The organism is Veillonella sp. 6_1_27 (genome assembly GCF_000163735.1).
GTDB lineage: Bacteria > Bacillota > Negativicutes > Veillonellales > Veillonellaceae > Veillonella > Veillonella parvula_A.
The window spans coordinates 389,387-504,729 of record NZ_GG770216.1 but is presented as its reverse complement, the minus strand read 5'-3'; the positions used below and the strand labels follow the sequence as shown (position 1 = coordinate 504,729).

Here is a 115,343-nt window from a genome sequence, read left to right as displayed (position 1 = left end):
CGCTAAGAATAGCCACGAATCATATACTACAACCTTTGAGTTACGAGTGATGCCATAAGACTCAAAGGTATGAGCTAACTGTTCCATATCTGGCAATGGATGACGACCACCATGCTCGCCTAAAGGACCAGTCAAATCCTTGTCTAAATCTACCGCATAAGCCCCCTTAATATGGCCTTTTTTATAATCTTGATACCCTCTAGCATCTAAAATGATGACCTCATCGAAACAAGCTAATAATTCTTTAGGAGTGATAAAATTTGACATGTTGTACTCCTTTCTTTGATTATATCGAAAAATACAAATCTTTTAATATTATTATATACGACTATAGCGGGATATACAATTGAAAGCTACTGATATTAAAAACTCATCACAATTGCGTAACCCATCTTCAATGGCAGATAATACATTACGCCCTTCCCCATTAGCAATAAGTTCCGAAGATGTAGCAAAATTGATTAATTGATTCGATTCTGACATAACGAACTCCCTATATAATGAATACTATACTTGCTATTATACCAGCCGCAGCTACAACGTCTAGAGAGTATATAGTTTTACTTTTAAAAGTATATTTTTATAACAGCTTACAGCCTCATTCATCGTTTAATCGCTAATTATAAATATAAATACATGTCCAAATCTAACATTTTCATCTATTCCTTATAATTATCGTATCTATACGTCTTTTTTGCCACGTAAAGTTGTGATATAATGTAAATAATTACTCTTAGGACATTAGTCTGTCCAAATGGATCCAAAAGAGTTAGTGTGTTTTCAAGGAGCGTGCGCAGTTGAAAAAGGGGTACATCAAGTTAATAGCAGCCATTGTGCTCGGTGCTGCTATTATCGGTGGTGGGATCTATGGGGTGTATACACTCTTATCATCCAATACAACAACAATTTTATATCGATCAACCGTTGACGATAAAATCAACGCCATACGACCTTATATTGTTGCATTAGATGCATATAACTCATACAGTGTAGCCTATGCTAACCAATTACAGCCAACTCTTGAAGAGTTGCGCAATGGGTCTCATAATACGACGATTACCTTACCTAAATATAAGGAACTTAAAGCTGCATTAGAGGTAGCAAAACAAGATAGTTCTACACCCTACGAAGACGTAAACCAAGCGACAAATGACGTCCTCGTAGTACTTGATCAAATTATTCCTATTGCTGATCAGTTGCAATCTTACTATGTGGAACGTCGTTATGAAAAGGATAATTATAAAGGTAGCGATGAGCTAGCAGCTCAATATGTACCTTTAGCAGAACAGTTCTACGCTACATATAATGCATTAGACTTAGCTTTAGATAATCGTAATAATGAGCTTTATAACGAACGCATGACTGAGTATCAGGGAGAAAAGCGGGAAAATGCGGTTAACTTTATAGAGATAAATCTCATAACAGCACAAACTATTGACCTTATTGATCCAGATGGGAATACAGACACCCAAAAGGTAGAATCAAACTTACAACAAATTACACAACGCCTCAATAAATTACAACCTGGTACTACACCAGAAGTACAAAATGCGGTAAGAGAGTATCAAGACTCAGTAAAAGAATTTGTTGCAGAGGCACGCAACTACATTATTATCAACTCATCTTATGGCGAAGCTTATACGCAATTATTTACCAAGTATAATAAAATGATTGGCAAGGCCAATGCAGTTAACATGGCAGACTTAGATGTAACAGAAAAAAAATAATATTTAGATAACACAAAGGACTAGCCCATGCGAGCTAGTCCTTTTATTTTTATGTAAGCAGCAAACTTTATTTCTTTTTCAAATCTTTTGTAATGATGTAATATTCAGACGGTGTTATCTTGATACCATCAATATGTTTATTACCTACAATATTAATTTTAGGATACCCAAGGAATAATGCTACAGCGTTATCTAACATCAGTTGTTGGGCATTGATAACCGCATTACGACGCACCACTGGATCGCTACTACTTTCACCAAGAGCCAACAATTCATCGAAACGAGGATTAGAGAAGCCAGACCCATTAGTTTCAACGCCTATACCCCAATATTGTTTCAAGAACCATACTGGTTGACCCGTATTAGCGGTTACAACACTGGAGATAATCATATCATAATCACCAGATTGAGATAATGTGTCGATAACCGCATAATCTACGATTTTAATTCGTAAATCTACACCGATTTTTTTGTAGTCCGCTTGCAATGCTTCCGCATATAATGGCAATTCAGGACGAGTTGTGTAGGCATAAAAATCAAGTACGAGGTTTTCACCGTCTTTATCTACAATACCGTCGCCATTTGTATCTTCATAACCTTCACGTTTCAGTAATTCTTTAGCACGTTCTACATTATATTTATTAGGATCACGCAATTGGTTAAAGCCATAGTCTATGGATGGTGGCAATGGAGCCTTACCGGCTACGAAGGTATCCTTCATGAGGTTCTTCGCATAAGACTCACGGTCTGCTGCTGCAATGAGGGCTGCACGAAGATTAGGATTCTGTAGTTTCCCTTTTTGCCCTATACGAACAAATACGTCACGCAAGGAAGCCACTTCATAGATAGTGAATTTCTTATCATTTTGGAAGATACTATATTCACCAGGTCCAATGTTAACGGCCATATCTACATCGCCCGCTTGTAACGCCATAGCACGAGTATTCGCATCATTAATAGATGGGATTTCAACCTTAGCAAAGCCTGCCTTGCCATCCCAGTAATTATCATTGCGCTTTAGTTCAGCACGCTCTTTTGTGAAAGAGGATACTACATATGGACCAGTACCAATAGGACCTTCCTTTGCAATATCACGACCATTCGCCTCTGCTGTCACATCCATAATCAAAAACAATGGATCTCCTAACAAGTTGGGCAAATTATAATATTCCTTGTCAGTCTTGATGGTCAACTCCTGACCGTTAGCAGTAATTTCTGTATAGTTAAAGAACGTTTTTGCTCGTTTACTTTTAGCAAAAGTTCGTTCTAAAGATGCTTTTACCGCCTCAGCTGTCAAACTATTACCATTTGAGAATTTAACTTTATCATTGATGGTGAAAGTCCATGTTAACTTGTCATCACCTTGCTTCCAAGAGGTGGCAAGCCAAGGCGTTGCTTTCATTTGATCATCAAACTTGATAAGCGTTTCACCTATACCAAATCGTACAACGGCCCAACTAAAATAATTTTCCGTTGGTTCTAATGTGCCAGCAAAACTAATAGCCCCTACCTTTAATACATCATTAGATGAAGCAGAATCTTGATTCATACAACCAATAGTCCCGAGCATAGTCACACCAAGGGTCATACCAATTAGTAAAGCCTTGCGTAATCCTTTCATTTATACACCTAACCTTTCTACACACATTAACTATCTATTTATACTCAGATACTCACTATTTTTTGCATTAACATAATCTAGTAAATATAACCTGCTTTTACAATAGTTAATATAAAGAGAATCTATGTACATCACTTCATATGAGCATATCTTATTATACCCATAGGGGTATATTTTATACAGTCAACTATACTATATATTAGGTGTTAACACAATGTATAATTTGAGAAACATTTCAATATATCTATTAAAAAATTTCATATCTTAACTATGCATAAAAATAGCAGTTAGTCTTGAAACTAACTGCTATTTTAAGTTTACCTATCCGATGTAACTCTCTACATTTCAAATTTATACTTTTGAAATTTTGAAAGTAAATTTTCCTATTAAGCTTCTAATGCAGCCTCATCCAAGGTAAGCGGCTTATGATCTTGACCAATTTCAAAGATAGAGCTCAATAAAACCTTTGTATATGGATGTTTTGCATCCGCCAAGTGGAAAGCATCTAGTTCTTCAACGATAGCACCTTTGTACATTACGACCACCTTGTGGCACATAGTACGAATAAAGGCAATATCATGAGCAATAAATAGGTATGTTAAATTTTTCTTTTTTTGTAAACGCGCCAAAAGGTACGCAATGGAGTCTTGTACAGATACATCTAGGGCACTAGTAGCCTCGTCTAACACGAGGATTTCGGGCTCTAAAACGATAGCACGAGCAATGGCAACACGTTGGCGTTGACCACCAGACATTTCATGAGGATAGCGATGCATAAACTCGCGAGGTAAATCTACCATTTCCAGGTAGTCACCTGCGATTTGCTCTTCTTTTCCCTTTTCAAGAAGACCAAAATTATAAAGTGGCTCAAGAATGATATCTTTAACCTTCATACGTGGGTTAAAAGCTGCAGATGGATCTTGGAATACCATTTGAATCTTTTTACGATATTCTTTCGTTTGTTCAGAATTCATATGTTGAATCTCTACACCCTCTACATAAATCTCGCCTTCCGTAATAGGAAGCATTTTCATGATCATACGAACCAATGTTGTTTTCCCAGAGCCAGATTCCCCTACAATCCCAAGGGACTGACCTTTTTCGAGAGTTATATTAATATCCTTACATGCTTCAAGCTCACCACCAGTAGGAAGTGGGAATCGTTTACATACATTCTTAATTTCTACTGCGTAATTAGTCAATGTAACGACCTCCTCCCAATGTTGGCACAGCGTCTTTTAGTTGTTTCGTATATTCATTAGATGGATTTTCCAAAATGTCTTGTGGGGTTCCAGCATCTACAACACGGCCCTTTTTCATAACAATAATATAGTCAGACATATACGCTGCTACACCAAGGTTATGAGTTACCATGACTATTGCAGAATTATGCTCTTTAGCTAGTTCAAGCATTTGCATAACCACTTGAGATTGTGTTGTTACATCCAGAGCAGATGTCGGTTCGTCACCGATGAGTAATGCTGGGTCCAATGCTAACGCCATAGCAATACCAACACGTTGACGTTGACCACCAGATAATTCGTGTGGATAACGGCGCAATATATCCGCTCCATTAGGAAGAGATACAGATTCTAATAACTCAATTGCTCGTCGATCACATTCATCATTAGTGATTTCAATATGAGATGTAAACAATTCTCTAAATTGTTTACCAATGCGAACAATTGGATCTAATGCACTACCACTATCTTGGAAAATCATAGCCATATCTTTACCACGTATGGCTCTCCATTCTGACTTAGATAGGGTACGAAGGTTGTGACCGTTAAAGATCATTGTACCGTCTGTAACCTCACCACCTACAGGTAATAAACCCATGAGGGCCCGGATTACAGTAGTTTTACCGGATCCGGACTCACCTACAATGGTTAATACCTTACCGCGTTCCAAGGTAAAGTTCACATCCATAACAGCAGGCACACCTTGGTACGCAATGTTAAGGTTTTCTACAGTTAGTATGTTTTCTGCCATTATAGCTCCTCACTATTTTGTAATTTTGTTAGTAATCCAGTAGTAATCACTTGGGTACATTACAGCACCTTTCAAGTAAGAACCTGTAACGATATTAGTTTTAGGATAGCCTAAGAATAATGCAGCACCATCATTCATCAACAATTGTTGAATTTGCATTGCGTAATCACGACGTTTTGCTGGGTCGAATTCAGTTTCAGCTGCATCTAACAATTGGTCAACTTGTGGATTGGAGTAACCAGAACCATTTTGAGGGTTGGAGCCATTGTTGTTAGTGTGCCAATAGTTAGCCAAGAACCAGATTGGATCACCTGTATTAGCTGTTACAATGTTGGAGATAAGCATATCATAGTCGCCGTCTTGACCCATTTTATCGATCAAGTTATAGTCAACTGTTTTGATTTTCATATCGATGCCAACCTTTTTAAGGTCTGCTTGAACAGCTTCTGCATAAAGTGGTAATTCTGCACGAGAGTTATATACTATGAAGTTGAATGTTAATGGTTTGCCATCTTTATCAAGGATCCCATCGCCATCAGTATCTTTCCAACCATCTTCAGCCAACAATTGTTTAGAACGTTCAGGATTATACGCATTAGGATCTTTCAAATCGTTGAAGCCATAGTCCATGGATGGTGGAATTGGAGCAGAACCAGGAATAAATGTACCTTTTAACAATACATCAGCATAGTTTTTACGGTCTGTTGCAGAGATAACTGCAGCACGAACTTTGTCATCCCCAAGAATACCTTTTTGATTAATACGGGCCAATACGACACGAAGAGATGCGATTTCATCTACTTTGAATTTATCATTGCCTTGGAATAAACCAATTTCACCAGGACCGATGTTAACAGCCATATCTACGTCGCCAGATTGTAAGCTCAAAGCACGCGTATTAGGATCATCGATGGAAGGAATTTCTACAGTTTTAAATGGTACTGTACCATCCCAGTAGTTTTCGTTCGCAGCCATTTCAGCACGTTCTTTAGTGAAGGATTTAACTACATATGGGCCTGTACCGATAGGACCTTCCTTCGCAAAGTTACGGCCATCTTTTTCAGCTTGAACGTCAACGATTAGGAACAACGGATCCGCTAAAAGGCCAGGCATATTAGGATATTCTTTTGTTGTATGAATAACTAATTGTTGACCATTAGCTTCCATAGAGTCATATTCAAAGAATGTTTTCGCACGATTAGACTTTGCAAAAGCACGTTCAATAGACGCCTTTACAGCTGCTGCATCAACTTTTTTACCATTGGAGAATTTCACCTTATCATTGATTGTGAAAGTCCACGTTTTATGGTCTGGGGATACTTCCCATTTAGATGCAATCCATGGTTGAGGTTTCATTTGTTCGTCAAACTTAGCCAATGTTTCACCTACACCATAGCGCATTACAACCCATGCGAAGAAGTTTTCTGTAGGTTCTAATGTGGATGCGAAGTTAGTAACGCCTACTTTTAATACATCTTTGTTAGCAGCACCATTATTATCAGACCCACAACCAGCTATGAAGGAACCCATCATTACAATACTAAGACCTGCTAATAGGGCCTTTTTCCAAGATTTTTTCATTTAAAATCTCCTTTTACAACTACATGTAAAACATAAAAACATTTAACATCATCACTATCTAAAATAGTTGTGATGGAAAAACCATAATTTCTTACCAATCATAATGAAACTTTCACTAGATAAAGATTCAAATTTATGAAGGTAAAAACAATTTTATCCTTGATTTTTTGGATCCACTACATCTCGTAAGGAGTCAGACCAAAGATTAAAAATAGCAACCACGATAAGGATGGACATACCAGGGAATGCCATGAGCCATGGACTCGTTTGCAAGTACTGGCGACCCTCGTTAAGCATAAGACCCCATTCTGGAGTCGGTGGCTGAGCACCAAAGCCAAGGAAGGATAAACCTGCTACCTCAATCATGATAGCCCCGATATCTAATGCACCTGTTGTAATAACGAGAGGCATAATATTAGGAATGATATGACGTCTGATGATGGCCGTCGTAGATGCGCCCATCATAACAGCAGCCGTTACATATTCCTCACCGCGCACCTTGAGCGTCATAGAACGTACAATACGAGCATATTTTGCCCAACCTACAACAGATAAGGCTAAAATCGTATTTACAATGCTACCACCTAGAATACCAGCAATAGCAATAGCCAATACGATACCAGGGAATGATAACATGATGTCTGCTAAACGCATAAGAACCATTTCAACTTTACCGCCAAAATAGCCTGCTATAGCACCGATGATAGTACCAATGCTCACCATGATAACGACGATGGATACGCCCATGAACAAGGATAATTGAGTACCATAAATGATACGAGATAATACATCACGTCCTAATTTATCTGTACCAAACCAATGTTGGCTGCTTGGTGCTTGCAATGCCTGACTTATATTTGAGGTGAAAGCATCGCCCGGTGCAAGCCAGGGTGCAAAGATAGCGATGAGAACAATGATAATCATCAACCCACTATAGAAAGAGAACAATTTATGTTTTTGAATAAATTCTGCCATTATGCTCTCTCCCTTTTCAATCTAGGGTCTAATAAGATATATGATGCATCAACCAATGCGTTAATACACATATATGCTAAAGCAACCCACAACACAAAACCTTCAATCAATGGATAATCGCGCATAGTAATAGCATAAATTGCCATATTCCCAAGTCCCGGCCAAGAGAATACCATTTCTACGACTGCCACACCACCTAGTAACCAACCAATAACAACACCAAGAATAGTGATGAGTGGTAACACCGCATTAGGTAAAATATGACCGAATAAAATTTTTATCTCACTAACACCGCGAGCACGAGCGCCAATAACATAATCCTTTTGCATTTCCTCAAGGATAACGAGCCGCACTTGACGCATGTATTTAGACCCAACAACAACTGCCAAAGTAATAGCGGGCAAAATAACACCAGACGCAGTCACTCGAGAGGATGCAATCGGTACAAGGCCCAATTTAAGACCGAAGATGTAAATCAGTACAAGACCTAACCAGAACGTAGGCATAGATACGCCTACGAAGGATAGAAATCTCAACACATAATCAACCCATTTGTTACGATTTAAGGCGCTTATAATACCTGCAGGCAATGCATAGAGCAGCGTAAATACTAAAGCCGTACCCGCTAACATTAATGTACCTGGTAAAGCCTCCAACATACGATCTACTACTGGTTTTTTAGCAGAATAACTCATCCCTAAATCACCTTGTGCGGCATTGACGACCCAGTTTGCATACTGTACTACAAATGGTTTATCTAACCCAAGCTGAGCCCGAGTTTCATCGATAAGCTCCTGAGATACGATAGTATCTGCCGTTTCAAGTAACATCGTTACTGGGTCACCTGGTGCTAAATAGGTGAGACAAAATGTCAAAAATGTGATGCCAAACAAGGTAACAATAAATTGCCCCAATTGTTTGACAAAGCGTTTGCCCATAGGCGCCTCCTAAACTCTCTAAACACTAACAACAATTCAAATGACAAACTAATGGTACTAGCTTTTTTATATAGCGATGAAGCTTAAAGGCTAGGGAACGAAAAAAGGTTAGTCGCCCGACTAACCCAAATTAAGCACAGCATATGCATACCATGCCTTTAGAGCAGGCTTTCTGACTCTGATTCATCGCAATATTTCGGCCTTCCCAGTTTCCCAGTGACCCTATAATGAAACCTTGCTCCTCATTACAGCTATTTACATAGTATGGGTTTTTCACCCATTTTCCTCTTTTACGCTCGGTAAATACCGACACTCACTAGTTCATTCATTTTTATCGATTATAAATATACTATATTAACACTCTATTTACAATACATATACCCCTTATGGGTATATGTATTTCGCATATTTTCAATATAATTTTTATACTGATAAAAAATATTGATTAATGATTAAATTCACAATCCTGCATAAAATTATATAAATTAACTTATATAAATAATTTTTTATTATATTTACTGTATATGACAGTATATATATTAATTTTATTAATAATAAAGCAATGTAAAAACTTTATTATAAAATCTTTTTATACACAGCAAAAATTTGATTAATAATTATACTCTTCATGTTTTTTCATATCTAGCTCGCATTAATTATGAGTCTAATGCATGATTATGATAAAAAAGAGGCTATTACCAAGTAATAGCCTCTAATAAGACGAGATGTATTCAGTTAATCAATACTTTGTTGTAAGCGGTGTGCTCTGCGTGTATCCCACGCTTTACGCAAAACATAAATCACCAAACCTATGCTTACTGCCACTGCGCTACCTACCATAGCATCAAAACCACATGCGTAGATTGCATATAGACAATAAAGAACGCCTATACCGAACAAGTAATTAGAGCGTTTAATACGACTTTCAGCTACGCCAGCCATACGCATCATTGTAGGTACTGCCAAAATGCACAATACATACGGTACTACGTTAGTTACAACCGCTAAGTTTACTAAGATTTCAAATTGCTCACGCAAGGATTCGCTTGCAGTGAATAAAGTAAGTAATGTTTCAACAGCGAGTAAAATCAATACACCACGAACAGGAGCATCTTTGCTATTTACACGAGCGAATATTTTAGGGAAGTAACCATGTTCTGCTGCACTTTTGAAGACGCGAGACAATGTGAATTGCCAGCAAAGCAAAGCGCCAAAGCAAGAAATAACCATAGCAGCCATAACGATGTTTGCAATTGTATCATTGAACATGTATACGAATGTCAAACCGAATGGTGCATTAGAATTTAATAAATCAACGTTAGGCACAATACCTGCCATAACGTTTGTGGACAAGATATAAACCACTGCCACTGCTAATGTACCCGCCACAGTTGCGATAGGTACGTTTTTCTTTGGATTCTCAACAGCATCAGCATTAGCCGCTGCGGACTCAAATCCTAGGAAGCCCCATAAAGTTAGGGAAATAGATTGCTTTACCGCATCATAAAGCGGAAGATCATTTGGGTTCCATGCCGCCCAATAAATAGATGGATCAAACCAATACCAGCCGATTGTACCGATTAATAAAACCGGAACAATAGAGCCCCAAATAGTCATATTGCTGAGTCGACCTGTGAAACGATTCCCTCTGAAGTTTAGAATCGCTGCAAACCACAAGAGCACAATTGTTACCTGACTTGTTTGTGTCGCATTGAGGTCAACACCAAAGAAAGCTGCGCCATAACCTACGGCAGATACCGCGATGGCGATATTAGCAATGATGAGAGATATGCTGTAAGCATAGCTCGCCATAAAATGTCCAGTTTTACCGAAGCGATGTTCTGCATAACCGCCCATGCCCCCTTGTTTTTGGGAGAACATACCCGCTTGAGCAAAAATATACGCTAGTAAAAGCGCACCCACAGCTGTCACGAGCCAAGATAAAACTGAAATAGTACCAACTTGAGCCAAATTAGTTGGTAACATAATGATCCCAGCTCCTAGCATATTGGCTGCTACCATTGTGGTTAGCTGGAATACAGACATTTTTTTAGCGGTGGTTTTCATGTATCAATCCCCTTTCACTAAGGTGAATTTTTTCTCGTCCATAATTCACTTAAAATATATATACCGCTAAGTAAATTCAGTTCGTGCTGTGATGGGCTTGAATGTGAATTTACCGTTTTTATTCTTATTACGAGTTAAATAATAACACCTATGAAACCAAAATAAAAGTACTTTATTGGCGGACAAGGCATATTACACGAATTGAATAAATCATAGGTAATTTATCATCAAAATCGAACAGAACTCATTTTAATCGTGGCAAAGTATATTTTTACCCCATTTTATTCTGTGTATAGATGTAATTTTTCCTATCTATCACGGTTATAGTGTCCTAGTACAAGACTATTATTCTCTCACAGTCCACTATACATGTACATGTAAATACATCATTTTAATAGTGGATTATCAATTAGAATTTTGGGCTTTATAGGTATCGTCTAGCTTTTAAATAAAAAATCGATATACATATAAGTATAATGGGCAATATTAGACCCTTAATGAAATCCTTATATGTATATCAATCTTATTTTTCCAGATTTTATTGATAACTATTCTTTATTTTTATCTACTGCTTATTCCGCACTAAGCTCTACTCTTCTACAGATTCAACGATTTCTTTCCATTCAGCAATTTGCTTTTCCTCAGCAGCGATAATAATTTTACCATTATTACGTTGTCGTTCCACACATTCTGGAGCCGTACCAGAATAGTTATTACGACCTGCAACGCAAGCTTCGATGGAGATAGCGTCAAGAATATCTGCATCAAAATGGTTGGAAATAGCTTTGAAGTCCTCTACGGATAGATCAAGGAGTACACAGCCTTTTTCGATGCAATGATGCACTGCATTACCTACAATTTCATGGGCTTCACGGAATGGGACACCTTTCTTCGCAAGATAATCTGCCATATCCGTAGCATTAGAGAAGTCGTCATCAAGGACTGCTTTCATATGAGCCCCATTGACCTTCATACCACGAATCATAGCCGCATTAATGGACAATGCGAAGTGTACTGTATCAATAGCATCGAAGATACCTTCTTTATCCTCTTGCATATCCTTGTTGTATGTAAGAGGCAGGCCTTTCAAAGTTGTTAAAAGGCCTAACAAATGACCATAGGTACGGCCTGTTTTACCACGAACCAGCTCGCAAACGTCAGGATTTTTCTTTTGCGGCATAATACTAGAGCCCGTGCAGTGAGCATCATCAAGTTCAATAAAATTAAACTCGTTGGTAGACCATAAGATCAATTCTTCACTAAGACGACTCAAGTGCATCATCACTAGAGATGCAAAGGACAAGAATTCAACTACGTAGTCACGGTCAGATACGGCGTCCATACTATTTTCGTAAATACGAGAAAAGCCCAAAAGCTTTTGCGTATATGTTTGATCAATGCCGTATGTAGAACCAGCTAATGCGCCGGCCCCAAGTGGCATGATGTCAGCATGTTTGAATACCATCAACAAACGATCAAAATCGCGTTCCAACATAGAGAAATAGGCCATCATATGATGCCCAAACAATACAGGTTGAGCCCGTTGTAAATGCGTATAGCCAGGCATGATAACATCACTATACTTTTCAGCTGTTTCGATGAGAGCCTTCTGCATATCTACGATGAGTTCACCCATTTCCACAACAGCTTTACGCACGTACATGTGCAAGTCTACTGCGCATTGGTCATTACGGCTACGACCTGTATGCAAACGACCACCTGCTTCACCGATGTCATCAGTTAAACGCTTTTCAATATTCATATGAATATCTTCAAGAGCTATAGAAAATGGGAATTCCCCTTTATCGATTTGCCCTTTAATTTTTGTTAAACCTGCTAAAATAGCATCTCGATCTGCGTCGGAGATAATATTTTGTTTTGCCAGCATTGTCGCATGTGCCTTGCTACCTGCAATATCTTCGGCGTACATCCGCGCATCAAAAGCGATAGAGGATGTAAAATCCTCTACCGCTTTATCAGTGCCTTTTATGAAACGCCCGCCCCACAATTTAGCCATTATTTACCTGCTTTCTCTTTCATCAATGCATTAATTTTGAGAGGTAAACCAAACAAGTTGATGAAACCTTCTGCATCAGATTGATCGTATACATCATCTTCTTCAAATGTTACGAAATCTTCGCTGTACAAGGAATATGGGGAAGTGCTGCCCGCAGAAATGATATTGCCTTTGTACAATTTAAGTTTTACTTCACCGGTTACAGTTTTTTGAGTTTCATCAACAAACGCTTGTAATGCGTTCATCAATGGCGCAAACCACATGCCATCATATACGAGTTCAGCGTATTTGTTAGCAATGAGTTCTTTGTAGTGGTATGTAGCTCTATCTAAGCAAAGGTATTCAAGTTCTCTGTGAGCATACATGATGATGGAGCCACCCGGGTTTTCATAAACACCACGGGATTTCATACCTACCAATCTATTTTCAACGATATCTACAACGCCCACACCATAATGTGCGCCGATTTCATTGAGTTTTTCTAATATTTGTAATGGGGTGCCTTCTTGACCATCTACGGCTACAGGTACACCTTCTTTAAAGGATACAGTTACATAACCAGCTTCATCTGGAGCTTGTTCTGGTGTATGTGTTACCAAGTACACATCATCTTTAGGAGCATTTGCTGGATTTTCAAGTTCGCCGCCTTCATGGGACAAATGCCATACGTTTTGGTCCATAGAATATGGATGAGATTTTGTAGCTACAACTGGAATATCGTGTTTAGCAGCATATTCCATGCAATCTGTTCTAGATTTCAAATCCCATTCTCTCCAAGGAGCAATGATTTTCATGTTAGGAGCTAATGCTTTGATAGTCAACTCAAAACGAACTTGGTCATTACCTTTACCAGTCGCACCATGAGCGATTGCATCAGCGCCTTCTTTTTTTGCAATATCTACAAGGATTTTACCGATTAAAGGTCTAGCAAAGGATGTACCTAATAAATATTTACCTTCGTAGATCGCACCAGCTTTTACTGTAGGCCATACATAATCTTTTACAAACTCTTCCTTAGCGTCAACGATGTACGCTTTAGATGCGCCAGATTTGATTGCTTTTTTCTCAACTGCATCATAATCCTCAGGTTGGCCCAAGTCTACACACACAGCAATAACTTCAGCGCCATAATTTTCTTTTAACCAAGGAATGATAACAGAAGTATCTAAGCCACCAGAATATGCGAGTACTACTTTATTTGCTTTACCCATGATAACACCTCATAAACCACTATCTATTTAGACTCATATAATCAATACAATATCAGATAATTGTGAAAGCACCGTGGTATCTTCTATTACCAACAAGCATTTTCTCCTTCTGACAAAAAATAGTATACACCTGTATAATTATAAATGCAAGCATTATTTTTATTCACTTTAATAATATATTTCGTTTCCGAACTAACAAAAAAGCTATATCTAGCAATCAAACACCAGATATAGCTTATTAAATATATTAACTTATTCTTCCACAAGCTCCAAGTCTTGTTCGTACGCATAGTCTGCTTCGGCTTGTGTAATCATGCCTTGGTCTACCATTTGTTCGAGCACCAGCTTTTGTCGAGCCTTTGCACCTTCATAGTTCGTATAAGGATCTAAATAGGACGGTGCATTGGGTAATGCTGCTAGCAAAGCACTTTGCCCCAATGTTAATCGGCTTGGGCTTGTTCCAAAGTAGCCGTGAGCAGCTTCGTAGATACCGTAATAGTTATGACCATAATATACGGTATTCAAATACATAGTGAGAATTTCTTCCTTAGAGTAGTAATGTTCCATTTCACTAGCAAGAATCGCCTCTTCCACCTTACGACTCATGATACGCTTCGAGGAAAGGAACAGATTTTTTACAAGTTGTTGTGTAATAGTACTACCGCCTTCTAGCGTTTCACCTGCTATAGTGTTTGTGTACAAGGCGCGAATAATACCGAGTACATCAATAGCTCCATGTTTATAATACCGCTTATCTTCAATAGCGATTAGTGCATTTTTTGTGTACTCAGGAATAACATCCCCTTTCACCCAATGCTCTTTTGAAACACGTTGATTAAGAGCTATCTGTACTTTATCTCTAAATGTAAACAGTCGTATAATTCGATCCGTACGACTGAGCGTGTCTTCACTTTGTTCTATTTGTTTTTCAACAATTGTATGAGCTTTACTCTCACGATTTGTCCCTTGAAAGCTATGGTATCCGTCATATATAAACATAGCCAAAATCATGACCACTACGAACACGACTAGATTTCGAAGGTAGCGAAATACTTTCATTTCTTTCACCTATTTCTTAAAGGTCTGTAATATAAACACATGTAACTATAGGTTTATAATCTAGCTATCTATACAATACCTTATATACATATACAAATATAAAGTATATTAAATGTATTGTATCACATCAATCAATAAGAAGATATGTAAAACACTAGTTTTTACGTCCACTCATACTACAAATATATTTAATATATCTTAATAATGGCATGATACCCTATATCTATATATACCGATTAATGCATATTAGTTATACTTATTAAGTTGTATTAAAAACTTTAAATAGAGTATAATGTATGAGATGATAAAAACATGCCTATGGAGGAGTAAAATGAAACAGTGTATGGATTCAGAAAATCTGCATCGTCGATTGCGTAAAATCTTAGGTCAAGTGCAAGCTATTGATCGAATGATTGAAGAAGACATTCCCTGCGAAGATGTGTTGAGCCAAATTAATGCAGCTAAATCTGCACTACATAAAGTAGGACAAGTAATTCTTGAAGGACATATCAACCACTGCGTACGAGATGGTATCGAACATGGTGACGTGGAAAAAACCATTAGCGACTTTACAAAAGCTGTAGAGCGCTTTGCAAATATGGGTAAATAAAAAAGGACTCTACAAATGAATTGCACCCAAAAAATTGGACATAATTTTTGGAGGTGCAGTTCAAAATGTAGGGTCCTTTTTATTACCCTCATATTAATCGTGGTTAGTTGTTAAGAATTCGCTCAATGCAGCGAGTGCCTCGTCTTCGTCAGCACCGTCAGCCGTCAAGGTAACGGATGTGCCTTTTGTAGCACCCAAGGTCAATACAGTTAAAATGGATTTAGCATCTGCTGTTTTGCCATTAGCAGCGATAGTCACTTTGGAAGCGAACTTAGCAGCCAATTGTGTGAAAGCTGTAGCAGGACGAGCATGTAAACCGGATTCGTTAGTAATTTCTACTGTTAATTCTTTCATGATAACCTCTTTCTATCTCGATAGGCGGTGCCTATCCATACGTTCTAATAGATATATTGTATCAATATCAAGCATTTCAATTCAAGTATATTACATCCTATTTACTATGTAATAATCCTATTTAACAAAAGTAAAATTATAATAAACCTTTTTCAGCTAATACAGATTTAGCGTATTCTGTAATTTCTTCTGCTGTGTCCATAGTAAGTGCTTTATTTGCTACCTCTTCACATTCTGTTTTGGAAACAGAACGCAAAATATTTTTAATAAGAGGAATCGAAGAAGCCGTCATGGAGAATTCGTCGAGGCCAAGGCCCAACAGAATCATGGTCGCCACAGGGTCGCTAGCAAGCTCACCACACATGCCTGTAAATTTACCTTGTTCATGACTAGCATCAATGACGTGCTTAATAAGACGTAACACACCTGGATGCAATGGTTGATACAAGCTACCAATTGCTTCGTTCATACGGTCTACTGCCAATGTGTATTGGCAAAGATCATTCGTACCGATACTAAAGAAGTCTACATATTTAGCAAGAATTGGAGATATAACAGCTGCCGCTGGTACTTCGATCATGATGCCAACCTTGATATCCTTGTTGAAATCCTTACCCTCAGCCTCCAGTTCCTCCTTACATTCACTAAGCATAGCATTCGCTTGCTTCACTTCCTCAACGGAAGCAATCATAGGATACATGATGTGAATATCACCAAACGCACTAGCTCGTAATAAGGCACGCAATTGTACCTTAAAGATGTCTGGACGATTTAAGGATATACGAATAGCGCGATATCCTAGGAATGGATTCATTTCACTTGGTAAATCAAGGCATTTCAATTCCTTGTCTCCACCGATGTCCATGGTACGGATAATAACAGGCTGCCCCTTCATATCTTGGGCTACCTTTTTATACTCTTCGAATTGTATTTCTTCTGCAGGCAATTCGTCATTTTCCATGTAAAGGAATTCTGTACGATACAAACCAATACCTTGTGCGCCCATAGTGAGCGCATGTTTAGCATCCTTCGCCTTACCAATGTTGCCGAATAGTTCTACATGATGACCATCAATGGTAGTAGCTTCAAGATTAGCGGATTCGCGCAACCGTTTTAATTCCTCTTGGAACGCCAACGCTTGATTTGTATACTCCGTCCAATCCGCATCAGATGGATTGATTTCCACGATACCATCCGTACCAAGAACGACTGCCTTATCGCCATCTGCAAAGCTTTCAATATCACCAACGCCCATAACTGCAGGAATCTCTAAGGTGCGAGCCATAATAGCCGCATGAGATGTAGGGCCACCTGCTGCCGTAACGATACCTTTTACTACCGCTTTATCAAGGGATGCCGTATCAGATGGTGCCAAATCATGAGCCACCAAGATAACCTCGCCAGAAATATGTGATAAACCGCGAGGGTTCATGCCTAACATATTACGCATCAAACGATCACCGATATCCTTAATATCTGCGCCTCGTTCACGCATATAGGCGTCTTCCATGCCGAGAAAGATATTTGCAAAGGTTTCAATTGTTTGAGCCGTAGCCGCTACCACATTCATATGGCTAGACTCAACAAGGGATTTAATTCCGTCAGATAAGGATGGGTCTTGAGCAATTTGCATATGCGCTTCAAAAATAGCCGCCTCTTCTGGCCCCATTTCATCCAACGCTTTTTTACGAATAGTATCCAATTGTTTTAAGGTAGATGCCATAGCAGTTGCAAACTTGCCAATTTCTTCTTCTACCTTGTCTTCCGTTACATTGTAATCAGGAATGACAATTTCCTCTTGAATATATCTATATACATTGCCTACTGCAACGCCACGAGATCCAGAAATCCCTTGAATTCGCATATGTGTTCCTCTTTCTATTACGATTAACTACATTACTCTTTATTTTATCATTTCTCTGTTAAACAATAAAGTAATCCAAATACCTATACTCCCTTAAATAACCGTCCCATATGGGGCATTTTTTGTTTTACTATAACTCTCAATAAACGTTGTAAGCTTTCCTTATTTTCCCTTTATTTTGCTATAAATTTATACGATTCCATGCCATGCTTAGGACCTATTTATGATATAATATTATAATATAGAATATATAATAATAAACATATGAGACTTTCACGGGCTTCATGGTGAAAGTCTTACTTATTGATAGGAGACTTTATGAAATTAACGAAAATGCATGGTCTCGGCAATGACTTCATCCTCTTTGCCGACCCACAAGGGACGTCTAAAGACTACACAGACCTCGCCATCCGCCTTTGCGATCGTCGCACGGGTATTGGTGCTGATGGTCTTGCTATCCTAGTTCCTTCCGAAACCTGTGATGTGCGCATGCGCATCATCAACTCCGATGGTAGTGAAGCAGAAATGTGCGGTAATGCCATCCGTTGCTTTGCCAAATACGCTTATGAACACGGTGAAACAACGAAGGAGACTTTCACCATTGAAACCTTAGCTGGCGTAATGAAGCCTACATTGACTATCGAAAACGGTATAGTCACACAAGTTACTGTAGACATGGGCAAACCATTTTTTAAGGCCCAAGACATTCCTATGAATGTAAACATGGATAAGGTTATCGACGTAGACCTCAATGTAAACGGTGAAACCGTAACAGTGAGTTCTGTATTGCTCGGTGTGCCTCATACGGAGGTATTCATCGACGACATTACAAAAGCCCCTGTTACAACACAAGGCCCTATCCTTGAAAAGCACGATGCCTTCCCTGCCAACACCAATGTAAACTACATTGAAGTGGTAAACGACAAACACATCAAGGTGCGCACATGGGAACGCGGCGCTGGCGCTACTTTAGCTTGTGGAACAGGATCTTGTGCCTCTGCCGCTATGTCCTTTGAAAAGGGCTTAACAGGCCGCGAAGTAGATGTGGAACTCTATTTAGGAACATTGCATATTTCATACTTGGAGGATGGCACGGTGCTCATGACAGGCCCGGCTGAGGAAGTCTTCGAAACAGAACTTCCTATCGATTAAAATGAAGTGGTTACAACTTATATTAAATGCGTTCCTAAGGTACCAACAGGGTCGCACACTCATACCACGGAATATAGAGCCCCTTTTGGGACTACTTGCATCCATTCTCGTCATCCTCATAGCCGTAGCCAATAGCATCGCTATTGGTTATGCCTTGATTGTCGTATGGTGCATCATGGCCTTTGTATTTTATCGCAAAGGATATCAACCAAAGGAACTATTAAACCTATCCTGGACAGGTGCTAAAACGTCCATCGTGGTGATGCAAATCTTTCTTCTCATCGGTTGGCTCATCGCCATGTGGCAAGCAGCGGGCATTATCCCTATGATCATTGCCACAGGCATCGACTTGATTGATCCGTCTATCTTTATCGTCTGTGCCTTTTTAATAACAGCTGCCGTGAGCATGCTGTTGGGCACCGCACTAGGAACTGTAGGCACGATAGGCATCGTACTCATCACGATGGCAAGAGCTGGGAGTATTCCAGAAAATATCGTAGCCGGTGCCATTATTGCAGGTGCTTACTTTGGTGATCGAAACGGGCCACTATCCTCTAGTGCGTCTCTCGTAGCAGCCTTAACCCATACAAAGGTATCGACGAATATTCCCATCATGTTTAAAGATGGTATTCCAGCACTCATCATCTCTACAGTGCTGTATCTATTACTATCTCAGTGGTACCCACTCAATTACGAAAATAGTTTACTATCCGATACAATTCACTTTATTTTCAACATCGATTGGACATTATGGATTCCAGTCATCATCGTCATTGGTCTATTGCCTTTGAAAGTATCTATCCGTTGGCCTATCGGACTCAGTGCATTAGCAGCGGCCATTCTAGCTTATACAAATCAAGGAGCCACCATTTCTGAGTTGGGATGGTATACCTTAACGGGCTTTGAACTACCGCACTACAATCCACTAGCTAATATCATTCATGGCGGCGGTCTACAAACGATGTTTATCCCTACCCTTTCGATCTTCATGGCTACTGCCATTTCAGGCATGCTTGAAGGGGTTGGCTTCTGGAACGACATACGACAACTGTTAGAACGAGCTAAAACACGGAGCGATATATTTGCTGCCAATGTAGGTCTTGCCTTTTTAACAGGTGCTATTGGATGCAGCCAAGCTATTGCGGTAGTTATGACGCACTCTATTATGCGTATTACCTACGCGCAGCGAGGCATTCAAGACGAAGATGTAATGCTAGACTTTGAAAATAGCGGCATCCTCATCGCTCCATTGCAACCGTGGAATATCGCTGCCTACGTGCCCGTTGTCATGATGGGTACAAGTTCAGCAGGTTACGTACCATTTGCCTTCTTCCTATATCTAGTACCACTCATCTATTGGTTACGACTACGGAAGCAAGATCAATCAATCATACGCTAATTAGTATTATCTCAAAAGGGGAAATTGTATGATTTACACTATTACCTTTAATCCAGCTCTCGATTATATCGTGCGCCTTGATCACCTCAAGACGGGCACTATTAATCGCACCATCCAAGAATACGTTCTCGGTGGCGGCAAAGGTATCAACGTATCTATCGTGCTCAATAATCTTGGCATGGATACGACAGCACTCGGCTTCATCGCAGGGTTTACAGGCGAAGAAATCGTAACACAACTCAAGAACTTCGGCGTAAAAGAAGATTTCATCCGACTTCGCGAAGGATTAACCCGCATCAATGTTAAGGTAAAGGCCTCTGATGAGGAAACAGAGATTAACGGCCGCGGCCCAATCATCGGTGCCGACGAATTAGAGGCCCTATACAAACAGCTTGATGCATTGACCGAAAAGGATACCTTAATCCTTGCTGGCAGCATTCCTTCTAGTCTATCAAGCGATATGTACGAACTCATTATGGATCGCTTACAACATAAAAATATTCGCATCGTAGTCGATGCTACAAAAGATCTACTCACAAAAGTCTTGCCTTATAAACCATTCTTAATTAAGCCAAATAATCACGAGCTTAGCGAAATCTTTGGTCGCACTCTCGCTACAAAGGATGACCTTGTAGAAGCTGCTAAAGCATTACAAGAGAAAGGTGCACAACACGTGCTCATCTCCATGGCTGGTGATGGAGCTATCTTGGTCGCTGCTGACGGCACTGTATACACGAGTCCTGCCCCTAAAGGAACACTCGTAAATTCCGTAGGCGCTGGCGATTCCATGGTCGCTGGCTTTATTACGGGCTATGAAAAGACAGGTAAATTACAAGAGGCGCTCTACTGGGGCATCTCCAGTGGATCTGCCTCTGCCTACTCTGAAAACCTCGCAACCCTTGAAGAAGTAGAAACACTACTTTCACAAGTACGAGTTAAATAATTTTATGTTTTATTTGCATCAAGGAGTACACATATGCAAATCACTGATTTATTAAAACCGCAATCTATCCTGTTGAACGCAGATCCTGTCACAAAGGCTGACGCCATTTACACCTTAGGTGAATTGATGGACAAAGGCGGCCACTTGACAGACAAGGCAGAATATTTAAAAGCAGTGTTCGCTCGTGAAGAGTCTGGTTCTACAGGCCTTGGCGACGGTATTGCCACACCACATGCTAAATCTGCAGGCGTAAAAGAAGCAGGCCTAGCCGCTATGGTCGTGCCTAACGGTGTGGATTTTGAAGCACTTGATGGTCAACCATCTCGCCTATTCTTTATGATTGCTGCTCCAGAAGGCGCGGCTGACACTCATGTAGAGGTATTGAGCAAACTAGCAACTATGGTGATTGACCCAGACTTCAAAGAAGCCCTAATTCAAGCGGCTACTGTTGATCGATTCTTAGATCTCATTACAGCTAAAGAAGAAGGAAACTTTGACCCATCTGTAGAAGGATATATCAAACCAACAGAGGATCAAAAAGCAACCAGCATTACCGATGCTATCGAAGCAAAGGCTACGGAAGCAATTGAAAAGGTAGCACCTAAGATTTCTGTAGATAACCCGCATTATGATGTACTAGCTGTTACAGGCTGTCCTACTGGCATCGCACATACCTACATGGCTGCTGAATCTTTAGAACGCAAGGCTAAAGAAATGGGTATTTCCTTAAAAGTAGAAAAGAACGGTGCCTCTGGCGTTAAAGATGCTCTTACAGCAGAAGAAATTGCACATGCTAAATGTATTATCGTAGCTTCCGATCGCCAAGTAGAAATGGCACGCTTTGACGGTAAACCTATGATTCAAACTAAGGTAGCGAATGGCATCAATAAAGCGGAAGAGCTACTAACAGAAGCTATGGCTGGCACAGCTGCCGTATATCAAGCATCTGCGGCTGACCGCGAAGCTGCTGAGATTGCAGCTAGCGCATCTGATAGCGTAGGTCGTCAAATCTACAAACATTTGATGAACGGTGTATCTCACATGTTGCCATTTGTTATCGGTGGCGGTATCTTGATTGCCCTCGCCTTCTTATTCGACGTATTCGATCCAGCGAATCCTAAAAACTTTGGTTCCGGTACACCTCTTGCGGCTTTCTTAATGCAAATCGGTGGAGCTTCCTTTGGCTTCATGTTACCAGTATTAGCGGGTTACATCGCTATGAGTATTGCGGACCGTCCAGGTCTTGTAGCTGGTTTCGTTGGTGGCTTATTAGCTAACCAAGGTGGCTCTGGTTTCCTAGGCGCATTGATTGCCGGTTTCGCAGCAGGTTATTTGGTATTATTAGTTAAGAAATTAGTATCTGGTTTGCCTCAAGCATTAGAAGGTACAAAACCGGTTCTATTCTACCCTGTACTTGGCGTATTGTTCATCGGTATCGCTATTACCTTTATCATCAATCCTCCTGTATCTGCACTTAATCACTGGTTAATGGACTCCTTACAATCCATGGGCACTACTAGCCGCGTATTATTAGGTCTAATCTTTGGTGCTATGATGTCCGTTGATATGGGCGGCCCTGTAAACAAGGCGGCTTATGTTATCGGTACTGGTGCTCTTGCAACTGGAGAATACGGTATCATGGCTGCTGTAATGGCAGGCGGTATGGTTCCTCCATTGGCAATTGCTCTTTGTACTACATTCTTCCCTAGTCGCTTCACAGAGGCTGAACGCAAATCTGGTATCACAAACTACATCATGGGCCTTTCCTTCATCACAGAAGGTGCCATCCCATTTGCAGCAGCCGATCCAGTTCGCGTATTACCAGCTTGCATCATCGGTGCTGGTACAGCTGGTGCATTATCCATGTTCTTCGAATGCACACTACGCGCTCCACATGGCGGTATCTTCGTAGTACCAACAATTGGTAATCCACTTCTTTACCTTGCATCCATCGCAATCGGTTCCATTGTGGCTTGCTTCATCTTAGCACTTGTAAAGCCAAGTTTAAAAAATAGTATCGCTAAATAGATCATAAAATTAACTATCAATTATAACTTATATATGATTGATGGCTGATGATTGTTGATTGTTTATGATGAGTTTCGACGATTAGCGGTTAGTAACTAATAGTTAACATTTAGCGACTAATTGATTAATGACTCTTATCGATGGTGAAAGCTGGTGTCACACCAGTAGATATAGTAAAAGGACTAGAATATACGTATTCTGAACTGCCCTAAAATTGGACACAGTTTTGGAACAACAGTTCAGAAGTATACGTGATCTAGTCCTTTTCTTATATTCAAAAATAATTAATATTATTTTATAATTCATGATCAAAACTACTTTCAAAAGTGGAAGCAAATCCTCAAAATTGTACAATTACATTGATTTATGTTAAACTATATAAATATTAATTAACTTTAAAATTATAAATTATTATTAGAAATCTAGTTCGGAGAACTAATTCATGAAGTCATCCAAAAATTGTAAGGTTACTGCTGCATTTCTTGCCGCAGCTGCGTTGGGTGGTGTTACCCATGCAGAGCCTACACTTAACATGAATGATTTAGTAGGTACGAGTACCAGTGCTGAATCAACGACACAGAGTCCTACAAGTGTAGCAACTCCAGTCGTGAAACCAATGGCAACTCAGCCAGTCTTACCAGCTACACCACAACCGGCCACCGTTGTACAACAACAAACACCACCGATGGCACAACCTCAACCATCCTACGTGATGCAACCAGCAACGGTTAGCCCTGTACAAACTCAACAAGTTACACCATTGCAAGCAGTACCGCAACAAGTAGTACCAATGCAATCTCAACAACAGGTTCAAACTCAACCGCAGTATGTTGTCAATAAAGATACAAAGGCTGTCATGGAACCTACATTAGCAATGCACAGTTTGATAAATGTACAACGAAAAACTGAACCTGTTACTATAGAGAAACCAGTGGATGGTAAGCAACAAGTACAAACTACACAAGTACAGCGTACACCTGTTGTTATTCAACAAGAATCCATAGCTCCATTAACTGTATCAAATACTACAGTAACAAAAGCCGTGGTAGCAAAACAGAGGCTTACAATTCGAGATATCCAACGAGCTGAGCGTGAGCGTTTAGCTCAACTAGCCGCTGAAGAAGCCTCCCAACAAGAAAATTTATCACAAGCTGATCAACAACAACTTGCTCAAAAACAAGCTGAAGCTCAACGTCAAGCAGCACTACAAGCACAACAACAAACAGAAGCCCAACGGCAAGCAGCTTTGCAGGCGGAACAAGAGCGTATCGCCGCGCAACAAGCTGAAGCTCAACGCCAAGCGGCTATTAGAGCAGAGCAAGAACGTATCGCTGCTCAACAAGCCGAGGCTCAACGCCAAGCGGCTATTAAAGCTGAGCAAGAACGTATCGCGGCTCAGCAAGCTGAAGCTCAACGCCAAGCAGCTATTAAAGCTGAGCAAGAACGTTTAGCCGCTCAACAAGCGGAAGCTCAACGCCAAGCGGCTATTAAAGCAGAGCAAGAACGTATCGCGGCTCAGCAAGCTGAAGCTCAACGCCAAGCAGCTATTAAAGCTGAGCAAGAACGTTTAGCCGCTCAACAAGCCGAAGCTCAACGTCAAGCGGCTATTAAAGCTGAGCAAGAACGTTTAGCCGCTCAACAAGCAGAAGCTCAACGTCAAGCAGCTATTAAAGCAGAACAAGAACGTATCATCGCTCAACAAGCGGAAGCTCAACGCCAAGCGGCTTTAAAAGCTGAACGTGAGCGTATCCTCGCTCAACAAGCTGAAGAAGAACGCTTAGCTGCTGAAGAAGCAGCTCGCCAACGTGCCGAAGCTGCCACTAAAGCCGAAGCCGAACGACAAGCAGCTATTAGAGCAGAACAAGAACGTATGGCAGCTCAACAGGCTGAAGCTCAACGTCAAGCGGCTATTAAAGCAGAACAAGAACGTATTGCGGCTCAACAAGCTGAGGCTCAACGGCAAGCCGCTTTAAAAGCTGAACAAGAGCGTATTGCGGCCGAGAAAGCTAAAGCAGAACGCGAAACTGCTATTAAGGCAGAGCAAGAACGTATTGCTGCTAAACAAGCGGAACTTGCAAGACAAGCTGCGATCCAAGAAGAACAAGAACGTTTAGCTGCTGAACAACTAGCAAAAGAAGAAGCGGCAGCTGCAGCTAAAGCTCGGGCTGAAGCAGAGGCAAAAGCTTTAGCAGAAGCGGACGCTGCTGCTAAAGCTCAGGCTGAAGCTGAAGCAAAAGCTAAATCTGAGGCAGAGACTAAACAGGTTCAAGAAAGTAAATTACCGCAATCTTATGTAAATGCTCGTAATGAAGCTTCCACAAAAGGCTCTCCTGTAACAGAAGAGAAAAATGTTCTCTCCCAACCAATTGAACCCCCATTGCAAGCTGATGCATCTGCAAAGATTAGTCTTGCTTTCGACGCAAAGAATTATGAATCCATGTCTACCACAGTAGATAATAAGGAAATCAAATATCGCGCCTTCGAATATATCCCTTACGTGGCTAATCCAATCGACATAGATCAGCAATACATGAACATTTATGTACCAGAGGAATATTTCAACAACGGCACAATCAACGGTTACAATACCCAAACAGCCCCTATCTTCATGCCAAATGCAGTAGGTGGTTACATGCCGAGCCAGGCTATGACGCCTAAGATGGAAAATGGAAAACCTAACAGTGTTCTTTATGCATTATCCCGTGGTTATGTAGTAGCTTCCCCATCTACTCGTGGTCGTACCAATAAAGCTTCCGATGGCAACTTTATAGGTAAGGCCCCTGCAGTAATCGTTGACTTACAAGCGGCTACAGCTTACTTACACGCTAACGATTCCGCTATGCCAGGTAATGCAAACCGCATTATCACAAATGGTACAAGTGCAGGCGGTGGTGTATCCTTATTACAAGGTGCAACTGGTAACAGCTCCGACTTCCAACCATATTTACAAGCATTAGGTGCAGCTACAGCGGCAACTAATGTATACGCAGCATCCGCATATGCCCCTATCACTAACCTTGATGCGGCAGATATGGCTTACGAATGGAGCTATAACGGTATCACATCTTTTAACAAAGTAACTATGGGCCAAGGCGAATTACCACAAGCTAATGTAGGTGGTAACTCTGCTCCACCACAACGTACGATGCAACGTGTAAACTTGAATACAGACGATTTATCATACTCTAAAATGCTCAGCGAACACTTCCCTGATTACGTAAATAACTTACAATTACGTGACTCTCTAGGTCGTATACTAAAACTCGACAAGAATGGTAACGGGACTTTCAAAAACTATGTAAAAGAGTTTATCGTTGCTGCCGCTAATAAAGCAGCAGCTCAAGGTACTGATTTATCCAAGCATACATACCTTGTACGAGATAATAAAACAGGGGCCATCAAAGACATTAACTGGGAAGCATATAACCACTTTGTAAGTCGCTCAAAAGCGCCTGGTGCCTTTGACTCTCGTGCTAATGATACAGGTGAAAACAATCTATTTGGTACAAGTACTACAGATAATAATCACTTTACCATTACTGCTGCATTACACGATTCAACAGCTAACCAAGATGTATACGTAGAAAATGCTAAGATCGTTACTATGATGAACCCAATGAACTATCTTGGTTCTCCTGCTGCGACAAATGCACGATTCTATCGTATTCGTTATGGCACAGCCGACAGTAATACATCTGTTGCAATTCCTTTAATCGTAGGTACACGTGCTCAAAACCTTGGGTACAGAGTAGATATGGCAACACCATTTAATGTAGATCACTCTGGTGACTACGATTTAGAAGAATTATTCAACTGGATGGATAATATCGTTAAAAACGGTAGATAATCACAATTAAATACATACCAAAATACTAAAGGAGCTACCTAGTAGTTCCTTTTTCATATACAATTATAAATTTTCTTGTGTATTCAATTATAAATGTTATTGTGAAAGTCCCTCTCCGACTATGAATAATCTGCACCATTATTTAATCAGTACATCACCCTATTATAATAATAAAAGAATTCAATCAAAAAAGGATGCCCCCTGTAAAATACAGGGGGCATCTATGTGTTTGAGCCAGGTAAAAGCAATTATTATGCTTTCACCATGATAGGCGATTAAACTTCAGGGAACAATGCTGTAGATAAGTAGCGTTCGCCTGTATCAGGGAGAATTACTACAATATTTTTGCCTTTATTTTCAGGGCGTTTTGCCAATTCTTGAGCCGCCCAAAGCGCAGCACCAGAGGAAATACCTACCAATACGCCTTCTGTGTGACCAAAAGCTTGAGATGTAGCAAAAGCATCCTCGTTAGAAACTTGGATTACTTCATCGTAAATGTTAGTATCCAATGTATCTGGAATGAAGCCAGCACCTAAACCTTGGATTTTATGAGGGCCTGGTTTACCATTAGACAATACAGGAGAATCTGCTGGTTCTACGGCAACCACATGTACATCAGGGTTTTGTTCTTTCAAGTAGCGACCTGCACCTGTCAACGTACCGCCTGTACCAACACCAGATACGTAGATATCTACGGTACCATCAGTATCTTGCCAGATTTCAGGACCAGTTGTTCTGTAGTGAATTGCAGGATTAGCTTGATTTACGAACTGACCTGCTTCAATAGCACCGGATGTAGCCGTTACGATTTCCTTAGCTTTAGCAATAGCGCCTTTCATACCAAGAGAACCGTCAGTCAATACGAGCTGAGCACCATAACCAAGCATTAATTTACGGCGTTCAATGGACATTGTTTCAGGCATTACGATTACAACTTTATAGCCAAGCGCAGCACCTACAGCAGACAAGCCAATACCAGTATTACCAGATGTAGCTTCTACGATTGTGCCGCCTGGTTGTAATTCACCAGATTCAACTGCAGCTTGAATGATTGCTGCTGCGATACGGTCTTTTACGGAACCGCCTGGGTTGAAGTATTCCAATTTTGCGAAAATATTAGCGTTTGCACCATATTTTTTACCAAAACGTGTAGTAGCTAATAATGGTGTTTTACCGATTAATTCAACAAAAGATTTTGCAATTTTAGACATAGTGGTCACTCCTTATTAAATAGAACCATCCCAATTATCATATTTTGTATCAAGTTTTGCGTAAGTCCCATCAATTACATCTTGTAGGGTTACGTTTTCTAAATAATCATGAATATAGTTTTGTAAGCCTGCCCAGAAACCAACGGTGCGTTCGTTGATTACTGTATCAGTACTCACCCCTTCATCAAGGGTAGATATGATAGCCATCGATTCCTCAGTAGCAAGCAATATTTCAATAATTGTGTACTCCTTAGGGCTTTTAGACAATCGATATCCGCCGTATTTACCGCGGATACTATCCACTAGGTTAGCAGCGCCTAAACGAGCTACGATACCTTCTAGGTATTTTTCAGATATGCCTTGTCGTTCTGCCACAGATCGCAAGGAAACTGGTTTATCTTGCCCTTGCTCTACCAAATCGATGAGAACCATCAATGCATAACGACCTTTTGTGGAAATCCTCATATATCTTGCCTTTCTTTGTAAACGTTAGTGTTAAACACACCCATATTAAAAAGTGCCTATATTATATTTATAAAGCTATTTATAAAACCTTTCACATTAATAGGAATTAATTTCATTATAGACCACTCACTATAAAAATGCAAGAACTTATTTCCTACTTTTATAAAGGGATATTAACAACACAAAAGGACCAGCCCGAAGGCCAGTCCTTTTGCGTATAGTTTGTAGTTTGTTATATGAGGTTTACCATGATGAATTGGAGAGGGTTCATCTGGTATTGGGACTTACCGTATCGTCAGGAAAACGATGCGCGCCCGTGTTTATGTCATTTGAGGAGTTGTCTAGATTACTCTAGCATTTAAGTATAAGTTTCTTAATTAGATTTTACCTACAAGATCAAGACCTGGTTTCAAAGTATCTTTACCTGGTTTCCAACGTGCAGGGCACACTTGATCGCCATGTTTAGCTACAAATTGAGCAGCTTGTACTTTGCGAACTAATTCTTCAGCGGAACGGCCGATACCCATATCATGAATTTCTGCTGTACGCACGAAGCCTTCTGGATCTACTACGAATGTACCACGGTAAGCCATAGCAGATTCTTCTTGGAATACATCGAAGAAATCAGCTAATTCATGTTTTTTGTCAGCCAACATGTAGTACTCGATTTTATTAATGCTTGGAGAAGCATCAGACCATGCTTTGTGAACGAATTCGGAGTCACAAGATACGGAGTAAACTTCGCAACCCAATTCTTTCAACTCTGCATAAGAGTTTTGTACGTCTTCCAACTCAGTAGGGCATACGAATGTGAAGTCTGCTGGATAGAATACGAATACAGACCATTTACCCAACACGTCTGCAGTGCTAACTTTTACCAATTCAGGTTTTTTGAAAGCATCAAGTGTAAATTCAGGAAGTTGTTTACCAATAATAGACATGTTATGTCCTCCTTATTTGAGTTCCATATGTAACGAATATATTTATATTGGTGTACTTAACACCGCATCTATATCTATCTTTGTCTATATAATAACAAATATCATTCAATATTGCAAGCATTATTTTTAAATTTATCGATATATTTTTCCAACTTTTTTCGATGTAAGCAAAAAAAAGAAGAAAGATGCTCATTTCTGAGCATCTTTCTTCTTTTTACATACTACAACAGACTTACTGTTCACAGTAGCGTGATCAAAAGCTATTAAACCCGCTATATTAGCAAGCCCTCTCCGTGCTATGTGACCAGTTATAGATTGTTCTTTTCCCGATTTACCATATACAAACTGCTCTAGTTTGAGTGCAGCTAATATAAATAAACCTATAATAGATAAAATAGATTCCATCGCTTTAATCTATTTTTTTAGTTCTAAGATTGCATCTACGAAACCACGGAATAATGGATGTGCATTATTTGGGCGAGATTTAAGTTCTGGATGTGCTTGTGTGCCAATGAAGAATGGATGATTTTTCACTTCAATACTTTCAACGAGACGGCCATCTGGAGATGTACCAGAAATTACGAGGCCTGCATCAGTCAATTGTTGACGATATTCATTGTTGAACTCATAGCGATGGCGATGACGTTCATAAATCAAATCTTCTCCATAAGCCTCGTGAGTTTTCGTACCGGCTTCCACTTTGCATGGATAGATACCTAAACGCATCGTACCGCCTTTTTTATCTACATCAACTTGATCACTCATCAAGTCAATTACTTTGTACTTAGCATTTTCGTCGAATTCGCTAGAGGTTGCTCCTTCCATGCCACATACGTTACGAGCAAATTCCATGACTGCAGACTGCATGCCAAGGCATAGGCCGAGATATGGAATATTGTTTTCACGAGCATATTGGATTGTACGAATTTTACCTTCTACACCACGGGAACCAAATCCACCAGGTACGATGATGCCTTCAACACCTTCAAATACCTCTTTAGGATCTACAGATGTATCATCAAGTTCTTCGGAGTCAATCCAACGAATATTCACTTTAGTACCCGTAGCAATACCAGCATGATCTAGAGCTTCAACTACGGACAAATACGCATCATGCAACGCTACATACTTACCAACGATAGCAACTGTAATATCTTTATTAGGATTCAAAATCTTATGAACCATTTCTTTCCATGCAGTCATATCGCAAGGACGATCTTCAAGGCCTAATTTTTTAATAACAATATCATCAAGACCTTGATCTTGCATCATCAATGGCACTTCATAGATGGAGCTACAAGTTTGGTTTTCAATAACGGCTTCTGGTTCTACGTCGCAGAACAACGCAAGTTTTTCTTTCATTTCATCAGAAATGTGTTTTTCGCTACGGCATACCAAAATATCTGGTTGAATACCAATGCTACGCAATTCTTTTACACTATGTTGTGTAGGTTTTGTTTTCAACTCGCCTGCGGCATTGATGTAAGGCACTAATGTAACGTGAATGTAAAGTACGTCGTTACGACCTACTTCTTTTTTCACTTGACGAATGGCTTCCATAAATGGCAAGCTTTCAATATCACCTACGGTACCACCAATTTCTGTAATAACTACATCAGCATTATCCTCTTTACCTACACGGTAAACATTTTGTTTAATTTCATTTGTAATATGTGGAATTACTTGTACAGTGCTACCTAGATAATCACCTTTGCGCTCTTTATTGATTACAGACCAATATACTTTACCAGCTGTAATATTGGAACGTTTACTAAGGTTAATATCGATAAAGCGTTCATAATGACCCAAATCAAGGTCAGTTTCAGCGCCATCATCTGTTACAAATACTTCACCATGTTGGTAAGGGCTCATCGTACCCGGATCGATATTAATGTATGGGTCAAATTTTTGAATCGTTACATTGAAACCACGGTTTTTTAGTAAACGACCCAAAGATGCTGCTGTAATTCCCTTCCCAAGAGAAGAAACAACGCCGCCAGTTACGAAAATATACTTAGTTGCCATGATGCCTCCCACCTATTACATTTTTTCCGGAGCGGAAATACCTAAAATACCCAAGCCTTGACGAAGAACGAGGGCAATCGCTGTAATTAATCCAAGACGAGCTTGTTGTAATGCTGGATCTACGCCAATGATACGACCTTGACGGTAGAATGAATGGAACATGCTTGCCAAATCATATAGATAACGAGCAATACGATGAGGGGCACGATGTTCGGCAGCTTGAACGACCTCTTCCGGATATTCAGCTAATTTCTTAATTAATTCTAATTCCATTTCACTTGTAAGCGTTGTGAAATCAGTTTCACTATAATTGCCAAATGCAATGCCAGCTTCACGCACTTGGTTATAAATGCTGTGAATACGAGCATGAGCATATTGGATATAATACACTGGGTTGTCATTACTGCGAGATTTTGCCAAGTTAATATCAAAATCAAGTTGGCTATCCAAAGAACGCATCAAGAAGAAATAGCGAGACGCATCTACGCCAACCTCTTCGATCAATTCATCTAATGTAACACTATCGCCACTACGTTTAGACAATTTAACAAGTTGTCCGTCACGGAACAATGCTACCATTTGTAATAACAATACGGTTAATTTATCAGGGTCATAACCAAACGCCGCCATAGCCGCTTTTACACGACATACATAGCCATGATGGTCAGCGCCCCAGATATCAATCATTTCCTTGAAACCACGATCATATTTATTGCGATGATATGCAATATCTGCCGCTAAATACGTAGGAACCCCATTATCACGAATAACTACACGGTCTTTATCATCACCGTAGTCAGTGGATTTTAACCACAATGCACCATCTTTTTCATAGACTTTACCAAGGGCCTTCAGAGCCTCTACAGAATGATGAATTTCATCCGATTCATGAACTGTACGTTCAGAGAACCAATTATCAAAAGTAACGCGGAAGTTTCTTAATGTTTCCTCTAAGCGAGCTAATTTTTCTTTTAAGCCCTCTTCCTTAAACAAGGCTACACGATCTGCTTCGTTCATAGCATTTAATTTATCAAAGCCTTCGCGTTCTGCAATCGCTTTCGCTGTTTCAATAATATCTGGGCCACGATAGCCATTTTCAGGGAACACTAAAGCCCCTTCTGGAATATCGAACTCAGGCATAGAACCGTCTTCATTGCGTTTAGGTGGGAATACTAATGTAGCACCTTGTAACTCTTGGAAACGGTACTCAATGGAAATAGCCATGTTGTCGATTTGATTACCTGCATCATTGATATAGTACTCGGATTGTACATTATAACCCGCTGCACGTAACAAGTTTACAAGAGCACTACCGTACGCAGCACCGCGACCATGACCAACATGCAATGGACCTGTTGGGTTTGCACTTACGTACTCTACTTGAATTGTATCGCGCGCACGCAATGGTTGAACACCATACTCAGTACCAGCATTCAAAATGGCTTTTAACGTATCGTACACCATATCAGATTTCAAAAAGAAATTAATAAAACCTGCGCCGGCAACCTCAGCACGTTCAAGCCAATCAAAATTCATATGACTAATCAAAGCTTCAGCAATGGCTCGAGGATTTTGACGAGCTACACGAGCGGATTGCATAGCGATGTTTGTAGAAAAATCACCGAATTCCTTTTGAGGTGGCACTTCGAGAACGATTTCTGGATATTCCCCAGCCGGCAAATCACCGCTGTTAATCGTATCTTGTAATGCCTGTTCAATCCCCGATTTCAGGATTTCCTTCATGTCCATGCTCTATATCCTCCCGCACGTCTATATCTAACTGATTATAAAATTGCCATTCACCTTCAACGGAAATATCATATCCTAAATGAACATGACCTACGCCATCATGAAAGTCTACTGTTAATTCATGAGTATTTACAGCCATATGTAAATCACCATATGGTGTTTCATATACGGCTTCACGTTCTTCACCACGGACGTATTGATGACGCATATTGACAGCCCCTGTTCGGAGCAACACGATAGAATCATCATGAATTTTAATGGTCGTCTTAACCCCATCCAATCCAGTCACACTAGATTCTTCATAACGCACATATTGAGCATTACCTTTTTCATGTGACGTACCTGGGGAAATCAGTTCCACTACGGTATCCTTGCCATCCATATCTCGTTGTACACTCTTTACGGACACTAGAACCCGCTTCATTTTCAACCTCCGTGGTAGTAATTAATCATCATATTATACCATAATCAAGGACTATTTTGCACCCTTAATGAGTCTCAATTTCTTAGTCTTCGTCATCCGTTTAATAGCATATTCCCTGCGTTGTGCTTCTTGTTTTTGGTGAAAGCTTTCAGCATATACCAAGGTCACAGGACGACGTCCTCGCGTATATTTTGCACCGCCTGGGATATGTCCATTGTGAGCATCTATTCGACGTTTGAGATCTGTAGTCCATCCACAATACAAAGAATCATCAGAGCAACGCACTAAGTAAATATAGTGCATTTCTTTTGATTCATCGCCTTGAACACTAGCGTCGTTCAAGATTGTATCACAATCTACAATTATACCTTGTACCTCTTGTGTAGATGCGCATTCACCAGAAAGAGACTCTTGAGAAGTACTTTTCTTATTTGCCATTTTTCGCATCATCAGTAATCGGCTCCAATGTAATGGTATTGATGATTACTGGTTCTACTGGCTTATCATTGCGACCGGTTTTAACCTTGCCGATTTTTTCAACTACATCCATGCCTTGTACTACAGTACCAAAGATGGTGTGTTTATTATCTAACCAATCCGTAGGTCCCAAGGTAATAAAAAATTGAGATCCTCCTGTATTAGGACCACGGTTAGCCATGGCTAGAACGCCCATTTTATTGAAGTGTAAATCATTGGAGAATTCATCAGGAATTGTATAGCCTGGGCCACCAGCACCTGTGCCATCAGGATCTCCACCTTGAATCATAAAGCCTTCGATAACACGGTGAAATGTCACACCATTATAGAAGCCTTTTTTCACGAGATAATCAAAATTTTTGACCGTAATCGGCGCTTTAGACCCTAACAAACGAACCTTAAATTGACCATAGTTTGTATCAAAAATAGCATATTCATCTGCAATTGGCGCATTCGTAAAATTAGGCATCGCCACAGTTTCTGCTTTCACAGTATTACCTTGTGGTTGCTCCCCAGTTTTGGTACTACATGCTGTTGTACTAAGTACTGTAATCCCCAACATTGCGCATAAAGCCAAGCGTTTCCAGTTCATATGTCCCCCAAAATACTAATATTATATTTAACTAAATGTAGATTTAAAATTTACATAGAAAAACCGCTCAACCCATGAGCGGCTCTTTTTTAGTATATCATATTATGGCGCTATTGAGATTAAAAATATAAAAAAATAATATAACAACAAAAAACAGAGCTTCAAAGGAGCTCTGTTTTTGTAGGCCTCAACTAATCACTTAGTTAATTCGATTATTTAGAGTCAAATTGGTCTGGAGTTGTATTATTATAAGACTCAATATAATTATTGAAATTCTCAATCATGTCGTTAAGATTGTTTTCATTTGCATCAGTAAGTACTTGACGTACAGAACCAACTACAGAGTTATAAGAGTTAACAAGCACTTCTCCACGATCATTATTTATGCTCTTAAGCAATGTTTGAATTTCATTAAGTTCTTTTTCTACAGCTTGTTTGTCTGCATTTTTAGGAGCTTTTTCTACATTTTCTACAAGAGTAGTCAAGCGAAGCGTAGATTCCATTGCTGCTGCATAGCCTTTTTTACCGTCTTTTTTCAATTTTTCGATTTGTTTCTTAGTTTGTTCAGTGTTAGCTTTGTTAAGAGCATCATTGAACTTCGCATAAGCTGCATCAAATTTTTCTACTTGTGCTACGTATTTAGCTGCTAGTTCTTTACCTTTAGCACCACCATCGTTCATGTAAGCTTTAGAATCATCATAAGCTTTCAAATCTTTGAATGTTGGTACTAATTCATTAAGAACATTTAATACATTATCGCGTTCTGTATCAACTTCTTTGAACGTAGAACCTTCTTTTTTAGATTGTTCCAAAGCTTCTTTTAAAGTATCATAGTGAGGTTGACGGCCAATAGCACCTTCTTGGAAACCACCTTTTAATTTAGCCAAACTGTCTGCATAGTTTTGACCCCAAGTAGCATTGTCACCATTGAAGCGATTTGTTGCATCAATAAGGGTATTAAGCTTAGCAGCTGCTTTCTCATCGCTACCGCCATCAACTACGGAGGAGACTACGGAGCCAATGCCACCCGCTTTATCACTGCCGCAACCAGAAACAAATAAACCTGCTGTCAATGCTGCTACACAAAGTAAAGTTGAAAATAATCTGCGTTTATTGTTCATATCTTCTCTTCTCCTTTTAACACATGAATATTGAACTAAGCGCATTATACTAACTATACTACACCAATTCTGTAGCCACAGCTACAAAAATAAATCTTCATATAAGCTTCACCTAACTTAGAGGAATTATCAATAATTAATCGATCCATTTAAAATGCTTACACGCATTATAAATGCCATCTTTATCACAGTCTGTAGTAATATAATCAGCCTTTGCTTTTAATTCAGGGCGCGCATTACCCATAGCAATATTTAGCCACTCAGGCCTAAACATAGACAAATCATTATACCCATCACCAAATACAACAGCTTGATTTGGCTTCATTCCAAAGTGTTCAAGCATATTACGAATACCCAACGCCTTTTCCATAGGCTCATATAGAACACAGCCATCACCATAACGAATGAGCTTATGTGTCATATACTCGATATCCTTCTCCTCTTCCTCTCCTTCCTTGAAAAACACATAAATCTTATAAAATTCTTCAACACTATGAAAATCAAAATTAGGGTCTACAGTTGTTTTAAACACATCCCAATTGGGATGCCACTCTAAAATTTCCTTATACGGCGTAATACGACCGAGTTTATTGCGGTCAGTTACGGCCCAAGGAATATTATGTGATTCTAAATACTCTAAATATTTAATACATGCATCACGATCCATACCTATCATAGATACCAATTCATTATTAACAGTGATACTGTGACCACCATCTGCTACAAAATCAGTAAGGCCCGCTTGCTCTGCAAAACGCTTAGCATCCACTTGAATACGACCAGTTGCTAAGGCTACACGGTGACCACGACGCTTTAACTCATCTAAACTGTATTGAGCACTTTCAGGGATTTTACCTTCAGGCCATACAGCTAAAGTATTATCAATATCGAAAAAGAAAAACTTCTGCTCCACGGCCCCTCCTAATCACGTCCACTCATTAACTTAAACCGTTCTTTTTGTTTTACATCTGGATATTTTTCATGGTCCACATCACTCAAAAACATATCTAGTGGTCGTACATATAAGTCACGTTGATCATATAATTTTTGATATACCACGAACTGTTCACTCGTTTCCGAATGAGTTGCAACATCTAACACGTAATAGTACATGCCTTTAAAATGACGATATAAGCCACCCTTTACAATTTCTTGCATTTATAACCTCATCACATAACATACACAAATAGTTACAAACCATATTAATCAAGAGATTCCATATATTGAATAGCCTTAGTCAACATATCTGCTGTAATTTTATATGGAGATACATCAATATCATGAACAGATGTAGCCTTTTCAACAATTCGAGGAATATGCGATGCAGTAAGATCTAATTGTGAAAGTTTAGTAGGCCAACCTAATTCGCGATATACTGGCAACCACCGTTGTAACTCATCCATTTGTTGGTCAACGGTTAACAAAATAAGTAAGCCATAAGCTACTATTTCACCATGCAAATGATTTTCTTCTGTTTCTTTATTAGTAACACAGCCATAACATACAGCATGAGCCATGTTGCTATTATATGCCATAGGAACACAACCTGATACAACACCGGTAGTAAAGATAACAGTCATAGCAATGGTATCAAAGGCATCACTACGTTTATTAGCTTGACTATCTTTATAGGCTTGTATACCATGTGCTAAAATTGGTTCACTACACATAGAAGCTAGAGTAAGGCCTAACTGAGTATTATAGTCTTGCTCGCGACTGCGAGCAGAAAGATGAGTTTCATAGTGTTTTGCAATAGTATCTCCCATTCCTGCCCACAAGTAACGGCTTGGTGCTTCTACGAGAATATCAGCATCAATAAAGCAGTGCACAGGAGGATGATTTACAAAAGCTACGTCATCAAAAGTATGATCTGCCGTGTATACAGCTGCCACTTCTGACGTTGCCGCACAAGTAGACGCAATGGTTGGAATTGTAAAGAATGGTTTATCATCTAACTCTATAGCTACTACTTTTACCGTATCCATGGCCTTACCACCACCAACAGCAAACAAAAAGTCCGCATCTTTTACAGATGCCATTTGTGCAATTTCCTTGCCTCGAGCAAAAGTACACTCTCCACCAAAGTGGATAATATCTAGCACCTTAATCCCCGCTTTATCAAGCACTGGACGAATGTGTGGCAAAGCTTTAGAAAGAGCTGTTTCGCCACCGATGATAGCTACAGACTTGCCATATAATTTTGTAAACTTTGGAATAGCGTCAAATACATCATGACCTCCAAAACTATAACTAGGTAAACAATGAGTACTACGCATAAAATTTCCTTCCTTCTTTTATCATTTATATCCTTATTTATCCTTATTATAGAAACTTCTACACACAAAATCAATTTTATATGACAACAATCAAAACATAAAAAGGCTCTATACTCTCACAAAATGAAAGCATAGAGCCTTTATCTTTATTACTTATTATCGGAAGCAAGACCTTTATGGATAAGACCCACAACAAAGCCTAATACCGCAAAGCTTACCCAGCCCATACCAGCACTTTGGAATGGAATATATTGAGCAAAGAGCTGTTCCAAAGCTATAGGTGCAATACCTGCAGTCTCAAGACCAGTCATAAGAGCAGAGATCATTGTGAACGCTACAGTCCATGCATATACGCAACGACGACCACCGAACACATTATGAAGAAGTGCCAACAAAATGATTACGATAGTCAACGGATACAAGAGCATCAACACAGGGATTGCTGCACTGATGATTGTTTTCAAGCCAAACATACTAAGGCCAAAGGCCGCTAGAGAGAAAATTACTACATATAATTTGTAACTAATCTTTGGAGTCAGCTTGTGGAAATACGTACCGCAAGAAGTGATAAGACCAATACTTGTAGACAAGCAAGCTAGCAGCACGATGATAGCCAAGATGATTTGACCGAACTCACCAAACAAATAGTTAGCACTTACGGACAATACAGGAGCCCCTGTCTCGAACAAACCAAAGCGTTCAACACTTGTAGCACCAATATTAGCGATAAATACATACACGATACCAAGAAGGCCTACCGCAATTGCACCTACCTCCATTACTGTTTTTGTAATCACAGCACGAGATGTAGCACCACTGAGGCGTACAAAATCGATTACAAGAATAGCAAATACTACGGAAGCTAAGGCATCCATTGTATTGTAGCCATCTAAGAAGCCTTGTAACACAGCCGTTGGTGCATCACCATATGCCGGTTGTGGTGCCGCATACCCACCAAGTGGAGTAATAAAAGATTTAACAATCAACAACAGAATTACAAGAAGTAAAGCTGGTGTCAAAATATTACCGATACGGTTAACAAGTTTTTGTGGACTAATAGATAACCACAAAGAAATACCAAAGAATAATGCCAAGAAAATTGGTTCCATATTCATGCTTAAACCTTCAGCAAAAGGTTTAATTGCGATTTCATAAGCTACAGTACCAGTACGCGGCGTCGCAAACATTGGTCCAATACTCAAGTAAAGAGAAATAGTATACAACAAGCCATAAATCGGATGAACACGGCTTGCTAGTTCTTCAACATCTTTACAGGAAGAATAGCCCATTGCTGCAACACCTAAGAGTGGAAGTCCTACACCAGTTAACACAAAGCCAAGCAAAGCCCAACCTACATTATCACCAGCTTGTTGACCTAAGGCCGCTGGGAAGATCAAGTTCCCTGCCCCAAAGAATAGGGCAAATAACATCATGCCTATAGCCAGATAAGCACGGGTCGACAGATTATCGTTACCATTCATAAATGTAACCCCCTTTAGGTTATATAAAAATAATATTACTATTATAATCTAAAGGGGCTTGGGTATACAAGAAAAATATCCTCACTATTCTATATCCGTATAGAGTTATTCCCATAAGTAACAGACTTTAACTTTTACTTATAGAAATAAGTAGATAAATTCCTATTTTACAGTAATCATTACAGACTATTAATTGGTCATTCACTACAAAAGATTTCTTATATGAACTTGTACATCATAAAAGGTGCTCCCCCATCCCTGATCGGTAGGACGAGCTGCGGTAAGCGCATTGATTGCCACGTGAGGATCACTCGATTGAGATTGCCACCATACACCTAGTGTTACCAATGTCCCTCTCTGTACTTCATCGTCGTAGTATGCTTTAATTTTTACACTGCCACGATCGTTATAGATTTCTACCTCAGCACCATCGTTTATGTTATACATTTTTGCATCTTCTGGATGGATGCGAAGTTTCATCAACTCAGGATCATTAAAGTCTAATTCGCAGAAGCTAGAGTCCAAAATTCGAATATCATTACCATTTATAAGCCAAAACGGTGCATTATCACCATATGGAGGCATATACCGAATTAATGGTTCTACATCCTGCGGATTATATAATTCAATTTTTCCAGACGGTGTTTTGAAATCCATCTTATAACTCTCAGGTACCGTCATCTCCACAGGCTCACCATTTAAAATCAACTCTTGGTCCCTCTTGGATATACGACTCGAAGTCCGCACAATTTGTTCAATAAGATCTTTTTCACTAAGGTCAAAAAAATCATCCTCCAACCCCATGCGTTTTGCTAACTCAGCAATAACTTGCCAGTTGGAACGAGATTCACCAATTGGCTCAATCAATTTGTAACCCGTCCCAATTGTGTAATGACCATAAGAATTATAAATATCATCATGCTCCACAGATGTTGTGGCTGGTAAAATAATATCAGCATACTTACAAGTATCCGTAAAGAAACGCTCATGTACCACAGTGAATAAGTCATCGCGCATCAACCCTCTACGTACAACATTCTGGTCAGGAGCTGTGATAGCCGGATTTGAAGAGAAGATATATAAACTATGAACTTTAGTTCCTTCAGGGTTTATAAGCATTTCACCCAGTTTAATCATAGGCATCAATCGTTTAGCTGGCGCATGAACATGAGCCTGTTGCATCACATCTTTGCCAATAAATTTACTACCACTAGCACTCGACAACAATCCACCCCCAGGATATTGCCATGCTCCAACCACAGCAGGCAAGGCATTAATAGCACGGCATGTCATAGCACCATTGCCATATCGAGATAGTCCACTGCCGAGACGAATAAACGGCGCTTTTGACTTTGCATAAGCATGAGCAAACTCAGTCATCCGCTCCACAGAAACACCGCAAATTTCAGCCGCTTTTCCCGGCGTAAAGTCAAGCAACACCTCTTTTACCAACTCATCGTAGCCTTGGACATGCTTCTTAATAAAATCTATATCTGCCAAGCCATCACGATGAATGATATGGAGCATCCCTAAAGCTAGTGCCCCATCACTTCCTGGTTTAACGTAAATATGTTCATGAGCTTGGCTAAAAGTATAAGTTTTATGAGTGTCGATAATCCAAACGCGAGCCCCCTTCTTTTTCGCAATGTTCACATCATGTAAAATATGAACATCTGTGGCTGTCGCATTTATCCCCCACAAGACGATAAGATCACTATGTTGCGCCTCTTGTGGTTTAATCGCTAAGGTATCACCGTAAACAGAACGGAACCCCGCTTGTTTAGCAGGAGAGCAAATACCTCGATCTTGGTCTGTAGCACCAATACAACGGAAAAAATAATCTGCTGCAGGACTCTGAATAACCCCCATTGTTCCTGCATAAGAGTAACGCAAAATACTTTCACTGCCATAAGTATCAATAGTTTCTTTGAAATTATTGACAATTGCATCAAGGGCTTCATCCCAACTAATACGAGTGTACTGATCTTCACCAATTCCCTTTTTACCGACACGCTTCATAGGGGACTTCAAGCGCAATGGAGAATGGATTACCTTTTCATAATGTGCCATCTTAGGGCATAGTGTACCTCTTGTGAAAGCATGTGCTCTATCCCCTCGAACAGATATTACTTTATTATTATCGACTGATACAATGAGACCGCATGCATCGGGACAATCGTATGGGCATACAGATTTATATTCTTTCATAATAAGCACCTCGCTTATAAATTGTATAAACTATAGGATGTATATTTATATTATATTATAGTATGACTCGTATAAGTATAACCTTTTGCACATCTTCTGAATTAAAAAGGTTTTAGAAATGATTATTTTATGTATATCAATGCATTCGATTATCACATTACATTTATGACCTCATCATTTATTTTGATATATATAGTTAGACATTTCAAGTTTTATCGATATCTATCCATTATCATTCTTGTCCAATGCCTAAACAGATATACTAATAAGTTCTATAAAAATACCAAAATTCTTCAAAAAAATCATGTAATCATTACTAAAAGTCATAACCATATAGTTTTAGGTATAATCAGACATTTTAATAGTGTCGTATAGATTATGTGACAAAAATCACCGGTACGTATGCGTATTTAGTAATGTCGTTCAGACTGTAAGACTATTCAATCTCACTTGTTTCTGTGCTATACTGACAGTGTCATTTGAGAGGATATAGAACTCACAAGAAATCATTTTGAATTCATGGTTATCTAATGTGAAGTAGCTATATCAGGTACATATTTTCTGAAAAGAGGTTTTAACGATGGCAGACGCAAAAAACACTGTGTTATTCCCTTATGAAACACTAAAAAAATTGAGCATGGACGCTTTCCAAAAATTTGGTTTCTCCGAAAAAGAAGCTGACATCATCCAAGACGTACTTTTGACTTCTGACTTGTTCGGTATTCAAAGCCATGGTATGCAACGTATGGTTCGTTACCATAAAGGTATCACTAATGGCTTGATTAAAATCGACGCTAAACCTGAAATCGTAAAAGAAACTCCAATTTCTGCAGTTATCGACGGTCATGACGGCATGGGTCAATTATTGGGTCATAAAGCTATGGAAATGGCTATCGAAAAAGCTAAAAAATCCGGTGTTGGTATCGTATCCGTACGTAACTCCAACCACTACGGTATCGCCGGTTACTATGCTAAAATGGCATCCGACCAAGGCTTAATCGGTTTCTCTTGTACAAACTCCGAAGCAATCATGGTTCCTACATATGCTCGTAAAGCTATGCTTGGTTCTAACCCTATCGCTTGGACTGTACCAGCTGATCCTGTTGACTTCTTCTTCGATTGCTCCACTACAGTAGTAACTCGTGGTAAACTTGAAATGTACAATAAAATGGGCAAAGCTACTCCAGATGGTTGGGCTGTTAATAAAGACGGCGTTCCTTCCACTGATGCAGCTGAAGTATTGGGCAACATCTCCCGTCATGAAGGCGGCGGTATCCTTCCTTTAGGTGGTGCTACAGAAGTTCTTGGGGGCCACAAAGGTTATGGTAACGGCATGATTGCTGAATTATTCTCCTCTATCTTGTCCCAAGGTGGTACTTCCAACAAATGTATGGTTGGTGGTAAATCCAATATCTGCCACGGCTTCATGGCTATCAACCCTGAATTCTTCGGTGACCCTGCGGAAATCAAAAAACACTTCTCCCAATTCTTACAAGAATTACGTGAAGCACCTAAAGCTCAAGGTCAAGATCGTATCTATACTCATGGCGAAAAAGAACATGAATCCGTTGAAAAAGTTAAAGCTGAAGGCATCCCTGTACTTAACGGTACAATGCTTGAAGTTCAAGACCTTTGCAATGAATTAGGTCTAGACTTCAAATCCTACTTCGGCGATTATGTACCAGAAGCTCCTGCTACAATGTTCAAAGGTAACTACTAATACCTAAACTTAGTAATGGCCCTAACAAGGACTTGTAGTTAGTACAGAAGGGGACATAAACACTGTTTATGTCCCCTCTCTTATGTTTTTAACCTCATAGGCTATGAGGTTAAAAAATTTTATGTACTATATCAATTTTTATGATAAGTATATCTGTTATTTTATTGTAAGCTTTTATTTTAACTGAACTTTTACAAATTAACATCATAGCGATTTATTCATCAATTAAATTGATTAAACTACGTCGTCCTGTTGAGCATATATTTTTGTTTTACTTGAAAGGATGATCTTAGAAATGAGTGCTATCACCGTTCTATTAGCGCTATCTCCAATCATTTGGTTGATTGTAGCGTTATCCATCTTGAAATTACCTGCATGGCAAGCAACAAGTGTTGCTGCGATTGGTTCTTTCATTATCGCTATTACAGCATTCCAAGCTGACCCATTTATTATGGTCACTGGTGCCCTTGAAGGTGCCGCATTGGCAATCTGGCCAATCCTATTAGTTATTACAGCTGCTATCTTCGTTTATAACTTGGTAGTACATACGAAAGCAATGGAAACTATTAAAACCATGCTTTCTTCTGTAACATCTGATACTCGTGTACTTGCATTACTACTTGCATGGGGCTTTGGTGCCTTCATGGAAGGTATGGCTGGCTTCGGTACTGCCGTTGCAATTCCTGCAGCTATGATGGTTGCCGTAGGTTTTGACCCACTTAAATCTATCATCGCATGTCTCGTTGCAAACTCCGTACCAACAACATTTGGTTCTATCGGGATTCCAACAACTACATTGGCATCCTTAACAAACCTTGATCCAAGCCATTTAGGTACATTCATTTCCGTACAATTGTTCTTGCTTAACCTTATCGCTCCATTCTTTGTTGTTATGATTATTGGTGGCGGTATTAAAGCGTTAAAAGGCGTATTCCTTGTAACATTACTTTCTGGTTTAGCATTAGCAGTTCCTGAAACTGTAATCAACGCTGTAATGGGTCCAGAATTATCCGTAATTTCTGCATCCATCGTTATCATGGCAGTTATCATTGGTTGTGCAAAAATCATGCCTCCTAATGATCCTAAATACGCAGTTAAACAAACTGGCGAAGTCCCTAAAGTTTCTGGTGGCGAAGGCCTTGTAGCTGCAATGCCATTCATCTTAATCTTCGTATTATTGTTATTAACTTCTAAATTGTTCCCTGCAATTAATGGTCCTCTTGCGTCCATTAAAACATCTGTACCTATTTATCAAGGTGCTGGTGCAAAACCTTACACATTCGTATGGATTGCAACTCCTGGTATTATGATTTTTATCGCTGGTATTGTTGGTGGTTTCATCCAAAAAGCAAAAGCTGGCGAAATCTTCGGTACATTGGGTAGCACAGTTAAAAACTTGAAATTCACATACCTTACAATCATCACAGTTGTTATGACAGCTAAATTGATGACTTACTCTGGTATGACTGCAGATATTGCAAAAGCAATGGTTGCTGGTACAGGTACATTGTACCCTCTATTCGCACCTATCGTAGGTGCGTTAGGTGCCTTCTTGACTGGTTCTGGTACAAACTCCAACGTATTGTTTGGCCCACTTCAAATTGCTGCAGCCCAAGGCTTAGATCCTACAAACTTCGAAGACCTTGGTTTCTGGTTGGCAGCAGTTAACTCCGGTGCAGCTGGTATCGGCAAAATGTTGTCCCCACAATCCATCGCGATTTCTATTGGTGCCGTAGGGCCTGCTTTGAAAGCATACCTAGAAAACCACAAAGAAATCAGTGCTGAAGAAGCTCATAAACTAGAACATGAAATCGAAGCAAGCGTTATCATGAACAGTGCCTTCAAATACTTCATTGTATTCATCGTAATGCACGGTTGTATTTCCTTCTTCGGTCAACATTTCATCCATGAAATTCACCACTTTTTCTTCTAAGAACTGGTAACAAAAAAAGAACAGCTCTTCACGAGCTGTTCTTTTTTGTTGCCACATATGAGAATACTACATATAACATGGTTTAATGATATTGCTTCTACAGATGAAACCGTAGCTGTCCCGATTACTACTATTGCAGCTAACACAAAACCTTTTAGTTAATATTTCATATAATTCTCCCCTCGCCAATAAACACATTGATATTTTTAGATATAATTAATATACTAATTGTAATCTATAAATAGAGATATAGCAAACTCAATATTTCATATAGATATTTTTTCTCAATCATGGTAAAATACATCGTATCAAATAGAAAAAATTAAATGCAGTCTGCGAAGTGCGATTCGCAGACTTTTATTTTTCTCACTTTAGTATAGGAGGGTTTTATGACTCAAGAAAATTCTGCTAAGGTCTCTTTCATCTTAGTAGTATTCCTTGGTCTGTTGACAGCCATCACACCACTTGCAACAGATTTATATTTACCAGCATTACCAATTATGCCTAGTGAACTAAATACATCTGCATCAAATATTCAAATGACCATTGGTGTGATGACTTTTGGTGTTGCATTAGGTCAATTATTTGGAGGTCCTATTAGTGATACTATGGGCCGCAAGTTGCCTCTTATAACAGGCAACTTACTTTGCGTTATCTCTAGCATAATCTGTGCTTATGCACCAAGCATTGAAATACTTTTACTCGGAAGATTTCTACAAGGTTTAACAGGATCTGTGGGCGTTGTAATTGCTAAGGCCATCGCTCGAGATTTTGCATTTGGTCAAGAATTGACTAAACTCTTTGCATTGCTCATGATGGTTAACGGTTTGGCGCCAGTAATCGCTCCGCTCATCGGCGGTCAATTATTACTATTCACTACATGGCGCGTTATCTTCGTTATTTTAGCAATATTTTCTGCTATTCTATTAGCGGGATCTCTTCTCTTCCGTGAAAGCTTACCTAAAGAAAAACGCGTTACAGGTGGCGTTGCAACTGCTACAAAGAACTACATTACGCTTATTAAAGATAAGCGATTCCTTGGGCAAACACTAATCCAATTCTTTGCTTTTGGTGGATTCTTTGCGTATATCTCAGGTTCATCCTTTGTATACCAAAACATCTTCCAACTATCTGCACAAGAATTTAGCTATCTCTTTGGTATCAATAGCTGTGGTATTATCTTAGCTAGTGCCATAAGCGCTAGATTAAGTAATGTAATCACAGTTCGACAATTACTAACATTTGCCCTCTGGCAACTAACAATCGGCTCCTTGCTATTCTTAATAGCTATGCTTTTCGAATGGCCACTTATTCCTGTAACGGCCATTCTATTCTTTACCGTATGTACAGTATCCCTATTTGGCTCTGCCTCTTTCTCTATGGCAATGGCTAAATACGGTAAAATGGCTGGAAGTGCCTCTGCAGTACTTGGCTTTGCTAGCATGTTCTCTGCAGGAATCGTATCTCCATTAGTTGGTATTGGTGGGGAATATACAGGGATTCCCATGGGGACTACAATGCTAGTATGTTCAGCGCTTTCCTTATTGTGCCTATATGGTTTGGTAGAAAAAGATTAATCTCTTTTACACATTTGTATAAGCCCCACAATGGGGCCCGACTACAACAGAATAATATTAGTATATAAATAAGATACCCCTTTCCTTGCTCAGTACTTCGTAAAATCGCTTCGTAAAGGGGTATCTTATTTATATTAACACTACCTGTGAAGGCGTCCCATTGCGGGACTTTACAAGCATATTTCAAAATAGATTAATTCTTTAACTCTACAAACACCTAGGCATAATAACGAAAACCACCTACACAACTGATTGTAGGAGAAAGGAGATGTGCCATAGGCACATCTCCACATTTCTTCCCCCTCCTCTATCCAGTTATATTTTCAATGGGACATCTTCATAATTAGCGTATATAGAAAAGAATACAGCCCTCTCTGCAGCGATTTTACGGAACGTAGTGACGTACTGAGCCAAGAGAGGGCTGTATTTTTTCTATACTAGTAATATGCAGTTGTATTCGGGCCCCATTATAAAATGTAAGGGACCTTATCGCTTATTCACTAAATTCCATCCCAACTTCTCCCCACTGCACTAGTTATATTTTCAATGGGACATCTTCATAACGGTTGTATATAGAAAAGAACACAGCCCTCTCTGCAGCGATTTTACGAAGCGTAGCGCCGTACTGAGCCAAGAGAGGGCTGTGTTTTTTCTATACTAGTAATATGCAGTTGTAACGGGGCCCCATTGAAAATATAACGGAGCACACCTTTATTCAAACATTGTCGATAGTAGTAATTTCAATCGGTTTGCTTGGTTCACCGCACTGGAGCCTGGATCGTAGTCGATAGCTGCAATTCGCACGTCTGGGTATGCAGCGGATAGTGTTTTTACCATGCCTTTACCTGTTACGTGGTTTGGTAAACATCCAAATGGTTGTAAACATACGATTTGTTTGGCCCCTTTTTCGATAAGGTCAATCATATCACCTGTGAGGAACCAACCTTCACCACATTGATTACCAAGTCCGATGAATTGGGCTGCTTCTTTTGCTACTTCTGTCATACGTTGTAGCGGGTCAAAGTGTTTTGACGCTGCTACGGCTTTTGCATATGGCAAGCGGTAGAGCTCAAGGGCTTCACGAGCCAATGTACCAAAGAAGCCAGATAGCCATGTACCATCAAGGTGCTTAGCACGGTATGTGCTATCCATTGCACAATACAAGAAAAAATCTAGCAAGCCAGATGTAACAACCTCGCCGCCTTCCTTTTCGATAAGCTCATTAATATGATTGTTAGCACTTGGATGGAATTTAACGTAAATTTCCCCTACGACGCCAACACGAGGTTTTTGTACATCTTTATTAACTGGTAAGTTATCAAAATCATGGATGATTTCTTTGATGTACTTATTATATTGTCGAAGGCTGGCAGATGTAATATTATCACGTAATTTTTTAATCCAGTAATCACATAGTGCATCAGTAGAGCCAGGATTTGTTTCGTATGGACGTGTGGCAAGAACACATTGCATGAGCGCATCACCGTATACAACGGCTTGAATCATGCGATGCAAGAAGCCTTTTGTCAACTTAAAGCCTGGTTGACGTTCCATATCACTCGCATTGAGAGATAGGATTGGTACTTGTTTCATACCCGCATCAATTAATGCTTTACGTAAGTAACCGATGTAGTTTGTAGCACGACAACCACCACCAGTTTGAGAGATGATAACAGCCGTCTTATCTACATCATATTTACCGGATAACAGTGCGGACATGAGCTGACCTACAACGATAATCGCTGGGTAACATGCATCATTATTGATATATTTCAAGCCCACTTCAATATCGTCACGTGTTGGAGCTGGCAACATTTCAAAGTTGTAACCTTCATGTTGAAGTACAGGCTCCAAAAGGCTGAAATGTAATGGTGACATTTGTGGCACCAAGATTTTATATGTCTTACGCATTTCTTCTGTGAAGACAACTCGATTGTAATCGTAAGTTGGTAATTTCTCTACCACTACTTCTTCCGGTGCCTCAGGATTATGATGACGACGCAAGCTACGTTCCATTACAGATTGCAAGGAACGCAAACGGATTGTCACGGCTCCAAGGTTTGTACCTTCATCGATTTTGAGCAAGGTGTGGATTTTGTGATTTGCTGAAAGTATATCTTTTACCTGATCTGCTACGATGGAATCGAGGCCACAACCAAAGGAGTTGAGTTCTACAATTTGGAATCCTTCAGTTCTACTTACAAATTCAGCGGCACGATATAGGCGACTATGGTAGGACCATTGGTCTACAACGCGTAAATGCTTGATTTCATTGCCTAATGGGGCAACGCCATCTTCTGTAAGAACAGCCATACCAAGAGATGTAATAAGTTCAGGAATACCGTGGTTAATACCGGAGTCTAAATGATATGGACGGCCAGCCAATACGATTGTCGGAATTTGTTCTGCCACAAGGCGAGATACAGTTTTCTTCGTCGTTTCACGGTAGGAAGCTTTACAGTTTTCTTGTTCTTCCCAAGCAAGGTCTACAGCCTTAGCAATATCTTTCTTCTTGAGGTCCAAGAAATCCAATGCTTTCACAAGAGCTGGAACAAGGGATTTTTTATCAGCTAACGGCAAGAATGGTGCGTGGAATGGAGTGTCGCCCAATACCTCTTGCATATTATTTTTGATAAGTTCTGGATAGGAAATAACCATTGGACAATGGTAATTATTGTCGCGACTAAATTCCTTAGGGCCATGTTGAATACAAGGGTACCAAATGAAGTCTACCTGTGCATTCGCTAAATCTCGAATATGACCATGTACAGCTTTTGCAGGATAGCAAGCTGTATCGGATGGAATTGTATCGATAGCCTTATTGTATTGATCCTTAGTCGTATAATCTGAAAGGATTACTTCATAACCCAAACTATTGAAGAATGTGAACCAGAATGGGAAGTCCTCATACATATTGAGAACGCGAGGGATACCTACACGCATTTTACCTTCAAACTCAGGAATATTTTTCTTCAAGTAGTAATCAAAGTAACGACGTAATTTTACGTCTACCAAGTTAGGAACTGGCTTACGCTTCTCTTGGATCATATCGCCAGCACCGCGGTCACAACGGTTGCCAGTTACGTACGTACGACCATCGGAGAAAGCGTTAATAGTAAGCATGCAATTATTTGGGCAAAGACCACAATTGCGCATTGTCGTAGATACTTGTAAAGAATTAAGGCCTTCACTATCTAGCAATGTGCTTTCACCCTTTTGTAACTCTTCCGCCGTTTCTGCTGCAAGAAGAGCCATACCGTATGCACCCATCAACCCAGATACATCAGGGCGAATCACCTCTACGCCCATCAATTTCTCAAAGGCACGCAAAACGGATTCGTTATAGAACGTACCACCTTGTACAACGATATGATCGCCTAATTCTTTAGGATCTTTCACCTTAAGAACCTTATAAAGGGCATTTTTAATTACAGAATAAGCAAGACCTGCTGCGATATCTTGTACCGTAGCACCTTCTTTTTGAGCCTGCTTAACCTTAGAGTTCATAAATACGGTACAACGAGAGCCTAAATCGATTGGCATAGGTGCCAATAATCCTTCTTTTGCGAATTGATCGATAGGAATTCGTAGCCCGGATGCAAATGTATCAATAAAAGAGCCGCAACCAGAGGAGCAAGCTTCGTTCAACACGATATCTTCGATATACCCATCACGAACCTTACAGCATTTCATATCTTGACCGCCAATATCCAAAATAAAGGATACATCAGGGCAGAAAAAGCGGGCCGCACGATAGTGAGCCATCGTTTCTACTTCACCGATATCGATGCCGAGAGCGCGTTTAAGAAAGGCCTCGCCGTAGCCGGTTACGCCAGAGTGTGCAATATAGGCACCTTTTGGCAATAATTCATATATTTTCTCGATGATTTCACGAGATTTTTCTAATGGTTTACCATGGTTAGGACCATAATGAGAGAATATAATTTCCTTATTGCTATTGATAAGAACTACCTTAAGTGTAGTAGAACCAGCATCAATACCAAGGTAGCAAGGACCTTGAGCATCCTCGATATTCGCCTTTGGCGTTACAGCCTTAGCGTGACGAGCACGAAAATCTTCTAATTCTTGTTCATTCTTAAATAGCGGATCAACACGGTCTGTAGCTTCCATGGGAATACCGATAAGTGCACCGATTTCCTTTGTCAATTGGCCAACAGTAATCTCGCGGCACTCATCTTTCATCAATGCCGCCCCTAAAGCAATAAACAATTCACCATTCTCAGGGATAATGCGATGCGCTTCATCTAGCTCTAAGGTATCGCAAAAGCATTGGCGTAATTCAGACAAAAATGTCAACGGACCGCCAAGGAACGCTACATTACCTTCAATTTTATGACCGCATGCAAGGCCAGCAATCGTTTGATTTACAATTGCTTGGAATACAGATTTTGCAATATTTTCATGAGATGCGCCTTGGTTTAACAAAGCTTGTACGTCTGTTTTAGCAAATACGCCACAGCGTGCCGCAATTGGATAAATCGTATCAGCATTCATGGCTAATTGGTTAAGGCCAGATGCATCTGTCTGCAATAAAGTCGCCATTTGGTCAATAAAAGCGCCCGTACCACCAGCACAGGAGCCATTCATACGATGTTCTGCAGTTTGACCTAAATACGTAACCTTCGCATCTTCACCACCAAGTTCGATGATAACGTCTGTCTCTGGATAGAGGGCTTTCACAGCTCGCGTTTCAGCAATAACCTCTTGTACGAATGGGATGCGCACCTTTTCGGCCATAGCCATCCCACCAGAACCAGTAATACATACATGAACAAGAGCGTCTTCATGTCCCACTTGGGCCTCTTGAAGCAAGGTATATACTGTGTCCAAAATGTTCGCATAATGGCGTATGTACTTTTTATACAAATAATTATCGTGTTCGTCCAATAATACAACTTTAACCGTTGTAGACCCCACGTCAATCCCCATGCGTAGCATGTGCTGCATAAATACCTCTCTTTTTAACAACCGTATGACCACCTAAGTGACCATACTTATTTTTGTGAAAGTCTCATATGTAATATGTACAACATATATAATGTACTCAGCATCTAAAATAAACAATTAAATTAGATAAGGATATAATACTTTCACCAAAATATCTAAATTTTTAAATATCCTATTTTTATTATACAACAACAGCAGTTAAAATCTAAGTTATTTCTATATCTAAAATGTTATAGAAAATATGTTAAGATTTGAATTTCAAAGTCATATATAATAGGATGTAAAAAATATTATATCATTCTAAAATGAAAAAAAGTATATCTAATAGCACGTCACTACAGTAATATATAAAGAGATAGATACATACATCGTTAAATCCAACAGATACAATGTTTTCCTGTCTATCAAGCGATCATATACAAATAAATAAGTAATCATGCCTAATAAAAAAGAGACTTCAATGAAACCATTAAAGTCTCTTTTTTCTACATTACTGATTATATTTTTTGTAATTTGTTTATTTACTCTATATAAATTACATAACATTTTCATACAAACTAATAAGATCATCCTGATTTGCTGGGTATGGATTAAAGCGATAGCACATATCTTCTAATGCTCTGCTAGCCATGAGCGTAAGTTTTTCACCGGATGTAGCTTTGTCTACTCCAAACTCTGTTAGTGTCATAGGACATTCCAAAGTACGTTGTAACTTTATAATCGCTTCTAACAGGGCTCCTAATTTGTCACTTTCAGATGCTTTATGCGATGCAAAGCCTAATTTCGCAGATAATGCTGCATATTTCTTTGCTACCTCTTGATTATGAGAGCAGTTAAATGCAATTACATACGGCAAGAGCATGCTATTAGCTAGCCCATGAGGCACATGGAATTGTCCTCCCAACTGATGAGCCATGGCATGAACGATACCTAAGCCAGCCTTATTAAAGGAAAGCCCTGCAAGGCATGATGCTTCGTGCATAGACATGCGGTCTTGCTCTGTAGCTGTTGGCTTATGACATTTTGGTAAGTATGTAAAGACAAGCTCGATCGCCTGTTGTGCCAATGCATCGGTGAAGTTATTTGCAGCAGTCGCCACATAGGCTTCTAGAGCATGAACTAGTACATCCATACCACTAAAAGCAGTCACACTTGGCGGAGATGTTTTTACAAATAATGGCGTTAATAAAGCCTCGCCTGGTAATACCGCATCATCTACAAGAGGATACTTAATTTGTGTTTCACTATCTGTAAGAACAGCAAAGGAAGTTACTTCAGAGCCTGTTCCACTTGTAGTAGGAATGGCGATGAATAATTTAATATCCATATGCTTTAACTTACGACCGAAATAAGCTATCCCTTTGCTCATATCAATGCAGGATCCCCCACCAATAGCGATGATAACAGTCGGTTTAATAGCTTCTATAAATTCAATGCCTTTTACTACATGAGTTATGGGTGGATCAGGTACTACATCTGTATATGTAGTCACCTTATTTTTACTATTCATTAACCCCATCACGTACGTAAGGCTTGGTGAGTCTTTTAAAAATGGATCACATATGATAAGGATGGATTCATTATTAAATTCTGTAAGACGATTCAACGAATCTGTACCCGAATAAATTTGGGTTGGAAAAGTCCATTTATTCATATGCTCACCACCTATCGAATATTAAATCCTGTTGTTAAACAACATCTACGACGGCGTGCAAAGCAGCGAGCCGATGTAGTGGATTCCCCAGTAGGTGTAGCGATTGTAAAGGTTGTCGTACCTTCACCACTAAAGCCAAGACCGGCATAGGATGGGCCATTCTTAACAAAAATGGAAGTTTTCATTTTACGAGCCATCCGGTTAAGGCGTTCCATATTTAAGGAATGCATTGTTGCCGTATGATGTAAGCCCGCTTCTAACATCAAACATACATCGATGCCTTCATCAAAGCTATCTACTGTAACAACAGGCAGAATAGGCATTAACATTTCAATGACTGCAAACGGATGATTTTTTGGTGTACGCATGATAATCAACCGCGGATCACCATTGTACGGAATATGTGCCGCATCAAGAATAACACTTGCATTCTTACCGACGAACTTTTTATTCGGTGTCCCGTTTGGTAAGACTGTTAAATCTACGAGGCGTTGAATATCTTGTTGATTGTCAATGAGGACACATCCTACTTTTACCATTTCTTGAACTAGCTGTGGCTCGATTTGGCGCATAGCAACGACGCTCTTTTCAGCAATACATAGAATATTGTTATCTAGGCTGGCACCGAGAACAATATCTTGAGCTGCCTTTTTAATATCTGCCGTTTCATCTACAAAGGCTGGAGGATTACCTGCACCTGCACCGATAACCTTTTTACCGCTTTGAAGCGCTTGTTTTACTACGCCAGGACCACCAGTAACAACTAATAAGCTCACATCTGGGTGTAGCATCATTTCTTGAGCAGACTCAATAGATGGTTCACGAAGTGTAACAATAAGATTTTCAATGCCAATCGATTTAGCAATGATTTGGTTAAGTTCACTAACTAGCAATCGACTAAGATGCTTAGCACCAGGATGTACACTAAAGAATACTGCATTCCCTGCTGCTAGCATGCCGATAGTATTACATATTAACGTTTCTGCTGGATTTGTACTTGGTGTAATAGCCCCGATGACACCATAAGCAGACAGTTCATACAATGTCATGCCATTATCACCAGTTTCACACTCTGTAACGAGATCTTCTACACCCGGTGTTTTATCGAGTGTAAGGTTTAATTTTAGTACTTTATCTGCAACACGCCCCATCCCTGTTTCTTCAACAGTTTTTTGAGCCAATTCTTGTACTCGTGGACGCATAGCAGCACGGATGTCTGCTATTACCTTTTCACGAGTTGCCAAGGTGCAATCTTCAAAACGCGCTTGCGCTGCTTTTGCTGCTTGAATTGCATCATCAACTGTATCAAATACACCTGGTTCAACTTGTCCCCTAGGCGCTTGTTTAACAGGTTGTGATGAGGCTGCTTCTTGCTTTTGCCCCTGTAATAGATCTATAACCATGGATCGGATCATTTCTTTCAACTGTGTATTGTTTTCCACCATGAACCTCCATATAGGTTGCATTGCTGATGCAATGACCATGTCAACTAACAGTGTACACAATCAAGGATATATTCATGATGTGACACAATAACTAGGTTTAACTCTGGCACCAGCTATTTCCTATACAATTATTTTTCAAAACTATCAATAATACCCACAATAGCACAATCTACTGCGGTGCCTTTATCATCTTCGAAAATATGCCGTGCCGATGAGCCTCGAGTTAGAAGCACATATTCACCTTCACCAGCACATACTGTATCGACGGCGATTTCTATGCGCCCCGTCAACTCTTGTTCTCCATCGAGAATATCTACCATCATCAGTTTCATTCCCTTTAGAGATTCATGCTTTTGAGTAGATACGATACTACCCACTACTTTACCGACTTGCATACTTCTCGTTCCCTTCAATTATTGTGATACGTAAGCGCTCAATTTCATCTCGAGCAGCCATGGTAAACCGTTGTCCCCTATATATGACGATAATAGACTGACTTTCACAAGATCTTACAAAAGAGACCGTTATCCAGCCTTGATGGCTGGCATATATAGGACGACCAAATTTATCTAGAAATTTGATAGGCCAATCTAGAATAACTGATGGATTCATCAATGAGGTTACAGGGACTGCGAGGCGTATTGTCACCTCACAGTCATACGTTAATGCACGGTGTAGGCAAGCTACCCAAGGCACTAATGTATCGCTCATTAACTCTCGTATATGACCATAATCTATACCAGCGAAAGAAATGAGTTGATTCTGCAACAATATATGTTCATCATAGCTATTGCACTCTGTGACCATAAACGTGGCAGTGGATGTCATCCGCTTTTCTAGGCGTTCTAGCACCAGTTTAACTAATGCATCCATATTAATGCTCACTTCCCATGGCAATCCCTAAGGGCGTTACAAACTCTGGATATAATGGCTTATCTACGGGTAATCCTATATATTGACTGAAAGTTTTTGTAAACTCCTCAAAATTAGAAGCACCACCTACAACAACAATAGGAGTCCCTTTTTCATAACCACCCTCTTGTAACGCACGCTTAGAAATAGCTGCCATTTTTTCAACAACAGGCCGTATGGTTGCATATACATCGCGTTTATTTGCTTCATTCCGCTTATAAGCCTCCGCTTCAGGGATGGAGATTCCATAGGCCCCGCTAATAACAAGGTTCATATGGGTACCCCCTGTAGGCTCATCTACGGTATATACAACTCGACCATCCTTTAAAATGCTTATGCCTGTAGTACCACCACCGACGTCGATAACAGCGCCATCGGTGATGCCTAGCACATTAGCAGCAGCGGTAGGTTCGTCTAAAATACAAGTTACTTCAAAACCGGCGCTTTCTAGAACGTGACCTACTACCTCTTTATTCTTGCCTATCGTTCCAGGTGGAACAGCTGCTGCGGCATATACAAGTTCTGTGCCTAAGGCTGCCTCTGCCTTAGCCTTTAACGCTCGCGTAATTGTAACAGCTCCCACATAGTCAACTACAAGGCCGTCTCTAATAGATTCATTGTATTCAAAGGCGCCATATATAGGTTTACCTTTGTCGTTAACTACGGATAAGACAATAGATGATGTACCAAGGTCAATACCTACACGCAAATTTTTTTGATTATGAGAGCTCACTTGTTTGGACTCTACGAGATCAGAGAACTCTTGCAATGTATTATTTGCCTTTTTCAAACCCTTCATCGTATCACCTACTTTACTGTACAATTCTCGCCATCACTGTACCTTGTACATTGGCAGCATTTGCCTCATCTGTATCAATATGGAGTTCTAGGACAAAACCAGGTACGGCTCGAACGATGACATCACCAAATACAGTGGTGCGTTCTGACGTTTGAAGTTCAACATTAACGCTATCACCGTCGTTTACATGGAACCGTTTTGCATCATCCGGCGACATGTGAATATGTCGCTTTGCAACAATACAAATAGGTTTTGTTATTTCCCCGTTTTCAGTACATAGAGTAATCTCTACGGCTGATTCTAAATGACCAGATAGCACAATAGGAGGCTTTATGCCTAATGTACGAGCATCGGTCAACGATACCTCCACTTGTGACTGTTTTCTAAGAGGACCTAGTACGCGGACATTTTGAATGACCCCTTTAGGCCCCACCAAAGTAACGGTTTGATCTGAAGCAAACTCTCCAGTTTGTTTTAAGTCACTTTTCTTAGTAATAGCCTGATTCGGGAATAATACATCCCAGTCCGCCTGACATAGATGGACATGTCTATTGCTCACACCTACGGGAATGGACGATTCGAACATGGCTTCGATCACTTCTCGTACGATAGCACGAATCTGTTCCCGATCCATAAGCTATTATCCTTTCTTAGGTAAAATTAATTCTACGTCGCTATGAGGGCGTGGAATTACATGAGTAGATACTACTTCGCCCACTTTTTGTGCTGCTGCACAGCCTGCATCAACCGCTGCTTTTACAGCGCCTACATCACCGCGAACCATTACAGTAACAAGACCGGAACCGATTTTTTCAGTACCTTCTAATGTAACGTTAGCTGCTTTTACCATTGCGTCAGCCGCTTCAATTGCGCCTACTAAACCTTTTGTTTCTACCATGCCTAATGCGTTATTCATGATAATCTCCTTTATTATTTACTAATTTTTACTACTTTATTTCTTTTTAGAGTTTTTCTTTGGTGTTGTTTTCTTTGTACCTGTGGACATAGAACTTTTCGGTTCTATGATAGTAGATACAATTTCATCTAACACTTCAACAACCTTTTCATCTAATTGGGGTTTCTCTGTTTTAGAAGTTGTAACTTCAGCTTTGACTGGTTTAGTTTCTATAACTTCTTTAGTTTCTTGAACACCAGCACTCGCCTTAGTTAACTGTGTCTCATCAGAAACCTTAGCAGGCTTATCTGTAAAATCATCATTAAAGGATTCTACTAAACCTTCTGCAGGTCTTGGAATTACCTTATGAGCTACATACAGGTTCATTCCTTTTGTAAGAGCCACACCAGTCTGAACAGCCGCTTCCACAGCTGCTACATCACCAGCAACCTTTACTATCATCCAGCCAAGGCCTCTCGCCTTTTCTATTCCTATCAACCGTACATTTGCAGCTTTAACCATTGCATCTGATGCGGTGATAGCCCCCAGTAAACCAGCTACTTCTAGTAACCCTAGTGAATCTTTCACTATGCCACCTCCCGACGTCTATTTCTGTTGATGATTCGCACACAGGATTCATGCATTCCTATAACATTAACTACGTTGCATATCTACTAACATTTGACGAATCAAATCTTTTAACTCTGGTTCTTGAGATTCTATTTTAGGTTCTTCTTTCGGTGTCGCCTGAACAGGCTCATCCTTGAGCTACCTACTTCATCCATTATGTCCATAATGATAGCCCGTAACATTTATTCATTTAGTTCTGCCATTATGAATACTCCTATTCACATTGTGAAAGTATCATCTATTGCGACGTGATAATGATATGTAATGAATATATGACTCTTTGAACTAACATTCATTAAATAATGTAAGCATTACCTTTATTCATAGGTCTTTCTCCCATAGTTTCTAATAATGCTAAACCTACATCACGTGCTGCTTTAACAGCTTGTTTAACAGCGCCAGAATCACCAGACATTAGTAAAACAACTTCATTTGACATATCTGAGCTCGATGGAGACTGATAATCTACCACATCTACATTTGCTGATTTAACTGCTGTATCCGCCATAACTACACCAATAGCTGCTGGGGCCCCAACGATCAAGCCAAAGGCTTTACCTTCTGGTGTTCCAAAGGCAGTCACTAATGCTTCTCCTGCGCGAGCTGTATATTGAACCTCCACATGACCAGCTTCGTTCATATATACCTCGCCGAAGGTACGTTCTAATTCACGCAATGCTACTTCTACAGAACGTCTTACATCAGATACATCATCGCCGCCAAATATGATAAGGGAACCAGAACCGGCGCCACCTTTCATATCACGGGCAAGTTCAATGCTAACAATCTCAGTATTCGTTGCTTTTACAGCTTCGTCAGCGGCCATGATTTGTGGCCCTGCACCTGTACGTGAACCTAAAATACCGATGGATTGATATGACTTAGTGAGCTGCATAGCTTCCAATACTTGACTGTCTACATTGGCAATAACGAGACCAATTGTATCGCCTGTTGTAGTGCTACCTACATGTTCAGTAATCATAGAAGTTTGTAATTGACTTACAGCAGGTGAACTTACAGGTGCTGGAGCACATGATGCATTACTAGTCGCGCCTGAAGTTTTGCTTAAATCAGCACTATCGATACGCATCAATACGCGCTTTAAAATCTCATCTACCATACTTTTAGTATCGGCCATAATTATTCACCCTTTGTTGGTAAAATACCTTCTACATCTTTATGTGGTCTTGGAATTACATGAGTAGAGATAACAACACCTACGCGTTCCGCAGCAGCTGCACCTGCATCTACGGCAGCTTTTACAGCACCTACATCACCGCGAACCATAACAGTAACGAGACCAGAGCCAATTTTTTCATTGCCCACTAGTTCCACATTAGCTGCTTTAAGCATTGCATCAGCTGCTTCAATAGCGCCTACTAAGCCCTTAGTTTCCACCATACCTAATGCTTCTTGTGTCATCTGTTTTCTCTCCTTTTACAAAACATAATACAAAGAATACCAATTTATTTTTCTAATAGTTCCACCATAGTGCCTATGTTCATAAAGGCAAAATGTGCAGTTTTAAGTAGTTGTACCATCAGTACAGCCCCTGTACCTTCACCCAATGCCATTTGACCATGGATGGGAACTTCATCAAGACGTATATTTGCATACGCTAATGCTGCGGCCATTCCTACTTCACGAGAGTAGTGAGATGGAATGCCATACAATGGCGCTTCACCATTCATTTGAGTGGCACAAGCCATTGCCACCGCTGTAATATACCCATCGATAACGAATGGGATATGTAAATCTGTACAAGCTACCATCGCACCTGTAATTGCGGCTATATCAAAACCACCAACGCGACTAACAACATCCTTTGGCGTATTGAGATGCCCTTTATGATGCGCTAAGGCAGTCCGTACAAACTCACGTTTTTGATTCATATACGCTTCGTCATCGGGACCAGAGCCAGGTCCTACAGTTATCCGTGGGTCTAATTTTGTGAGCCCGCTTAACACGGCTGCCGATGTGGTAGTATTACCAACACCCATTTCACCAAAGGAAAATAGATTAATTCCCGATTCCGCATAATATATAACGCGGTTGTAACCAGCTTGGTATGCTAAATCAAATTCTTCACCGCTCATAGCGGCACCATGTAAAATATTTTTTGTACCTTGACTAACTTTTCGATCTATCCCGATACCTTTAGGGCACGCAATACCAACGTCTACTACTTCGTAAGGAATATGGTTAAAGATACAGTAATTGGCAACTGCGCTTTTACCGTCAATCATATTCTGAGATTGTTTACGAGTAATTTCGTAGTTATAACCGATTAGTCCGTCTACGGAGATTCCGTTATCTGCAGAAAAGATAATATGTTGTGCATGAATCTCAGGCCGAATTTCTTGCCAAGCAAGACACATCTTTTTGAAATATCGTTCCCATAGACCTAAGCTTTTTGGAATGATCGCCTTATTTAAAATAAATTGATTAAGTTGTTCTTCAAAACCTCTGTCCATGGAAAAACCTTCTTTCAACTAACTGTATATGTAGTCACATAAACGATCTAGCGATTCTTGATCGTGAACGGATATTTCAAAAATCTTAGTAGCTCCCGCTAGCTTGAGATTGCGGCGAGGCGCCTCCACATCTTTTCCCATATCAACTTTTGACACAACACCGATAACTTCTCGATTTAAAGAGTTCCCAAAACTAGGTGGGAAAATTGTTGTTTCATCACCTGCAGGAATCATAAAAATCACTATATCCGCATCATAGGCATGCAAGATAATTCCTCGATAGTAATTAGGATTTTCCATGTATTCCCCAGGGGTATCAATAAAATTACCCACTCGAGTTATGGCTTGTGTTTTGTGATACGTTGCAGAGCCATGAGTAATCGTATCTGCCAATGTGGTCTTACCACATCCGCTGCGCCCTACGAGAAGGATGCGTTTTTCTTTCTTTTCGGTACTCATAATTACCCTTTCATTAGGATCTTGTTAAATCCGTTGGGAAGAATCCTAATATGCGTTGCAAGCCTTCAATAACGCTCTGCAATGCGGATTCAACAGCAGATACATCTCCTGTTATGAGAAGTGCTCCCGAAAATCTGTCGATGAAACCAATTTCAATATCACCAGACTTACTTGCTATATCGGCTGCAATAATGGTCCCTTCGCCAGGTGTGATTGTAAGAATTCCAATGGCATTGCGGCCTTTTTCCTCAAGCCCCATTTTTCTAAACAAATCGGGCTTAGGATTAGCAATAACATGGGCTATAGTAACCTGCTTTCCGGGTACAAATTCTTGGATGATGCGTTGTTTAGCATCAATTACCTCTTGAAAGGCCATATAATCTCCTCCTAATACAAAATGTATAATTCATATAGTGACACGGACTATACATGCTAGTCGCTCAATATAGATTTCGCTTAAGGTGCCACTAATTTAAAAAATACTACTGCTAAACCAGCCCCAATCAATGGACCAATGAATGGAACCCATGCATATTGCCAATTCGCTGTTCCTTTATTAGGAATAGGCAAAATAGTATATGCTAGGCGAGAACCGAAGTCACGAGCTGGATTTAACGCATATCCTGTAGTTGCACCAAAGGACATACCGATAGATGCAATGAGGATACCGCTAACCACTGGAGCTAAGCCATCTACCATCTTACCCAAGCAAAGGGTTGCTAGAATGAGCATAAAGGTAGCAATGATTTCAGACATCAAATTGCAAGGTTTATGGTCAATAGCTGGACCAGTCGCGAAGATACCTACGCAGTTACCTTCATCAGGGCCGGTTTCCTTGAAGTGCGGATAATAGAATACTGCTGCAATGGTAGCGCCTACAAAAGCGCCGGCAGTTTGAGCGATAGCCATTGGAATCACTTGTTCCCATGGGAAGATACCTGCTACAGCAAGAGCAAAAGTAACGGCAGGGTTCAAATGACCAGGTCCACCTAGTGTAATTCCTATATACACACCGAAGGTTACTGCAAAGGCCCATCCAAAAATAATGTGTAACCAATTAGTACCATAGATACCAACGATGGTTTTCTTTAATAAAATCGATGCATTTGTACTGTTACCAAATGCGAGTAAAACGGCAGTACCAACAAACTCACTGATATACATTTGTGTTACATCCATTGTTTTCACCTCATCGAGTTAACAAAGATTGTAATGCATGAGATGCAATGTCCATATCTTCTGCCACAGTGCCACCGCTAATGCCGAAACCACCGACAATTTCGCCGTCGATGATAATCGGATAACCTCCACCAAAGGTACAGATTTTACGATTTACCATGGATTCAATGTTGAATAGATCGCCATCAGGCTGTGCACTTTGATGTACTTCGTGAGTTGCCGCTTTGAGAGCCACTGCTGTATACGCCTTTGCCTGTGCGATATCGTTGCTGATGAGCAATGCATCTGACATACGATGGAAATACATTAATACACCTTTTGCATCCACAATGGATACAACGATAGGTACGCCTATGGACTGAGCATAGTCCATGGCTGCTTGTGAAAGTTTCGTCATAATTTCTTCTAGCTTTGTTCTAGTTGCCATATAACTAACCCCATTTTCAGTAGTATGCCCCATATGCCATAAACTCCGATTCGTTTCTGCCAGTACTTCAGCATGACTGTTCTTAACACGTTCTGCTACGCGCTCTACAATTGTTTCTACAAATTGCACATAGTCTTCCATGCGAGCCATGATATAAAGAGCATCAGATAATCGATTTATAAATTTTCGAACCTCATTGCGAATTGGTTCTACCTCACCTAAGCTAATAAGTAATCGTTCCCCTCGACGACATATAGTGCGCGCCACATGAAGCTCTGCAGCAGATAAATAATTACCGCTTAATATAAAGCTATGTTGCTGTGGCAAACGATTCGTATAATCGTCGATTAAACGTTCCAAGTCGCTAATATCTTGTTGTGAAATCAAGTTGCTACTTTCACTAAGATGTTCTACATGAGGCGTTGCTACCTCCGCACATAAGCGGAATAGCTGATGTTGTAATGTGTGAAGCACATGTTTATTGTCCTGTGAGACGACTAATTTCTCACATACACTAACCTGTGCATTTAATTCATCAAAGGTTCCATATGTGTCCACACGAAGTGAATTCTTAGGTACTCTAGTGCCATCAAAGAGAGCCGTTGTACCTGCATCACCGGTTTTCGTATAAATAGCCATATGCACCACCTCTCACGTTCATTCTATTTAAAAGGCCACTTCCAATCGTTCGTCAAAAGCGAATGGATTGCCTTTTACAAGGCGAGCTGCATTGACACCTAAGGTGCGCAAGCTATCTGGATATTGAGCATAGCCCGTAAGTCGATAGATAAATTGATGAGCTGGTATATTTTTATAGGTCAACACAATAGCCTGCTCATCAACACCAATGCCTACTGACAAAGCTGAGTTTCGAGATGCTAAATCAGCCAAATCCATGTGAGTACCACTATGAGCCTCAATTACTACGGGTAGCCCTTCCTCTTCAATGCCATATAGAACAGGTTTTAATACATCCTCACCGATATGCGATGTCGTATAGAGCAAGATGGTTGGCTTGCTGATGATACTTTGATCCATCATAGGCCTCCCTTCCCTACATAGGAGAGGACAAGTCCTGTTGCTACAGCATTACGCGCCCCTTCAACACCTCGAATATTGCCTCGCCCTGCTACTAAGGCGTATTGAGATAACTCATCTGTTACTAGCTGAGGAATTTCAAAATCTAATGCAGAGCCACCTACAATAACGACGAATGGTATATCTCGTACATTATGAGTAGGACTGACAGATGCCAAGGCACGGAGTGAATTAGTAACAAATACTCGTTTCTTTGCAGTTTGGCGCACACGCTTAATCGTTTCAAGAGGAATATCTCGCTCTACAGGAACGAGTCCATCAGGAGTAACGATAACAACGCGACCAAACAATGCAGCCGATAGCGGTTCATTAAAGAACTGCACCGTTCCATCTTCATGACGAATATGATATACGCTGAGTACTTGAGCTAATGGATCTCGCTTAATGGCCTCTGCAATATGCATATCCTCTAACCCAAGTTCAGAATTGATGAGCATTGTTACCATGTTTCCCGCCCCAGCTAGATGAATAGCCTTAATTTTGCCTTCTTGGTTGATGATAGATGCATCAGTAGAGCCCGCACCTAAGTCGAGTATAGCCATTGGTTTTGCAGTCCCTGGCGTTGTCAACGCACCTAAGATTGCCGATTCAGCCTCTTCACCACCGATTTCAACAGGTATACCTAATTCTTTTTCCACCTGTTTAGCAATGATTTCCATTTGTAGATGGTCCGATTTAACCATGGAAGCAATACCTACAGCTTGTTCCATAGAGAATTCGCCTGCAAGACCACCTTTTACATTAATAGGAACCGATACATCTACAGCTAGCAAATCTTGAATGAATACATCTTGAGGTGATTTATTCGTCAATTGTGCCATTGTGAGGCGCACCTTTTCAAGCATGCCCCCTACGTTAGTACCTGCTTCACCGCTTACATCATCGATAGGATGTACAGATCCGAGGGTTTCCATGATTCTCTCTGCACCTGCTGATACGTCAACAGATACAGTTCTACCGTTGCCCATAACTATAATGGAACCCGCTGGTATTACCCGCTCTTTAACATCCCCTGCAGGTGTTTTAATAACGACCGCAGATCGGTTACCAATGAGGGCACGAGCAATAGGCACAATATTCTTTGTTTCCTCTGGTGAAAGCTCAAATACAGTGGCAATACCATAAGGATTGGATAATTGTGATACTACTTGCCCAGGCTCTACAACCTCTACGGCAGAAAGCATACCCATTGGGATTTTATCGATATACGCAACCTCGTCTACGATAGGAATTTTGTTATCTAATCGATTATTGACGAGTACACCATCATCAGCTTGAAGGATAGCAGCTCGAATATCATAACCGCGTTGACAGTACGCATTGATAAGCTGTGCTACCAATTCAAAGTCAATAATCTTAGGAGCCACCACGATGTATGGTTGACCTTGCGGCTTATCGATTAATTGCTCAATAGGAACGGTATACCCTACACCAAGGCCTAAACCGCCCGGTGTTTTAGGGTTGTGCCCTATCATGGTAGATTCCGTAATGATGGTTTCCGTAATGGTCTCCATAGCTACATCACCGATAACTGGTGTAGCCTCATTAATACGAACTAAGTCAATATCTCGTAGTGTAAGATTAGCAGACCTGATTAGCGACTTGAGAGCATCCATGAGGCCTACGATATTTTCGCGAGTCCCTTTAATGCCTGTAGTACTAGCGATAGCAGAGGATAGGAACTTTACCTCACCATTGCTATGCACTTCAGCCAAGGCCGCTTCTGTTGTCGAGTTTCCAATATCGATGCCAACAATTCGTTTCATAATGACATCTCCTATAGGTTAATTATCACCTTTCAGTTTTTTACGACGTTCGTAATTTTCTGCAGCTTCTCGTACAAAGTTTGCACAAATCGGAGCCCCTAAACCATCAAGTTCGCTAGCAATATCTAACAGTTCTTGTTTGGAAGAACGATATGGACGAAGTGCATTGTACATTTCAAGTAAACGTTTATCACTTACCTTCGTCATTTCTGCAGCGCGAGAGAAGTTGAGTTCAATTTGATCACGACCACCAGCCTTGGCAATTTGACCTTGGGCTTTCAAAATGGATGGAGAAATTTTCAAATCATCCATTGTGATATGACCTGCCATAACGTTTTCCATCGTAATATGGCTCAAGTTACGACCTTGACCAAGGTCAATCCATTCTGGATGTTTTTTAGCAATCGGATAGTCTTCGATTGTAACCACTCTATCTACTGTATTAGTTGTAGATGGTGTATGAGGCGTAGAGTACTGTGTTGTACTGCCTTTTGCCCCTTCTATTTCAGATACGATCTGCCGAATTAAGGCTTCTAATTCGTTAGCCATAGTAAACCTCCTTATACAGTGACGCGAACTTCATCAGCTGGCTTACCTTTGACTACATGCTTCGTTTCTTTAATGTGAAGCAATGCAGATAATGCTTGGTATTTTGGACGAGCCATTTGATCGTTCAAGGTTGGTACTGGTGTTGGGGATTCGCCCTTAGCGTACTTAGCAGCATTTTTACCGATAGCACGGTATGTTTCAGCTGTTAATAGCGGTGCTTGAGGGAATAATTCCAAGTTTGAAAGTGGTTGTAAATCCCGTTGGTGAATCAAGGTTGTACCTTTAGATTGAATACCGATGCATACGCCGGAACCAGAAATTGAATCACCTTCAACGGCTACAGCCGCTACATCAGAGGAACGGTATACGCGAATTACGCGAGCTTTAAGCCCTTCTTCTTCAATACCTGCTACTACTTGGCGAATTACTTCTTGATGCGGTACACCAACGATAGTTTGTCGTTGACTACGACCAAAAGCCGGTCCTACTGCAATGACTACTTCGTCTGCGCTTGTACCAGGTTGTGCAGGACCACCTGTTTGAAGCCAGCTATCATCGCCAGTTGGGTCTTCATGTCTAGGTGCTGCACTTGGTGCTGTACTTTCACCAATATTAGTCTTGAATTGTGGCGCCTCATGAACGCCGCCCATTTCTTGTAAAACGTCTAGGATAATAGAGCGTAATACATCTCTGTTAATTTCAGCCATCATGACACCTCCTTATATATCCCGTGGATCAATGGCGTTTGGAATATCTTTAATACGTTCCCAATCTTCACCTTCCACACGATACCCTGTGCCAACACCTTGATAGTCATTTCTATTGTTAATCGCGGAGATAACGTTGAAATCACGGTCAAAGATGGCCGATGTTTGTAAGTAATCACCGGAGATTTTTTGTTTCAATAAATTCAAAACACTTTGTGCTACATCAGGGTGACCTTCTTTAGCTAAGCCTTTTACGAAGTCGACGCCTGTAACACCACGGTTTAACAAATCTTGAGCCGCTTTAATATCTGCGACCTTATCGCGAGGAGGCATGTCTTTAGAGCCATTTGCATAGGTAGCAGCCTCTACCTCTTGATCTGTAATTGGAGGCAAGCCCAATGCTTTAAACAAGGCTTGAAGTGCACGAGCTGCTTTATTACGAACCGCCACTACTTCTTCTTCACGAGCAGGGATAAGACCGCCATTTACCTTGAGGTCACGTTGGATAACTGTCCAGTCATCATAGTCCTCTGCATCCCAGTTAGAACCAGCGAACATATTGTCATAGTTTGGTGTAGAACTATAACCAGAGCAGATGAAGTCAGTACCAGGTGCAAATTGCATCAATGTACGTGCTGTTCTACGCAAGTCAGAGTGACTGAATGTTTGGTCATTACTAGATGCACATTCTAGGTCGAGCATAGCTGCTACAAGGTTTTCTGCCAATACAGCGCGAATACCAGAAGGTACGGCTGCTGGAATGCCGATACAGCTTACAGAACCATTTTGAATACCTTGTACGCCGGCGCCTTTTGTAATGTATAGGCAGCGGATTTCAAGGTACAACATGGATTTACCTTCTGCTTGGCCCATTTGTACTTCAGAGCCTGTACCAGAAGTAAAGCGCATTTTAAGACCACGAGATGCATAAGCAGATGCTAAGAAGCCTTTAGACCAAGGTGTGTCATCACCATCGGTAAATACATCTTCTGTACCATATACGGAAATGGTTTCTGCATAAGCTGTGAAACCGCGCATACCAAGTTCTAATTCTGTTGCTTCTTCCAAGGAGCATTGAGTCAATACGCCTGGTCGACCACATTGAGAGCCTACGAGTAAGCTAATCGCATTAAGTGGTGCATAACGAGCAACTGCAACTGTTGTTTCTTCTTCCGCAAACCCACGAAGTGCACCTTCCGCAGCATCGGCTGCAATTTGTACTGGGTTATCGTTTACATTTGTTACATGGGCTTGGTTAGCCATTGTGCGACGAGCACGCATTTTTTGCATACATTGCATCATCTCAACAACGTTCATAGAAGAAACAACTTCTAGCATTTTTGCGGGAGTAATAGATTTACAAATCTTAACGATTTCTTCACGAGGTACTGAAGGTGTAAGCATCATATTAGCAATGTCTTTTGAATCCATTGCCATCGCTTGTTGAGCACCGTCGAGAACAATACCGTAATTTGCAATAAATGTATCGATAAGATCAAAGTCTTCACGGCGTTTACCATCGAGTTCAACGATGCGGCCGCCTTCGATTTTGAGACTAGGCTTTGGATCTTGAGGAGATTCCATAGCTATAAAACCTTCCTCTACCCATTCCTTTACATAACCATCCTGATTGACAGGACGTTGGCTTAAGACTTCGAAACGTTTTGATTTCATAGGGCATACCATCCTTTCAGATTAGATATAGGAAGGGGCTCCGTTCACTGGTTCGTCACCCATAGTACCGAGCAATTGTTTACCTACTTCACGAGCAGAGATAACCGCTTGTCGTACAGCCCCAGAATCGCCAGAAATCTGTAAAATTACTTCGTTAGAATTACTTGTACCTGCAGACGGAGATGCATAACCGATTACATCAACATTCGCAGATTTAACAGCTACATCGGCCATAACTACTCCAATAGCTGCTGGAGCACCTACGATAAGGCCAAATGCTTTACCTTCAGGAGCGCCAAATGCTGCATTTACTGCATGACTAGCGCGTGCTGTATATTGAAGTTCAATATGACCAGCATCGTTTGCATATACATCGCCAAAGGTGCGTTCCACTTCAGCTAACGCTACTTCAATAGCTCGTTTTACATCGGATACATCATCACCACCAAAGATGATTAACGAGCCATGGCCTGCGCCACCTTTAGTATCACGAGGTAATTCAATGCTAACAATTTCAGTATTGGTTGCTTTTACCGCTTCATCAGCAGCCATAATGTGTGGGCCTGCACCAGTACGAGCACCTAAAATACCGATAGAACGATATTTTTTCTTTAGTTTCATCGCATCTAATACTTGTTGATCTACGTTAGCAATTACGAGACCTATAGTATCACCAGTTTTACTAGTCCCTACAAATTCAGTTAATCCACATGTTGTTGCCATAATACCCTCCATACGTATAATGAAAGTATCTATGTACAAAAAACTATGTTGCGATATACCATTTTATATTTTTAAATATTTCTTTAACCATTCATATGTATGCAACACTACTTCTGTACACCATATATTGCTATAGAGCATGCCTTGCTATTCAGTCACAACCCATCGGACTCAATCCTTTCTAAACATAAATAATATAAAGCTTTTACTTATCTTTATTATAAAAATTATTAAATACAACTTTTTTATATATATTTGTAAAATGCGATTTTTCTATTACTAAAATACGACAATCCTGTTATACTTATACATGTAAAAGCAAGAAATAACGTAATTTTATAGGTATATGAATTTTAGGTGGTATATCACTTTTCTCTTTTCTCAGGTTTAGAGCCGACACTTTAGCTAGAGAGCAAGTAGAGCTGTTTTAGCGGTGTGCTTACTAGACCTCTTAACACATTTGTGATTGGAGGTTGTACTATGATTTGTACGAACGAAGATACTAAGCTTATCAATGAAATCATGCGCGATTTCACAAACATAACAAAAATCGCCGCCATTTTTGTAAATAATCGTGGAAAAGTATTATCTCAAGAATATAACTTTTCTCCTTTTTGCAAGGTTGTAAGACGCAATCCAATCTATGCCAAGCGCTGCAATCAATGCGACTTATATGGTGGCCTAGATGCTACAAAAGAACTATCATCCTGCCCGTATCGCTGTCACATGGGCCTTATAGATTTCTCCGTGCCCATCATGAAAGATGGTGCCATCTTAGGTTTCATCATGGCAGGACAAACAAAAACAGAGGATACGACAATTAAGCCGATTTTACCAACCCAAACCGATTGGCATGATGATACTAAACTTCGCGCCTTGTATCGGACCTTGCCTGTTTTGACTGCAGAACAAATTTACAGCGCTACAAAGGTTTTACGGATTTTGGTAGAACACTACTTCCCATTTAACGATGCCATAGCCGAAGAAATGCCTTATGAACAATTGCCAGACTTTGTGGAGTCTGAACGCCCTATTAATTGTCCAGAAATCCGAAAAGCCATGCTATACATAGAAAAAAACCTGAGCAAACGCGTGTCGCTCAGGAGGATTTCGGAACATATTCATTTAAGCGAGTCCTACTTCTCTAAGATTTTTAAAGATGATACAGGACTTTCAGTAGTGCAATATATAACACTATTGCGCATACAAGAAGCCAAAAAGCTATTGGTATATTCGCAACTAACGGTTAATCAGATTAGTAAAACATTGGGCTATAATAGAACAAGCTACTTCTGTAAAATATTCAAGCTAGCTACCACCGAAACACCACATTCGTATCGGAAGAAATATGCTAAGCCAATTAATGCATAATATACTAAATATTAGTAGTTTAATTATGTAATAAAAAATAGAGTGGTGAAATCCTAAATATAGGATTTCACCACTCTATTTTTATTTAGAAATACTAAACTTTAGAGGAGGAGTGCAGACAACTATAAAAATACCAATGCTACATAATAGACTTATAAATACTAATTATATCTTTTAGTGTTGGATCTTTTGGATTACCTGGTGTACAAGCATCCTCCATTGCTGACTTAGCTAAAAATTCTAAATCCTCTTCCTTAACGCCAACAGCCTTAAGATGTTTAGGAATATTAACATCATCAGCTAGTTGTTGAATTGCCGCAATAGCTGCACTATCAGCTTCCGCTTTACTCATTTGTTCTAAATTTTGAACACCAAAAGCTCTAGCAATTTCTTTATACTTATTACCGGTAGCACTAGCATTATACTTTAATACAGCAGTCAACATCATTGCACACGCCTTGCCATGTGGAACATCATAAAGTGCACTAAGTGGATGAGCCATTGAATGCACAATCCCTAATCCAACATTAGAGAACCCCATACCTGCAATATACTGTGCCAAAGACATTCCTTCTCTAGCGTCATAATCGCCATCTACAGATTTACGTAAAGACTTTGCAATTAATTCTATAGCTTTGATATGTAGCATATCGGTTAATTCCCATGCGCCTTTAGTAATATACCCTTCTATTGCATGAACTAAAGCATCCATACCTGTTGATGCACAAAGACCTTTTGGCATAGAAGCAGACATATCTGGATCAACAATCGCAACTACAGGAATATCATGTGGGTCAACACAAACAAATTTACGCTTTTTCTCAACATCAGTAATAACGTAGTTAATAGTAACTTCAGCAGCTGTACCCGCTGTAGTGCTAACTGCAATAATAGGTAGTGACTTATTTTTAGTTTCAGCTAACCCCTCTAGACTTCTAACATCAGAGAATTCTGGGTTTGTCATTATAATACCAATAGCTTTACTAGCATCAATAATACTACCTCCGCCAATAGCTACAATAGCTTGAGCATCAAATCTTTTACATACATCAACACCATTTTTAATATTTTCAATGGTTGGGTTTGGCTTAATATCTGTATATACTTCGAAATTAATGCCCGCATCACGAAGCAAATCTGTAACCTTCGTAGCAACACCAAATTCAAGAAGATCTTCACCAGTCGTAACTAAAATCTTTTGAAAATGTCGTGATTGAAGTTCATTTATAATCTCTTTAATAGCACCTTTACCAAAATATGAAGTTTCATTGAGAATTATACGTTTACTCATATTATCATCTCCTAGGAATCATTTTCTCCAAAGTCTTTTGGCAACCATATCTAAATCAGATTTTACGGAATCTGTTAATTTTGAAATAGGAACTCTACAATTTTCTTTGATTGAGTAACCCATCTCACGCAAAGCCCATTTCATAAGTGGGTTAAACGGAGTATACGCTTCATAGAATAAAGCATATGTGTCAATCTTTCGCTGAATTTCTACAATTTTATTAAAATTACCTTCATTCAAAGCAACAACTAAATCATGACACAATTTAGGATATACATTAGATAATGCACCAATACATCCGGCACCACCGGAGATAACTACAGGAACACAGTTAGTATCATAACCAGTATATACTGCAAAGTTTGGATATAGAGGTAAAATTTCATTAATATATTTCTGACTATGACGAGAAACTGGATGTGTATCTTTAATACCAATTAAATTTTTATGTTTTTCTAATAACCGCAATACAGTATTAACAGATATATCATATCCTGTGCGATCTTGATAATTATAGAGATAAACATTACCAGAAATATGGCCTAAGATATCATCAAAATAATTGAATACATCCTCTTGGCTGCATGCACTATAATATGGTCCAACAATAATAACTGCATCAGCGCCCTTTTTTAGAGCAAAATTAGATAGATTTATAGTTTCTAATCTATTCATACGGCCTGTACCAGCTATTACAATTCCACGATGATTAATATATTGAACTGCATCTGATATTAATTGCTCAGCTTCATTATAATCTAAGGCATAAAATTCGCCCGCACTTCCACCTACTAAAATTCCATCAATACCATTTTCAAGTACATGATCATACAATGAATGCATATCATCATAATTAATAGTGCTATCATCATTAAAAGATGTTAATATTGGACAAAAATATTTACTATTCATATATAATACTCCCCTCTATTTATTTAAATCATAAACTAAATCCATATCTGCCCACCATTCACTTTTTAATGCACCATCAATACGTTTTTGGCATGGGTCTGTTTCTTTCCACCAACGATTTGTTTCAGGATCTTGTGCCATTTTTGCCATATCGTACTCAAAATCATCACCACAATATTCCATTATAGAAAATAGTAAGTCATCACGATTCCAAATCTTATAATTAGTAATACCACATTCTCTAATCATTTTATTAACACTCGAGAATGGATTCGCATGTAACTTTTTATAATATTCTGCTTTTTCTGGACGTAGTTTAATAACGGATGCAAAAAGTTGTGGACGATTAATTTTATATAATTTTTTAGCATTTTTACTAAAGATATCTAGATCATCATTAAAATACTCACGCACACAATTTAAATGATCCTCAAAAGATGAATATAAGTTAACTACAGGATAGTTAGATGCATACATTAGTTTTGAGTGATCAAAGGTTCCAGAAATAAAGTCTAAAAGATTTTTTACAAATAACTTATTATCAGTAGAGAAGCCTGAAATCTTACAGTATACATTAGGCAGTGATGCTAATTTTGTTATTGCCTTTTTATAACTTTCATCTAATGTGCTCACATTACCACAATGATTAATTACTACTTTAGCCTCTGGGACTTGCTTAATCGAGTTATATAAGTCTTCTAATTCATCTACTCGATTACAACTTTCAAATAATAAATCTTGTTTAGCTAGTACTTCCAAACCTTGAATAAAACTTCGTTCTAAACATCTCCCTCGAGGAGAGCTATCTATATGAAGTGGTTCTCTTACACCAACAATACCGATTGGCAATCGCATATGCTCACATAAATGTCTAGCTCTCATTACACGAGCTAGAATATATGGGCTTTTCAATTTAAAAATATAATCATCTTCTTGAATTGCGTTATCACAATCTACCTCTACATACACACCACCTTTAAAATTGAAATCATACTGCCCATAAGCCTTTGCAATATCATCCATTGAAAAGCTTCGTTTTATAATCCCTGCGCAAGAATTTAGCCAAGGAAGATTTAATATATTTAAATCCCAAATGTGAAAATGACTATCTACAATTTCAAGCATCATGTGTCTCCTTTAACGTGACTATCCGTCGAATAGGATAAACATTTAATTATCCAGTAAAGTAATTTAGTCTCATTTCATTACTTTTGGGCAACTCCCAAAAAATCCATACCAAGCAACAAATAAGAAACATGGTATTAATAATAAAAACGATGTTTCAATATTATGATGATCTGCAACTAGGCCCATAAAATATGGCATGATTGCACCACCAACAATAGTCATAATTAGTACACTAGAGGCTGTCTTAACCAATGCATCTGGTATATCTGTAATAGAAAGCGCAAAAATAGTTGGAAAACTAATTGACATAAAGAAGAAAGATGCAATTAGAGTGAATACAGAAACGCTACCAGTTAAGATGTTTAGTAATATCATAATGCATACATTAATAAGAGAATAAACACCTAAGATACAACCTGGTTTAAACTTCTTTAATAAAGGAGTTGTAACAACACGACCAATCATAAATGCAACTAAAGCAATACTAAAGAAGAATGCCGCTTGAGAATCAGTTACTTCTGACCAATGATCTACACTGTAATTAATGAAGAAGGCACCTGCACCAACTTGTGCTGCAATGTATAAAAATTGAGATAATGCACCCAATCTAAAATGACGGTAACTAAAGAGTTTCGCATAACTTACTTCATTATCTGCTGATGAATCTGTGGAACCAGAAACCTCAGAACCTTCTGGTAATTTGTTAAAAACAAAAAGTAATAACATAATAATAATAATTGCAGCAATTCCAACATATACCATTTGTACACTACGCATATTATCAGCTACATCACCACCATGAGTGACTGATAAAAATAATGCACCACCAATAATCGGTCCTAAAAATTGACCCACACCATTAAAAATCTGTGCAATATTAATACGGAATGCAGCATCTTTGTCACTACCTAATTTTGTGATATAAGGGTTGGCATTTGTTTCTAAACTACCTAATCCGCAAGCAAGAATGAAAAATGCACCAAGGAACATATTGAAACTGTATGCATTACTAGCTGGAATTATTAATAGTGCCCCAATAGCATAGAGCGCCAGTCCCATGATAATACCACCCTTAAATCCAAATTTTCTTGCCACTAAAGCAGCTGGTGTGGCTATTACAAAATACCCACCAAAATATGCAGCTTGTAATAATCCAGATGTTGCTTTTGTAATACCTAATTGATTTTGAAAGTTTTTATTCATTACATCAATTAAGCCATAACTAACACCCCACATGAAGAATAAAATAGTAACTAACCAAAATGCTAATTTAATATTACTAGCACTTACTTTTTTAGTTTTATCGGTATCCATAATGCACCTCCTGTAGCCAAGTCATTTAACTCAATGCTCGATCCAAATGCACATAACCACCATCAACATAAATCCATTGACCTGTAGTATGTGAAGATAGGGAGGAAATTACAAAAACTGCAGTATTTGCAATCTCTTCAATTGTAGTAAAACGTCTTTCAAATGGAATTTTATCAGTAATAACTTTTTTTCTTTCTTCTGGATTATCAAAAGTCTTAATCCAATTTGCATATAATGGTGTCCAACATTCACTTACGACAATCGCATTACTCCGAACACCATAAGGTAAAAAGGCTGCTGCCCATTCACGTGTCAAACCTAAAATAGCACCTTTTGCCGCCGCATATGCGCTAGTTCTCCCTTGTCCAGTTAATGCTGTCTTAGATCCAATATTTAATACACACCCTTTAGATTTTTTTAAATAAGGTAATGCCGATCTAACTAACTCATAATAATGTGTTAAATTCCCATGTAAGCTTTTTTCAAATTCTTGCCATGTAGTTTCTTCAATTGCTTTATTATCATTTGCACCTGCATTATTCACTACGGCATAAATTCCACCATATTTTTTAGCTACAGAATCAACAATAGATTTAATTTTATCAGCCTCATTTAAATCGATTTGAATGAATTCGTAGTTATTTGTAATAGCCTCCATCTCAGACGTAAATTCTTTTGTCAAAGGTGACCGCCCCAAAATAACTGGTATTGCTCCCTCCGCTGCTAGTCTAAGAGAAATACCACTACCAATACCACTGCCGCCACCAGTAACTAAAACAACTTTACCTTTTAATTGCAAATCCATGATACTTACCTCCTAAAGATAATTAATATAATAAATTTATACTGTTGTTGCTAATCGCCAAATAGAAAAATCATTTTGTTCATTTATTTCTGCTTTTGTTTCTCTTCCATTTCCTACCTCTACAATAAAATCTATTATTTCTTCGCCCATTTCTTGTATTGTTTTTTGTCCACTAACAACAACTCCGGCATCCAAGTCAATTGAATCATTCATATTTACATAAGTATCTGTATTAGAAGATACTTTTATTGTCGGAACTATTGGACTTCCTGTTGGTGTTCCTCTACCTGTAGTGAAAACGACTATATTACAACCACCAGCTGCCATACCACTTAATTGTTCTATATCATTTCCCGGTGTATTCATGAAAGTCAAACCAGTAGCAGTAATTGGTTTTGCATAGTCAATTACTGAATTTACAGATGTATTCCCAGCCTTATAAATACAACCTAAAGATTTTTCTTCTATACTACTTAACCCACCTTCTATATTTCCTGGACTAGGATTAGCGCCCCTAATATCCGCATGTGAATCAATAACAGTTTGTTCGAATCCTTTTATAGTATCTAAAATTTGTTCTTTTACTTCAGAATTAATAGCCCGTTCTGCTAATATATGTTCAGCTCCAATTAATTCAGTAGTTTCTGCCAAGACAACCTTTCCACCATGACCAACAACGATATCGGAGGCAGCACCTAAACTTGGATTCGCACTCAATCCGGAAAAACTATCACTACCCCCACACTCTGTGCCTAATACAATATCAGCAAGACAGCCTTCACTTCTTTCCATGAGTAAAGCTTCATTCAACATATTTTTTACAATTGTTACACCTTTTTTTATACTCTCATTAACACCACCACATTCTTGTATATTAAAATACTCAACCTTTTTATAAGGAGTATGTTTTTTTATTTGTTCTGCTATAGATTTAGCTTGAACAACTTCACAACCTAATCCAACTACTAATACACTATAAACATTCGGATTTGTACCTGAACCAACTAATACATCTTGAGTTTGGCTCGCATCATAACTTAATTCACTACAACCATGTTGATGATTAAAAAAAACTACTTTTGAATCAGGTTTCATTACAACAGAACCATATTTAATCTCATTTGCAATACGTTCAACCACTTTATTGGCACAATGTACGCTTGGAATAATCAAAACATGATTTCTTAAACCAAAACTACCATCAGGTCGTCTAAATCCCGATAAAGTATAATTTTTTTTATTATTTAGTATTACATGATCTCTAATCCCATTTTGGCTAATTTCTTTTGTTTTTGAGTCTAAATCACCTCTACCTCTTTCTCCATCTATATTATGAATATGTACCCATTCTCCAGATTTAATATTTCGATTCGCAACGCCTATATGCGCACCATATTTTATAATTGGCTGCCCTTTTAAAATATCTTCGGTTGCAAATTTATGTCCTTTAGAAACATTTTCTTTTATAACTACACCTAAAGCTTTATCTCCTTTATTCAGTGTAGTTAGTGCTGTTCCTACATTATCAGAGTTATTCACATGAATTGCATTCATATTAACGTCTCCTTAAAATAATTAAACTTACATAATTTATCATCTTTATTAATCTTATAGTATCTCCATCGTTCGTAAATGTCAATATTATTCGTATATGCGAACAGATAATTATAAATAAAAAAATAACATTTCAAAACTAACTATATTTGAAATGCTATCTAGTCTAATGGAACCCCTACTATTTAATTTTATTCTGTATTCAGATGATGTTATCTATTCAAATTTTAAGTAAAAAAAGATATTATAAATATTAAGAAGCAGATTATTTATCAAAAGGAATACCCGATAATATGAATATGAAATTACATAATCCAACGCTACGAGTTATAGAAGTAATTGAAACTGTTGCCGAAAATCAGTCTGGTCTTAGTTTATCTCAAATATCAAGCAAAATAAACTGTCCAAAAAGCACATTAATGCCAATTTTAAAAACATTATGTGAAAAAAATTATCTCTTATTTTCTGAAGAAACATTACTTTATACTATGGGAAAAGAGATTTTATTTATTAGTAGTATGTATGAATCAAATAATACTAGTTTAGATTTAATACAAGAACAAATGAAACGGTTATCTACAGAATGTAATGAAACTTGTCACTTAGGCATTCTAACTGGTAATGAAATTATGTATTTACTAAAAATCTCTACTACCAATCCAATCCAGTTAATCTCTTCTGTCGGTAAAAGGTTACCAGCTTACGCTACGGCACTGGGTAAAGCTTTATTATTCGATAAAAGTTTAAATGAATTAGAAGAACTATTTTCTAATCCATTTCAAGCATTTACAGCACAAACTCTTAAAACACCCATAGAACTATATAATAATATTCATAATAATAATAGTTTTACTTATGAAAACGAAGAAATTACTAATCATGCATGCTGTATAGCACTACCAATCCGAGAAGATGGAAAAATAGTCGCAGCCCTTAGCGTTAGCTTTTTAACATTCACAACATCATCTGAAAAAGTACTAAAAATTAAAAAGGAATTATTAAAATCGGCATCAATTATAGAACGAATAATTAAAAACAAAGGTTTTTCATATTAATTTAAACTAAAAAAAGGCGTAACACCAATGGTGTTACGCCTTTTTCGTATCTATAGAGTTTGTCATGAGAAGGAATTTTTCAGATACATATATATTATTAACGATCAATCAATTAGAACGCTGGGATAATAGCCCCTTTGTAATGTTCTTCAATGAACTTCTTAACTTCTGGAGATTGTAATGCTTTAGCTAATTTTTGAATAGCTGGTTTATTTTCATCACCAGGGTTTACGGAAAGAAGATTTGCATATGGAGAATCCGCTTTTTCTACGAATAAACCATCTTTTGTAGGATTAAGACCTGCTGGCAATGCATAGTTAGCATTAATTACAGCTGCGTCTAAGTCTTGAATGGAACGAGGAATTTGAGCTGCTTCCAACTCTGTAATTTGGATGTTTTTAGGGTTGCTAGTCACATCAAATGGTGTGTTAGTCAAACCAGTTGGGTCTTTCAATGTGACAAGACCTGCACTTTGCAACAAGAGAAGTGCACGAGCACTGTTTGTTGGATCAGATGGAATCGCTACTTTTGCGCCATTTGGCAAATCTTTTAAATCTTTAATTTTTTGAGAGTAAATAGCCAATGGTTCGATGTGAACTGGTGCAAAGCTTACGAAGTTTGTGCCATGATCTCTGTTAAAGTTATTTTGGTATGGCACGTTAGCAAAGAAGTTTGCATCTACTTCATGGCTAGATAATGCCATGTTTGGTTGAATGTAGTCTGTAAATTCAATGATTTGAAGATCTACACCTTCCTTAGCCAATAAAGGTTTAATTTGATTTAAGATCTCAGCATGAGGTACAGGGTTTGCTGCCACTTTTAACACCTCTGCTTTAGAACTACCAGCACTGCTGGAACTTGCGTCATTTGTGGAAGAACCACAACCACTAATCAATAAGGACGCGCCTAATACGGCCGTCGCTGCTAATGCTAACCATTTTTTCATGTAATCCTCCTATCTACGATGAACACCTACATCTATTGACGAGGACTCATGCGTATACAACACACGTAGATATGTTAATAAATCTATATATTCTTACACTGTATCTACATTTAATTATTTAATAATTTCGATGTAGTAAGTATAGCAAATTTAATTCCTATTCGTATAATAGATTTTATATATCAATTAATATAACCTTAATCTATAGCAAGATAAGAGTAATTACATTTAGCTATGCCAAGTACATAAAAACGGTACTAAGATGATTCCCCGTACTACTAGGTAATATACCTAATAGGTACAATCAAACTTAGTACCGTTATAAATATCGCTCTATATAATAAACAATCTAATCAAAATCAAAAGATTCAATTATAAAGTTGACGTTGTTTGCTCCACAGAAATAGTTACAGGTGCTGATAATTTAGCCTCTAACCAAGCTTTTATTCGTTCCGAATCTGCATCAGATACAGTGGACGCGGTATGGATAATCACCATATAGCGATTCGCTTTAGGCTGTTCTAAATTATCTATCAAAGGCATGCCTTCCACTCTGCTTACAAACGGGAATAACGCCTTTGCTTCAGCTTCTGTCGTTTTCATAGTGTTTATAGTTTCACTTACTAGTTGATAAGTCGGCTGGTACAGATTACTCAAGTTTGTATATTTTTCATGATCCTCCGAGGCTTTATTCAAGCTCGTCTTATCCACAGCAGATTTTTTCTCATCTACACTATTAACAAATCGCACTGCATAAGACTGCAAATACTCGTCTTTCTGTAATTTATCATCCAACTGGGATCGTTCCTCTGAAGTCACAGGAGCTCCTACAACTACTATATCTACTAGCTTATTCACTCGGTCCAATGAATAATCAATCACTAGTCGACGCCCATCTTGATTAATATTGGTCTTAATAAACTGCTCTATATGATTTGACTCAGAATACTTGATGGTCATATCATAGCCTGCATAAATGCTTGGTATAGCCATAATAAGACCAATCACAAGAAATATTAGCTGATTACGACGATTAATCTCTTCTGCTTGCTTATGGGATGGCAAACTATATACACCTTTTAAAACAATAAAAGATGCAAAGAAGATGAAAAATGCATTTATAAAGAATAGATACCCAGCCCCAAAGAAATAATGCCAATTTCCATTAGCCAGTCCATATCCTGCCGTACACAGTGGTGGCATAAGTGCAGTCGCAATCGCTACCCCTGGTATGACATTATCTAAGGTCTTACGCGTTTGACCAATAATCCCAGCTAACCCACCAAATATAGCAATGAATACATCAAAAATATTCGGTTCTGTACGCGCTAATAGTTCAGATGTAACTGTCTGAACGGGGGAAATATAAAAATATAAAGCAGATGCCAAAACAGCAATCGTAATCTGTAAGGACAATCTTAAAATAGCACTTTTCACAACTGTAAAATTAAGCGTAGCGAAGCCAAAGCCAGTTGCTAGAATCGGTCCCATCAACGGCGATATAAGCATAGCACCAATAATAACGGCTGTACTATTCATATTCAACCCAATAGAGGCAATAAACATGGAGAGGATCAGGATAACCAAAGCAGGACCCTTAACCTTAGCCCCACCTATCAACCTTTTAGCAATAGTTGCATCATCGGCTCGTTCAAAATGTATATCAAAGTATTTATTTAGTTCCATTCTTCTACCTCATAATTTCATCAAATCTGCAAAGGTCCCCACATTTACAAACATGTATTGTGTGGTTTTTAACATTTGAACCATCAAGATGGCACCTGTACCTTCTCCCATCGACATTTGTGCTTGTATAGGAACCATATCTTGTGTAATCCCCACCTCAGCCAAAGCCAGTTCCGTGCCTTTTTCTTTAGACTGATGCGATGGTAACGCATAGTCCACAACACGAGCGTTTATATGTGCTGCACAAGCAGCTGCTACAGCTGTAATAAAACCGTCAATAACAAAGGGCTTTTCAAAATCTGCACAAGCTAGCATGGCTCCAAGAATAGCGGCAATATCAAAGCCCCCTACATGGGCTACAATTTTACGAACTCGGTGAGTCTCACTTTCAGCAATAATACGCTCCTTATGTATATCTAATACAGAACGGACAAAGTCAATTTTACGCTTCATCAAATCTGGTTTGTCAGGCCAGGAACCAGGGCCCACGGTTTCCGTCGGATCAGCCCCCGTCAATGCAGACAACACACACGCAGAGGTTGTCGTATTCCCTAAACCCATTTCACCAAAGGAGAACAGATTGATTCCTTGTTCTACATAATACTGAACCCGTTCATAGCCAGCTTGAAAGGCTCTATTAAATTCATCGTCAGTCATGGCAGCATGGTGCAAAATATTCTTTGTTCCCTTCGCTACTTTGCGATTAACGCCGATACCATCATCTGAGGCAATGCCTACATCCACGACCTCATAAGGAATATTATTAAAGTTACAAAATTGTGTGGCTGACGAGCGACCTAAGAGCATATTACGGGATTGCTTTTGCGTCACCTCGTAGTTATACCCAACATAGCCTTCCATATTACAACCATTATCGGCAGAAAATATGATATGCTGTGGTCGAATTTCGCCATTAATCTCACCCCAAGCCGCGCAAATCTTACGAAAATATATTTCCCATAAACCAAGACCACCTGGGATGAGGCATTTTGGTTGGAGAAATTTATTTAATTGTTTCTCTATCGGTAATACTGACTTATCTTTCATTTTATTCTCTAATCCGCACCTAATGTACCAACTAGCCTTCTATTAATTCGATATTATTCTATCTGAAAGTATAACATAAAATGCATATCTAGTAATGTGACTATTATTAGTTTTTAAAAGTATAATTCAGTTTTAAAATTTAGTATTCTAACAACTATATTTCTAATCGAAATTATCATTACACAATTACAACTACTCTAGTAGATAAAAAAGGTTATCCCCTTACAGGATAACCTTTTATTTGAGTTATATAATTAAGTATTTTCTTAAGTTTATCTAACCTACGAATTTAAGCACCTTGGAATTGAGGCATATCGTCGCCGCTAGAGTCGTCCAATTTACCTTGAAGGTCATGGTCAACCATGGCACATACAGATGCATCAGACCATACGTTTTCAGCGGTTTCAATCATATCGATAATCGTATAGATTGGCAAGATGATACCAAGCAAACCAATTGGTACACCGATGGAACTCATCAAGGATAAGGTTAAGAAATAACAACCCATTGGAACGCCCGCATTACCAATCGCAGCGAGAACAGCAATAAATAACCAGGCCACCATTGTGCCCATAGTCAATTCCATTCCCGCATTTTGCATTACGAATAAAGATGTGACAAGAATGAAAGCTGCGCAACCATTCATATTAATAGTTGTACAAATTGGCAATACGAAACGAGCTACTGCAGGATGAGCTTTCAAATTATCCTCAGCAGATGCCAATGTAACAGGCAAAGTTGCAGCAGAAGATTTTGTGAACAACGCAACAGCTACGGCTGGAGACATTTTGCGGAATACGTCCACAGGGTTCAAACCTCGGAATAACAAGAACAATGGAATTACGATAAAGAATTGGATCAAGTTACCACCGATAACAACAGCCGTATATTTACCTAAAGCACCAACAATTACGCCCGCTTCAATTTGTGCAGATAATTGACCTGCAAAGGCGAGGATACCGATTGGCAATACATAAAGTAATGCTTTAATCAATGTAAATAGTAATTCTTGTAAACCAAATAAGACTTTCAACACCGCTTCGCGATTTTCAGTGCGTGGCATGAACGCAAAGGCTAAACCAACGGAAGCAGAAATAAACATTACAGACAATACATTGGCTTGTAAGTATGGTTGCAAGATATTGTTTGGAATAACAGATAAGAAATGATCATAATACGTAACATTGCCAAGTTTTTCAGGCACTTGAGCTGCACCGGCACCGATTACATCAAGCGGTAAGTTACCTGGTGCAATCCATAGGAATAAGCCAAGTCCTACAGCTGCCGCACAGATTGTAGTTAGCAAGGTATACACTACAGCGTGTCCAAAGATACGACCTGTATCCTTTTTAGCACCTAGCATGGATAATGTTGTAATTACCGCTAAGGATACGGTTGGAATTGCGATAAATTGGAACAAACGTGTAAAGACCGCTGCAATAAAATTAAAGAGCTCATTTAAAGCCGGAATATGTTGCCATCCTAAGATAGCACCAATGATGAGTGCCCCCATCCATAAAATGAACTGACGCAATTTACCTTGACCACGACTTTTTAAGGTAATCTCTTGCGCTAAGGCATCCACATTCTTGTCGTTTTGATCTGCCATAATAACACCTCTCTACAAACTAAACTACTAGAGACTAAAAAAAGAAATCCCAGCCCTAGGGCTGGGACAGTGAATATCCGAGTCTCTCTTTAATTCACATTATAGAGATATGATTTAAAATTGTCAATTATAATATATGAATACATTCTAATATATTCAGATATCACTTAGAACATTTTCTTATACAACATTTCTATATCTTCCCGACTCACATCGGCCATTGTATTAGCAATATTGCCGGTAGCTACGACATACACGTTATCGACAAGCCAAGGAATGTCTTTTTTCGTTAAGCCTAGTTCTGTAAGGTTTGTAGTAAGGTCTAGGTCATGTACAATCAAGCGTAATGCTTCACCTAGTTCGGATCCATCTCCGTGGTTGAATATACGAGCTAAGGCACCAAATTTATCGGGGTTAGCACTCCATGTATATTCCACTGCAACAGGTTCAATAACGGCAAGGCCTACACCGTGGGTAATATCCTTAAGCCCACTAGCAGGATGTTCCATGCCATGAGCAAGTGTTACACCGGCGGTATTAATAACCATGCCTCCAATTGTGCTAGCCAATGTAACGGACTCCCAAGCTTTTGTAAGTTGAGTTTCGTTGAGAACAGCTGATTTGCCTTCAGCCATTGCTTTCACATGTTTATATAGAGGCACAAGATATTGTGCTAACAAAGTTACAGCATAATGAGCTAATGCATCGGTAAAAGGTTGTGCCGTTTTAGAAGTATACGCCTCGATATTATGACAGAGTGCATCAAATCCCACAGATGCCAATACATGGGGCGGCATTGTGCCCATCACTGCCGGATCTACGATGGATACCTTTGGTACGATGGCATTACATCGCAAGGATTTCTTGTCTCCTGTTTCGGGATTAGTAAGTACACCAAAGCCATTACCTTCGGAGCCGGTACCACAGGTTGTAGGAATTACAATAAGAGGCAACGCCTTATCACTGGTTTTACGATTAAAGATATAATCGTTAATGTCACCTTCGTTAACGGACATAAATGCAATGCCTTTTGCACAGTCCATGATAGAGCCACCACCGATGGCAATAACCATATCACAGCTTTCAGATTTAGCTAGAGCAGCGCCGTCCAATGCAGTCGTCGTTAAGGGATTGGCATCCACTTGATCAAACAACACATGTTCAATATGTGCCGCATCAAGTTTTGCTGTCACACGGTCATATAGTCCAGATTTTTTGGCACTTGTCCGCCCTGTTACGATTAGCGCTTTATTGCCATAAGGCTTAGCAAAATCAGCAACACTATCGACTTTATCCCAACCAAATTGGATATGTACTGGTAAAAAATAAGAGAACTCCATGTGAACGACCTCTTTTCTATAAATACTAGCTCTTAATGTTATTGTAATGTAAATTCAGACGCCTGTAAAACCTCATAGGACTTTCACTAGAAAACATGTATACTACAGATAAGAGGGGGCATTTATTTTTATAAAGGGAGAGAATCTATGAAATCTGCAATTACACATTTATGGTCTTCGCTGCGGGACCTAGCAACGCAGTCACCTATATTACTGGCATTAATTGCCGTATTTTCATGTACACCGTTTTATCTAGAGCAAGATTGGTTTGCCGATATAGACCTTTGGTTCTATGGGCTGTATTTCTTCATCGTCATACTACAATCATATATAACACGAGATCGAAAGTTCTCCGTAGTATATACATTATTAAGCATAGGTATCAGCGTTGGTCTATATACGATTCATGAAACGTACCATCACATACGAGGCATCGAGCTAGCCACAGAAAATATATCATATCTATGGCTGTACTCTATGATTGCTCTATATTTTACATCGCCTGGAGAATACTACATTGGCGAAATCATCAATCGCCTGAAACGGATTGGTATTACCATTGTTACATCAACACTGTATAATGTCGTCATAATCATGACTCTATGGTTTTTCTTCATCATTCTGAACAAACCATTTACCTTTGATGATCTAATCTTTAAAGTATTAGCCGCTATCAATATATTTATCTGTATATCCATGCTGTGCACTTACAAAGAGGAGCCTGATGGACCACCAGAACCAAATACATTCTATAATGTTGTTTTTGGAATCATACTACCAAAGGCTTCCATCATTACAGGTATTCTAGCTAATATCTACTTGGTATTGATTCTCTTAGGCCTTCGCGAAGATGCGCGGTTCCTTTATACATATTATCCGTATGTAGCCATTTTCTATCTATTTTACTTGGCTAGTTTCAGATCTAGTGAAAGCAGCAAGACACAAAGGATCCTATGTTTCTTATTTATTACGATTACAATATTGTGCTTAATCCTGATTGGCAAGCGCGTAATAAATGAGCCCGTACTCTGGCTCAATACGATTTACGTGGCCGCATTCAATCTAATCTTCTTAGCACATAACGTATATTCCTTTGTAAAGCGTTTGACTCCATCGATCCATACAACGATTATGGCACTCACCCTAGGTGCAGTCCTTTTAATGCCTTTTATCGGTTACACGTCCCATCGAGAGTTTACAAACTATACAAAAATTGACGGTCAATGGCACGTATACTTGCCTATTACAGAAACATTTAACCCTGATTTTACAGACTATGGCAGGACGATTATACAGGGGGATTCTTCAAAACTAGGAGCAACGGAAATATATAAGGAACGAAATATTCAGTTTATCAGCTTTACGGCCGTTGAAGAACCTCATGTTATTTCGCTTGTAGGATATAATAAATTCATTTCTAACATCGAATTAGAAGTACGTGAGCCTGCTGATAGTACAGCTGACATACCAACAGCATCCTATGAATCGATCAACTTTAGATTCATCAATGAAGGGCTTGATTTAGAGGTATCTCTACCAAATGGCGTGACCGAGGTTCATCATATATATGAAAAATTCCTCACTGTGCCAAAAACGGCTTCAGATTCAGTCATTATAGAAGGCACGGGATATAAACTCTTAATCCACTCCTACTACGCATATCAAGACAGTGCACGAAGAATTATTTTTAGCGTATTATATAATTAATTATAAAATCCAGTAATTTCACGCATCTTTAACCATATCAACATTTTTTGCGAAACTATATTAAAAATTTTACAAATGTCAATATTGATTATATAGAAATTTTTCGCTATAATCGTAACATAATGTATAAGCTAGATAAGAAAACTACCATATATAGTAGTTTTCTTATTTTTCTGATTAGACTCAACTTAAAGATAATTTATATATTTCATTCTAATCTTATATATGCTTATACGACTATATTAACAGTTTTATGACTTTTTGCTCTCAAGGGGAACAGTAATGGAGATTATGATCAAGAAACGGGATGGCCATTTCGAGCCGTTGTCCGTTGAAAAAACGAAACGAATGATAGCCTTCGCATGTTTGGGGTTAGATTCTTGTGATCCACTAGAATTGGAAATGGATGCGAAGTTGCAATTCGTTGATGGCATGACCACTAAAGAAATTCAAAAAACTTTAGTCCAAACAGCCATCGAAAAAGTTATATCTAAAAAAGACGACGGCTTCGGCAACCAAGTTAATAAAATGAACCAAGATTGGCAGTTCGTAGCAGCCCGCCTATTCTTGTTCGATCTCTATAAAGAAGCCGCTATTACTCGTCGTTACAAAGCATTTGGCTACGGCAACTTCCCAAATCTTGTAAACATGCTTGTAGAAGAGAAAAAATACGCAGACTTCTTCGTTACAGAATACACTGCTGACGAATTGCAAGAGTTAGGCGATTACATCAAACCTAAGCGCGACTATCTCTTCAACTATGAAGGTCTCAAATTATTGGCTGACCGTTACTTGGTAAAAGGTTTTAACAAAGAAATCTTTGAATTACCGCAAGAACGTTTCATGGCTATCGCAATGCATTTGGCTCTTGTCGAAGGGAAAAATAAAGTAAAATACGCTAAAAAATTCTACGATTTGATGAGCCAATTAAAAATGACGACAGCTACACCTACTTTGGCAAATGCTGGTACACCATTCCACCAATTGTCCTCTTGCTTTATCTCTGGTGTAGACGACAACTTATGGTCTATCTACGACGTAAACAGCAAATTCTCTCGCGTATCTAAACACGGTGGTGCGCTTGGTATCTACCTTGGCAAAGTTCGTGCATTGAACTCCGATATCCGCGGTTTCAAAAACTCCTCTGGCGGCGTTATTCCTTGGATTCGCTTGTACAATGATACAGCTGTTGCAGTAGACCAATTGGGTAAACGTAAAGGCGGCGCTACAGTAACACTTGATATTTGGCACAAAGACTTCTATGAATTCGTAGAGCTTCGTACAAATAACGGTGATGATCGCCGTAAAGCTCATGATATCTTCCCTGCTATCTCCGTTCCAAACATCTTTATGGAACGTATGTTAGCTCGTGAAAACTTCACCCTCTTTGACCCTCATGAAATCTTGGCTGTAAAAGGCTATTCCTTAGAGAATTACTTCGATACAGATGACAAAAAAGAGTTTACTAAACGCTATATCGAATGTGAACAAGATCCTAATTTACACGGCATCGAAGTGCCAGCATTAGACATGATGAAAAAAATCATGCGCTCCGCTGTTGAAACTGGTACGCCATTCATCTTCTTCCGCGACACTGTAAATGCTGCAAATCCTAACAAACATGCAGGTATGATTTACGCGTCCAACTTGTGCCACGAAATTGCACAAAATGTTGGCTTCACTAATCTTGCTGAAGAAATCATCAACGAAGACGGTACAATTACTACAAAAACAAACACAGGCGACATGGTTACATGTAACTTAAACTCCATTAGCCTTGGCCGTATTACAGACGAAGAGTTGGAAGAAAACATTGCCCTTCAAATTCGTATGTTAGACAATGTTATTTCCATCAACCAAGCGCCGGTGCCAGAGTCTCGCATGACTTCTGATAAATACCGCGCTATCGGTCTTGGTACGTCTGGTTATCACCACTACCTTGTAAACCATGATATCCAATGGGAATCTGATGAACACATCGAAGTAGCGGACAAATTATTTGAAAACATTGCATTCTATGCGATTAAAGCTTCTATGGAGCTTGCAAAAGAAAAAGGCGCGTACCCAGCATTCAAAGGTTCCGAATGGGAAACTGGTGAATACTTCACACGTCGTGGTTACACATCTGATCGTTGGAAACAATTGGCTGCGGACGTTGCAAAATACGGTATCCGCAACGGTTACTTGATGGCCGTAGCTCCTACAGGTTCTACATCCAACATCGCTAATACAACAGCTGGTATCGACCCTATCTTCAAAAAATTCTTCATCGAAGAGAAGAAAGGTTCTTTCACACCAAAAACGGCACCAGATTTGAACGACAAAACATTCTGGCTATACAAAGAGGCACATACAATCGACCAACAATGGTCCATCAAAGCTTGTGGCGTGCGTCAACGTCATATTGACCAAGCACAATCTTTCAACTTGTACATCACTCCTCAAATGAAAGCGAAAGAAATTCTTGACCTTTACGTAGAAGCCTACAAACAAGGGATCAAAACAATCTACTATATCCGTAACCAATCCCTTGAAATGGATGAATGCACAAGCTGTTCCTCCTAATATAGGATAGATACACGCTACATTCTATAATGCAATTTAAGCTATGGTAAAAGTTAAAGATATCATTGCCATAGTTTACAAAAAATATGCTCTATAACTAGAGAGCACTAAACCTGTGAAAGATACTTTCACCAACATTATAAATCTGATGACGACCTATAGCAGTATAGGTCGCATCATCGTATAAAGGAGCCCTACTATGGATAAAAAACTGATTTTCAACGAAAATGGTGACCGTGGCACGCAATCTATGATTGGCGGTAATACCACGAACCTTCGCGAGTGGAATCGTATCAAGTACGACTGGGCAAACCAAATGTACCGTACGATGCTCAACAACTTCTGGATTCCGGAAGAAATTTCCTTGAACGAAGACGTTAAACAATTCCCATACTTAACAGATTACGAGCGTCGTGCCTTCGATAAAATCATTGCGTTCTTGAACTTCCTTGATTCCATTCAATCTGAAAACTTGCCTAATTTGAGCCGCTATATTACAGCATCTGAAGTGGCATCCTTATTGAATATCCAAGCATTCCAAGAAGAAATTCACGCTCAAAGTTATTCCTACATTTTGGACACTGTAACAAATCCTATTACACGTGACAAAATCTATGATGAATGGCGTACAGATAAAACATTACTTGAACGTAATCGCTTCATCGCCGATGCATACCAACGATTCAGCGACGATCCTAGCGAAGCAAATCTAATTCATACAATCATCGCTAACTATATCTTAGAAGGCATCTACTTCTACTCTGGATTTAGCTTCTTCTACACATTGGCACGCCAAGGCAAGATGACAGCTACATCCACTATCTTCAAATATATCAACCGCGATGAAGTAACTCACCTCGTATTGTTCCAAAACATCATTCGCGAGTTACGCCGTGAACGTCCTGACTTGTTTACACCTGAACTAGAGGCAAAAATTACGGACATGATTCGTCAAGGTGCTGAAAATGAAATCGCTTGGGGCCAGTACATCACTGATGATAAAATCCTCGGCCTTAACAACGTTCTTATCGAGCGCTACATCAAATACCTTGCGAATATTCGCTTAGAAGCAATCGGCTTGCCTCATTTATATCCTGAAATCAAGGATAATCCAATGGAATGGATCGAAAGCTTCTCCAACTTGAATAGCACAAAAACTGACTTCTTCGAAGCTAAAGTTACAAACTATACAAAAGCAGCGGCATTTGATTTTGATGATTTAGAATAATAGACGTTATAAAATACAATATCTAAGGACGTACGAGCCAATAGAAAAGAGCTAATAGCTATAACGCTATCAGCTCTTTTTTCATGATTATTTAAACCATAGTTATGAGGAATTGCTGCAAATTTAAACAGCTCTCTCCTATTTATCTCTAAAAAAACAAAATACTATCATATCAGTGTATATGTTGCTAGAAATATAGTCCCCAAACGCCACCCTCGTTTTACAGTTGACACATGGTTATACATTGTAAATTGTATCAATACCTTTGTGCGCAAATAGGCCTACACCGTAGATTTTCATTCGCCCCATGAATATATTCATAATAAGCTTGGTAAAAGCAAAAGTTTTTGTGTCCACCCTGTTTCAAACTACCAACTATTATCAGCTTTCAATCAATTCAGTTGTCCAGTTAGCAGACTGCAATAGATTGTCTAATAAACGTACTTGTTTTGCGATATGATCAGCTTCTTTTTGGATGTCTGCCACATTCACAGTCGGCATTAGCTTAATCTCAGACCCTCTCGCACGGAAATTGATACTTCCTGCGCTAGATGCCAAAGTTCGATAAGCAGTTAGGCGCAAAGCAGCGCAATCTTTTTCGGCAATGATTTCAGTAATAGTTCGACCTTCTATAATAGTTTTGCAATTAGTTAAATTAATATCTGCAATTAATTTTTGAAGTCTATTTACACATTGTTCTAATGTTTTCAAAAGTTCTTCAGGGTTCTCATTCGGTACTTCCCCTTCTTGCACTAAACTATTTTGAGTTAAGCGAAGCTCTAAATCGCTTATTTTATAATTTAAATCAGATCGTTCTTGTAATGCTTCTGCTAGTTTCATAAACTCTCCTCTCAAAAAGATATATCAAGTTACTTATAAAATACTATGTACAACAATATATATATCCACCAATTCTTATTATACAGCACTATTGAACGGCTTATAATACTTTCCGCATCATCACGTGAGGACATCCTTCATCTAGGTATTCTTCTCCTTCAGCACGATATCCAAGGGATTCATAGAATGGTTTGGCCTGTACTTGCGCCGACAAGGAGCACGTCTTAAATCCATCACGGCGAATAGCATTTTCAGCGACCATCATAATCTTAGTACCTAAATGTTGTCCACGATACAACTTACGTACTGCCATACGACCAATATGTGCATCTTCAGCTACATCACTGGGAAAATATCGACACGTACCAGCCGCTTTACCATCAATGGATAAGAGCACAAACTTTGCAGTCTCATCGATTTCATCAAACTCGTCTTCAAAACCCTGTTCTTTCATAAATACATCGATACGAATTTGTTTTATTTCCTCTGTTATATGATCTAAGATTTGAATAATCATGGGTGCCCTTTCTGATTATAAGTACATTTATAAGAATCGATTCATGTGTATTACGAAATACCCTATAAACAATGAAAGCTTCTTATTTTTATTATATCAAAAATACGCTTAATCCCACAAAACTTCTCTGTTCCTATTAATTCCCGCATCAAAAATATTTTAAAACTTCCATGAAATTCATTTTTAGGTATTGCATATTTTTATCATTTGGGTTTATACTATACCCAATATTTTAGAAAGGAGCAACCAAAGATGACTAACCAAATTAGCCTCACAACAAAACAATACTTTTATTGGTTCTTTATCCAACGTACGGGTAAGGAACTATTTGTGATGCGCTAATTAAGGATTATTCAATATTAGTTGCTTAGAATAGTAAAAGGGCTACCCGTATTAGATTACGGGTAGCCCTTTTTGTTTGCTATCCGTATGGTAAGCCCTACTATTCACTGTAGTTAAAAGGAGGAATTATCATGATTATTACATTGAAACAAAACGCAGCAGCGGAAGAAGTATCCCGTTTACGCGGTGAATTAGAGGCTCAAGGATTCGTTATCCATCCAGTAGAAGGTACTCGATACAATATTCTAGGACTTATCGGTGATACTGCATCTCTTGATGCCCGTCAAATCGAGTCTCTAGATTTCGTAGATAAAGTAACTCGCATTCAAGAGCCATACAAAAAAGCAAACCGCAAATTCCATCCAGATGATTCTGTAATCAATGTTGGTGGTGTCCTCATCGGTGGTGGTCACTTCGCAGTAATGGCCGGTCCTTGCTCTGTGGAAACACCTGAACAAGTATTAGCCACTGCTAAAGCATGTAAAGAAGCTGGTGCTACCATCCTTCGTGGCGGCGCTTTCAAACCTCGTACATCCCCATACTCCTTCCAAGGTATGGGCCCAGAAGGCTTAGAGTTATTAGAGCTTGCTAAAAAAGAAACAGGTCTTCCTATTGTTTCTGAGGTTATGGATATCTCCCAATTACAATACTTTGATAATGTAGATATGCTTCAAATCGGTGCTCGTAACATGCAAAACTTCACGCTTTTAAAAGAGGTGGGCAAATTAAATAAACCAGTTCTTTTAAAACGTGGTTTATCTGCAACATACGAAGAATGGTTGATGGCTGCTGAGTACATCATGTCCGAAGGCAATGAACAAATTGTATTATGCGAACGGGGTATCCGCACATTCGAAACTAAAACTCGCAATACCTTAGATGTAACAGCAATTCCTATGATGCATGAACTATCTCACTTGCCAATTATCATGGACCCTAGCCACGCAGCAGGTATGAGCCGCATGGTTCGTCCGCTTTCACTTGCATCCGTAGGTGGCGGTGCAGACGGCCTTATGATTGAAGTTCACAACGATCCAGCCAAAGCATTGTGCGACGGTCCGCAAGCATTGCGTCCAGACCAATTCACTAGCCTTATGAAAGAAATTAACGCGTTACGCCAAGCATTGGTTGAATGCACTAAATAATCTTACATATCACACAAATAAGCTAGTATCCGTTATAATAGATACTAGCTTATTCTTTTAAGAAAGGAACCGTTATGACTCGCATCCATATTAATGCATCTACACCGTATGATGTTGTCATCGAGGAAGGCGCTTTACAACGCATCACCGATTATATTAAACCATTAAAACCAAATTGCCGTGTTATCATCGTCAGCGATAGCAACGTGGCGCCTCACTATTTGGACTCTGTGAAAGCTAATATGGAACATGTGGGTTATGCTGTTTGTGATTATGTTTTCCCTGCTGGTGAAAGCTCCAAAAATGCTCATCAACTCATCGATTTAGTAGAATACATGGCGGCCCAATCATTGACTCGCAAAGACTTGCTCATCGCCCTTGGCGGCGGTGTTGTAGGCGATATGGCAGGATTTGCAGCAGCGACCTATTTACGTGGTATCGACTATGTTCAAGTTCCTACATCCCTATTAGCCGCAGTAGACTCCTCTGTAGGTGGTAAAACAGCGGTCAATCTCGAAGCCGGCAAAAACCTATGGGGCGCTTTCAAACAACCAATTCTAGTCCTTTGTGATCCAGCTACACTCAATACATTACCTGAAATGGAATGGATTAATGGATGCGGTGAAATTATCAAATACGGTTTCCTAGACGTACCGGGTTTACTCACTCAACTTGAGAATAGACCATTAATTAAACATCGCGGTAGTGTAAGTGGCGTTATTGCCCGCTGCATACAAGCAAAAGCGGATATTGTAGAACAAGACGAACGCGAGTCTGGCGTTCGTGCCCTCTTAAACCTCGGTCATACCTTTGGTCACGGTATTGAAAAAGCGAGCCATTTCGAGGTACATCACGGTTATGCCGTTGCCATTGGCATGGTCCTCATGGCACAAGGTGCTGTCAAACATGGAGAATTAAATGCGGAGGCTTTAGAGAAATTAAAGGCCCTCATCAAAGCACACGATTTGCCAACAACAACAACGATAAGCAAAGAAGAGATTCTAGCTGCCGCTAAGCACGACAAAAAAAGCGAAGGAGCAACCATTAAAATCGTAGTACCTACTAGCTATGGTCACAGTGAACTCAAGGTAGTAACGCACGAGGAACTTGCTACCTATTTAGATTAAGGAGATTTATATGCATTCTGTAACGAACGCCATCCCTACTGGGACTATCGCGTCCATTCCTGCAAAAGCTCATGCGCACCGTGCGCTGATTTGCGCCGCTCTCGCAAACTCGTCATCTACCATACTACTGAGCCGCACCTCTAAAGACATCGATGCAACTATGGACTCCTTACGAGGCTTAGGCGCACACGTTGTGTATGAAAATAAAGTTGTCACTGTTACACCTGGTCCTGCGCCCAAAAAAGGCTATGTTGTTCCCCATGAATCGGGTACTACATTGCGCCTCTTATTACCAGTAGCAGCCTCCATTTGTAATGAGGTAAATGTGGATGCGAAAGGGCGCTTACCAGATCGTCCTTTAGAGCCCATGCTCGGTGAAATGAAAGCTCACGGCGTAACATTCTCCCAAGATAAACCACCATTCACTATGACAGGTCTTCTCCAAGGTGGTCAATTTAGCATGGTTGGCGATGTGAGTAGCCAGTTTTTCTCTGGTCTATTATTAGCAGCTCCACAATGTGGAGGCGCTACAATCACATCTACTACGCCACTTCAATCTAGCGACTATGTAACATTGACGACTACAACGATGGCAGACTTCGGCGTAACCGTTGACCATACGCCTGCACGTGGCACAGTACAAGAATCCTTTACGGTAACTGCTAATGCTACTTTTAAAGGTCAAAGTAATTACCAAATCGAAGGCGATTGGTCCAATACAGCGATTTGGATGGTTGCTGCCGCTATGACAGGCCAACCTATTACCATTACGGGTATGAACCAGAATTCTATACAAGCTGACCGCCGCATCATGCAGGTCATCGAATCCTCAGGGTGCACTATTACATGGGACGACATGAATATCACTGTATCAGGTCGCGCTAGTAAGCCAATCCATGCCGACCTCGAGCAAATGCCCGATATGTTGCCAGTTATGGCAGCCCTCGCTTGCTCTATCCAAGGTGAAAGCTCCTTTGTTAATGGTGCTCGCCTACGGTTAAAAGAATCAGATCGCCTCGAAACCGTTGCTAATCTCGTCAGAGATTTAGGAGGCACGGTTCGCGAAGATGGTGATGACCTATATATCATCGGTAGTGGTATACTAAAAGGAGGACAAGGTGATTGTGTTAACGACCATCGCCTCGTTATGGCAGGCACATTGATGGCTCTCATTAGTGAAACCCCTGTCATCTTACAAGATAGCGAAGCTATTACAAAATCCTATCCTGACTTTTTCGAGGACTGGAACATACTAGGTGGCAATGCACAGCAAGTATAGCGTCCTAGTCACAGCTAATGCGTTTCAATAGATAAGAATACTAGTCATACATACTATAAGTAGGAGTTAATATAATGGCATCTAATTTCGGTAAAACTATACAAGTAGCTACCTTTGGCGCGTCTCATGGGTACGCCATCGGTGGTATCGTGGAAGGCCTCCCTTGTGGACATTCCATCGACATCGACGAGCTACAAGCCTTCTTAAAGCGCCGTGCGCCAGGTCAAAACCAATTACAAACGCAACGTAAAGAAGCCGATATACCTGAATTCTTATCAGGTATGGTAGATGACATGCTCAGTGGCTCTCCATTGGCATTTATGATTCGCAATACATCGCAACACTCCGGTGATTACAATAACTTGCGCGACATTCCTCGCCCATCTCATGCGGACTTTACGGCTCGCATGCGCTATGGTGACAAGGTAGATATGCGAGGTGGCGGCCACTTCTCGGCACGTCTTACAGCACCTCTTTGCGTAGCTGGTGGCATTGCACTACAGTTATTGCGTGAAAAAGGTATCGAAATTCACGGCCATTTAAAACAAGTTGGTACAATCCAAGATACTCCTATCGATATGGTTCATCCAGATATGAAAGCACTTCGTGAAATTGCTACAGAACCAATTGCTATGCTCGATGCATACAAGCGCTCTGAAGTAGAAAACTTAGTCATGAAACTAAAAAAAGACGGCGACTCTACCGGTGGTATCGTTGAGGTTGTGGCTACAGGTCTACCAATCGGTCTTGGTAATCCAAACTTTGATGGCATCGAGAACCGATTAGCTCGCGTGATCTTTGGCGTACCTGCCATCAAAGGCGTGTCCTTTGGGGGTGGCTTCGACATGTGTTCTCGCCTTGGATCAGAGGTGAACGATGCTTTTACCATGGACGGCGATATAATCACAACAACTACCAATAATAGCGGTGGCATTCAAGGCGGTATCACCAACGGCTTGCCTCTCGTTATGCAAGTGGGCATCAAGCCTACTCCATCCATTTATAAGGAACAACATTCTGTGTCTCTTTCACAAAAAGAGGACACCTTACTCACCATTAAAGGTCGTCACGACCCATGTGTAGCGCTTCGTGCTGTACCTGTTATCGAAGCCGTTACGGCCCTTGTCATTCTTGATTTCTTAGGAGATATTGACCATGAACTTAGATGAAGTACGCGTTAAGATTAACGACATAAACGACCAAATGCTCGCCCTCTTCAAAGAGCGCATGGAACTCTCCAAGGACGTAGCGGCTGCAAAAAAAGAAATGAATAAGGCCATTTACGATGCCAAACGAGAGCGCGACATTCTCGACAAGGTAACAAAAGATGCAGGTCCGGACCTCGATCTATATGCACGCCGCTTTTTTGAAGCATTATTTAGCTTGAGTCGTACATACCAATCTGAGCAACTATTCCAAGACAATGAATTCACTTTAAAAATGAAAAAAGCCATCGAGCAATCCCCTACTTTGCCACCTCAACGGGGCAGTGTAGCTTGCGCCGGCGTATTCGGTAGCAATGCTCAAATGGCGTGTGATAAATTATTACCTCTCAGCCAAATCCATTATGTAACGGGTTTCCGTGCCGTATTCGATGCCGTAGAGTCAGGGGAATGTCAATTCGGTGTATTGCCTATTGAAAACAGCTCCAATGGTTCTGTAAAAGAAGTATATGACCTCTTAGAAGAGCGCAAATGCTATATCGTTCGCGGTACGCGTCTTTGGATATCTCACGACTTGCTCGTGAAAAAAGGAACAAAACTAGAAGATATTCATACCATAATTTCCCACCCTCAAGCATTAGGCCAATGCAGTCACTTCCTAGATAAGTTGGAAGGCGTAGAATTACGCTCCTATGACAACACGGCTCGAGCTGCACAGCTCGTAGCGGCTAGTGATGACCCAGGTGTGGCAGCTATCGCAGCACCTCAATGTGCAGACCTATATAATTTGTCTCCATTGCTAAGAAACATCCAAAATAGCGACAACAACTATACGCGCTTTATCTGTATTAGTAAGGACTTCCACGTATACCCAGGAGCCAATAAAATCTCTGTTGTAACCACTGCAAGTCATGCACCTGGTGGCCTTGGTACATTGCTCACCAAATTTGCTAACATCGGTGTAAACCTTACAAAACTTGAGTCCCGCCCTATCGTAGGACATAACTTTGAATTCTTGTTCTACCTTGATTTGGAAGCATCCTTAGCAGATCCAAAAGTACTCTCCGTGTTGGCAGAACTCCACGCATCGCAAGATAAATTCCGTTTGCTCGGTAATTATCCTGAAAATTAATATTTTCCTCTATAGTAGTGCTTATTAATGGCATATATAGTACAATGGATATAGTTTTAAAACTCCAATGGCTAATAGGTGACAGCCTATTAGCCATTTTGTGTATATTGACCTAGGAGGTCCTATGAAATTTGGTTTACTTGGCCGTACGTTGGGCCATAGCTTTTCCCCACGCATCCACAATGCTTTGGGAAATACTAATTATGAATTATTTGAACGAGAACCGAGCCAACTGCAAGAGTTCTTCGCAAATCCAGAATTACAAGGTATTAATATTACCTTTCCTTACAAGGTTAATGCCCTTGAGGCTTGCGATGTAGTTGACCCTCGCGCGGAATGCATTGGCTGTGTAAACACGATGGTCCGTAAAGACGGCAAATGGCATGGTTACAATACAGACTACGATGGATTTGTATTCACCCTAAAACACGCTGGGATCTATGTATCTGGTAAAGAATGCATCATTCTTGGCGATGGCGCATCTTCTGCTACCGTTCACGTGGCTCTTGAAGATCTAGGTGCTAAGAGCATCACGCATCTATCTCGTAAAACAGCTCCGCTCTATACTGATGCACCTAATTACTACGAAACAGCGCAAATTATTATTAACTGCACGCCTATTGGTATGTATCCGCATAATCCGGCTAGCCTGATAGATATTATGCAATTTGCTAAATTAGAAGGCGTTGTGGATCTCATCTACAATCCGCGCCGTACCGTTTTGCTTTTACAAGCAGAAATGATGGATATTCCTCATTGTGATGGTCTACCTTTCCTCGTGGCACAAGGCGTTGAGGCGGCTAATCATTTCCAAGGTGAAAGCTTTGGCACCAACGAAATCGAGCAAATCTTGCGAGATATGCGCCGTGAAAAGGAAAATATCATCCTCATCGGTATGCCTGGTGTTGGGAAAACAACTGTAGGCAAGACAATCGGCAAAGAGATGGGCCGTACTTGTATTGATGTCGATCAAGAGCTAGCAAAAGAAATCGGTAATATCTCCACATATATTACGGAACAAGGGGAAGCTGCGTTCCGTGAAAAAGAAGCGGATATGATTGCAAAATTAGGCACAGAAACTGGCCTTGTCATCTCCACTGGTGGCGGCTGTGTAACAGTACCTAAAAACTATGCACACCTACGCCAAAATGGTCGTATTTACCAATTAACGCAACCTGTAGAAAAACTATCTACTTCAGGTCGTGTTCTATCCGGTGGCGGCATAGAACGCTTACGTGAACTCGAAGAAACTCGCACTCCAATGTATGAAAGCTTTGCACAATGCATCGTAGAACATAATCGCAATGCACCAGAAACAGTGGCGGCTATACTAGAAGACTTTGAAGCAAACTTATTGTAAGAGTTTATATAACGGTATTTATAAGATTCTTTCCTCTATATAAGTACGGGCTTCTACATCTTTAGAAGTAAGAGCATTTACATCTGTATTCTTAGATAAAACTAAAACTCATATCATGACATCAATGATATAAACTGAAAAGCAGTAGCTATCCTCAAGATAACTACTGCTTTTTTATGTGTCCTATGTATTATATATATTGGTAGAAAATCACTTTAGCAATTACAATGTAATTACATAAAGAATTTAAAATAGCTTTCACCATGGAACTATCAAAATACAATGAACTAATTTCTATAAGCAATAGTCTTAACGTGACGACCATAAATAGGAGGCATTATGAAAACTGTAAATCTACAAGTTCGCATCAATGAGGACTTAAAACAAGAGGTATCTAGCATATTAAAAGCACAAGGTCTATCATACACCTCTATGCTAGATGCACTATTCCGCCAAATCATCAAAGAGCGTCGCATTCCGTTTGCCATTGCGTTACCAACGGCACCTATCGATGAAACACCTACACCAAGCACACTCAACAACGGCACCTATGAACAACCACAAACTACATTAAAAGCCTCAGATCATATAGGTGCATATGGTACACCAAGAGAAGAAAATCAAGAAATATCCTTCGATACAATCGATAAGACAGGAGTTCTTAACATCCGTATCAATCCTAAAGTTAAGACACTAACAACAGCTATTCTAAAAGAAATGGGATTAACCATGTCACAAACAGTTACACTTGTATCTAAACAAATACAATTTAATAAGGATATTCCACCTACTATCCTCCGTCCAGAATGGATTGATGCTATTAATAATGATTTCTGGACTGAAGAAGATTTAACTACAAGAATACAATTAGGGCTAAATCAAGCAGAAAAAGAAATTGGTGAACCTGCGGAAAAAATTTTTAATGAACTCCTTGAAGATTTATAAATTTGGAGAGCTGAAATGAAGTATACAGTAATTATGACGCCTACAGCTAAGTCTGATATAGTAAATCTCAAAAGTTCACTAGAACAACAGATTATAGATTCTTCCTTTATTAGAAAAGAATTAAAGTTGATTTATCAAAAAATTTCTTCATTAGCTATCTTTCCTGAACGTTATCCTATTGTAAATAGTAATACCAATTACAGAAAATTATCATACAAAAAATATCTTATTCTATATAAAGTCATTAATAATAACATATATATTTTTTATATCCGCCCTTCAAAAATGAATATACTACAAGAAATACAAAACATATAAAAAAGTCGGCTCTCGCCGACTTTTTTAATGCACTTTTACGCGTTTATGTTGTTGTTCGTCAAATACACCATCTACATCTATGGTATCTAGAATTCGTTTTAAAGCATGTACATCGATTTGCCCTGGTGCCGATGCTTTACCAGCAGAGGCAAAGGTCATGGCATTTCCAAATAGAGCACCTGCAGTGCGTGTAACAGCACCTAGTTCTCCCATTGCCATCGTAATAATTGGATCCGAAGGATACAAAGCTTTCACTTCAGCCGTTGCTTCAAGTAGCGTCAATACATCACCAGTTGTGTGAGGCATAACGGCAATTTTTGGCACATCGGCCAAGAACTCTTTCATTTGAATAAGTCGATTTACAATGACTTCACGACTCGGCGTACAATGGAAATCATGGTTACTCATGATAATAGTGATTCCATGAACCTTAGCAAACTCTATCGTTTTAAGCATTCTATCTTGATCAAAAAACAGCTCAATATCGATAGCATCCACCAATCCTGTAGGAATCAAGCGCTCTAGCATTGTAAAATAATCTTGTGTAGAAATCGTTCTTTCCCCACCTTCACCTTTTGTGCGCCATGTAAAGAGCAACCCACGACCTTTCAGTTGTGGCTTGATGAGCATTAATAATTCAATAATAGCGTCAATGGAGTGGGCCCGCTCGAAATAGTCAATGCGTAGCTCCACTACATGACACGGTGTATTACATGCTACCGCGGTGGCATCTAGAATCTCTTTCATTGTTGTGCCCACAATAGGCACGCATATTTTTGTACCCTTTTCTCCGAGTACAGTATGTCCGATACGGACCATAATAACTCCTTTCTGTCCCACGCGGTGAGACTAGTGACTTACCTTAAACTAACTATATACCAATATTTTTGTAAAAGCAATCAATCAGCCCATATTGGATTGCTATTCACTAAAAACGTATAAAAGCCTGCTATTATGTACTAAAACAGTATTCTTAGATTAACGATTAACATTACTTTTTCTTATACCCTAGATTAAGACCTCTTACCAATAAACGGTCTGTATCTGAAAGCCTCGTATTATAAAAATAGCCTAAAAAAGTAAAAGCTCCTTACCAATATATTAGTAAGGAGCTTGTTAGACTCTAATTCACACACTATATTTATCATGTTGTACGGATAGTTTCCGTGATTGGAATCCCATATAGAGTAATAACAAACCTGTAATACTAAATACATAGGATATCCCAATATAGGTAGATACGATACTTGCAAACACTGGACCTACCATGGAACCAAATTGTTGAGCCGTCGTCGTCATACCAAACATGCGACCTCTAAATCCTGGTTCTGTATTAAGTGTTACAGCTGCACTCAAAGATGGGTTGATCCCTACAATACAAGAGCCAATTAACACTTGTAGTACACCAAACCACCAGATACCTACTGGTAAGCTTTGAAGTAAGAGAACAACACCACTACCAAGCATACAGTAGGAAATGGTTCTAAAGTACCCACGACGCTCACCGAGGCGCACCCATATATTGGTCGTTAAGGAACCGGCTAAACCACCGATACTGAGGATTGTACCTGAAATGATGGCTGCCCCTTCCATAGTGCCTTGCATATCACCTACATAAAGCGCCAAAATAGGCTGTAGCATCATGATGACACATTGCATAAAGAAGTAAATCCATAAAAGTCTTACTAATACAGGTTGTTCTTGAACCGACTTAAAATCTTCTCGCAAGGATGTAGCTTTTGCCGGCTGTTTGGACTGCTCCTTAGAAGTTGTATTTTCAACTTCTAGTTTTGGTTCTTTTACAAGAAACAATACTGCCAAGGTAGCAATGAATACGGCTATACCAGATATATAAAATACAGGGCGCATACCTACGACACTTTCAACGGCACCACCTAAAAATGGGCCGATGACATTGCCTAAAATCAGACCTGTTTGGAATATGCCGAGGGCACGGCCCACCTGTTTCTCATCTACACTGAGGGAAACCATGGTCATCGCTGCAGGATAGAAACCATTAGCGAACCCAACTAAGGCACGCCCCATCAGCAATTGATACTGATCCGTTACCATGCCGATGAGAACATAACTGACAGCAATGGCAAAACCAGCGCGCAAAGCCATCCGCTTTTTCCCTTTATTATCTGCAATTTTGCCCCAAATCGGCGCCATAATACCAGCGATAAGAAAGGTAATACCAAAGACGAGGCCTGACCAAAGTGCTACATCATCCTTAGGAACACCGAGTTCTAATAGATATATAGGGAGAAAAGGAATTATCATTGTGTAACATATGGCTAGCACAGTCATACTAGCCGTAATAATCCATACGTTTCTCATGCCACCGCGAGCATCATATACACTTGTACTCATAGTACCCTCCCTTCCACATAAAATCGTTGAGATAAACTAATATACACATAAATCACTTTTAATTACAGTTCCATTTAAATTACAGTCCTACTTAGATTTCAATCTATGTTACTATTCATAAAATGTTATTACATTTTAATTTCATATATAAAGAAGAGCCGCATACGAAACGCGACTCTTTCCATAAAAAAAACCTAAAATATAGGTATACAATGTAGTAATCCTCAAAGATCATTCAAACTAAAGTTTTCGGACTATCAATTATTCCGTAGGAAATTTATGATCCATTACATCTTGCAAGGAAACATGTTCCATAACATGTCGGAACTCATCTTGTAAATACTGCCACAATGGAGCTGTCAAGCAGTCATTAAACATAGGACACGGTTCTACATCATCTTCTAAACAAGACACGAGAGCAATGGAGTCCTCTGCGGCATATAAAATTTCATATACATTATATTCAGATGGATCTTTCACCAAACGATATCCACCGTATTTGCCACGTCCACTTTTAACGAGGCCCGCGGAGGATAATCGAGATACAATCCCCTCTAAATATTTATCGGAAAATCCTTGGCGTTCTGCAATCTCACGAATTGGTACATTTTTTTCTACCCCATGTTCTGCAATATCCGCCAATATCCGTAAGGCATAACGCCCTTTTGTAGATATTTTCATAAGTTAACCTCTATATCATTCATAATATATTAATAGTATATCACAAATTCATACAAAAAATGGTGGGAAATATGATACACTATACATATATCGAAATATCTTTATTTAGGTATGATTTTAATTTCATATAGGGAGGATTTTATCTAATGTTAGATAAATTATTTCAACTCAGTGAACGTGGTACAACCGTTAAAACAGAAATTTTAGCAGGTATCACTACGTTTATCACGATGGCGTACATCCTATTCTTGGCGCCAAACATTCTTAGTCTTGCAGGTATGGATAAGGATGCGGTCCTCATTGCCACAGCCTTAGGTGGAGGTCTTGTGACGATTGCTATGGGTTTATTCGTAAACTACCCAATTGCTCTCGCTCCAGGGGTTGGCCTCTTGGCATTTTACTCCTTTACCGTAGTTCTCGGTATGGGCGTATCTTGGCAAACAGCATTAGGTGCGGTATTCATTTCTGGTCTCGTTTTCCTCGTATTAACATTGACATCAATACGACAAATGATCGTTGAAGGTATCCCAGCCTCCATGAAAATTGCCATTACCGTTGGTATTAGTCTTTTCATTTCTATCATCGGTTTAAAGTTATCCGGCTTGATGGCTATCTCCATAAGTTTGTCTCCAAACTCCTTGGGTCAAGTCGTACAGACACATGGTAATCTAGTCCCTCCAGCATCTGAAGCACTTTTGACGCTCGGTAATTTGCACAGTGGTGAAACATTGTTGGCACTATTCAGCCTCATCTTTACAGCTTTATTGATGGCTCGCAAAATTCAAGGTTCCCTCTTGATTGGCGTTTTAGTAACAACAATCATCTCCTATGCGACAGGCCTTTCCACAATGCCTGAGAACTTCACTGTATTGGCTATTCCTGATTTCTCCAAAGCAGCATTCCTGCAATTAGATATTCCTGGTGCGCTTCACATGGGCTTAATTACGATTATCTTCTCCTTCACCTTTGTAGAATTATTCGACTCTATGGGCACTTTGATTGGTACCGCTACAGAGGCGAAAATCGCAGATCCTAAATCTGGTAAATTCCCAGGTCTTGGGAAAGCCATGACCGTAGATGCTATCGGTGTTAGTGCCGGTGCATTGCTCGGTACTTCTACAATTACGGCTTTCGTTGAAAGTGCGGCAGGTGTAGGGGCTGGTGGCCGTACAGGTTTAACAGCTGTCACAACAGGCGTACTTTTCTTAATTTGCTTATTCTTGGCTCCATTGGTATCCTTGGTTCCAAATGCAGCCACATCTCCTGTTCTTATCATCGTAGGTGCCCTCATGTTAGGTGCCATTCGCAATATTGACTTCGATGATTGGACAGAAGGCTTCCCTGCATTCCTCGTTATCGTATTGATGCCGTTCACATACAGCATCGCTAACGGTATCTCTGCAGGTCTCATTGCATACCCTCTACTCAAAATCATTGCAGGCCGTGCAAAAGAAGTTAACTGGATTATGTACGTATTGGCGGTTCTCGTTATTATTCGCTACGTATTCTTCTAATTAACGTATACCCATAATGATGCTATTAGTGAAAGCTACTTTATATTCGATAGCTATAAAATCACTAATACGCTACAAACCCAAAATATATATTACTATACTAAAAGAACCTATCTCCAAAAATATTACCCTAATATCTAGGAAATAGGTTCTTTTTATTATATACTCTTTTACTAAACGCTAACGTCGTATGACATCACCGAATCGTACTATAGAGTCTTATTAGGGTTTAGTATTAACGAATCGTTTTTACACCGATTAAGTCTGTACGACTTAAATCAATATTTTTTAATGGTACTACATGATCTTTATAAAACTCTGCTTCAGATACTTTTACAGGCACTTGGAAAAACAAGAAATATGCCATGTTATCTTTGCTCCACGCAATACTGCGTACTAAGTCCTTATCTACATTACCTGTATACTGCACATCACCGGTTGGCGTAGAGTCAATCCACTGTACGTCATGGTATTCCGTTGGAACATATTCTTTAGGCCATACCGTATCCATAGAGTAGCTCATGCGAAAGACCATCGTATGATTTACCCAACGCCCGCTGCGTTCTTGATATTCTTGACCTTGCTTCCAATATACAGTTTCTAATACATCATTATCATAAAAATGTGTAGCATAGTATGTATAGCCAAGAGGCAAGTAACTTGGTACAGATACGTTATAGGACAGCTTACGAGATGCATCAATTACACCGCTAGGTAAGCCGATGGATTTACTCGTAAGTATAGGCCACTCAGAATTCGTATGTGTACGCAGTGGCAAACCAATAGTTTCAAAATGAGGTCTATCTTGTTCACCATTTTGTTTAACACTTTGCGCATTACTTCGTTTAACATTTTGCTTATCATTTCGGTCACCACGTAATCGAGTATTATCAGCGGCTACGTTAGTAAGAGGCCCTACAGAGTCTACAATTTTGCTTACATAGTTTTGGTTTCTTGAGGAAGCAAAGTAGAGCATATGAACTTTATTATCTTTTTCCCAATAAGCAATTTGAACAGAATCGTTGCTAGAGCCTAAAGTATGTACAGGGATTCCATTAGGGGTAGTAAAGCTAACTGCATCATCAGCATTGTATTTTGTCTTTTCCAATATGGGCTTTACCACGGTATCGATAGCCCAACCCATACGATATACAATATCTGTATTAGAGAAGGTAAGTTTAGGCCCAAACATTCCATGAGCTCCAGTTTCTGTATATACGATTTCTAATACGTCATGATCCCTTGACTTTACATCGCGTACTACATAGTCTTCAGGCATATAAGATGGAATTTGTAAATCATATCCAAAATACTTTGTACTTGCGTCAATATTAAGCTGTACTATATCACCATTATCAACTTGGTCATACCATCGATAGCGATTCATTAACTCTTTATTCTTTTCCACTGTATCAGTGGTAACTGTATGTCCATTTTCATCCACTAAAGGAGATAACGCACTAACTGATTGTACTCCAAAGCTGCCTATCACGGTAGCTAATATTCCCATGGCTAATAATGATTTTGTTATTTTCAATCTCATAATCTCTGCTCTCTCTAAATTTAGATATTTATAAGTATATATTACCGAAGTAATCATTTATCTATTACATTTTTAACTCAGATCACTGACTTTCAAGAGTATTACGTACCATTAATAAATCACACCAGTCTATGCTTTCATAGGCACTACATGTTCCTGTTTTATTTCTTCAATAGTTTTAGGTTTAATCGGTGTTATCGGATAGTTACCAACTAGTTCATAGCGGGAGCTATCAATATTTTTCAACGGTACCACATGGTCCTTATAGAATTCCGCATCAGCCTCTTTCACTTGTTCTAAGAAAAATAGGAAGTAAGCCATACCATCCTTCGCCCACGTAATGCTGCGAACCATATGCGTTTCAGGATTACCTGTATAATAAACCTCACCAGAATCACCTGGTTTAGACCATTCAAGATCGCCGTACTCAGATGGAACATATGGTGTGTCTCTCACAGTATCCAAGGAATATCCCATTCTATAGGCCATAATACTATCTATATATTTTGTCCCATCCCGATAGATAGTCACACCTTTTTTGTAATATACAACCTCTAATATATCATTTCGATCTTGACGCGCTGTATAGAGCTGATAACCATAAGGTATATAACTAGGTGCTTTGACCTCATACGGTAGTTGCTGTGCAGCCTCTACTATTCCCTTCCAATTACGAGCCCCTTCTTGTGTTTTCATAGGCCACTCTAATAAGGTCTTTCTTGGCAATGCTTTGATTACTGAATCAGGATGAACTCTAGGCATATCATTTATAACGGTAGCTGAAACACCAACATGATCAGTAGATATAGAATTATTAACAACATCAGCTGAAACATACCCCGCAGACAATAATCCTACGGCCATAGCAGCTAAAACGGACTTATATAGAAGCTTCTTCATGATCTCTCCTTTTATAAAAACTTGATATATACTTTACACATATAATGATATATTTTCTTATTTATATCAAAAACATGCCACCTATTCTGTTGCCCTAGCTACTTCATAAAACTTTTATCTTTCCTATTGTGAAAGTATAGTTATGAGCCATTAGCTGCTTTAATGCTTACTAGTTATACATAATAAAACATCCTACTAAACGCTATATTACAATAGAGTTCAATAGGATGTTTTGTCATTATTTAGTTAATGGAGGCATAATAATATCTTGTTCAAGCTGTCTTCGTCTCTTTGCAGTATAGTCTACAACTTTAATTTGAACGACGCCCACAGAGTTTACCATGGCATCAGTAAAGGTAAATTCTCGACCAGTCTGATGCTTCATCAACACCTGTAAACCATGAGCTTTTTCATCAATATTTGCTAAATAAACAGCCTCTCCTCGTCCCATTACACTGGAATAGACTGAACTATATTTACAAGGAATATCTCTACCTGATACGAGGGCCTCATCATTACCGTCAATTTCTATAAATACATGGGGGTTCACTTTAATCAAAATAAACTTCTTCCCCTCATGATAGCCATGTACATATATGTAGAGTATATCATCTACAATTTCATAACCGAAATGTAAAGGTACTACATAAGGGTAATCACCATCCATCATGCCTAGGTGAATAATACGCGTGCTGTTTAAAATATCTTTAATTTCATCTATATTTGCAACCATACGATCTTGACGTCTCATTTCAACCTCCACAAGAATTGATGAATTAATACACCTTACGCTTCATGTAATCTGCCAAGAAGATGTTTAAATTGAGCTTCATCACTCTTCAGCTTTCCGAAAAAGATTTCATCAATTTCTTCGACTAATGGGACTGCCTTTTGTAATATTGCACCCCCCTCTTCATTCAAAAGAACCGCTTTCGCACGTGTATCTCTAGAGTGTTCTTTTCGCTCTACAAAACCACGTTTTTCCAATAAACTCAATATTTGAGATACCGTCATAACATCTATTCCTGAAAGTTTTGAAATCATAACTTGTGTAACTTCGTTATCATGTTGTGATAGATATGCAAGAGATGCTAAAACAACAAACTGAGGATGTGTTAAGTTCAACTCTTTTAATGCTTGTTTTATAGTAAAATGCCATTTATTGTACACCCTCATGAACAATAATCCTGTTGATTTTTCTGAATTGTCTTTATATTTTGATGTAAACAAACAGCAATCACCTTATCTTTCTAAACAATTTTTTAGAATAAATATAGATTGGGGAACATCAGAAAAAACTTGACTTAAAAATTCCAAATGTTGCTTATCTTCACTTTCTAAGCTTACGGTATGCTTTACATTTACACTTCCGTCATGATTATCAATTATTTGATGTCCGAAAAGAATAGCACCAAATGGAGTTTCAGTCTTATCCCAAAACTCTTCAAAAGGTTTTACAAGAGTAAGCTGATATTCCATAGGCGGCATGCCTTCAAGCTCCATTGTACCACATGAACCGGTCTCAAATTTACCGTTTAATGTAATATTTTTTAGATCCTCTTCCCAGTCATACCATTTTTCGATATTCGCATAGTACGCCCATACAGCTTCTTTTGTTGCTTTTATTTTCAAACTAAAACTAAATTCCATTTTATATCCTCCTTTTTTACGACTGCTTTATTATAAGTATACTTATTATAAATTATTTTATATTATTCGTCAATTAACTTCCAAAAAAGGATATTCTATGCGTTTATCAATATAAGGGTATACTCTCATCAGAAAATCATCAGGTCTTTTGTCTACTGTAAAAATACATTTGACTTTTTAGAATAGATACTGTATTATAAAAAAATAGTTTTAAAGATTCTATAGATTGTTAAAGCTATGGTAATCCATAGCCTTTATATTTATAGATAGTTTGTAGAAAAGAGGTCTTTATTATGTCTGATACGCATCAGTTAAAACGGGGTCTTAAGAACCGGCATGTACAGCTGCTCGCCATCGGCGGTGCTATTGGTACAGGCCTATTCTTAGGCTCCGGTCGCGCCATTCACTTGGCTGGTCCATCCATCATATTCGCCTACCTAATAACAGGTGTTATGTGCTTCTTTATTATGAGAGCACTAGGCGAGTTATTGTTATCTAACCTAAATCACCACTCTTTTATCGACTTTGTAGAAGATTACTTAGGGGATCGAGCAGCCTTTATCACAGGATGGACATACTGGTTCTGCTGGCTTTCACTAGCCATGGCGGATTTGACAGCCGTAGGCCTCTACATGCAATACTGGATACCGTGGCTTCCTCAATGGATACCAGCCTTACTTGTTCTAGTCGCCTTGCTGTTAATGAACTTGACAGCGGTAAAATATTTTGGCGAAATGGAATTCTGGTTTGCCTTGATTAAGGTGATCGCTATCATCTCTCTTATCATCATCGGTATCATCATGATTGTTACTGGTTTCACTACAGATGCCGGTGTCGCCGCATTTAGCAATATGTGGAATTACGGAGGATGGTTCCCGAATGGAACGATGGGCTTTATCCTATCATTCCAAATGGTTGTATTTGCTTTCACAGGCATAGAACTCGTAGGTTTAACGGCTGGCGAAACAGAAGATCCTGAAAAGGTTATTCCAATGGCCATAAACAATATCCCATTGCGTATTATTTTATTCTATGTAGGCTCTTTAGCTATCATCATGAGTATTTACCCTTGGACTGCCGTTAACCCTGCTGCGAGTCCATTTGTAGCCGTATTTACCGCCGTTGGTATTACAGCCGCTGCAGGAATCGTAAACTTCGTTGTTCTTACTTCTGCAGCATCCGCTACAAACTCTGGTATCTTCAGTACAGGCCGTATGATTTATGCCTTGGCAAAACGCGGTCACGCTCCGAGTTCGATGCGCCGCTTGACTCACAGCAGTGTGCCATACCAAGCAACGATTTTCTCGGCAGCCGTATTATTGATTACGGTTGTACTCAACTACGTAATGCCTGAAGCAGTATTCGTTATGATTACATCAATCTCTACGTTCTGCTTTATCTTTATTTGGGCCATGATGGTTATTTGCCATCTCAAATATCGCAAAAAAAATCCTGATGTAGTGGCACAGTCTAAATTTAAAATGCCTCTATACCCAGTAATGAATTACGTTATCCTCGCGTTCTTCGTTTTCGTTTTAGCCATTCTAGCCTTAAACGAAGATACGCGAATTGCCCTCTTGTTCACACCAATTTGGTTTATTATTCTTTGGGCCTTCTACTCCATGCTTAACACGGACGATGAAGATGCCCTTGGGGAAGAACTCATCGAAATGGCAGGCGTAAAAGAACTTTACAAAAAACCTAAAAAAGACGATTCCGATGATTACGTAATCTAACAAAAAAGCTCGTGCTATGCACGAGCTTTTCTTTTACTTCATTGACGGGAAGTTTTGTTGTTCATATTGTTGTAGATATGCTGGTAAGTTACTTGTATCTTCATTGTAATTAAAGATAGTCTTAATGCGATAGCCTTCTTGAGTGATTATGATATCAATAGAGGATGGTACTTCTTGACCATTCTGTTGCAAGTGATTAACTAATTCTTGCAAGGCCTCTGTTTGATGTAAAGAACCGGCCATATATTTACCCTTGGATAGACCTGTATTTCTAATGACTTGGCCATTGTATACTTGACCTCTATTATCTTTGTAATAAAAGCGTACAGCATCCTTATCTCCCGTAGGAACAGCTTTAATATAAATGGTCTTCCAATTCTTTTTAATCATCACTTTTGTAGCTTCTGCTAAATTATTAGACAAACGTCGTGTTTCTTTATTTGTTGATTTAGACACACCATTAACCTGTTGAATTTCATCATTCATAGGCATATCAATAGGTGCCACTACTGGATCTTGTTCTACCTTTTTTGCATCTGCAGGCTGAACCGCGAACATACCAACAACCGCCATTACAGCTAATGCGGTAAGAGCAATTTTTTTCATTCCATCTCTCCTTAGTTAGGATACATCAAAACAAATTATATTTTATACAACACATTCTATTATATTCATTAAACAGTTTAATATCAAGTCATACTTAATTTTTAGGACTGACACTATTAATGATTTGGTTCCATCGTTCAAAACGTTTAGTATCGTAGTTCATATCCATATATTTAATATTAAAAGAGGTAATCGATTTTAGATTTTCATAGCGTTCCATCTCATCAGTCTTAACATTCCAGAACAACATCATATTTTCATATATAGGAATACCATAATACTGTTCAGCTTTAAAAAAATCAAAAGGTAAATTCATATTTGGTTTCGCATATATAAGAGGAGTAACCGTGAGCAAATAAGTATCTCCTACCTTACCATTTATATATAATTCTCTAGGAATAAGAGAGTCTAATATTACTTTATCATTTTTAATACCATGTTTACTTTCTTTCTTTTGTTGAACCAAACGTGGATCTGTATCAACTATTTTAGAAGCAGATAAATTAGCATCTATAATATATTCTCCATCTCGATTAGAGGCTATAATTTTTCCATCTATATAATCTAAGGAAGCAGAAAATTTATCTAAATCATATCCAATAATATTAGAAACTAAAGATGTATCATTGATTTTAAAAATCAAAAGTGGATACAACTTCATATCAGGAATAGTATCATTAGAGCATCCGAGTAGATATAGTTCCTCATTAATAATAAGATAATCAACAATATAACAGTTATATTGTTTTAAAATGGGTAATACATCGATAGTATACGATTCAGAATAATTAGATGCACTCAGAATCTTTAATGCCGCAGTAGGATTACGATTAATATCAACCGCAATATCCTTTTCTATAATTACCCCTTGTTTTGGTAAAATTCGAACCTCATTTCTCGTACCACTAAGGTGTAAGGCACACAAAATAAGGATAAGTAAAAGCAAAAAACCAACAATATAATGCTTTTGTATCCATTGCAACATAGGACCACCTCTCTTACCTATAGTATAACTAAATCTGTCGACTAATAACAGAAAAGACTTCTGCCAATTCTTGACCGATTATATTCTGTCAATTACTGGTAAAAGCCTTTAATTTTATAATATTGGTTATGAAATTATCCTATATAGTAAAGAGATATACTTAGATGTTTCTATTCGCAGAAATATCAAAATCAATATTACTAAATTAGTTACTAAAATCCGTATCCACAATAGCGAATTGTGTATAGTCAGGGTAACGTTTTTGCATTTCTGCCTTGATTTTTTCTAATGTACTATGTGGATCTTCTTCGTCAAAGTCAAAGATAATATCGTAGTAGATAACCTTCTTTTCTTCTTGTACGTAGAAGGCATGTACTTGTACTACATGTGTATATAAACTAATAACTTGATCAAGAGCTTTTCTAATTTCAAGTACTTCTACACTTGGTTTGTTTTCAGCATATACACCAACAGTCATATTGATACCAAACTTTTTATAAAGATGAACCGCAATGCCCTTTGTTAATGGGTGAACTTCTGCCATTGTCATCGTATCTGGTACAGAAATATGAACGGAACCAATTGTTTCTCCCGGACCATAGCTATTTAATACCAAGTCATATACACCACCCACATTCGGATGCTGTGCGATAGTTTCTTTAATATTACGGATTAAATTATCATCTGCTCGAATACCAAGCAAATGGTTGTACATTTCACGTAAAATATCATACGCCGCTTTTAAAATCAAAACAGAAATAACAGCGCCCACATAACCTTGAATATCAAAGTTAAAGAAAAATACTAAGCCTGCAGATACCAATGTAGCAAAGGTAATCACCGCATCAAAAAGGGCATCTATACCAGATGCTACGAGTGCATCGGATTTATATTTTTCTCCTTGTGCCTTGATGTAACGGCCCATCACTATTTTCACCACGATGGCAACAGCGATGATAACAAGGCCTGGAATATCAAAGGTAGATACCTCAGGGTGAATAATTTTTTCCACAGATTCCTTAAGGGATCCAATGCCAGCACCGAGAATGATGAAAGCTATGGCCATAGTAGTCATATATTCTATACGACCATGACCAAATGGATGCTCCTTATCAGCCCCTTTGGCGGCTAATTTCGTACCCACAATAGTTAATACAGAGGACAATACATCTGTTAAGTTATTTACTGCATCAAGGATGATGGCGATGGAATTAGACGCAAGGCCCACAATCATTTTAAAAATAACGAGAACGACATTACCTATAATGCCTTTTATACTGGCAAGCGTAATCCCCCGATTACGTGCTGCACCATTATCTTGTAAAATCATACTACACCTCTTACATTCTGATTTATAGTTCTTAAATTGAACTATATCGATTTGCTCCTATTTATATTATAGCTTATCGATTATCATTTGTCATTATTTTTCTTGAAAAATATTTTTAAACTTATTGATTTTACTGAGTTATCATTAATTCTCATTTCTCAATTAGAAATTTTGATGTATTGTGACTTCACAATGTATAGTACAAACTTATGACTAACAAACTAGTATTTTGTATTACGTAACGAGTTAACCAGATCAGATTATACCGTAACCGTAATACGCTCTCCTGTGCGCATGTGTGTAAATACTACCTTTTGAGCGCGTAATTGGAATGGCTGTCCCGTGGGTTGTGCAC

101 protein-coding genes and 1 riboswitch (2 of these 102 running past the window's edge) are annotated in these 115,343 nt (G+C 39.2%); of the genes, 25 read left to right on the top strand and 76 right to left on the bottom strand.

Annotation, left to right across the window (positions count from 1 at the left end; all coding sequences use genetic code 11):
- Together HMPREF0874_RS06070 and HMPREF0874_RS10065 are read right to left on the bottom strand one after the other, a co-directional pair.
- Positions 1-267, bottom strand: partial view of a sulfurtransferase gene (locus HMPREF0874_RS06070; RefSeq protein WP_008602416.1) — the beginning only. It extends 552 nt beyond the left edge of the window; 267 of the gene's 819 nt are visible here — the first part of the coding sequence; its start codon is at positions 265-267; its stop codon lies beyond the left edge, outside the window.
- 51 nt (positions 268-318) lie between these two features.
- Positions 319-483: a hypothetical protein gene (locus HMPREF0874_RS10065; RefSeq protein WP_008602413.1), complete on the bottom strand. Its 165-nt coding sequence runs from the start codon at positions 481-483 to the stop codon at positions 319-321.
- Positions 484-797: 314 nt separating this feature from the next.
- Here HMPREF0874_RS10065 and HMPREF0874_RS06065 point away from each other — a divergent pair, with 314 nt between their 5' ends.
- Positions 798-1,727 carry a DUF3829 domain-containing protein gene (locus HMPREF0874_RS06065; protein WP_008602411.1) on the top strand — a complete coding sequence of 310 codons (930 nt, stop codon included), beginning with the start codon at positions 798-800 and terminating at the stop codon, positions 1,725-1,727.
- A gap of 67 nt (positions 1,728-1,794) precedes the next feature.
- On the opposite strand, the gene HMPREF0874_RS06060 is transcribed toward HMPREF0874_RS06065, so the two are convergent.
- The 10 genes from HMPREF0874_RS06060 to HMPREF0874_RS06015 all read right to left on the bottom strand — a co-directional run bounded on the left by HMPREF0874_RS06060 (position 1,795) and on the right by HMPREF0874_RS06015 (position 15,188).
- Positions 1,795-3,348, bottom strand: a complete 1,554-nt coding sequence (locus HMPREF0874_RS06060; protein ID WP_008602409.1) for an ABC transporter substrate-binding protein — start codon at positions 3,346-3,348, stop codon at positions 1,795-1,797.
- 386 nt (positions 3,349-3,734) lie between these two features.
- Positions 3,735-4,550 (bottom strand): ABC transporter ATP-binding protein, encoded by an 816-nt coding sequence (locus HMPREF0874_RS06055; RefSeq protein ID WP_004697532.1) that lies wholly within the window; start codon positions 4,548-4,550, stop codon positions 3,735-3,737.
- On the bottom strand, positions 4,543-5,340 hold the full coding sequence (locus HMPREF0874_RS06050; RefSeq protein WP_004695041.1) for an ABC transporter ATP-binding protein: 798 nt from the start codon (positions 5,338-5,340) through the stop codon (positions 4,543-4,545). The genes HMPREF0874_RS06055 and HMPREF0874_RS06050 overlap by 8 nt, the downstream gene beginning before the upstream one ends.
- Positions 5,341-5,352: 12 nt before the next feature.
- Positions 5,353-6,921, bottom strand: a complete 1,569-nt coding sequence (locus tag HMPREF0874_RS06045) for an ABC transporter substrate-binding protein (protein ID WP_004697531.1) — start codon at positions 6,919-6,921, stop codon at positions 5,353-5,355.
- A 153-nt stretch (positions 6,922-7,074) separates the two neighbouring features.
- Entirely contained in the window at positions 7,075-7,896 is an 822-nt protein-coding gene (gene nikC, locus HMPREF0874_RS06040) for a nickel transporter permease (RefSeq protein WP_004695039.1), read from the bottom strand.
- Positions 7,896-8,834 carry a nickel ABC transporter permease gene (gene nikB / locus HMPREF0874_RS06035; RefSeq protein WP_004697516.1) on the bottom strand — a complete coding sequence of 313 codons (939 nt, stop codon included), beginning with the start codon at positions 8,832-8,834 and terminating at the stop codon, positions 7,896-7,898. Before nikB ends, nikC begins: the two co-directional genes overlap by 1 nt.
- Before the next feature lie 144 nt (positions 8,835-8,978).
- A riboswitch (cobalamin riboswitch) is annotated at positions 8,979-9,166 on the bottom strand.
- Between the two features lie 403 nt (positions 9,167-9,569).
- The gene (gene potE / locus HMPREF0874_RS06030; protein ID WP_004697529.1) at positions 9,570-10,901 is read right to left on the bottom strand and encodes a putrescine-ornithine antiporter; all 1,332 of its coding nucleotides are present in this window, start codon (positions 10,899-10,901) and stop codon (positions 9,570-9,572) included.
- Positions 10,902-11,490: 589 nt separating this feature from the next.
- Positions 11,491-12,918: an argininosuccinate lyase gene (gene argH / locus HMPREF0874_RS06025; RefSeq protein ID WP_008602407.1), complete on the bottom strand. Its 1,428-nt coding sequence runs from the start codon at positions 12,916-12,918 to the stop codon at positions 11,491-11,493.
- Positions 12,918-14,129 carry an argininosuccinate synthase gene (locus HMPREF0874_RS06020; RefSeq protein WP_008602405.1) on the bottom strand — a complete coding sequence of 404 codons (1,212 nt, stop codon included), beginning with the start codon at positions 14,127-14,129 and terminating at the stop codon, positions 12,918-12,920. The genes argH and HMPREF0874_RS06020 overlap by 1 nt, the downstream gene beginning before the upstream one ends.
- Before the next feature lie 252 nt (positions 14,130-14,381).
- On the bottom strand, positions 14,382-15,188 hold the full coding sequence (locus HMPREF0874_RS06015) for a transglycosylase domain-containing protein (protein ID WP_038125688.1): 807 nt from the start codon (positions 15,186-15,188) through the stop codon (positions 14,382-14,384).
- 331 nt (positions 15,189-15,519) lie between these two features.
- Here HMPREF0874_RS06015 and HMPREF0874_RS06010 point away from each other — a divergent pair, with 331 nt between their 5' ends.
- Positions 15,520-15,798: a metal-sensing transcriptional repressor gene (locus tag HMPREF0874_RS06010; RefSeq protein ID WP_004697521.1), complete on the top strand. Its 279-nt coding sequence runs from the start codon at positions 15,520-15,522 to the stop codon at positions 15,796-15,798.
- A 93-nt stretch (positions 15,799-15,891) separates the two neighbouring features.
- On the opposite strand, the gene HMPREF0874_RS06005 is transcribed toward HMPREF0874_RS06010, so the two are convergent.
- Positions 15,892-16,152: an HPr family phosphocarrier protein gene (locus HMPREF0874_RS06005; protein WP_004695032.1), complete on the bottom strand. Its 261-nt coding sequence runs from the start codon at positions 16,150-16,152 to the stop codon at positions 15,892-15,894.
- 136 nt (positions 16,153-16,288) lie between these two features.
- Positions 16,289-18,016 (bottom strand): phosphoenolpyruvate--protein phosphotransferase, encoded by a 1,728-nt coding sequence (gene ptsP / locus HMPREF0874_RS06000; protein WP_008602401.1) that lies wholly within the window; start codon positions 18,014-18,016, stop codon positions 16,289-16,291.
- 318 nt (positions 18,017-18,334) lie between these two features.
- Here ptsP and dapF point away from each other — a divergent pair, with 318 nt between their 5' ends.
- The 5 genes from dapF to HMPREF0874_RS10060 all read left to right on the top strand — a co-directional run bounded on the left by dapF (position 18,335) and on the right by HMPREF0874_RS10060 (position 27,385).
- The gene (dapF, locus tag HMPREF0874_RS05995) at positions 18,335-19,168 is read left to right on the top strand and encodes a diaminopimelate epimerase (protein ID WP_004695030.1); all 834 of its coding nucleotides are present in this window, start codon (positions 18,335-18,337) and stop codon (positions 19,166-19,168) included.
- A gap of 1 nt (position 19,169) precedes the next feature.
- Entirely contained in the window at positions 19,170-20,567 is a 1,398-nt protein-coding gene (locus HMPREF0874_RS05990; RefSeq protein ID WP_008602399.1) for a Na+/H+ antiporter NhaC family protein, read from the top strand.
- Positions 20,568-20,595: 28 nt separating this feature from the next.
- Positions 20,596-21,510, top strand: a complete 915-nt coding sequence (pfkB, locus tag HMPREF0874_RS05985; RefSeq protein WP_008602398.1) for a 1-phosphofructokinase — start codon at positions 20,596-20,598, stop codon at positions 21,508-21,510.
- 33 nt (positions 21,511-21,543) lie between these two features.
- Positions 21,544-23,538: a fructose-specific PTS transporter subunit EIIC gene (locus tag HMPREF0874_RS05980; RefSeq protein WP_008602396.1), complete on the top strand. Its 1,995-nt coding sequence runs from the start codon at positions 21,544-21,546 to the stop codon at positions 23,536-23,538.
- Between the two features lie 442 nt (positions 23,539-23,980).
- Positions 23,981-27,385: a subtype B tannase gene (locus tag HMPREF0874_RS10060; RefSeq protein WP_187360215.1), complete on the top strand. Its 3,405-nt coding sequence runs from the start codon at positions 23,981-23,983 to the stop codon at positions 27,383-27,385.
- A gap of 275 nt (positions 27,386-27,660) precedes the next feature.
- On the opposite strand, the gene cysK is transcribed toward HMPREF0874_RS10060, so the two are convergent.
- From cysK to HMPREF0874_RS05895, 15 genes are all read right to left on the bottom strand, one after another.
- Entirely contained in the window at positions 27,661-28,596 is a 936-nt protein-coding gene (gene cysK / locus HMPREF0874_RS05970) for a cysteine synthase A (protein ID WP_008602392.1), read from the bottom strand.
- A gap of 15 nt (positions 28,597-28,611) precedes the next feature.
- Positions 28,612-29,061, bottom strand: coding sequence for an Rrf2 family transcriptional regulator (locus HMPREF0874_RS05965; RefSeq protein WP_008602390.1), 450 nt, complete (start codon positions 29,059-29,061; stop codon positions 28,612-28,614).
- Between the two features lie 377 nt (positions 29,062-29,438).
- Positions 29,439-30,002 (bottom strand): alkyl hydroperoxide reductase subunit C, encoded by a 564-nt coding sequence (gene ahpC, locus HMPREF0874_RS05960; RefSeq protein WP_004695016.1) that lies wholly within the window; start codon positions 30,000-30,002, stop codon positions 29,439-29,441.
- 189 nt (positions 30,003-30,191) lie between these two features.
- The gene (locus HMPREF0874_RS05950; protein ID WP_008602389.1) at positions 30,192-30,407 is read right to left on the bottom strand and encodes a hypothetical protein; all 216 of its coding nucleotides are present in this window, start codon (positions 30,405-30,407) and stop codon (positions 30,192-30,194) included.
- A 9-nt stretch (positions 30,408-30,416) separates the two neighbouring features.
- Positions 30,417-32,027 carry a CTP synthase gene (locus HMPREF0874_RS05945; RefSeq protein ID WP_038125685.1) on the bottom strand — a complete coding sequence of 537 codons (1,611 nt, stop codon included), beginning with the start codon at positions 32,025-32,027 and terminating at the stop codon, positions 30,417-30,419.
- Positions 32,028-32,042: 15 nt separating this feature from the next.
- On the bottom strand, positions 32,043-33,776 hold the full coding sequence (gene argS / locus HMPREF0874_RS05940) for an arginine--tRNA ligase (protein ID WP_008602385.1): 1,734 nt from the start codon (positions 33,774-33,776) through the stop codon (positions 32,043-32,045).
- Positions 33,742-34,200: a DUF1934 domain-containing protein gene (locus HMPREF0874_RS05935; RefSeq protein WP_004695011.1), complete on the bottom strand. Its 459-nt coding sequence runs from the start codon at positions 34,198-34,200 to the stop codon at positions 33,742-33,744. The genes argS and HMPREF0874_RS05935 overlap by 35 nt, the downstream gene beginning before the upstream one ends.
- A gap of 51 nt (positions 34,201-34,251) precedes the next feature.
- A complete protein-coding gene (locus tag HMPREF0874_RS05930; RefSeq protein ID WP_012864827.1) occupies positions 34,252-34,503 on the bottom strand; it encodes a GIY-YIG nuclease family protein in 252 nt (83 codons plus the stop codon).
- Between the two features lie 124 nt (positions 34,504-34,627).
- Complete coding sequence (locus HMPREF0874_RS05925; protein ID WP_008602382.1) at positions 34,628-35,269, bottom strand: peptidylprolyl isomerase; 642 nt, start codon at positions 35,267-35,269, stop codon at positions 34,628-34,630.
- A 212-nt stretch (positions 35,270-35,481) separates the two neighbouring features.
- Positions 35,482-36,390 (bottom strand): DUF3829 domain-containing protein, encoded by a 909-nt coding sequence (locus HMPREF0874_RS05920; RefSeq protein ID WP_038125684.1) that lies wholly within the window; start codon positions 36,388-36,390, stop codon positions 35,482-35,484.
- A gap of 136 nt (positions 36,391-36,526) precedes the next feature.
- Entirely contained in the window at positions 36,527-37,303 is a 777-nt protein-coding gene (locus HMPREF0874_RS05915) for an HAD family hydrolase (protein ID WP_008602378.1), read from the bottom strand.
- An 8-nt stretch (positions 37,304-37,311) separates the two neighbouring features.
- Positions 37,312-37,548 carry a DUF1653 domain-containing protein gene (locus tag HMPREF0874_RS05910; protein WP_004698254.1) on the bottom strand — a complete coding sequence of 79 codons (237 nt, stop codon included), beginning with the start codon at positions 37,546-37,548 and terminating at the stop codon, positions 37,312-37,314.
- A gap of 44 nt (positions 37,549-37,592) precedes the next feature.
- Positions 37,593-38,666, bottom strand: coding sequence for an iron-containing alcohol dehydrogenase family protein (locus HMPREF0874_RS05905; protein WP_008602376.1), 1,074 nt, complete (start codon positions 38,664-38,666; stop codon positions 37,593-37,595).
- 149 nt (positions 38,667-38,815) lie between these two features.
- Positions 38,816-40,147 carry a branched-chain amino acid transport system II carrier protein gene (brnQ, locus tag HMPREF0874_RS05900; RefSeq protein ID WP_008602374.1) on the bottom strand — a complete coding sequence of 444 codons (1,332 nt, stop codon included), beginning with the start codon at positions 40,145-40,147 and terminating at the stop codon, positions 38,816-38,818.
- Between the two features lie 204 nt (positions 40,148-40,351).
- Positions 40,352-42,355 carry a molybdopterin-dependent oxidoreductase gene (locus HMPREF0874_RS05895; protein ID WP_021148570.1) on the bottom strand — a complete coding sequence of 668 codons (2,004 nt, stop codon included), beginning with the start codon at positions 42,353-42,355 and terminating at the stop codon, positions 40,352-40,354.
- Between the two features lie 580 nt (positions 42,356-42,935).
- On the opposite strand from HMPREF0874_RS05895, the gene HMPREF0874_RS05890 reads away from it, so the two are divergent.
- From HMPREF0874_RS05890 to HMPREF0874_RS05880, 3 genes are all read left to right on the top strand, one after another.
- Entirely contained in the window at positions 42,936-44,075 is a 1,140-nt protein-coding gene (locus HMPREF0874_RS05890; protein WP_004698291.1) for an Ldh family oxidoreductase, read from the top strand.
- Between the two features lie 295 nt (positions 44,076-44,370).
- Positions 44,371-46,008, top strand: coding sequence for an L-lactate permease (locus tag HMPREF0874_RS05885; RefSeq protein ID WP_008602367.1), 1,638 nt, complete (start codon positions 44,371-44,373; stop codon positions 46,006-46,008).
- 389 nt (positions 46,009-46,397) lie between these two features.
- Positions 46,398-47,585 (top strand): multidrug effflux MFS transporter, encoded by a 1,188-nt coding sequence (locus HMPREF0874_RS05880; RefSeq protein ID WP_008602366.1) that lies wholly within the window; start codon positions 46,398-46,400, stop codon positions 47,583-47,585.
- A 711-nt stretch (positions 47,586-48,296) separates the two neighbouring features.
- On the opposite strand, the gene HMPREF0874_RS05875 is transcribed toward HMPREF0874_RS05880, so the two are convergent.
- The 22 genes from HMPREF0874_RS05875 to pduB (HMPREF0874_RS05770) all read right to left on the bottom strand — a co-directional run bounded on the left by HMPREF0874_RS05875 (position 48,297) and on the right by pduB (HMPREF0874_RS05770) (position 69,944).
- A complete protein-coding gene (locus tag HMPREF0874_RS05875; RefSeq protein WP_039965231.1) occupies positions 48,297-52,553 on the bottom strand; it encodes an acyl-CoA dehydratase activase-related protein in 4,257 nt (1,418 codons plus the stop codon).
- Positions 52,554-53,088: 535 nt separating this feature from the next.
- A complete protein-coding gene (locus HMPREF0874_RS05870; RefSeq protein ID WP_008602360.1) occupies positions 53,089-54,207 on the bottom strand; it encodes a 1-propanol dehydrogenase PduQ in 1,119 nt (372 codons plus the stop codon).
- Positions 54,208-54,218: 11 nt separating this feature from the next.
- Positions 54,219-55,652 carry an aldehyde dehydrogenase family protein gene (locus HMPREF0874_RS05865; protein ID WP_008602357.1) on the bottom strand — a complete coding sequence of 478 codons (1,434 nt, stop codon included), beginning with the start codon at positions 55,650-55,652 and terminating at the stop codon, positions 54,219-54,221.
- 128 nt (positions 55,653-55,780) lie between these two features.
- The gene (locus tag HMPREF0874_RS05860) at positions 55,781-56,047 is read right to left on the bottom strand and encodes a EutN/CcmL family microcompartment protein (RefSeq protein WP_024066335.1); all 267 of its coding nucleotides are present in this window, start codon (positions 56,045-56,047) and stop codon (positions 55,781-55,783) included.
- A complete protein-coding gene (gene pduM / locus HMPREF0874_RS05855; RefSeq protein ID WP_039965227.1) occupies positions 56,034-56,525 on the bottom strand; it encodes a PduM family microcompartment protein in 492 nt (163 codons plus the stop codon). The genes HMPREF0874_RS05860 and pduM overlap by 14 nt, the downstream gene beginning before the upstream one ends.
- 1 nt (position 56,526) lies before the next feature.
- Positions 56,527-57,363: an ethanolamine utilization protein EutJ gene (gene eutJ, locus HMPREF0874_RS05850; protein WP_008602353.1), complete on the bottom strand. Its 837-nt coding sequence runs from the start codon at positions 57,361-57,363 to the stop codon at positions 56,527-56,529.
- 13 nt (positions 57,364-57,376) lie between these two features.
- Positions 57,377-57,997 carry a phosphate propanoyltransferase gene (gene pduL, locus HMPREF0874_RS05845; protein ID WP_008602352.1) on the bottom strand — a complete coding sequence of 207 codons (621 nt, stop codon included), beginning with the start codon at positions 57,995-57,997 and terminating at the stop codon, positions 57,377-57,379.
- A gap of 6 nt (positions 57,998-58,003) precedes the next feature.
- Positions 58,004-58,279, bottom strand: coding sequence for a propanediol utilization microcompartment protein PduA (pduA, locus tag HMPREF0874_RS05840; RefSeq protein ID WP_005385294.1), 276 nt, complete (start codon positions 58,277-58,279; stop codon positions 58,004-58,006).
- Between the two features lie 36 nt (positions 58,280-58,315).
- Positions 58,316-58,846, bottom strand: coding sequence for a BMC domain-containing protein (locus tag HMPREF0874_RS10155; protein ID WP_008602348.1), 531 nt, complete (start codon positions 58,844-58,846; stop codon positions 58,316-58,318).
- A gap of 337 nt (positions 58,847-59,183) precedes the next feature.
- Positions 59,184-60,026 carry a propanediol utilization microcompartment protein PduB gene (pduB, locus tag HMPREF0874_RS05830; RefSeq protein ID WP_039965225.1) on the bottom strand — a complete coding sequence of 281 codons (843 nt, stop codon included), beginning with the start codon at positions 60,024-60,026 and terminating at the stop codon, positions 59,184-59,186.
- A 2-nt stretch (positions 60,027-60,028) separates the two neighbouring features.
- Positions 60,029-60,310 (bottom strand): propanediol utilization microcompartment protein PduA, encoded by a 282-nt coding sequence (pduA, locus tag HMPREF0874_RS05825; RefSeq protein WP_008602344.1) that lies wholly within the window; start codon positions 60,308-60,310, stop codon positions 60,029-60,031.
- A gap of 44 nt (positions 60,311-60,354) precedes the next feature.
- Positions 60,355-61,362 (bottom strand): nicotinate-nucleotide--dimethylbenzimidazole phosphoribosyltransferase, encoded by a 1,008-nt coding sequence (locus tag HMPREF0874_RS05820; protein ID WP_039965224.1) that lies wholly within the window; start codon positions 61,360-61,362, stop codon positions 60,355-60,357.
- Between the two features lie 18 nt (positions 61,363-61,380).
- On the bottom strand, positions 61,381-61,821 hold the full coding sequence (locus HMPREF0874_RS05815; protein ID WP_008602340.1) for a EutP/PduV family microcompartment system protein: 441 nt from the start codon (positions 61,819-61,821) through the stop codon (positions 61,381-61,383).
- A gap of 13 nt (positions 61,822-61,834) precedes the next feature.
- The gene (gene eutS / locus HMPREF0874_RS05810; RefSeq protein ID WP_008602338.1) at positions 61,835-62,197 is read right to left on the bottom strand and encodes an ethanolamine utilization microcompartment protein EutS; all 363 of its coding nucleotides are present in this window, start codon (positions 62,195-62,197) and stop codon (positions 61,835-61,837) included.
- Positions 62,198-62,277: 80 nt separating this feature from the next.
- Positions 62,278-63,000, bottom strand: a complete 723-nt coding sequence (locus HMPREF0874_RS05805; protein ID WP_008602336.1) for an MIP/aquaporin family protein — start codon at positions 62,998-63,000, stop codon at positions 62,278-62,280.
- Between the two features lie 10 nt (positions 63,001-63,010).
- On the bottom strand, positions 63,011-64,066 hold the full coding sequence (locus HMPREF0874_RS05800; protein ID WP_008602333.1) for a cob(I)yrinic acid a,c-diamide adenosyltransferase: 1,056 nt from the start codon (positions 64,064-64,066) through the stop codon (positions 63,011-63,013).
- Positions 64,067-64,093: 27 nt separating this feature from the next.
- Complete coding sequence (locus HMPREF0874_RS05795; RefSeq protein ID WP_008602331.1) at positions 64,094-64,468, bottom strand: glycerol dehydratase reactivase beta/small subunit family protein; 375 nt, start codon at positions 64,466-64,468, stop codon at positions 64,094-64,096.
- Entirely contained in the window at positions 64,465-66,291 is a 1,827-nt protein-coding gene (locus HMPREF0874_RS05790) for a diol dehydratase reactivase subunit alpha (RefSeq protein WP_008602329.1), read from the bottom strand. Before HMPREF0874_RS05790 ends, HMPREF0874_RS05795 begins: the two co-directional genes overlap by 4 nt.
- A gap of 18 nt (positions 66,292-66,309) precedes the next feature.
- A complete protein-coding gene (locus HMPREF0874_RS05785; RefSeq protein ID WP_008602327.1) occupies positions 66,310-66,840 on the bottom strand; it encodes a diol dehydratase small subunit in 531 nt (176 codons plus the stop codon).
- A gap of 11 nt (positions 66,841-66,851) precedes the next feature.
- Positions 66,852-67,550, bottom strand: a complete 699-nt coding sequence (locus tag HMPREF0874_RS05780) for a propanediol/glycerol family dehydratase medium subunit (protein WP_008602326.1) — start codon at positions 67,548-67,550, stop codon at positions 66,852-66,854.
- A 9-nt stretch (positions 67,551-67,559) separates the two neighbouring features.
- Positions 67,560-69,221, bottom strand: coding sequence for a propanediol/glycerol family dehydratase large subunit (locus HMPREF0874_RS05775; RefSeq protein WP_008602325.1), 1,662 nt, complete (start codon positions 69,219-69,221; stop codon positions 67,560-67,562).
- A gap of 21 nt (positions 69,222-69,242) precedes the next feature.
- Positions 69,243-69,944 carry a propanediol utilization microcompartment protein PduB gene (gene pduB / locus HMPREF0874_RS05770; protein ID WP_038124004.1) on the bottom strand — a complete coding sequence of 234 codons (702 nt, stop codon included), beginning with the start codon at positions 69,942-69,944 and terminating at the stop codon, positions 69,243-69,245.
- A gap of 480 nt (positions 69,945-70,424) precedes the next feature.
- On the opposite strand from pduB (HMPREF0874_RS05770), the gene HMPREF0874_RS05765 reads away from it, so the two are divergent.
- A complete protein-coding gene (locus HMPREF0874_RS05765; RefSeq protein ID WP_008602323.1) occupies positions 70,425-71,315 on the top strand; it encodes a PocR ligand-binding domain-containing protein in 891 nt (296 codons plus the stop codon).
- A 139-nt stretch (positions 71,316-71,454) separates the two neighbouring features.
- Here the strand turns inward: HMPREF0874_RS05765 and fucO are convergent, their stop codons facing one another.
- The 6 genes from fucO to HMPREF0874_RS05735 form a co-directional block, all read right to left on the bottom strand.
- On the bottom strand, positions 71,455-72,606 hold the full coding sequence (gene fucO, locus HMPREF0874_RS05760; protein ID WP_008602322.1) for a lactaldehyde reductase: 1,152 nt from the start codon (positions 72,604-72,606) through the stop codon (positions 71,455-71,457).
- An 18-nt stretch (positions 72,607-72,624) separates the two neighbouring features.
- The gene (locus HMPREF0874_RS05755) at positions 72,625-73,518 is read right to left on the bottom strand and encodes a dihydrodipicolinate synthase family protein (protein ID WP_008602321.1); all 894 of its coding nucleotides are present in this window, start codon (positions 73,516-73,518) and stop codon (positions 72,625-72,627) included.
- Between the two features lie 15 nt (positions 73,519-73,533).
- Complete coding sequence (locus HMPREF0874_RS05750) at positions 73,534-74,643, bottom strand: L-rhamnose mutarotase (protein WP_008602320.1); 1,110 nt, start codon at positions 74,641-74,643, stop codon at positions 73,534-73,536.
- Between the two features lie 72 nt (positions 74,644-74,715).
- Positions 74,716-75,960 (bottom strand): L-fucose:H+ symporter permease, encoded by a 1,245-nt coding sequence (gene fucP / locus HMPREF0874_RS05745; RefSeq protein WP_024062134.1) that lies wholly within the window; start codon positions 75,958-75,960, stop codon positions 74,716-74,718.
- Positions 75,961-75,985: 25 nt separating this feature from the next.
- Positions 75,986-76,765: an SDR family oxidoreductase gene (locus HMPREF0874_RS05740; protein ID WP_008602318.1), complete on the bottom strand. Its 780-nt coding sequence runs from the start codon at positions 76,763-76,765 to the stop codon at positions 75,986-75,988.
- A 36-nt stretch (positions 76,766-76,801) separates the two neighbouring features.
- Positions 76,802-78,319, bottom strand: a complete 1,518-nt coding sequence (locus tag HMPREF0874_RS05735) for a UxaA family hydrolase (protein ID WP_008602317.1) — start codon at positions 78,317-78,319, stop codon at positions 76,802-76,804.
- Between the two features lie 293 nt (positions 78,320-78,612).
- Between HMPREF0874_RS05735 and HMPREF0874_RS05730 the strand changes: the two genes are divergently transcribed.
- Positions 78,613-79,374 carry an IclR family transcriptional regulator gene (locus tag HMPREF0874_RS05730; protein WP_008602316.1) on the top strand — a complete coding sequence of 254 codons (762 nt, stop codon included), beginning with the start codon at positions 78,613-78,615 and terminating at the stop codon, positions 79,372-79,374.
- A 112-nt stretch (positions 79,375-79,486) separates the two neighbouring features.
- Here HMPREF0874_RS05730 and HMPREF0874_RS05725 read toward each other — a convergent pair whose 3' ends face one another.
- The 5 genes from HMPREF0874_RS05725 to HMPREF0874_RS05705 all read right to left on the bottom strand — a co-directional run bounded on the left by HMPREF0874_RS05725 (position 79,487) and on the right by HMPREF0874_RS05705 (position 86,002).
- Entirely contained in the window at positions 79,487-80,320 is an 834-nt protein-coding gene (locus tag HMPREF0874_RS05725) for a MetQ/NlpA family ABC transporter substrate-binding protein (RefSeq protein ID WP_008602315.1), read from the bottom strand.
- A gap of 372 nt (positions 80,321-80,692) precedes the next feature.
- Positions 80,693-82,006 (bottom strand): DUF389 domain-containing protein, encoded by a 1,314-nt coding sequence (locus HMPREF0874_RS05720; protein ID WP_008602314.1) that lies wholly within the window; start codon positions 82,004-82,006, stop codon positions 80,693-80,695.
- Positions 82,007-82,015: 9 nt separating this feature from the next.
- Positions 82,016-83,053, bottom strand: a complete 1,038-nt coding sequence (locus HMPREF0874_RS05715) for a nicotinate-nucleotide--dimethylbenzimidazole phosphoribosyltransferase (protein WP_008602313.1) — start codon at positions 83,051-83,053, stop codon at positions 82,016-82,018.
- A 289-nt stretch (positions 83,054-83,342) separates the two neighbouring features.
- Positions 83,343-84,662, bottom strand: a complete 1,320-nt coding sequence (locus tag HMPREF0874_RS05710; protein ID WP_008602312.1) for a dicarboxylate/amino acid:cation symporter — start codon at positions 84,660-84,662, stop codon at positions 83,343-83,345.
- Positions 84,663-84,829: 167 nt separating this feature from the next.
- On the bottom strand, positions 84,830-86,002 hold the full coding sequence (locus tag HMPREF0874_RS05705) for an iron-containing alcohol dehydrogenase (RefSeq protein ID WP_008602311.1): 1,173 nt from the start codon (positions 86,000-86,002) through the stop codon (positions 84,830-84,832).
- 147 nt (positions 86,003-86,149) lie between these two features.
- Between HMPREF0874_RS05705 and HMPREF0874_RS05700 the strand changes: the two genes are divergently transcribed.
- The 3 genes from HMPREF0874_RS05700 (at position 86,150) to HMPREF0874_RS05690 (ending at position 91,502) form a co-directional block, all read left to right on the top strand.
- The gene (locus HMPREF0874_RS05700) at positions 86,150-87,709 is read left to right on the top strand and encodes a hypothetical protein (RefSeq protein ID WP_008602310.1); all 1,560 of its coding nucleotides are present in this window, start codon (positions 86,150-86,152) and stop codon (positions 87,707-87,709) included.
- A gap of 282 nt (positions 87,710-87,991) precedes the next feature.
- Complete coding sequence (locus tag HMPREF0874_RS05695) at positions 87,992-90,274, top strand: ribonucleoside-diphosphate reductase subunit alpha (protein ID WP_012864842.1); 2,283 nt, start codon at positions 87,992-87,994, stop codon at positions 90,272-90,274.
- Between the two features lie 199 nt (positions 90,275-90,473).
- Positions 90,474-91,502 (top strand): ribonucleotide-diphosphate reductase subunit beta, encoded by a 1,029-nt coding sequence (locus tag HMPREF0874_RS05690; RefSeq protein ID WP_008602308.1) that lies wholly within the window; start codon positions 90,474-90,476, stop codon positions 91,500-91,502.
- 381 nt (positions 91,503-91,883) lie between these two features.
- Here the strand turns inward: HMPREF0874_RS05690 and HMPREF0874_RS05685 are convergent, their stop codons facing one another.
- Together HMPREF0874_RS05685 and HMPREF0874_RS05680 are read right to left on the bottom strand one after the other, a co-directional pair.
- A complete protein-coding gene (locus tag HMPREF0874_RS05685; protein ID WP_008602307.1) occupies positions 91,884-92,342 on the bottom strand; it encodes a DIP1984 family protein in 459 nt (152 codons plus the stop codon).
- 100 nt (positions 92,343-92,442) lie between these two features.
- Positions 92,443-92,859, bottom strand: coding sequence for a GNAT family N-acetyltransferase (locus HMPREF0874_RS05680; protein ID WP_008602306.1), 417 nt, complete (start codon positions 92,857-92,859; stop codon positions 92,443-92,445).
- A 473-nt stretch (positions 92,860-93,332) separates the two neighbouring features.
- Here HMPREF0874_RS05680 and aroF point away from each other — a divergent pair, with 473 nt between their 5' ends.
- The 8 genes from aroF (at position 93,333) to HMPREF0874_RS05640 (ending at position 101,670) form a co-directional block, all read left to right on the top strand.
- Complete coding sequence (aroF, locus tag HMPREF0874_RS05675) at positions 93,333-94,346, top strand: 3-deoxy-7-phosphoheptulonate synthase (RefSeq protein ID WP_008602305.1); 1,014 nt, start codon at positions 93,333-93,335, stop codon at positions 94,344-94,346.
- Positions 94,347-94,420: 74 nt separating this feature from the next.
- Positions 94,421-95,473: a 3-dehydroquinate synthase gene (gene aroB, locus HMPREF0874_RS05670; protein WP_008602304.1), complete on the top strand. Its 1,053-nt coding sequence runs from the start codon at positions 94,421-94,423 to the stop codon at positions 95,471-95,473.
- A 10-nt stretch (positions 95,474-95,483) separates the two neighbouring features.
- Positions 95,484-96,752: a 3-phosphoshikimate 1-carboxyvinyltransferase gene (gene aroA / locus HMPREF0874_RS05665; protein WP_008602303.1), complete on the top strand. Its 1,269-nt coding sequence runs from the start codon at positions 95,484-95,486 to the stop codon at positions 96,750-96,752.
- 74 nt (positions 96,753-96,826) lie between these two features.
- On the top strand, positions 96,827-97,921 hold the full coding sequence (aroC, locus tag HMPREF0874_RS05660) for a chorismate synthase (RefSeq protein WP_008602302.1): 1,095 nt from the start codon (positions 96,827-96,829) through the stop codon (positions 97,919-97,921).
- Positions 97,908-99,047 (top strand): bifunctional chorismate mutase/prephenate dehydratase, encoded by a 1,140-nt coding sequence (locus HMPREF0874_RS05655; RefSeq protein ID WP_008602300.1) that lies wholly within the window; start codon positions 97,908-97,910, stop codon positions 99,045-99,047. The genes aroC and HMPREF0874_RS05655 overlap by 14 nt, the downstream gene beginning before the upstream one ends.
- 124 nt (positions 99,048-99,171) lie before the next feature.
- A complete protein-coding gene (locus HMPREF0874_RS05650; RefSeq protein ID WP_008602298.1) occupies positions 99,172-100,407 on the top strand; it encodes a shikimate kinase in 1,236 nt (411 codons plus the stop codon).
- A 339-nt stretch (positions 100,408-100,746) separates the two neighbouring features.
- Positions 100,747-101,352 carry a type II toxin-antitoxin system RelB/DinJ family antitoxin gene (locus HMPREF0874_RS05645; RefSeq protein ID WP_004694948.1) on the top strand — a complete coding sequence of 202 codons (606 nt, stop codon included), beginning with the start codon at positions 100,747-100,749 and terminating at the stop codon, positions 101,350-101,352.
- A 15-nt stretch (positions 101,353-101,367) separates the two neighbouring features.
- Positions 101,368-101,670, top strand: coding sequence for a type II toxin-antitoxin system RelE/ParE family toxin (locus HMPREF0874_RS05640; RefSeq protein WP_008602295.1), 303 nt, complete (start codon positions 101,368-101,370; stop codon positions 101,668-101,670).
- A gap of 24 nt (positions 101,671-101,694) precedes the next feature.
- Here HMPREF0874_RS05640 and aroD read toward each other — a convergent pair whose 3' ends face one another.
- The 3 genes from aroD to HMPREF0874_RS05625 form a co-directional block, all read right to left on the bottom strand.
- The gene (gene aroD / locus HMPREF0874_RS05635) at positions 101,695-102,489 is read right to left on the bottom strand and encodes a type I 3-dehydroquinate dehydratase (RefSeq protein WP_008602292.1); all 795 of its coding nucleotides are present in this window, start codon (positions 102,487-102,489) and stop codon (positions 101,695-101,697) included.
- A 309-nt stretch (positions 102,490-102,798) separates the two neighbouring features.
- Positions 102,799-104,043 (bottom strand): MFS transporter, encoded by a 1,245-nt coding sequence (locus HMPREF0874_RS05630; protein ID WP_024062646.1) that lies wholly within the window; start codon positions 104,041-104,043, stop codon positions 102,799-102,801.
- Positions 104,044-104,304: 261 nt separating this feature from the next.
- Positions 104,305-104,724 carry an Rrf2 family transcriptional regulator gene (locus HMPREF0874_RS05625; protein ID WP_008602288.1) on the bottom strand — a complete coding sequence of 140 codons (420 nt, stop codon included), beginning with the start codon at positions 104,722-104,724 and terminating at the stop codon, positions 104,305-104,307.
- A gap of 146 nt (positions 104,725-104,870) precedes the next feature.
- Between HMPREF0874_RS05625 and HMPREF0874_RS05620 the strand changes: the two genes are divergently transcribed.
- Entirely contained in the window at positions 104,871-106,238 is a 1,368-nt protein-coding gene (locus HMPREF0874_RS05620) for an NCS2 family permease (protein ID WP_008602287.1), read from the top strand.
- A 235-nt stretch (positions 106,239-106,473) separates the two neighbouring features.
- On the opposite strand, the gene HMPREF0874_RS05615 is transcribed toward HMPREF0874_RS05620, so the two are convergent.
- The 5 genes from HMPREF0874_RS05615 to HMPREF0874_RS05595 form a co-directional block, all read right to left on the bottom strand.
- A complete protein-coding gene (locus HMPREF0874_RS05615; RefSeq protein WP_039965221.1) occupies positions 106,474-107,781 on the bottom strand; it encodes a hypothetical protein in 1,308 nt (435 codons plus the stop codon).
- Positions 107,782-107,910: 129 nt separating this feature from the next.
- Positions 107,911-108,681, bottom strand: a complete 771-nt coding sequence (locus HMPREF0874_RS05610; protein ID WP_008602283.1) for a hypothetical protein — start codon at positions 108,679-108,681, stop codon at positions 107,911-107,913.
- Positions 108,682-108,919: 238 nt separating this feature from the next.
- Entirely contained in the window at positions 108,920-109,432 is a 513-nt protein-coding gene (locus tag HMPREF0874_RS05605; protein WP_039965220.1) for a pyridoxamine 5'-phosphate oxidase family protein, read from the bottom strand.
- A gap of 35 nt (positions 109,433-109,467) precedes the next feature.
- Complete coding sequence (locus HMPREF0874_RS05600) at positions 109,468-109,911, bottom strand: MarR family winged helix-turn-helix transcriptional regulator (protein WP_008602280.1); 444 nt, start codon at positions 109,909-109,911, stop codon at positions 109,468-109,470.
- Positions 109,912-109,923: 12 nt separating this feature from the next.
- Positions 109,924-110,331, bottom strand: coding sequence for a polyketide cyclase (locus HMPREF0874_RS05595; protein WP_008602279.1), 408 nt, complete (start codon positions 110,329-110,331; stop codon positions 109,924-109,926).
- Between the two features lie 293 nt (positions 110,332-110,624).
- Between HMPREF0874_RS05595 and HMPREF0874_RS05590 the strand changes: the two genes are divergently transcribed.
- Positions 110,625-112,067, top strand: coding sequence for an amino acid permease (locus HMPREF0874_RS05590; RefSeq protein ID WP_008602276.1), 1,443 nt, complete (start codon positions 110,625-110,627; stop codon positions 112,065-112,067).
- Between the two features lie 33 nt (positions 112,068-112,100).
- On the opposite strand, the gene HMPREF0874_RS05585 is transcribed toward HMPREF0874_RS05590, so the two are convergent.
- The 4 genes from HMPREF0874_RS05585 to HMPREF0874_RS05570 form a co-directional block, all read right to left on the bottom strand.
- Positions 112,101-112,673 carry an immunity protein YezG family protein gene (locus tag HMPREF0874_RS05585; protein WP_008602274.1) on the bottom strand — a complete coding sequence of 191 codons (573 nt, stop codon included), beginning with the start codon at positions 112,671-112,673 and terminating at the stop codon, positions 112,101-112,103.
- 94 nt (positions 112,674-112,767) lie between these two features.
- Positions 112,768-113,658 carry a hypothetical protein gene (locus HMPREF0874_RS05580; RefSeq protein WP_008602272.1) on the bottom strand — a complete coding sequence of 297 codons (891 nt, stop codon included), beginning with the start codon at positions 113,656-113,658 and terminating at the stop codon, positions 112,768-112,770.
- Between the two features lie 205 nt (positions 113,659-113,863).
- Entirely contained in the window at positions 113,864-114,988 is a 1,125-nt protein-coding gene (locus HMPREF0874_RS05575; protein WP_008602270.1) for a cation diffusion facilitator family transporter, read from the bottom strand.
- Between the two features lie 260 nt (positions 114,989-115,248).
- Positions 115,249-115,343 carry the final stretch of an RluA family pseudouridine synthase gene (locus HMPREF0874_RS05570; protein ID WP_039965219.1) on the bottom strand. 1,024 nt of this gene lie beyond the right edge of the window, so the window shows 95 of its 1,119 coding nt (coding positions 1,025-1,119); its start codon lies beyond the right edge, outside the window; it ends in the stop codon at positions 115,249-115,251.

Excerpts from the sequence above, each read along its gene's own strand:
- HMPREF0874_RS06005 (WP_004695032.1), bottom strand. The coding sequence starts at position 16,152 with ATGAAAGAATTAACAGTAGAAATTACTAACGAATCCGGTTTACATGCT.
- aroF (WP_008602305.1), top strand. The coding sequence starts at position 93,333 with ATGATTATTACATTGAAACAAAACGCAGCAGCGGAAGAAGTATCCCGT.
- HMPREF0874_RS05625 (WP_008602288.1), bottom strand. The coding sequence starts at position 104,724 with ATGAAAATATCTACAAAAGGGCGTTATGCCTTACGGATATTGGCGGAT.
- HMPREF0874_RS05895 (WP_021148570.1), bottom strand. The coding sequence starts at position 42,355 with ATGAAAGAATATAAATCTGTATGCCCATACGATTGTCCCGATGCATGC.
- HMPREF0874_RS05680 (WP_008602306.1), bottom strand. The coding sequence starts at position 92,859 with ATGATTATTCAAATCTTAGATCATATAACAGAGGAAATAAAACAAATT.
- HMPREF0874_RS05740 (WP_008602318.1), bottom strand. The coding sequence starts at position 76,765 with ATGGATTTGCAATTAAAAGGTAAAGTTGTTTTAGTTACTGGTGGCGGC.
- eutS (WP_008602338.1), bottom strand. The coding sequence starts at position 62,197 with ATGGCCTTTCAAGAGGTAATTGATGCTAAACAACGCATCATCCAAGAA.
- HMPREF0874_RS05630 (WP_024062646.1), bottom strand. The coding sequence starts at position 104,043 with ATGAGTACAAGTGTATATGATGCTCGCGGTGGCATGAGAAACGTATGG.
- HMPREF0874_RS05695 (WP_012864842.1), top strand. The coding sequence starts at position 87,992 with ATGGAGATTATGATCAAGAAACGGGATGGCCATTTCGAGCCGTTGTCC.
- HMPREF0874_RS05965 (WP_008602390.1), bottom strand. The coding sequence starts at position 29,061 with ATGAGGATTTCCACAAAAGGTCGTTATGCATTGATGGTTCTCATCGAT.
- HMPREF0874_RS05620 (WP_008602287.1), top strand. The coding sequence starts at position 104,871 with ATGTTAGATAAATTATTTCAACTCAGTGAACGTGGTACAACCGTTAAA.
- cysK (WP_008602392.1), bottom strand. The coding sequence starts at position 28,596 with ATGTCTAAAATTGCAAAATCTTTTGTTGAATTAATCGGTAAAACACCA.
- aroA (WP_008602303.1), top strand. The coding sequence starts at position 95,484 with ATGCATTCTGTAACGAACGCCATCCCTACTGGGACTATCGCGTCCATT.
- HMPREF0874_RS05980 (WP_008602396.1), top strand. The coding sequence starts at position 21,544 with ATGCAAATCACTGATTTATTAAAACCGCAATCTATCCTGTTGAACGCA.
- HMPREF0874_RS05885 (WP_008602367.1), top strand. The coding sequence starts at position 44,371 with ATGAGTGCTATCACCGTTCTATTAGCGCTATCTCCAATCATTTGGTTG.
- HMPREF0874_RS06020 (WP_008602405.1), bottom strand. The coding sequence starts at position 14,129 with ATGGGTAAAGCAAATAAAGTAGTACTCGCATATTCTGGTGGCTTAGAT.
- HMPREF0874_RS05875 (WP_039965231.1), bottom strand. The coding sequence starts at position 52,553 with ATGCAGCACATGCTACGCATGGGGATTGACGTGGGGTCTACAACGGTT.
- fucP (WP_024062134.1), bottom strand. The coding sequence starts at position 75,960 with ATGGATACCGATAAAACTAAAAAAGTAAGTGCTAGTAATATTAAATTA.
- HMPREF0874_RS05945 (WP_038125685.1), bottom strand. The coding sequence starts at position 32,027 with ATGGCAACTAAGTATATTTTCGTAACTGGCGGCGTTGTTTCTTCTCTT.
- HMPREF0874_RS05865 (WP_008602357.1), bottom strand. The coding sequence starts at position 55,652 with ATGGTGGAAAACAATACACAGTTGAAAGAAATGATCCGATCCATGGTT.
- HMPREF0874_RS05730 (WP_008602316.1), top strand. The coding sequence starts at position 78,613 with ATGAATATGAAATTACATAATCCAACGCTACGAGTTATAGAAGTAATT.
- HMPREF0874_RS05610 (WP_008602283.1), bottom strand. The coding sequence starts at position 108,681 with ATGAAGAAGCTTCTATATAAGTCCGTTTTAGCTGCTATGGCCGTAGGA.
- HMPREF0874_RS05725 (WP_008602315.1), bottom strand. The coding sequence starts at position 80,320 with ATGAAAAAATGGTTAGCATTAGCAGCGACGGCCGTATTAGGCGCGTCC.
- HMPREF0874_RS05590 (WP_008602276.1), top strand. The coding sequence starts at position 110,625 with ATGTCTGATACGCATCAGTTAAAACGGGGTCTTAAGAACCGGCATGTA.
- eutJ (WP_008602353.1), bottom strand. The coding sequence starts at position 57,363 with ATGAAGGGTTTGAAAAAGGCAAATAATACATTGCAAGAGTTCTCTGAT.
- pfkB (WP_008602398.1), top strand. The coding sequence starts at position 20,596 with ATGATTTACACTATTACCTTTAATCCAGCTCTCGATTATATCGTGCGC.
- HMPREF0874_RS05585 (WP_008602274.1), bottom strand. The coding sequence starts at position 112,673 with ATGAAAAAAATTGCTCTTACCGCATTAGCTGTAATGGCGGTTGTTGGT.
- HMPREF0874_RS05860 (WP_024066335.1), bottom strand. The coding sequence starts at position 56,047 with ATGCAAGTCGGTAAAGTAGTGGGTAGTATCGTATCTACTCAAAAGCAT.
- HMPREF0874_RS05925 (WP_008602382.1), bottom strand. The coding sequence starts at position 35,269 with ATGAACTGGAAACGCTTGGCTTTATGCGCAATGTTGGGGATTACAGTA.
- HMPREF0874_RS05755 (WP_008602321.1), bottom strand. The coding sequence starts at position 73,518 with ATGAATAGTAAATATTTTTGTCCAATATTAACATCTTTTAATGATGAT.
- HMPREF0874_RS05720 (WP_008602314.1), bottom strand. The coding sequence starts at position 82,006 with ATGGAACTAAATAAATACTTTGATATACATTTTGAACGAGCCGATGAT.
- HMPREF0874_RS05795 (WP_008602331.1), bottom strand. The coding sequence starts at position 64,468 with ATGATGGATCAAAGTATCATCAGCAAGCCAACCATCTTGCTCTATACG.
- HMPREF0874_RS05705 (WP_008602311.1), bottom strand. The coding sequence starts at position 86,002 with ATGGAGTTCTCTTATTTTTTACCAGTACATATCCAATTTGGTTGGGAT.
- HMPREF0874_RS06010 (WP_004697521.1), top strand. The coding sequence starts at position 15,520 with ATGAAACAGTGTATGGATTCAGAAAATCTGCATCGTCGATTGCGTAAA.
- HMPREF0874_RS05735 (WP_008602317.1), bottom strand. The coding sequence starts at position 78,319 with ATGAATGCAATTCATGTGAATAACTCTGATAATGTAGGAACAGCACTA.
- argH (WP_008602407.1), bottom strand. The coding sequence starts at position 12,918 with ATGGCTAAATTGTGGGGCGGGCGTTTCATAAAAGGCACTGATAAAGCG.
- HMPREF0874_RS06015 (WP_038125688.1), bottom strand. The coding sequence starts at position 15,188 with ATGAAAGTATTTCGCTACCTTCGAAATCTAGTCGTGTTCGTAGTGGTC.
- HMPREF0874_RS05805 (WP_008602336.1), bottom strand. The coding sequence starts at position 63,000 with ATGGATGTAACACAAATGTATATCAGTGAGTTTGTTGGTACTGCCGTT.
- pduL (WP_008602352.1), bottom strand. The coding sequence starts at position 57,997 with ATGGATCGGGAACAGATTCGTGCTATCGTACGAGAAGTGATCGAAGCC.
- HMPREF0874_RS05650 (WP_008602298.1), top strand. The coding sequence starts at position 99,172 with ATGAAATTTGGTTTACTTGGCCGTACGTTGGGCCATAGCTTTTCCCCA.
- HMPREF0874_RS05710 (WP_008602312.1), bottom strand. The coding sequence starts at position 84,662 with ATGGCAGATCAAAACGACAAGAATGTGGATGCCTTAGCGCAAGAGATT.
- ahpC (WP_004695016.1), bottom strand. The coding sequence starts at position 30,002 with ATGTCTATTATTGGTAAACAACTTCCTGAATTTACACTTGATGCTTTC.
- HMPREF0874_RS05605 (WP_039965220.1), bottom strand. The coding sequence starts at position 109,432 with ATGAGACGTCAAGATCGTATGGTTGCAAATATAGATGAAATTAAAGAT.
- HMPREF0874_RS05905 (WP_008602376.1), bottom strand. The coding sequence starts at position 38,666 with ATGCGTAGTACTCATTGTTTACCTAGTTATAGTTTTGGAGGTCATGAT.
- HMPREF0874_RS05715 (WP_008602313.1), bottom strand. The coding sequence starts at position 83,053 with ATGAAAGATAAGTCAGTATTACCGATAGAGAAACAATTAAATAAATTT.
- HMPREF0874_RS10060 (WP_187360215.1), top strand. The coding sequence starts at position 23,981 with ATGAAGTCATCCAAAAATTGTAAGGTTACTGCTGCATTTCTTGCCGCA.
- HMPREF0874_RS05785 (WP_008602327.1), bottom strand. The coding sequence starts at position 66,840 with ATGGCTAACGAATTAGAAGCCTTAATTCGGCAGATCGTATCTGAAATA.
- HMPREF0874_RS05890 (WP_004698291.1), top strand. The coding sequence starts at position 42,936 with ATGGCAGACGCAAAAAACACTGTGTTATTCCCTTATGAAACACTAAAA.
- HMPREF0874_RS05690 (WP_008602308.1), top strand. The coding sequence starts at position 90,474 with ATGGATAAAAAACTGATTTTCAACGAAAATGGTGACCGTGGCACGCAA.
- HMPREF0874_RS05575 (WP_008602270.1), bottom strand. The coding sequence starts at position 114,988 with ATGATTTTACAAGATAATGGTGCAGCACGTAATCGGGGGATTACGCTT.
- HMPREF0874_RS05775 (WP_008602325.1), bottom strand. The coding sequence starts at position 69,221 with ATGAAATCAAAACGTTTCGAAGTCTTAAGCCAACGTCCTGTCAATCAG.
- HMPREF0874_RS05800 (WP_008602333.1), bottom strand. The coding sequence starts at position 64,066 with ATGGCTATTTATACGAAAACCGGTGATGCAGGTACAACGGCTCTCTTT.
- nikC (WP_004695039.1), bottom strand. The coding sequence starts at position 7,896 with ATGGCAGAATTTATTCAAAAACATAAATTGTTCTCTTTCTATAGTGGG.
- HMPREF0874_RS05950 (WP_008602389.1), bottom strand. The coding sequence starts at position 30,407 with ATGGAATCTATTTTATCTATTATAGGTTTATTTATATTAGCTGCACTC.
- HMPREF0874_RS06060 (WP_008602409.1), bottom strand. The coding sequence starts at position 3,348 with ATGAAAGGATTACGCAAGGCTTTACTAATTGGTATGACCCTTGGTGTG.
- HMPREF0874_RS05640 (WP_008602295.1), top strand. The coding sequence starts at position 101,368 with ATGAAGTATACAGTAATTATGACGCCTACAGCTAAGTCTGATATAGTA.
- HMPREF0874_RS05780 (WP_008602326.1), bottom strand. The coding sequence starts at position 67,550 with ATGATGGCTGAAATTAACAGAGATGTATTACGCTCTATTATCCTAGAC.
- HMPREF0874_RS05750 (WP_008602320.1), bottom strand. The coding sequence starts at position 74,643 with ATGCTTGAAATTGTAGATAGTCATTTTCACATTTGGGATTTAAATATA.
- HMPREF0874_RS05700 (WP_008602310.1), top strand. The coding sequence starts at position 86,150 with ATGAAATCTGCAATTACACATTTATGGTCTTCGCTGCGGGACCTAGCA.
- HMPREF0874_RS05935 (WP_004695011.1), bottom strand. The coding sequence starts at position 34,200 with ATGAAGCGGGTTCTAGTGTCCGTAAAGAGTGTACAACGAGATATGGAT.
- HMPREF0874_RS05880 (WP_008602366.1), top strand. The coding sequence starts at position 46,398 with ATGACTCAAGAAAATTCTGCTAAGGTCTCTTTCATCTTAGTAGTATTC.
- aroD (WP_008602292.1), bottom strand. The coding sequence starts at position 102,489 with ATGGTCCGTATCGGACATACTGTACTCGGAGAAAAGGGTACAAAAATA.
- pduM (WP_039965227.1), bottom strand. The coding sequence starts at position 56,525 with ATGGATGCATTAGTTAAACTGGTGCTAGAACGCCTAGAAAAGCGGATG.
- nikB (WP_004697516.1), bottom strand. The coding sequence starts at position 8,834 with ATGGGCAAACGCTTTGTCAAACAATTGGGGCAATTTATTGTTACCTTG.
- pduA (WP_005385294.1), bottom strand. The coding sequence starts at position 58,279 with ATGAATAACGCATTAGGCATGGTAGAAACAAAAGGTTTAGTAGGCGCA.
- pduB (WP_039965225.1), bottom strand. The coding sequence starts at position 60,026 with ATGGCCGATACTAAAAGTATGGTAGATGAGATTTTAAAGCGCGTATTG.
- HMPREF0874_RS05930 (WP_012864827.1), bottom strand. The coding sequence starts at position 34,503 with ATGCACTATATTTACTTAGTGCGTTGCTCTGATGATTCTTTGTATTGT.
- HMPREF0874_RS05920 (WP_038125684.1), bottom strand. The coding sequence starts at position 36,390 with ATGAACAATAAACGCAGATTATTTTCAACTTTACTTTGTGTAGCAGCA.
- HMPREF0874_RS06050 (WP_004695041.1), bottom strand. The coding sequence starts at position 5,340 with ATGGCAGAAAACATACTAACTGTAGAAAACCTTAACATTGCGTACCAA.
- HMPREF0874_RS05765 (WP_008602323.1), top strand. The coding sequence starts at position 70,425 with ATGATTTGTACGAACGAAGATACTAAGCTTATCAATGAAATCATGCGC.
- potE (WP_004697529.1), bottom strand. The coding sequence starts at position 10,901 with ATGAAAACCACCGCTAAAAAAATGTCTGTATTCCAGCTAACCACAATG.
- HMPREF0874_RS05910 (WP_004698254.1), bottom strand. The coding sequence starts at position 37,548 with ATGCAAGAAATTGTAAAGGGTGGCTTATATCGTCATTTTAAAGGCATG.
- HMPREF0874_RS05615 (WP_039965221.1), bottom strand. The coding sequence starts at position 107,781 with ATGAGATTGAAAATAACAAAATCATTATTAGCCATGGGAATATTAGCT.
- fucO (WP_008602322.1), bottom strand. The coding sequence starts at position 72,606 with ATGAGTAAACGTATAATTCTCAATGAAACTTCATATTTTGGTAAAGGT.
- HMPREF0874_RS05790 (WP_008602329.1), bottom strand. The coding sequence starts at position 66,291 with ATGAAACGAATTGTTGGCATCGATATTGGAAACTCGACAACAGAAGCG.
- dapF (WP_004695030.1), top strand. The coding sequence starts at position 18,335 with ATGAAATTAACGAAAATGCATGGTCTCGGCAATGACTTCATCCTCTTT.
- HMPREF0874_RS05820 (WP_039965224.1), bottom strand. The coding sequence starts at position 61,362 with ATGGACAGAGGTTTTGAAGAACAACTTAATCAATTTATTTTAAATAAG.
- HMPREF0874_RS05645 (WP_004694948.1), top strand. The coding sequence starts at position 100,747 with ATGAAAACTGTAAATCTACAAGTTCGCATCAATGAGGACTTAAAACAA.
- aroB (WP_008602304.1), top strand. The coding sequence starts at position 94,421 with ATGACTCGCATCCATATTAATGCATCTACACCGTATGATGTTGTCATC.
- HMPREF0874_RS05870 (WP_008602360.1), bottom strand. The coding sequence starts at position 54,207 with ATGAATAAATGGACTTTTCCAACCCAAATTTATTCGGGTACAGATTCG.
- ptsP (WP_008602401.1), bottom strand. The coding sequence starts at position 18,016 with ATGCGAATTCAAGGGATTTCTGGATCTCGTGGCGTTGCAGTAGGCAAT.
- HMPREF0874_RS06045 (WP_004697531.1), bottom strand. The coding sequence starts at position 6,921 with ATGAAAAAATCTTGGAAAAAGGCCCTATTAGCAGGTCTTAGTATTGTA.
- HMPREF0874_RS05685 (WP_008602307.1), bottom strand. The coding sequence starts at position 92,342 with ATGAAACTAGCAGAAGCATTACAAGAACGATCTGATTTAAATTATAAA.
- brnQ (WP_008602374.1), bottom strand. The coding sequence starts at position 40,147 with ATGAATGGTAACGATAATCTGTCGACCCGTGCTTATCTGGCTATAGGC.
- HMPREF0874_RS05595 (WP_008602279.1), bottom strand. The coding sequence starts at position 110,331 with ATGGAATTTAGTTTTAGTTTGAAAATAAAAGCAACAAAAGAAGCTGTA.
- HMPREF0874_RS05990 (WP_008602399.1), top strand. The coding sequence starts at position 19,170 with ATGAAGTGGTTACAACTTATATTAAATGCGTTCCTAAGGTACCAACAG.
- aroC (WP_008602302.1), top strand. The coding sequence starts at position 96,827 with ATGGCATCTAATTTCGGTAAAACTATACAAGTAGCTACCTTTGGCGCG.
- HMPREF0874_RS10065 (WP_008602413.1), bottom strand. The coding sequence starts at position 483 with ATGTCAGAATCGAATCAATTAATCAATTTTGCTACATCTTCGGAACTT.
- pduB (WP_038124004.1), bottom strand. The coding sequence starts at position 69,944 with ATGGCAACAACATGTGGATTAACTGAATTTGTAGGGACTAGTAAAACT.
- pduA (WP_008602344.1), bottom strand. The coding sequence starts at position 60,310 with ATGACACAAGAAGCATTAGGTATGGTGGAAACTAAGGGCTTAGTAGGC.
- argS (WP_008602385.1), bottom strand. The coding sequence starts at position 33,776 with ATGGACATGAAGGAAATCCTGAAATCGGGGATTGAACAGGCATTACAA.
- HMPREF0874_RS05580 (WP_008602272.1), bottom strand. The coding sequence starts at position 113,658 with ATGTTGCAATGGATACAAAAGCATTATATTGTTGGTTTTTTGCTTTTA.
- HMPREF0874_RS05655 (WP_008602300.1), top strand. The coding sequence starts at position 97,908 with ATGAACTTAGATGAAGTACGCGTTAAGATTAACGACATAAACGACCAA.
- HMPREF0874_RS05815 (WP_008602340.1), bottom strand. The coding sequence starts at position 61,821 with ATGAGTACCGAAAAGAAAGAAAAACGCATCCTTCTCGTAGGGCGCAGC.